This is a genomic window from Parvibaculum indicum (genome assembly GCF_011762095.1).
GTDB classification, from domain to species: domain Bacteria; phylum Pseudomonadota; class Alphaproteobacteria; order Parvibaculales; family Parvibaculaceae; genus Parvibaculum; species Parvibaculum indicum.
Map to the genome: position 1 here is coordinate 57,174 of NZ_JAASQO010000007.1, position 111,528 is coordinate 168,701.

Sequence of the window (111,528 nt, forward strand, 5' to 3'; positions counted from 1 at the left end):
AAGCGTCCGTCTCGAAGGATGGCGATAAGCACGGGCCTCGCCCTTCGAGACGCGGACTTGCATCCGCGCCTCAGGGTGAGGAACGGCGTGAGTGACGCAACGTCAAGGCCCCGCTTCGGCGGGGCTTTTTCGCGGGAAGGCCGAAGGCCCCTCCCGCCCCTTTGCGAGACTCGGACATGGCGTTTTTTCAGAAACCCGCGAAGGGCGATGCCGCGCCTGCGAAGACGTGCGTTTTTTCGTTCAAAATCAGGGACTTGGGACGGATAACCCTGTTCTTGACAGTCCATGCCCCCGCAAGTAGGGTGCGCGCGGCTTGAGGCGGGGGAACTGCGGAATTTTGCGGTCCCGAAGGCCTTTTCAGAAGGCGGAGAACGGGTTTTGGCGAACGATAAGCGCGACCCTTACGCTGTCGACGAGAAGGCCTTGTCCGATCTGGACAAGCGTATCCGGTCCGCGCGGAAATCGACGAAGGACCCCCGAAACCAGCCAGACGATGACGCAGACGCGCGCCGGTCGTCCGATATGAGCCTCGCATTCCGCATGTCGTCCGATCTCGTGGCCGGCGTGCTGGTCGGAGCGTTTATCGGTTGGGGGCTCGATTGGGTGCTCGGCACCTCTCCGTTCGGCCTCATCGTCTTTCTGGGGCTCGGCACCGTTGCCGGCGTCAGAAATCTGCTTCGCACGGTCCGAAAGATGTCCGGCGAAGATGGCAAGGACAAGGACGGGCAATAGCCCGACGTAATAAAACAGGGGCTTTGCGCCGTGGCAGCTGAATCCGGGTCTGGTTTCCCAGTCGATCCTCTTCACCAGTTCGTGGTGAACAAGATTTTTCCGCTGGAGATCGGCGGCATCGATGCCTCCTTCACCAATTCCAGCCTCTGGATGATCGTCGTTCTGGGCTTCGTTACCGCCTTTACCGTGATCGGCATGAGCCGGCGCTCCATGGTGCCCGGCCGGCTGCAATCCTCGGTCGAGATCTTCTACGAATTCATCGCCAACATGGTGCGCGACAATGCGGGCCATGACGCGCAGCGTTTCTTCCCGTTCGTCTTCACGCTCTTCATGTTCGTCTTCACGGCGAACGTCATCGGCCTTTTCCCCTACGCCTTCACGGTGACGAGCCACATCATCGTCACCTTCGCGCTGGCGATCATGGTCTTCCTGGGCGTCACGGTGACGGGCCTCATCCTGCACGGGCCGAAATTCTTCGGTCTCTTCGTGCCGTCGGGCGTGCCGGTCTACATGCTGATCCTGGTGACGCCGATCGAGATCATTTCCTACATCTCGCGTCCGATCAGCCACTCGGTTCGTCTTTTCGCGAACATGCTGGCCGGTCACATCACGCTGAAGGTGTTCGCAGGCTTCGTGATTTCGTTCCTGGGCGCGGGCGCGGTCGGCTGGGCCGGCGCCGTGCTGCCCTTCGGCATGATCGTGGCGCTCACCGCGCTCGAATTGCTGGTCGCGGCGCTGCAAGCCTATGTGTTCGCGGTTCTTACCTGCATGTATCTGGGCGATGCGCTGCATCCGGGTCACTGATCCCGCGCGGCTCGCCGTTTAAGTCATTGCGGCCTCCAAAAGGGGCCGCGCCGTTTGAAAAACAAGAGATTTGTCGGGTCACTCCGGCCCGTCAGAGTTCCAGTTAACCCCGAAGGAGCAGAAGGTTATGGAAGCAGAAGCAGCAAAGTACATCGGCGCCGGCATCGCGTGCCTCGGCATGGGCGGCGCGGGCATTGGCCTCGGCGCGATTTTCGGCAACTACCTGGCGGGCGCGCTGCGCAACCCGTCGGCGGCTCAGGGCCAGTTCGGTAACCTGATCTTCGGTTTCGCCGTGACGGAAGCGCTGGGCATCTTCTCGCTGCTCGTCGCGCTGATCCTGCTGTTCGCGTAATCCCCAAGATCTTTTTCTCGGGGATTTAACGACTGGCTGGCCGCCTTGCCGGATTCGTCCGGAGGCGGCCATTCCGGCTAGGAGAAAAAAATGGCCACTGAGACGGCGCATCAGATCGTCGCCCAAGTTGAACATGCGGACCCGACCGAGCACACCATGGCCGGTCAGGAAGCGGCTCATGGCGGCGCTCACGAGACCGGCTTCCCGCCATTCAATCCGGACTCGTTCTCGTCGCAGCTCATCTGGCTGGCGATCAGCTTCGGCATCCTCTATCTGCTGATGTCGCGCGTCGCCCTGCCCAAGATCGCGACCGTTCTGGAAGAGCGTCACGACCGCATCGCCGACGATCTCGATCAGGCGGAGCAGTTCCGTTCGCAGACGCAGGAAGCGATCGAGGCCTATGAAAAGGCGCTCGGCGAAGCCCGCGACGAAGCTCACAAGATCGCCCAGGCGACGCGTGACGAGCTTCAGGCCGAAACGGACCGCCAGCGTCAGGAAGTCGAGGGCGAGCTTGCCGCCCGGATCGCCGACGCGGAATCGCGCATCAAATCGACCAAGGACACGGCCATGGGCAATGTCCGCGACATCGCCGCCGACGTGGCCGGTACCGTGGTCAGCCAGGTGCTTGGCGAAAATGCCGACACGGCCGCTCTCGAGCGCGCCGTCGACGCGGAAATCAAGTGAGGAGAGACTTATGCTTCTGACAGGTGAATTCTGGGTCCTCCTCGGTCTGATCGTTTTCATCGGCATCGTCATCTATATGCGCGTGCCGGGCATGCTGACCAAGTCGCTCGACGAGCGCGGCGCCGGCATCGCCAAGGAACTCGACGAGGCCCGCCGCCTTCGCGAGGAAGCCCAGCAGGTGCTGGCCTCCTATCAGCGCAAGCAGCGCGAAGCGATGAAGGAAGCCGAAGACATCGTCGCCCAGGCCAAGGTGGAAGCCGAAGCCATGGCGAAGGAAACCCGCGACAACCTCAAGGCCCAGGTCGAGCGCCGCACCCAGATGGCGGAGCAGAAGATCGCGCAGGCCGAGGTTCAGGCGATGAACGAAGTTCGCGCCGTGGCCGCCGACGTCGCCATCGAGGCGGCCCGCCGGCTGATCGCGGAAAAGGTCGACACCTCCAGGGATGCGGAGATCATCGAAAAGTCGATCGCGGATCTCACGGCCAAGCTGCACTGACGGCTCGCCAACCGAACGCCCGAAACCCCGCCCTCGGAAACGAGCGGCGGGGTTTCTTTTTGTGCATCCCCTCCCCCTTTTCTTCACCTCCCCCTTTGACGGGGGAGGTCGGCGCGAAGCGCCGGGAGGGGGCGACGCAAGAGCGCGGAACGCACCTTTTCTCCCCCGGCTCGACAAGGCAGGATACGCCCTCACACAGGGGAGAGGGGCCGATGCTGTCCGACTATCAGAAGACCGAATTCACCCATGAGGGCGAGACGAAGCCCGTCTATACGCGGGGGATGGGGCCCGCCGTCATCGTCATTCATGAGATTCCCGGCATCACGCCGGAGGGCGTCCGATTCGCGGACTGGGTGGTCGATGCGGGGTTTCGCGTCTATATGCCGGAGCTTCTCGGCATAGCGGGCAAGCCGCTCACCACGCCCTATGCCCTGCGCTCGATCGCAAAACTCTGCATCAGCCGCGAGTTCCATGTGCTGGCCGCCCATCGCTCCAGCCCCGTCACCGACTGGCTGCGCGCGCTGGCCCGCCACGCGCATGAGGAAGCCGGCGGCAAGGGCGTCGGCGCCATCGGCATGTGTTTCTCGGGCAATTTCGCCCTCTCCATGATGATGGAACCCTCCCTGATGGCGCCGGTGCTGTCGCAACCCTCCATGCCCTTCCCGCTCGGCGCCGAGCGCAAGGCCGCGCTCCATCTCTCTCCGCGGGAATGGCAATGCGTGAAGGACCGCTGCGCCCCTGTCGAAGAAGGCGGACGGGGCGACAAGGTGCTGGGCCTGCGCTTCAAGGGCGACCGTTTGAGCCCGCCGGAGAAATTCGAAACGCTGCGCCGCGAGCTCGGCGACGCTTTCGAGGGCATCGAACTCGACGACAGCACCGCCAATCCCGATTCGCCCGCGCCGCAGCCGCACAGCGTCGTCACGAACGACCTCATCGACCGCGACGGCGAACCGACCAGGGAAGCGGCGAAGCGCGTGATCTCGTTTTTTCGGGAGCGGCTTCTGGGGACCTAACCCCACACTCAGCTGTCATCCCGGCGAAAGCCGGGACCCATTGGCTCTGCGGCGACTGCCGCCTTCGCTCCTCACCCTGAGGAGCAGACGTCAGTCTGCGTCTCGAAGGGCGAGGCCCGGGCTTGCCGCCGTCCTTCGAGACGGACGCATTCGCGTCCTCCTCAGGATGAGGCCAATATTTACCCCCCCACCAGCCGCACTTCCGGCCACTTCTCCAGCCAGCGCGCCGCCTTGCGTCGCAGTTCGGCCGCGTCGAAATTCGCGACCGGGTTGGGGCGGATCACCATGTCTTCAATGTCGTCGAAGCCCTTCGGCGCGTAGACATCGCCCGCCGCCGACATTCCCACCATGCAGGCGGGCGCGAGGAAACGGTCGATCCCGTCGGTCGCTTTCGCGAGCGGTGGATAGGGCCGCCCGAATTTTTCCTCATACCAGAGATGCACGCGCGCCTGATTGCGGATTTCCATTTCCACGCCGAGCCCGGAAAACAGCTCCCGCCCGCGGGCGATCGCATCGTCCTCCGCCTCCCATGAGGTGTCGGAATCGAAATAGAAAATGTCGTAATCCTTGATGCCATAGCCCGGCTCGCGCCCGGTCAGCGCGTTCCAGACCGTCTGGAAAAGACAGCCCGAAACGAGCCAGCTATCGGCAAGCCCCAGCTCCGGCAACAGGGACAGGACGGCGCGGTTCGCCTCATTGGTCAGCGCCAGTTCCGTGAACCGCGTCGCCTCCATCAGTTCCCGGCCCGTATCTTCGCCGCCATCGCCTCGAACAGCGCGATGGTTTCGTCCTCGCGGAAACTCGTCTCCTCATTGGTCCGGCCGTAATCGCTGTTGGCCGATGTCTTGACGATGACGAGATCCTGCGCCGGATCGACATAGATGAACTGGTTGTAGATGCCGACCGCCGCGAAAGGACCGTCCGCCGCGCGCGGCAGCCACCACAGATAGCCATAGCCCCATACCGTGTCGGACAGCTCCTGCTTGCCGGGCATGAGCCGCGGCGCGTCCGGCGTATGCGACGCCTTCACCCAGTCCGCGGGCACGATCCGTTCGCCGTTCCATTTACCGCCGTTCAGATAGAGAAGACCGAACCGCGCATAGTCGCGCAGCGTGACGTTCACCCCGCCCGCGGCAAGCTCCATGCCGGTATCGTCCAGCACCCAGTAGCCGTCATGCTCGGCGCCGATCTTCGACCAGATCCGGTCTTCCAGATATTCGCTCGGGCTCTCGCCCGTCGCGCGCAGCAGCACCAGGCCCAGCATCTGCGCATCGAGACTGTTATAGAGGTTCACCGTGCCGGGTTCGTTCGCGCGGCCCAGCGTCTTGGCGAATTCCACCATGGAGCTGCCGAAGGCCAGCGCCCGACCAAAACGCGAAATGTCGGAGTCCGGATCGCTGTAATCCTCGTTCCAGGCGACGCCCGACGACATTTCCAACGCATTGCGGATCGTCACGCCGTCATAGCTCGTGCCTTTCAGTTCCGGCGCATAGTCGACGAGCTTATCGTCGATGCTGGCGATATGGCCTTCCTCGACGGCAATGCCGATCAGCGCGGAGATGAAGGATTTGCCGACGGACCATGAAATCCAGCGCGTGTCCCTGTCATTGCCGCGCCGGTAATTCTCATAGACCACGCGGCCCTGGCTCACCGCCATGAGGCCGGTCGTGTCGGTGTCGGCGAGAAATGCCTGCGTATCGCGGGTTTCGCCGCCATAGGCATAGGTCGCAGGCAGATCGATGGTCTCGCCCTGCGGCAGGTCGGAAACGGGTCCCCCGCGGCGGAACGCCCTGACCGGGAAATAGGCATCCATGTTCCGGAAACGCTCGACCTGCTCCTGACCGGAAAACATGCTGGCGACGAAACGCGCCCGCTGGATTTCCGGCCATTTCCACACGCCGACCGCCGCGATTGCCGCCACCGCCGCCACGCCGGCCCCGATGGCGATTTTCCATCCCGTCTTCATTCCGCTCTCCCCCGTTCCCTCTTTTTCTCGTTCGCTCCAGTCTAAACAAAAACCGCCGGCGAGCGGCCGGCGGTTTTCAGATCGCGCAGGGTCGGTCCGACGGCCATGGCCGCCGGCACCGTCAATCCGCGGCCTGGGCCGGCATTTCCGGCTGCCAGCGCAGGATCGGCTTGCGGGCCGCCGCCGTCTCGTCGAGGCGGCCGCGCGGCGCGAAATGCGGTGCGCCGGAAAAGCGTTCCTTGTCGTTCGACTTGGTCGCCGCCACGAGGTCGCGCAGCGTGGCGATAAAGAGGTCGATGCCCTGCTTCGATTCCGTTTCCGTCGGCTCGATCAACAGCGCCCCATGCACGACCAGCGGGAAATACATGGTCATGGGATGGTAGCCCTCGTCGATCATCGCCTTGGCGAAGTCGAGCGTCTCGACGCCCGTGCCCTTCAGGAAGCGGTCGTCGAAAAGTGCCTCATGCATGCAGGGGCCTTCATAGGATGCGCTCATCACATCCTTGAGCGAGGCCAGCACGTAATTGGCGTTGAGTACGGAATCTTCCGCCACCTGACGAAGCCCGTCCGAGCCATGGCTCATCATATAGGCGAGCGCGCGGACGAACATGCCCATCTGGCCGTGGAAGGCCGTCATGCGGCCGAAAGGCGAGGTGCCGTCGGCTTCCGCCTCGTCTTCCGTTTCGATGAGGTCGTAAACGCCGTCCTTCTGCACCACGTAAGGCAGCGGCACGAAGGGCGCGAGCGCTTCGGAGAAAACCACCGGACCGGCACCCGGCCCGCCGCCGCCATGCGGCGTCGAAAAGGTCTTGTGCAGGTTGATATGCATCGCGTCGACGCCGAGATCGCCGGGCCGCACGCGGCCCACGATGGCGTTGAAGTTCGCGCCGTCGCAATAGAAGTATGCGCCCGCTTCATGCACGGCCTTGGCGATATCGATGATGTCGCGCTCGAAAAGGCCGCATGTGTTCGGGTTGGTGAGCATGATCGCGGCGACATCGGGGCCGAGCTTTTCGCGCAGCGCCTCGAGGTCCACCCGGCCATTGCCGTCGCCCTTGATCGTATCGACCTTGTAGCCCAGCAGCGCGGCGGTCGCCGGGTTGGTGCCATGCGCCGATTCCGGCACCAGCACGCGGCGGCGCTGTTCGCCCTCGCCCTTCGCTTCGATCGCGGCACGAATGGCCATCATGCCGCACAGCTCGCCATGCGCGCCCGCCTTGGGCGACATGGCGACGGCGGGAAGACCCGTCAGCGTCTTCAGCCAGTGGGCCAGCGTGTCGATCAGTTCCATCGCGCCCTGCACCGTCTGTTCCGGCTGCAGCGGATGCACGTCGCCGAAGCCCGGCAGCCGCGCCATCTTTTCGTTGAGGCGCGGATTGTGCTTCATCGTGCAGGAGCCCAGCGGATAGAGCCCGGCATCGATGGAATAGTTCTTCGAGGACAGCCGCACGAAGTGGCGCACCACTTCCGGCTCGGAAAGGCCCGGCAGGCCGATGCGGTTCTTGCGCTCGAACTTGCCGATCTTCGGCTGGTAGCCCTCCGGCTCGTCGAGATCGACGCCACAGGCGCCTTTCGTGTCGCGCTCAAAAATCAGCGGCTCTTCGAGTTCGAGCCCCTTATTGCCGGTGAAGGTCGTGCGTTCGGCACCGCCTCCGCTTTCCGCGAAACTTGTCGGGCGGCCCTGCTTGTTCATTCCGGACATTAGAGCACCTCCTTCATCGTCTCTGCGAGCGCCTGTGCATAGGCGTCGCGATCCGCATCGGTGTTGATCTCGGTCGAGGCGACGATCAGCAGGTTTTCAACCGACGGATCGCCATGGATAAGGCGCGAGGCGGGTACGCCGCCCAGCACGCCCTTTTCGGCCAGCGCGTCCACCACCTTCTTGGCGGGGGCCTGCAGGCGCAGCGTGAACTCGTTGAAGAAAGCGTCGTTCAGCACGTCCACGCCCTCGATGGCGTCGAGCTTCTCGGCCAGCTTCGCCGCGTTGGCATGGTTGATGCGCGCCAGCCGCGTATAGCCTTCCTCGCCCAAGAGCGAGAGATGGATGGTGAAGGCCAGGCAGCACAGGCCCGAATTCGTGCAGATGTTCGAGGTCGCCTTTTCGCGGCGGATATGCTGTTCGCGCGTCGACAGCGTCAGCACGAAGCCGCGCTTGCCGTCGCTGTCCAGCGTCTCGCCGCAGAGCCGGCCCGGCATCTGGCGCAGATATTTCTGGCGCGTCGCAAAGAGGCCGACATAGGGCCCGCCGAAATTCAGCCCGTTACCGATGGACTGTCCCTCGCCCACCACGATGTCGGCGCCCATATCGCCGGGCGGGGTGACGAGACCCAGCGAAACGATTTCCGGCACCACCGCGACGAGCAGCGCGCCCTTGGCGTGGGCGGCCTCGGCAATCGGCGTCAGATCCGCCAGCTCGCCGAAGAAGCCCGGCGTCTGCACGACGACGCAGCTCGTCTCGTCCGTGATGCGCGAGACGATGTCTTCCGCCGCACCGGGCAGCACGGGCGGCATGGTTTCCAGCGCGAAGTCGGCGAACTCGGCCAGATTGTGCACCACGCCCGCATATTGCGGATGCAGCGTGCCCGACAGCACGGCCTTTTTGCGCTTGGTCACGCGATTGGCCATCAACACCGCTTCGCCGCAGGCCGTGGAGCCGTCATACATGGAGGCGTTGGCCACTTCCATGCCGGTCAGCATCGCCACCTGGGTCTGGAATTCGAAGAGATATTGCAGCGTGCCTTGCGTCACTTCCGGCTGGTAAGGCGTGTAGGACGTAAGGAACTCGGAACGCTGGATCAGATGATCCACCGAGGCCGGCACATGATGGCGATAGGCGCCCGCGCCCACGAAGAAGGGCACGTCGCCCGCCGCCACATTCTTAGCCGCCATCCTGGAAAGGGCGCGCTCGACTTCCAGTTCGCCCTGCCGTTTCGGCAGGTCCACCAGCCCGTCGCGGCGCGCCGCTTCCGGCACGTCGCGGAACAGCTCATCGACGCTTTTCGCGCCGATGACGCCCAGCATCTCCTGTCGGTCGGTATCTGTCAGCGGAAGGTAACGCATAACTTGATGCCCTTTAATGTTTGGTGCCCGTGTACCGGATTGCCATATGCCCGTTTGGACCGCCTGATCTGTCGACTTTCATTCCTCACCCTGAGGAGCGGACGGCAAGTCCGCGTCTCGAAGGGCGAGGCCCGTGCTTATCGCCATCCTTCGAGGCGGGCCTTTCGGCCCTCCTCAGGATGAGGACTATTTTTCAACAGGCCATCCCGGCGCATCCGGAAAACGCCTCAGTCAAGCCCGTCGCAGAATTCCTTGTAGGCGGCTTCGTCCATCAGCTTGTCGAGTTCCGAGGCGTCGGAAAGTTTCAGCTTCACGAACCAGCCATTGCCCATCGCGTCCTCGTTGACGCCGGCGGGCTCGTCTTCCAGCGCGCCGTTCACTTCCACGACTTCGCCGGAGACGGGCGCATAGACCTCGCTCGCGGCCTTCACCGATTCCACGACCGCGGCTTCGTCGCCCGCGGAAAGCGTCTTGCCGGTTTCCGGCAATTCGACGAACACCACGTCGCCGAGCTGTTCCTGCGCATAGTCGGAAATGCCGATTGTGGCCACGTCGTCGTCGACGCGAACCCATTCATGCTGATCGGTGAAACGAATATCGCTCATGGGGATCCCCTGATTATCCTCTGTTTGACGAAACCGGCCCTGCAGTGCCGGCAATCGTCCGTGAACTTGCTATCCGCGGTAGAACCGCTTTTCGACGAACGGCATCTTCGTCACGCGGGCAGGCCGCGCCTTGCCGCGCACCACGAGCTGCAACGGCGTGCCGTCTTTCGCAAAGGCGGTTTCCACATAGCCCATCGCAATGGGACCGCCGACGCTGGGGCCGTAGCCGCCGCTGGTGATGACGCCGATCTTGTTGCCGTCCGCATCGGTGATGTCGGTGCCTTCGCGCGCGGGCGCCTTGCCTTCGGGCAGGATGCCGACGCGCTTGCGCGCAACGCCGTTCGCGATCTGGCCGAGCACCACATCGGCACCGGGAAATTCGTCTTCGGCGCGGCGGCGCCTGGAAATCGTCCAGGTCAGCGCGCCTTCGATGGGCGTCGTCTCTTCGTCGAGATCGTGGCCGTAAAGGCAGAGCCCGGCTTCCAGGCGCAGCGAGTCGCGCGCGCCAAGGCCGATGGGCTTCACCCGCTCGTCCGACAGGAGCTTGCGCGTCAGCGCTTCCGCCCTGTCGGCGGGCACGGAAATTTCAAAGCCGTCCTCGCCCGTATAGCCCGACCGGCTGACGAGGCAGGCCGCGCCGTCCACATTCGTTTCGCGCACCGTCATGAAAGACTGTGTGGCCGTTTCCGGCGCGATCGTCGCGAAAGCCTCGGCGGCCTTCGGCCCCTGAAGGGCGATGAGCGCGCGGTCGGCCAGCACGCTCAGCGTCACGCCGGCGGGCATGTTCGCCGCGATATGTGCGAAATCGGCGTCCTTGCAGGCGGCGTTGACGACGAGGAAGAGCTTGCCGTCATTCTCCGCGCCTTCCATGCGCGTAATCATCAGGTCGTCGCGAATGCCGCCCTTCGCGTTCAGCAGCAGCGTGTAGCGCGTCGCGCCGGGGTCCAGCTCCAGCACGTCGCCCGGCACCAGCTTCTCGATGGCGCGCGACACCGTCTCGTGATCGGGGCCGGTGAGAAAGGCCTGGCCCATATGCGACACGTCGAAGAGCCCCGCGGCCTGGCGCGTATGCAGATGCTCGTTCAGCACGCCGTCCTTGTACTGGACGGGCATGTCATAGCCGGCAAAGGGCACCATCTTGGCGCCCAGTTCCACATGGAGCTCATGGAGCGGGGTTTTCTTGAGGGGCGCCTCAGCGCCGGTATCGGCAATCGCTTCCGACATATTCAGGGCTCCGTCTCTCCAGTTTCGCGTCCACCACCCTTACGGGCGCTCGTGGAATCGGGGTGGCAGCACGCCTGCACTTGCGTGCCCGGCAGCGCCCCACTCTGTCGCGGAACCTGAGAGATTTCGCGGGAAGCCCCCAGGAGGTGGCCGCCGCTTACGCCCTTCGGTGAGACAGGCTTTTTACGGCCGGTCTGCTTTCCAGAGTTTCATCCTTCTGCGGTCCTCGTTGCCTGAGAGTTTCCGGGGCGGTTGCTCCTTCGGCGTCGAGGGTAATGCGCACCCTCGAACTCTCCCGCAGAGATCATCTGTATATGACGCGATATTTGTCCGAAATCGGCCGAGAGTCAATCTCCCCGATTGGAAAAACGCATATCTTTCAGGGGGTTAGAACGGAAATAACGATATAAAAATACCTTTATTTCAATGACTTAGCGGTATTTCCAAGGCGCCGTGAAAAATTCCGCCGCTCCCGCCCGACGACATACCTTTCCTGCCCCGACTCGCCTAGCGGATTCGGCATCGGGCGACGATAAAGAACGCAGGCGTTATGTTAACGATACACCAGCCATAGTGGGCGGGCGTGTCCGCCTTGCCCTTACCCGACTTGAGACAAGGGTTATTTGCGACTATATCTCTGATGTTCCTGAGGTTTTTTGGAAAGCCAGTTCGATGTCACAGACGGCAGCCATAGTGCTCTCGACAGTCAACGCTCCCTATGGGGCGAAGCTGTCGGCGCAGGAGCTTGCCCAGTGCATTACGGATGTCGGGCAGGCACAGAAAGCGATGGGGCAGACATTTTCCTTTTTTTCGGAAATCAGCCTCCCGCTTCAGAAGGAATTTGCCGGCGAGATGGGCCTCGATCTCGAGGATCTGATCCCGGTCGCGAATTTCTTTTCCAGCAAGGCCGGATACAAGCTGCCTCTGGCGGCCTGACCTCGCATGATCGGGAGTGCCGCGGCCAGCCGGTGGGACGAACTCTTCCGAATTGCCGTATCGATTATCGACCAGGCGGGCGCCCGGGCGTTTGCCCTGGAAGGCTGGTCCTTCGGAGGCGGCACGGCGCTTATGCTTCATCTCTCCCATCGGGAGAGCCATGACGTCGATATTTTCCTGCCCGACCGTCAATTTCTGCCGCTGCTGAACCCCGTGACGCAGGAATACGACGTCGCGATTGCCCCCAGCGGCTACCAAACGGATGGCAGCGGGTCTCTCAAGATTGTCTTCGGAGATATCGGCGAGATCGACTTCATATGCTCGCCCTCCCTCACACCCGATCCCGTCGAATGGCGGGATATCGAAGGCCGCCGCGTCGCACTCGAACGGCCGGCGGAAATCATCGCCAAGAAACTGGTCTATCGCGGTACGCGCATGCAACCGCGCGACATGTTCGATATAGCGGCCATCTCTCAGGCCATGGGAGAAAGTCATCTGATCGATCGGCTAAAGCCGTTCCGCCCCGCCTGCGAAGCTGCGTTGGAGACGGCCCGCCGCGTCGACCCCGATTTTGCGCGGTCGCTGATGTCCGATCTCATGATCCGGGACGGGTTTTCGGATCTTCCTCAACACGCCCGGGCCATGACGATCGATCTTCTGGAAAAAGTCTCCGCCAGCTAGCGGATCGGCACCGGCGCGACCCGACGATTATATGCCAGTTGCTCCTTGGAAAGCTGGAAACCGACAAGGATGTGATAGATTCGTCCATCGGCGCCCTTGCCATAGGGCACCACATTGCCCTCCAGCATCTTGGTGAAGCGCACCTTGGTCTCGCCGGGGGCGAAGGTGACGGGCAGCGTCATCGTCTGCTTCTTCACCAGCTTGCCGAAACGGCGCGTCACCGCCATGAAGACCGGCAGGGTCTGCGCGCGCGAGGCCGCGCCCGGGCCGAGTTCGGCCACGCCGTCAAAGGCGATGTCGAAGGTGATGGTGGAATTGTCGAGATTGTATTCGCACTGGGTCACCACCTTGTTGAGTTCGGCCCGCATTGCCACGTCGGTAATGTCCTGGCCGTTGCCGTTGAAGGCGGTGAGGCGGTCGGCCTGCTCCAGCACGCCGACATTCGGGCAGGGATAGGCGGCCGAGCCGCCCTCTTCCGTGCTGCCGCCGAAGCCCAGCATGCTGCCGATACCGGAGGTCGCATAGCCCTCATCGTCTGTGCCGCACCCGGCAACGAGAAGCGTGACGGACAGGGCCGCGGCAAGTGCGGCCGTGCGGCGCAAGGCGTTGGAAAACGGCATGAGGTCCTTACCCGAGTTGGTCTTGAGTGAAATCCCGATTGAGCGACGGCCTTGTTCCGGTGCGGAACCAAGGCCATATCCCTGACGATGCAGGCTCGAGCGGCAAGGCGGAAGCCCCGGGCGCGGCCTTTCTTGACTTTGGCTGCCTGCCCCCCTCTATTACCGCGAACAGGGGCCTTCGTCCTTGCTTTTCAGCGGCTTGGGCGAGGCTGGCGAGGTGCTTGAACAGCGCCGAAACTCTATCGGGTTGCATGCGCCATCACAAGCTGTTGAGCCCATCGAAAGCGCCCCTTACAGCGCATGGCACAGCGCATACGGAGCAAGGCCCTCTTGAAGGCCGATCGGACGGACGAGATGAACGCCAAACCCGAGCTTACGCTGCTTCTGGCAAGCCCGCGCGGCTTCTGCGCCGGGGTGGATCGCGCCATCCAGATCGTCGAGCTGGCGCTGACGAAATTCGGCCCGCCCGTCTATGTCCGTCACGAGATCGTGCATAACCGCTATGTGGTGGAATCGCTCGAGGCCAAGGGCGCCGTCTTCGTGGAAGAGCTGAGCGAGGTGCCGGAAGGCGCGAAGGTCATCTTCTCCGCGCATGGCGTACCGAAATCGGTGCCGGCGGAAGCGCAGTCGCGCGAACTCTTCTATCTGGACGCCACCTGCCCGCTCGTCTCCAAGGTGCATGTGGAGGCGGAGCGCCATCACAATGCCGGCTTGCAGGTGCTGCTGATCGGCCATGCCGGCCATCCGGAGGTGATCGGCACGATGGGCCAGTTGCCGGAGGGCGCCGTCACGCTTATCGAGACGGTGGCGGATGCCGAGGCCATTGCCCCCGCCGATCCCTCGAAACTCGCCTATATCACCCAGACCACGCTGTCGGTGGACGACACCTCCGCCATCGTCGCCACGCTGCGCCGCCGCTTCCCCGACATCCGGGGGCCGCACAAGGAAGACATCTGCTACGCGACGACCAACCGGCAGGACGCGGTGAAGGAGATCGCGCCGCAATCGGATGCGCTGCTCGTCATCGGCGCGCCCAATTCGTCGAACTCCATGCGCCTGGTGGAAGTCGCCGAGCGCGTCGGCTGTCCCTATGCGGCGCTGGTGCAGCGCGCGGAAGACATCGACTGGGATGCGCTGCGGCCGGTCCTCAAGGATGGCGGCACGATCGGCCTGACGGCGGGCGCCAGCGCGCCGGAAGTGCTGGTGGAGGAAGTGATCGAGGCCTTTCGCACGCATTACGACGTCAAGGTCGAGACGGCGCTCATCCGCGACGAGGCGGTGCAGTTCAAGCTGCCGCGCGTCCTGGCGGAATAGGCGGGGCAACGCGGATGGCGGTTTACACGGAAGTCGGCGACGAAGAGCTGCGCGCCTTTCTGAAGGATTACGACATCGGCGACGTGCTCTCGCTCAAGGGCATCGCCGAAGGCGTGGAGAATTCCAACTTCCAGCTCCACACCGACAAGGGCAGCTACATCCTGACGCTGTATGAAAAGCGCGTGGCGGAAGAAGACCTCCCCTTCTTTCTCGGCCTGATGAACCATCTTTCATCGAACGGGCTGCGCTGCCCCACGCCCATCGCCAACCGCCGGGGTCTCATGCAGGGCGAGCTGGCCGGGCGGCCTGCCGCCATCATCAGCTTTCTGGAAGGCATCTCGGTCAACCGGCCGCAGCCCCGCCATTGCATGGAAGTGGGCGCGGCGCTGGCGCGGCTGCATCTGGCCGGTGCCGATTTCGAGATCGCCCGCCCCAATGCGTTGAGCGTAACCGCGTGGCGGCCCCTGTTCGAATCCTGCCGCGAGGGCATCGCGGCCTTCTCGCGCGGTCTCGATACCGAAATCGAGGCGGAACTCGATGCGCTGGAAAAGGGCTGGCCGACGGCGCTGCCGCATGGCGTCATCCATGCCGATCTCTTTCCCGACAATGTCTTCTTCATCGGCGACAAGCTGTCGGGCCTCATCGACTTCTATTTCGCCTGCAACGACAGCTTCGCCTACGACCTCGCCATCTGCCTCAATGCCTGGTGCTTCGAGCATGACGGGTCGTTCAACGTCACCAAGGCGCGCGCCCTGTTGCAGGCCTATCGCCAGACGCGCCCGATGGAGACCGAAGAAATCGAGGCCCTGCCGCTTCTCGCACAGGGCAGCGCCATGCGCTTCCTGCTGACGCGGCTTTACGACTGGATCAATCACCCCCCCGGCGCTTTCGTGCAGCCCAAGAACCCGACCGAATATCTGCGCCGCCTGCGCTTCCATCGCGATATCGGCTCGCCCGCGGCTTACGGAATCGACGTATAAGAGCGGCATGAAAGACCATATCGACATCTATACGGATGGCGCCTGCTCGGGAAATCCGGGACCGGGCGGCTGGGGCGCGCTGATGATCTGGCGCGACGAGGAAAAAGAGTTGTGCGGCGGCGAGACCGCGACCACCAATAACCGCATGGAACTGATGGGCGCCATTCAGGCGCTGGAAGCGCTGAAGCGCCCGTCCAGGGTCGCGCTCCATACCGACAGCACCTATGTGCGCGACGGCATTACCAAATGGATCCACAACTGGAAGCGCAATGGCTGGAAGACCGCCGCCAAGAAGCCGGTAAAGAATGCCGAGCTCTGGCAGCGCCTCGAAGCGGCGCTCGAACGCCATGAGGTGGAGTTCCACTGGGTGAAGGGCCATTCCGGCCACCCGGAAAACGAACGCGCCGACGAACTCGCCCGCCAGGGCATGGCGCCCTATCAGGGGTAATCGTTCATCGTCATGGCGGCTTGTCCGCCGTGACAAACCTCTTCGGCCACATCCTTCGAGACGGCGCTGGCGCGCCTCCTCAGGATGAGGGTTTATTTCCGAATTCGTTCCTCATCCTGAGGAGCGGCAACGCCGCGTCTCGAAGGATGTGGCCCCTCTTTCCAGCCAAATCTTCACCTCCCCCCTTGCGGGGGAGGTCGGAATGCGGAACGCATTCCGGGCGGGGGGATGCAGCCTTCCGACAATTCTCAAATCATGCGGTTGTCGCCCCACCCCCACCCAGCCCTCCCCCGTCAGGGGAGAGGGCTTGATAAGGGCCGGGGTAACAGCAACATGTTCGTTCAAATCTCCGCGAGCAGATGCTCCGCGCCGGAAACCTTCGCCTCGCCGGGGTTCGGCTCCTGGTTCAGGGACTTCACCACGCCGTCTTCCACCAGCATGGAATAGCGCAGGCTCCGCGTGCCCATGCCGAAGCCGGAACCGTCGAAGTCGAGGCCCATCGCTTTCGTCAGATCGCCATTGCCGTCGCCCAGCATGGTCACCTTGCCGTCCGCGCCCTGCTGCTGGCCCCAGGCGCCCATCACGAAGGCGTCGTTCACCGACAGGCAGGCGATCTCGTCCACGCCCTTCGCCTTGAACTCATCCGCCTTCTGAATAAACCCCGGCAAATGCTGATTGGAGCAGGTCGGCGTGAAGGCGCCGGGCAGCGCGAAAAGCGCGACCTTGCGGCCCTTGAAAAATTCGCTCGTCTTCACCGGGGCCGGGCCCTTCTCCGTGAGCTTCATCAGCGTTGCGTCGGGGATCTTGTCGCCAACCTTGATCGTCATGGTCGTCTCCTCATTGTCCGGCTTCGGCGCCGGGTTTCGGTTTCATGGCGGCTTTGCCGCCGGGTAGCGTGTAATCGGTTTCGTATCCGCCTCTTCCATCCGCGCGCGCCAGGGTGAGCGTCAATGTCTCGCCGTCGAGCGACTTGCCCTCATCGATCCGCACCGGGACCGCATAGCGGGTCGCCTTCGCATCGCGCGTCACCTCCGGCACACCGAACCATGCATAATATGGCCCCTCCACCGCAAGCATGGGCGGGGTCTCGGGCGTTTCCTTCAGCGTCACCTCCAGCGTGCCCTTGCCCTTGTCGGTTGTCAGCGCGGCGCCGACCAGACCGGGAATCTTGGGCGCGAGCGGCACGCGGGCAAGCGCGGCGCGAATGTCCTGCGCATAATCCGTATCGGACCCGGCGTTTGGCGCGGCGGGCAGCGTCAGCTCCAGCGTCACGTCATGCGGCACGCATATCTGCGAACAGACGGCGTAGAACAATTCGAGATGCAGCGTCACCGGCCTTTCCGCCTCGCGCGGCATCACCAGCACCGGCCAGATGACGGATGTCTCGTAGCCGTAAGTCACGTCGCCAGGATTGTCGAAACGCCGCGGCGCGGGCCAGCGGACATGCGCATAATCGATATTGTCCGATTTGGACCAGCCGAAAACCGGCGCGGAGCCGCTGTCGCCGGGTTTGCGCCAATAGGTATGCCAGCCGGGATCGATTTCCATTTCCACCCCGGCAAGGAAAGGCCGGTCGTCATGCGCGGTTTCGGCGAGGACGAGACGCACCCTTGCGCCAAGTTCCTCCGCCCAGGGCGTCACGGGCCGAAATGGGACAGCCTCGGCATTCGCCGCCTTTTCCGCCGCGCCGGACGCGATGGCCGGCCCCGTACAGGCCGCGAGCAGCGCACCGGCGCAGAGCGTGGCGCGAAACAGGCTTTTCGGTTTGCTGGCGGGTTTGCCCGTGCTCGACAACATATCGCGGCCCTTTCCTCCGTCCGGCGAAGTGTCGCCCATAATCGGGCGGGTTTTCCAGCCGAGTGTTTCCTCCCGCCCGGAAAACGGTTTAGGCTTATCCCATTCGGCGCGCCGGGCCTATACACATCTATGTGACGGATGTGACAGGAAAGAGGAGACAGCCGGTCGGCAGGCGCGAAATTGTGCTGCAGGCGCATGGGCGTTACCGCGTCATGCGTTAGCCGGAAAGGGATCGCCATGAACCCGACTTTGCACGGATTGAGCTACCAGCCGGACGAAGACGGCTATATGGAAGGCAAGATGCTGATTGCCATGCCCTCCATGGAAGACGAGCGCTTCGAGCGGACGCTGATCTATATGTGCGTACACAATCCGGAAGGCGCGATGGGCATTGTCGTCAACAAGCCTTCGCCCGACGTCACCTTCCCCGAACTCCTCACACAGCTTTCGATCGACGTGCCGCCGCGCAGTATGACGCAGCCCATCACCTGCCCCGTTCTCGTCGGCGGGCCGGTGGAGGTGGGGCGCGGTTTCGTTCTGCATACGCAGGATTATTTTTCCGACGAATCGACGCTGCCCGTCGATGCCGATGTCGGCCTCACCGCGAGCGTGGACATTCTGCGCGCCATGGCGGCGGGCGGCGGTCCGTCGCGCGCGCTGCTCGCGCTCGGCTATGCGGGCTGGGCGCCCGGCCAGCTCGATCAGGAAATCCAGGCTAATGGCTGGCTTCACTGCGAGGCGGACCCGGACCTCATTTTCGGACTCGATCTCGACGCGAAATACACCAGCGCGCTCGGCAAGCTCGGCGTCGACATCTCGCTCCTCTCCGGCGCCGCCGGACATGCCTGAGCGATAGAAAATCTTTCCGGCTTTTTCTTCGCCGGGGTGACACGGCGGGGTTGTTCCGCATGACGCTGAAAAAACCCATCAGAAAGCGGCCGGCAGAGACCGGATCGCTTCGTCGCTCCGCTCCTCGCGAATGACGAACCCAGACCTAAGCCCTCATCCTGAGGAGGCGCGATAGCGCCGTCTCGAAGGACGAGGCCCGTGACTACCCCCGGTTCCAGTCATGCGCGATGAAGTCCAGCGCTTCGGAGGCGCGCATGGGCTGGCCGAAATAGAAGCCCTGCCCGTAATCGCAGCCCATCGCCGCGAGGTCGGCGGCCTGATCCTCGCTTTCGGCGCCTTCCGCCACCACTTCCATGCCCAGATCGTGCGCCAGCGTCACCATGGAACGGATGATGAGCGGCGTGTCGCGGTCGGCGGACATCTGCGCCACGAAAGAGCGGTCGACCTTCAGCGTGTCGAAGGGGAAGCGTTGCAGATATGACAGGCTCGAATAGCCGGTGCCGAAATCGTCCATCGACAGCCCTGCGCCCAGCGCCTTGATGCGCGACAGCACGTTGGAGGCGTATTCGGGGTTTTCCATCACCAGCGATTCGGTCACTTCCAGCTTCAGCGTGCCCGGCGCAATATCGATCCGGTGCAGCACGCGCTTCACATCGTCGATGAGGTCGTGACGCAGAAGCTGGCGGCTCGACACGTTGACGCTCGCAAAGAGCGGCCGTTCCATCGGGAAGAGCTTCTGCCAGGTCGCAAGTTCCTCCGACGCCGCGCGCAGCGCGAAGCGGCCGATCTCGTTGATGACGCCGATCTCCTCGGCCAGCGGCACGAATTCCGCCGGGTTCATCAGCCCGTCCCTGGGGTGGTTCCAGCGGATCAGCGCCTCGAAGCCCGCCACCCGTCCGTCGGCGAGCGACATGATGGGCTGGTAATAGATTTCGAGTTCCTTGCGCTCCACCGCGCGGCGCAGATCCGCTTCGAGTTTCAGATGCGTGTCGGCTTCCGCGCGCATGCCGGGCTCGAAGAGTTCCACCTTGCCCTTGCCGCCGCGCTTGGCGCGATACATGGCGATCTCGGCTTCGTTCAACAGTTCTTCCGGATTCTCATGCGCGTCCTCGCAGATCGCGATGCCGACGGAGCAACTCGGGAAGATTTCGTGCCCCGCCACATTGATCGGCTGGCCGAGGAATTCCGAAAGCTGTTCGGCAAAGGTCTGCGCGTCCTCGCGCTCGGTGCGCGTGGTCAGCAGCACGGCATATTCGTCGCCACCCATGCGCGCCACCGTGTCCTCATGCGTGACGAGCGATTCGAGGCGGCGGGCCAGCGCCACCAGCAGCGCATCGCCGCCCGAGGGGCCGATGGAATCGTTCACCGTCTTGAAACGGTCGAGGTCGATCACCAGAAGCGCCGCGCGCGGACGATCGATGAGGCCGGTGCGCCGGATCGCGCGTTCCATGCGGTCCATGAAGAGCGCCCGGTTGGGCAGCCCCGTCAGCCCGTCATGCACGCTGTCATGCAGCATGCGGGCCTGCGCATGCCGCGTCGCCGTCACGTCGCGCACCGTGCCGATGCAGCGCGTCGCATAGCCCTCCGTGCCCGCCACGCAGCTTGCCTGCAAGGCCAGCCAGCGGAACGACCCGTCGGAATGGCGCATCCGGAATTCGAGCGTGAAATGCACATTGCCGCGCCCGATATAGGCGTTGAGCGCATTGCGATAGGTTTCGCGGTCGTTCGGGTGCATATGCGCGCGCCAGTCGAGTTCGTGGCCCGACAGCGCGCCGGCCTCCAGCCCCAGCATGGTTTCGATGGCGGGCGAGACATAAAGCTGGTCGGCCATGATGTCCCAGTCCCACACGCCCATGCGCGCGCCGGTCAGCGCGAAAGCGTGGCGCTGCTCGCTGCGCAGCGAGCCGATATCGGCGCGGCGGCGTCCGCCTTGCGCGTGATAGGCGGCGGCAAACGCAAACAGCGCCAGCGCGGAGGTGAAGATGCCGCCGCTCAGCGTCGTGCCGGTAAAGACGCCCGGCATCCAGCCCAGCGCATGAAACACGGCGACCAGCGCGGCAAGGCCGAACAGCGCCGTGCCCGGCACCAGAAGCTGCGCGGGCCGCACGCCGCGCAAAGCGGCCAGCACGATGAGCGGCGCACCGCCGAACAGCGCCAGCGCCAGCATGAGCCGCACGTAAAGCGCGCCCAGCGCGGGCTCGAACAGCGCCAGCGGGATCGCCGCGAGCACGGCAAAGGTCGCTATCCGCGCCACCTGCGCCGCCCTGTCGAAATGCCGCCCGAGATCGAGGAAAAAGCGTTCCAGCGCAAAAAGCGTGGAAGCAAAGAGCGCATAGGCCGTCACGCTCGCCACCCCCGCCCAATAGGCGGAGAGCCCGAGGCCGGCTTCCATGAAGCCGAATTCGGTAAAGAGCAGCAGGAAGCCCGTCGCCAGCACCGCCGCCGTCGCCTGCGCGGCGGGCACGCGGGTCAGCACGGCGAGCGCGGAAAGATAGATGCCCAGCGCCGCCACCACGCCCAGCAGCACGCCTTCCACCAGCGCCAGCGAGCGCTTGAAGCTCTGCCAGGCCTGCTCGTTCCACAGATAGACGCCCGAGGGCGACGGCGTCTCGGCATGCAGGGCCAGCGTCACGCTGGTGATGGGATCGACGGCAATGCGGAACACGCTGAAGCCCGGCTGGTCCAGCGCCTCGTCCTCTTCCGGCATCTGGCCGCCCGCCACCTGCGCCTCGTCCACGCCCGCGGCAATGCGCGGCCAGAACAGCCCGGCAAACCCCGTCGGCCGGTCGTCGGCCACGACGAGCCGCGACACGACGTCCTCACTGCGGTTTCTGAGCGCAATGGCGATCCATTCGCCCGTCGCATCGTCGCCGCCGTCGGAAAGCAGGATCGACCCGTCCCCGGCATCGGTGTCGGTGTCGGCATCCGCGTCGGCCCCGCCCTCTTCATCGGCGGCGGCGGTTGCCTCCTCGCCCGTGGTCACGATATCGCCGGGGGCGGAGGGTTCTTCCAGCATCAGCCTGTTGCCAGCGGCCGGATAGCGTTCCAGATAGGGGGTGATGTCGAGCACGGGCCGCATATCGTCGACGGCCACGGCGTCGAGCGCATGGGCCTCCGGCGCCATCAGCGCGAGCGGCGCCAGCAACATGGCCAGCGCGCCCGCCGCGCGCCGCGCGCCTCGGCACATGCCCCATCCCTGCCGCATCGGCTTCACCGTCCCCTCTGAATTACGACTCACGCGCACCCGCCCGACACATAACACTATTTCACGCTTCTCGTTTCTCGTTGCAGATGTCGCGGGTCACGGGCGCGGGTCGTCGCGCAGCAGCGCGAAGACGACATGGTCGCGCCAGGCTCCGTCGATCCTGAGATAGCCCCGCGCAAACCCCTCTTCCCGGAAACCGCATTTGCGCAACACCGCCTTGGAGGGTTCGTTTTCCGGCAGGCAGGCCGCCTGCAGCCTGTGGAGTTTCAGTTCCTCGAACACGTAAGGGATGAGCGCGCGCACCGCCGCGGTCGTATATCCCTTGCCCGCATGGGGTTCGCCCGCCCAGTAGCCCAGCGAGCAATATTGCTGCACGCCGCGATGGACGCCGGAAATCGTCGCCCCGCCGATCAGCTCGCCGGTCTGCTCGCGAAAGATGAAAAAGGGATAGGCCCGGTCTTCGCGCACATCCTGCGCATAGCGGCGCAGGCGGCGGCGATAGGCGTTCCGCGTCAGGTCGTCATGCGGCCAGGTCGGCTCCCAGGGTTTCAGGAAGTCCCGGCTGCGCTCGCGCAGGGTCGACCATTGCGGATAGTCGTCGATATCCGGCCCGCGCAGATAGACCCCCTCGCCCGTAATCATCGGCGCGCTGTCCGGCCGGGAAATGGATTTCAGAAAAGCCATGATGCGACGATCCCCCGCTACAACCCCTCTCGGCGCCTGCCCCGCTCGATCCGAACGGAGCCGCCAATTTCTTATAGCCCGGACCGGTTTCGGAAGGAAAAACGGCCTAGGGGGTGAATCTTGCCGCTATATGGTCCCTGCTTTCAAGGCCGCCGCCTTTTCCGCCCAGCGGCCCCACCGCCGCCAGGGCGGGCGCGCTGCGCCGCAGCAGGCGTTCGGCAAAGCGCCTCAGCGCCGCCGCGTCCACCGCCTCGACCTCGTCGATCAGCTCTTCCACGCCCGGCACGCGGCCATGGATCATGTATTGCCGCGCAATCTGCTCGGCGCGGGAGGAGGAGGATTCGAGGTTCATCAGGAGCCCGGCCTTGATCTGGGCCCGGGCGCGGGCAACCTCTTCCTCGGTGATATCGGCCATGGCGCGCGTCGTCTCGCCTGCCAGCACCGGCACGAGTTCGGCCACGTCGTCGGGCGAGGCGCCGGCGTAAAAGCCCAGAAGCCCCGTCTCCGCGAAGGACCAGGCGAAGGAGAAGACGGAGTAGCACAGGCCCCGTTTCTCGCGGATTTCCTGAAAGAGGCGGGACGACATGCCGCCGCCCATCACGCCCGCGAAGACCTGGGACACGTAAAAATCCGGATCGCCATAGGGCACGCCCTCGAAGGCGATGGCGAGATGGGTCTGTTCCAGGTCGCGCGCCGTGCGCCGGTCCCCCGGCTCGAAATGCGCGGGCTCCATGCCGCCCGCCGTCTCGCGCGATAGCGCGTTGAAGCGGTCCTCGGCCAGCGCCACCAGCTCGGCATGGGCCACGCCGCCCGCGCCCGCCAGCACCATGCCCGGCGCGTGATAGCGCTCGGCGAGATAGGTCCGGAGCGCCGCGCCGTCGAAGCGCGTCACGCTTTCTTCCGTGCCGAGAATGGGCCGTCCCAGCGCCTGCCCGGGAAAGGCGGCTTCCAGCAGATGGTCGAAGACGAGATCGTCCGGCGTGTCGAGCGCCTGTCCGATTTCCGACAGGATCACGCCGCGCTCGCGCTCGATTTCCTGCGGATCGAAGGTCGAGTTCTGCAATATGTCGGCGAGAAGATCGACGGCGAGCGGCGTATCTTCCGACATGATGCGCGCATGATAGGCCGTCGCCTCATGCGTGGTATGCGCGTTCAGATGGCCGCCCACCGTCTCGATTTCCTCGGCGATGTCGAGGGCGGAGCGGCGCTGCGTACCCTTGAAGGCCATATGTTCCAGCATGTGCGAGATGCCGTTTTGCGGCAGGCTTTCATGCCGCGCGCCCGCATCCACCCAGATACCGGCGGTCGCGGTCTTCAGATGCGGCATCGCATCGGTCAGCACCGTCATGCCGTTGTCGAGTGTGGTGATCTCCACCGCCATCAGGCAGACACCGCCCTTGCCCGTTCGCGAATGAAGGCCTGCACCGCGCCAAGATCATTCGGCAGCGCGTCGAGGCGTTCCTCGCGCTCGAAAAGATCGGCCATGCTTTCGGGCAGCGCGGGGCGAATGCCCGTCGCCTTTTCCACTGCGTCGGGGAATTTCGCCGGATGCGCCGTCGCCAGCGTCACCATGGGCGTGGAAAGCTGTCCCCGCTCGCGCGCCGCCGCGCCGAGGCCGACCGCGCTGTGCGGGTCCACCAATTCGCCGGTTTCCTGCCACATCCCGCGCATGATGCGCGCGGTCTCGTCCTCGTCCACCCGGGCCGCGCCGAAATTTGCGCGCATGGTTTCGAGCTGCGCCTTGTCCACGGTGAAAGCGCCCGATTGCGCAAGGCTCTGCATCAGGCGGCTCACATCCTCCGCCTTGCGGTCATAGGCGTCGAAAAGCAGCCGCTCGAAATTGGACGAGACCTGAATGTCCATGCTGGGCGACATGGTGGGCACGACCTTTTCGACCTCATAGCGGCCGCTCGCCAGCGTGCGCGCCAGAATGTCGTTCACATTGGTCGCCACGATGAGACGCTCCACCGGCAGGCCCATGCGCTTCGCCGCATAGCCTGCGAAGACGTCGCCGAAATTGCCCGTGGGCACGGAAAAGGCGACGGATCGCGTCGGCGCGCCCAGCGACACGGCGGCGGTGAAGTAATAGACGATCTGCGCCAGCACGCGGCCCCAGTTGATGGAGTTCACGCCCGCGAGCGCCACCTCGTCGCGGAAGGCATGGTCGTTGAACAGCGCCTTCACCAGCGCCTGGCAATCGTCGAACGAGCCTTCGACGGCGATGTTGTGGACATTGGCGTCGAGCACCGTCGTCATCTGGCGGCGCTGCACCTCCGACACGCGGCCCTTGGGGTGCATGATGAAGATGTCGCTCGTCTCGCGGCCCCGGAAGGCCTCGATCGCCGCCGAGCCCGTATCGCCCGAGGTCGCGCCGACAATGGTGATCTTCGACCCGCGCTTTTTCAGCACATGGTCGAACATGCGCGACAGGATCTGCATCGCCACATCCTTGAAGGCGAGCGTCGGCCCGTGGAACAGCTCCAGCAGCCAGTCGTTCGCGCCGGTCTGGACGAGCGGCGTCACCGCGCGGTGGCGGAAGGTCGCGTAAGCCTCGCGCACCATTTCCGCCAGTTCGTCCTCGGGGATCGCGCCGTCGACATAGGGCGCCATGATGCGGACCGCGGTCTCCTCGTAAGTGAGACCGGCCAGCGCCTCGATCTCGCCGGCGGTCATGCGCGGCCATTCGGCAGGCACGTAAAGCCCGCCATCGCGCGCAAGGCCCGTCAGCAGCGCATCGTCGAATTCAAGCTCCGGGGCCGCGCCCCGCGTGCTCACATATTTCACCAGCGTCTCCAGGGAGTTGTGCCGGAAGCCGTTACCGTCCCCCCGCCAATCGCGGCGTAACCTATCGCCGCGCGGGCGGGAAGGCAATCGGGGGCCATGAGCAGATTTCCTGATGATGTGAATCTGTTTTCACTTCATCCATTTCCGTCATGGCCCGGCTCGTCCGGGCCATCCACGTCTTTCTTCCCGCCCCGCGAGGAGAAGGCGAAGGAAGCGAGAGACAGGTGCGGGCCTTGCATCCTTCGAGACGGCGCGAAGCGCCTCCTCAGGATGAGGATCGAATTCGGAATAAGCCCCTCATCCTGAGGAGCGGCGAAGCCGCGTCTCGAAGGGCGAGGCCCCGCCCCCTGCGCAGGCTCAGCCCTTCGGCCGCCCGACCCGCCCCCGCGCGATGTGGAAGGCGATATAGATGCCCAGCAGCACGACCGCGAGGCCGTACCAGGTCAGCGCATAGTCGAGATGGTTGTTGGGCAGGTCGATCCGGGTCCGGCCGGGTTTGGGCCATGTGCCCTCGGGCACCTTGCCGTCCGCCTCGATCAGGAAGGGCGCGACGGGGCTCACCTGCGCGGCCTCGGCCATTCTGGCGACGTCGCGCACCATCCAGATATTTCTCTCCGGGTCGTCGGCGGCCGAAAAGGCCCCGCGCCTCTCGCTCCGGCGCAGATAGCCCGTCAGCGTGACCTCGCCCTCGGGCTCGCTGCCGGGACGTGTTGCCGGGTCGGCCAGCGCCTGCGGCACGAAGCCCCGGTCCACCAGCACATAGGCCCCTGCGCTCTCGCCCGGCCCGTCCAGCCTCAGCGGCGTGATGAGCGCGAAGCCGGGCTGGCTCGTGTCGCGATCCTGCGTGAAATAGCGCATCTCGCGCTCGTTGAGGAAATGCCCGGTGACGGTGAAGGGACGGTATTCGAGCCGGTCGAGATCGAGCGAGGCCCAGTCCGCGCGCGGCGGCAGGGGCCGCGGCGTTTCCGCCATGCGGGCTTCCATCCGCGCGATCAGATCGGTCTTCCAGTGCAGCCGCTGTACCTGCCAGGTGCCGAGCCCGAGCAGGATGGGCAGCATGACGAGGGTCAGGATCGTCGGCGTCGGAAGCGGCCTGAAGACGGCGTTCTTCACTTTGCGTCCTCGTCGCGCCCGGCGTTATCGGCCGTCTCCACCACATCGTGCAGCCGGCCTTCCCGGGCGGAATGGCGGTATTGCTGCGCCACCAGCCAGCCCTTCAGCGGGCGCAGCAATCCCAGCGGCAGGATCAGGATGAGCGGAACCCACAGCACGGCATGGACCCAGTAGGGCGGCTGCCAGGTGAATTCCACCCAGAGCGCGAGGCCGACGATGATGAAGCCCGCGATCATCATGATGAAGACGGCGGGGCCGTCGCCCGCATCGGCAAAGTCATAGTCGAGGCCGCAGGCCTCGCATCGCGGCTTGAGGTCGAGAAAGCCCTTGAAGAGCCGCCCTTCCCCGCAGCGCGGACAGCGGGCGCGCAGCCCGGCGCTCACCGGCGAAACCTGTTGTTTCTCTTCCATGTCGATGCCCTTCAAGCATGTGCGTGCGAAACGATAAGGGGCGGGCCCGCACGATCGCGGCCCGCCCCCTCTTGTTCTTGGCCCGGGTGCCCGAGAGCGCCCGGCGCGAAATCAGTGCCCGCCGGCCACGGCGCCCGCGGAGCCCCAGATATAGATGCTCGCGAACAGGAACAGCCAGACCACGTCCACGAAGTGCCAGTACCAAGCCGCCGCCTCGAAGCCGAAATGGGCTTTCGGCGTGAAGGCGCCGCCCGCGGCGCGGATCAGGCAGACGATCAGGAAGATCGTGCCGACGATCACATGGAAGCCGTGGAATCCGGTCGCCATGAAGAAGGTCGCGCCATAGATGTTGCCGCCGAAGGAGAAGGCGGCGTGCTGATATTCATAGGCCTGCACGGCGGTGAAGATCAGGCCCAGAACGACGGTCGCCAGGAGGCCCTGCACCAGGCCCTTGCGGTCGTCATGCAGCAGCGCGTGATGCGCCCAGGTCACCGTGGTGCCCGAGGTCAGCAGGATCAGCGTGTTGATCAGCGGCAGATGCCAGGGGTCGAAAACCTCGATGCCCTCCGGCGGCCAGTGACCGCCGGTAAAGGCAAGGCGCGAGGCCTGAATATGTTCGCCGGTGAAAAGGCTCGCATCGAAGAAGGCCCAGAACCAGGCCACGAAGAACATCACTTCGGAGGCGATGAACAGGATCATGCCGTAGCGCAGGTGAAGCTGCACCACCGGCGTATGGTCGCCCTGATTGCCTTCGCGGATCACATCGCGCCACCAGCCGAACATGGTGTAGAGCACGATGGCCAGACCGATAAGGGCGATCCAGGGCTGCGCGCCGCGGAACCACTCGATCGCGCCGACCGCCATCACGAAGGCGCCGACCGAACCGACGAACGGCCAGGGGCTCGGATTGACCAGGTGATAGTCGTGATGTTTGCTGTGGGCGTCAGCCATGTCCCCTCATCTCCACTTCACGTTTCCGGGCGCCCGGGCGCCCCAAGAAACCGGCATGTACCAGTCCGATTATATCCCGCTTCGCAGGCAACGCATCCCCGTCACAACGGACGGCTTGCGATATTGCCTCCGAGCTTGGCGATGGTGACGACGAAAAACAGCACCACCAAAGCCACCAGCACCCAGGCGATCGCGACATTGCGCTGCCTGCGGCGCTTCACCATTGCCTCGTCCCAGTGCGGCGCCTCGATCTTGTGGCGATCCCGCTCCCGGGCGTCTTCTTTCTCTTCTTCGCCGCTCATGGGAAGACCGGCGCAATCCCCGCCATCTTCTCGACCAGCAGGAGCGAGAAGATGAGGAAGAGATAAAGGATCGAAAATCCGAACAGCCGCATCGCGGCCCTGTGCTGCGCCGTCTTGTCGCCGTCGGGCGCCGGCGCGCAGCGCGCCAGGCGCGCGGCAAGCGCCAGGAAGACGACGCCGAGGCCGGCCGTCGCACCCGCATAGAGCCACCCGGCAAAGCCGAGCGCCACGGGCGAGAGGGTGACGGGCACCAGCAGCAGCGAATAGAGCATGATCTGGCGGCGCGTCTCGCGCTCGCCCGCCACGACGGGGAGCATCGGCACGCCGACTTCTTCATAGTCGCCGGACTTGCACAGCGCGAGCGCCCAGAAATGCGGCGGCGTCCACATGAAGATGATGAGAAAGAGCGAGATCGACTGGAGCGACACGTCGCCCGTCACCGCCGCCCAGGCGATCATGGGCGGGAAGGCGCCCGCCGCGCCGCCGATCACGATGTTCTGCGGCGTGGAGCGCTTCAGCCACATCGTATAGATGACGGCGTAAAAGAAGATGGTGAAGGCGAGCAGCGCGGCCGCCGTCCAGTTGACGAGCGCGCCCATGACGAAGACGGAGCCCGCCGCCATCACCGTGCCGAAGACGGCCGCTTCCTGCGGCGTCACGCGGCCGGAGGGCACGGGGCGCGTTCTGGTGCGCGTCATGCGCGCGTCGATATCGGCGTCGTACCACATGTTCAGCGCGCCGGAGGCCCCTGCCCCCACCGCGATGCACAAAAGCGCGGTGAAGCCGATCACCGGGTTGATGCCGCCCGGCGCCACCACAAGACCGACAAGCGCGGTGAAGACGACCAGCGACATGACGCGCGGCTTCAGCAGCTCGAAGAAATCGCCGGCCGTGCCCATGCCGCCATCGGCATAGGAGGAAGCGTTTTCTGTGAAGGCCGTGTCGGACATCTGGATGCCGGTTCCCGAAACTTGTCTCTGGTCTGAAATCGTTTCGCCCGGCCGCGACACGCGGAAGAGCGAGAATGCTCCGGCCGGGTTGCCCCGGCCGGAAAGCGTTTCGTCTTACTTGATCCGCGGCAGTTCGGAGAACTGATGGAAGGGCGGCGGAGAAGACAGCGTCCACTCCAGCGTCGTCGCGCCCTCGCCCCACGGATTGTCGGCGGCCTTCTGCTTGCGGACGAAGGCCAGCACCATGCCGATGAAGAAGATGCCGAGCGCCGCCGCCGAGATATAGGCGCCGATGGAGGAGACGTAGTTCCAGAAGGCGAACGCATCCGGATAGTCCACATAGCGGCGCGGCATGCCCTGCAGGCCGAGGAAGTGCTGCGGGAAGAAGATCATGTTCACGCCGATGAACGTGACCCAGAAGTGCAGCTTGGCCCAGAACTCGGAATACATGTAGCCGAACATTTTCGGGAACCAGTAGTACCAGCCCGCGAAGATGGAGAACACGGCGCCGAGCGACAGCACGTAGTGGAAATGCGCCACCACGTAATAGGTGTCGTGCAGCACGCGGTCCGCGCCGGCATTGGCGAGCACGACGCCCGTCACGCCGCCGACCGTGAACAGGAAGATGAAGCCGAAGGCCCAGAGCATCGGCGCCTTGAACTCGATGGAGCCGCCCCACATCGTGGCGATCCAGGAGAAGATCTTCACGCCCGTCGGCACCGCGATCACCATGGTGGCCGCGACGAAATAGGCCTGCGTGTTCACCGAGAGGCCGACCGTATACATGTGGTGCGCCCAGACGATGAAGCCGACCACGCCGATCGCGACCATGGCATAGGCCATGCCGAGATAGCCGAAGACCGGCTTGCGCGAGAAGGTCGAGACGATCTGGCTGATCATGCCGAAGCCCGGCAGGATCATGATGTAGACCTCGGGGTGACCGAAGAACCAGAACAGATGCTGGAACAGGATCGGGTCGCCGCCGCCGGACGGCTCGAAGAACGTCGTGCCGAAATTGCGGTCCGTCAGCAGCATGGTGATGCCGCCCGCGAGCACCGGCAGCGCCAGCAGCAGCAGGAAGGCCGTCACGAGCACCGACCAGACGAAGAGCGGCATCTTGTGCAGCGTCATGCCCGGGGCGCGCATGTTGAAGATGGTGGTGATGAAGTTGATCGCACCCAGGATCGACGAGGCGCCGGCCAGATGGAGCGACAGGATCGCGAAGTCCATGGCCGGTCCGGGCGAGCCCGTGGTGGACAGCGGCGGGTAGATCGTCCAGCCGCCGCCGAAGCCGTTCGAGCCGACCATGCCGGGCACGAAGAGCGAGACGACGAGCAGGCCGAAGGCCGACACGAGAAGCCAGAACGAAATATTGTTCATCCGCGGGAAGGCCATGTCCGGCGCGCCGATCATGATGGGCACGAACCAGTTGCCGAAACCGCCGATCATCGCGGGCATCACCATGAAGAAGATCATGATGAGGCCGTGCGCGGTGATGAACACGTTATAGAGTTCGATATTCGAGAATATCTGGATCCCCGGCTCCATCAGCTCGGCGCGCATGGCAACCGAGAGCGCGCCGCCGATCACACCGGCCATGATCGCGAACAACAGGTACATCGTGCCGATGTCCTTGTGGTTCGTCGAATAAAGGTAACGGCGCCAACCGGTGGGATGATCCTCGTGTTCGGCGTGCGCGCCAGCAGCTTGCCCTGCCATATTTCTACCCTTCGTTTCTCAACACTTGTTCGCGAACTAGCCTAAAAGCGGTTTCCGGCCTTAACGGACGGCGGTCGCCGCGCCTGCGTCGGCCAGCTTCACCTTGTCGTCGGTGTCGGCGGAAGCCGTCTGCTGTGCCACCCAGGCCTTGTAGTCGTCCTGGGAGACGACCTTGATATTGATCGGCATGAAAGCGTGATTGGTGCCGCAAAGCTCCGAGCACTGGCCGTAATACATGCCGGTCTTCTCCACCCGGAACCAGGTCTCGTTGAGACGGCCGGGAATGGCATCCACTTTCACGCCGAAGGCGGGCACCGCGAAGGAATGGATCACGTCGGAAGACGTCACGATCACGCGCACCGTGGTGTTCACCGGAACGACCATCGGCTCGTCGGCGGCGAAGAGGCGCGGCTCGCCCGGCTTCAGATCCGCATCGTCCTTCATGATGCTCAGGATATCGATGCCCTCGTCGGGATATTCGTAGGACCAGTTCCACTGATGCCCGATCGCCTTCACCGTGAGGTCCGACGGCGGGATGACCACTTCCTTGTAGAGGAGACGGAAGGAGGGAATGGCGATCACCACCAGGATCAGCACCGGGATCACCGTCCAGGCGACCTCGAGCAGCGTGTTGTGCGAGGTCTTGGACGGCGTCGGATTGGAGCGGCGATTGAAGCGCACCGCCACGATCGCCATCAGGACCGCCACGAAGACGACGATCAGGGTGATGATGGGAAGAAGAATATCGTTGTGAAAGATGTGGATGTCGTCCGCGACCGTCGTCACGGAGGGCTGCAGGGCGATACCGCCATCCACCGGGTTGGCCATGGCCGCCCCGATAAAGCCGTCGAAGTGCCCGGTGGCCAAAAACAGTGCCACGAGCGCGAAACCGATCAGAAACCGCATGCTTTTCCCCAGCATTTCCACTCCAGTCCAGCGACTTGCCTCGGGGGCGCCGCGATGGGGCGGCCTCAGGCCCGCCTCGTACCGCTTCAATGTCGCTTACCCCCGTCGCCCGGTATTCCAGGCGCATCTTGGGCGTCAGAAACCATAAACCTTGCGCCATCGCAAGCGCCCAGAGCGATCTTCCGGCGATTGAAACGGCCCGAGAGCGGCGATTGCCCCTCATTCGCGGAGGGCAGCGGGCGCGATCCCTTCGGACGAAACGCGACCGGCGCTGCCGTAACCTCCCTTGGCGCAGGAGTATAGTCCCGCGCGCGCAGGCCGCCAGATGCCCGGCAAGCCTTTGCGACGTTTTGCCACAAGCTCCATGTTAATTCGCCGCATTGCCAAACCGGAAACCCCTAATAATTAAAGGGTTTTGCCGCGCGCGCCTGCGTTGCGCACTGGCCGCGGGCGCCGTCAGGCATTACATTCAATCCGTTGAAAACCGGATGCATTCGCAGCCCGAAAGGCCAGTCATGCGCGACGAATCCCTGATTCATTTCCACCACGGACGGCGGATTTCCGCGGGCCTCCACCTGCCCCGCAACGGCGCCGCCGCGCCCGAGCTCATCGCGGAGGCCGCGCCCTGGCTCGACCCGCGCGATCCGGGCCGCTGCGTCGTGGGGTTCTGCGCCGCCCATCCCGATATGGTCGGCGACGTGACCGACGCCCCGCCCCGGGGCTGGGAAAACTGGGGGTTCAACGAGTGGGACCAGTGGTTCGGGCGAATCAACGGCGTCTTTCTCGTCGATCTGGAGAAGCTGCGCGTCGTGCAGTATCCGCTCTATTCCTGCGGCGGCCAGACGGTCCCTTGCGACCTCTCCGCCCTGCCCCGCCGGCTGGTGCCGGTGGAAGACTGGCTGGAAGGCCAGAAAACGCCGTAATGTCGTTGTTGCGGAGCATCCTTCGAGACGGGCCTTACGGCCCTCCTCAGGATGAGGCCGATCTAAACCCGAACCCTCATGCTGAGGAGCGGCAAAGCCGCGTCTCGAAGCATGCTGGCTCACACGCACACCATCAATCCGCCCCCGAAAGCAGAGCATCATGACCACCGAACCCGACGACCTCTTTTTCAGCCAGACCGGCCTCGACCGTTCCCGCGTCGAAGCGCAGGTCGGCGAGGCGCTGCATAATTCGGACGATGGCGAGCTTTATCTCGAATTCCGCCAGTCGGAGGCGCTCGGCTTCGACGACGGCCGCCTCAAGACGGCGAATTTCGACACGCAGCAGGGCTTCGGCCTGCGCTGCGTGGCGGGCGAATCGACCGGCTATGCCCATGCCTCCGAACTCTCCGAAGACGCGCTGAAGCGCGCAAGCGATGCCGTGCAGGCGGTGAAGCAGGGCGGCAGCTTCACGCTCGCCGAGGGCCCGGCGCGCACCAACACGCATCTCTATTCCGACGACAACCCGCTCGGCGCGCAGAGCTTCGAGGAGAAGGTGAAACTCCTTTCCGAAATCGATTCCTATGCCCGCGGCAAGGACCCGCGCGTGCAGCAGGTCTCCGCTTCGCTTGCCGGCGAGTGGCAGGCGGTGGAGATCATCCGCGCGGACGGCGCCGTGGTGCGCGACATCCGTCCCCTCGTCCGCCTCAATGTTTCGGTCACGGTCGGCGAAGGCGAGCGGCAGGAGACGGGCTCCTATGGCGTCGGCGGCCGCATGGGCTACGACATCTTCATCGCGCCCGACCAGTGGCAGTCGCAGGTGGACGAGGCGCTGCGTCAGGCGCTCGTCAATCTGGACAGCGTCGCCGCGCCCGCGGGCGAGATGGATGTGGTGCTCGGCCCGGGCTGGCCCGGCATCCTGCTGCATGAAGCGATCGGCCACGGGCTCGAGGGCGATTTCAACCGCAAGAAGACCTCCGCCTTTGCAGGGCTCTTGGGTGAGCGCGTCGCCGCGCCCGGCATCACCGTCGTCGATGACGGCACGCTGGCCGACCGGCGCGGCTCGCTGACCGTGGACGATGAAGGCACGCCCACCTCGCGCACGGTCCTCATCGAGGACGGCATTCTGAAAGGTTATATGCAGGACCGTCTGAACGCCCGCCTGATGGGCATGGCGGCTACCGGCAACGGACGGCGCGAGTCTTACGCGCATCAGCCCATGCCGCGCATGACCAACACCTACATGCTCTCGGGCGACAAGGACCCGGGCGAAATCCTCGCTTCGGTGAAGAAGGGCCTTTACGCCGTCTCCTTCGGCGGCGGCCAGGTGGACATCACCTCCGGCAAATTCGTTTTCACCTGCACCGAAGCCTACATGATCGAGAACGGCAGGATCGGCGCGCCGGTGAAGGGCGCGACCCTCATCGGCAACGGCCCGGACGTGCTGACCCGCGTCTCCATGATCGGCAACGACATGAAACTCGACCCCGGCATCGGCACTTGCGGCAAGGGCGGCCAGGGCGTCCCCGTCGGCGTCGGCCAGCCGACGCTGCTGGTGAACGGCCTCACCGTCGGCGGCACGGCGCAGGCGGCGTAAGGTTCAAGACGGCCGATGCCACCTTCTTCACCTCCCCCCTTGAGGGGGAGGTCGGAATGCGGAACGCATTCCGGGTGGGGGGATGCAGCCTTGCCATGCATCGCAACGCCTATATCCGGCGCGCCACCCCCTCCCAGCCCTCCCCCGTCAAGGGGGAGGGTTTTGACACCGATGCCCTGCTTCCGCCGGGATGACGGCCTTTGTTGTGTTTTTAGAAACCAAAGAACTCAGTGTCGTCCCGGCACTCGTTGCCGGGACCCATTGGCCTTCCCCGCAATCCTGCAATTGCTCCTCACCCTGAGGAGCGGCAACGCCGCGTCTCGAAGGGCGAGGCCCGGCCCCATCGCCATCCTTCGAGACGGGCCTTACACCCCTCCTCAGGATGAGGTTTTGCCAGAGGCGATGCAAGCACCCCATCCGTAGACGGAATACCTCCCCCTCACCCTTTCGAGCTGTGGCAGACCGCCTGGATTTTGTTGCCGACGGGATCGCGCACATAAGCGCCGTAATAGTTCGGGTGGCAATAGGCCCGGAGCCCCGGCGCGCCCTCGTCGCTGCCGCCATTCGCCAGCGCCGCCGCGTGGAACGCATCCACCGCCGCGCGGTCCGGCGCCAGAAAGGCGACATGCCCGCCATTGCCCGGCACATGGGCCTCGCCGTTGAACGGTTTCAGGATAAAGACCTTCGGCCCCGTCGCCGTGCCATAGCTCAGCGTGCCGTCCATCTTGAAGAAGGGCTCGATGCCAAGCGTTGCCAGCACCGCGTCGTAGAAAGCTTCGAGCGCTTGCGGCTCATCCGCCCCGATGGTGACGTGACTGAACATGGGCTCCCCTTCCCTGTTGCGCCAACCCATACTTGTCATCCCGGCCTTGTGCCGGGATCCAGGGGCAACAGACTCAGTGCTTGCGGCCCCTGGACCCCGGGACGAAGCCCGGGGTGACAGCATTCTCTAAATCCTAAAACGCGAACTCGTCGAAAACCGGCTCCACCGAGCCGTTCCAGCGCCCGTTATAAAGCGCGAGCAGTTCTTCCGCGGGCGTGCGGTTCATGTGCACGATGTCTTCCAGCGTCGAAAGGAAGATCGTCTCGTCCGCGCCCGCGCCGTCGCCCTGCGCCCGCGCGGTCAGCCCGGCGCGGGAAATGTTCAGCACCTGCTTGGCCACATCGCCCAGCGTCCCGCCCCGGAAGGGCGTGTTGAGGCCGGTGCGTGGCACCTCGTTGCGCAGCGTCTGGCGTTCCTCGTCCGTCCAGTCCTTCACCAGGTCCCAGGCCGCGTCGAGCGAGTTCTGATCGTAGAGAAGCCCGACCCAGAGCGCGGGCAGCGCGCAGATACGGCTCCAGGGTCCGCCATCCGCGCCGCGCATCTCCATATAGTTCTTGATGCGCGCCTCGGGGAAGATCGTCGTCAGGTGGTTGTTCCAGTCGCCCCGCGTCGGCAATTCGCCCTTGAGGCCCGGCAGCTCGCCTTTCAGGAAGTCGCGGAAGGATTGCCCCGTCACGTCGATATATTTCCCGTCGCGGAAGACGAAATACATCGGCACATCAAGCGCATAATCGACCCAGCGCTCGAAGCCGAACCCCTCCTCGAAGATGAAGGGCACCATGCCGGCGCGCTCATTATCCGTATCGGTCCAGACATGGGAGCGATAGGAGAGATAGCCGTTGGGCTTTCCTTCCGTGAACGGAGAATTTGCGAATAGCGCCGTCGCCAACGGCTGCAGCGCCACGCCCACGCGCAGCTTCTGCGCCATGTCGGCCTCGGACGAGAAGTCCAGGTTCACCTGCACCGTGCAGGACCGGTACATCATGTCGAGGCCCATGGTCCCGACCTTCTTCATGTACTCGGTCATGATCTTGTAGCGGCCCTTGGGCATGACGGGGATCTCGTCGCGCCGCCAGTTGGGCGTGAAGCCGAGGCCGAGAAAGCCGATATCGTGTTCGGCGGCGACTTCCTTCACCTGCGCCAGATGGTCATGCACTTCCGAACAGGTCTGGTGCAGGTTTTCCAGCGGCGCGCCGGACAGCTCGAACTGGCCGCCGGGCTCCAGCGAGATATTGCCCATCCCCTCGCCTTCCAGCCCGATCAGATAGCCGTCTTCCTCGATGGGCTTCCAGCCGAAACGCCGCATGCCTTCGAGAATCGCGCGGATGCCGTGTTCGCCGTCATAGGCGACGGGCGAATGGTCTTTCAGGCGGAAGGGAAATTTCTCGTGCTCGGTGCCGATGCGCCAGTCCGCTTTCGGCTTGTTGCCGCGCTCCAGCGCCCAGATCAGGTCGTCGCGGCTGGAAATGGGCTCAGGCCCTGCAACCAGGATACTCATGGATAGGCCCCTTCCCGGACTTTCAGCCATACTCGGCTTTAGCGGCCGGCGCTTCCCGAGTCAGAGGCCCCAGAAGTGATCCGGTCTTTCAATTCGCCAAGATGTAGGAGCGGATGGGCGTTGAGGCAAGCCCCTGATGCTCCTCACCAATCGCCCAGAATGAGCCCCGTCACGGCAAGCGCCGCGATGGCCGCGGTATCGGCCCGCATGATGCGGGGGCCGAGCGAGAGCGCGGTCGTGTCTTTTCGCGCATGCAGCATCTCGCGCTCTTCCGGCGCGAAGCCGCCTTCCGGGCCGATCACCACCGCCAGCGGCCTGCCCCTGAGCCCTTCTTTTTCGAGCCGTTCCAGCACGCCCCGCGCGCCGCCCGGTTCCTCGCTCTCGTCGCAGAAAAGGATATGCCGTCCCGGCGCGATCTCGTCCCAACGCTGGATAAGCGAATCGAGTTTTTCCATTTCGCGCGCTTCCGGCACCGCCACGAGGCCGCATTGCTCCGCCGCCTCCACCACATTGGCCTGCAACCGCTCGTCCTTCACGCGGGAGACGATGGTGCGCCGCGTCTGCACGGGCTGGATGACGCTCGCGCCCATTTCCGTCGCCTTTTGCGCGATGAAGTCGAGCCGCGCCTTTTTCACCGGCGCGAAAAGGAGCCAGATATCGGGCAGCGGCTCATGCGGCCTTGTCTGCGTCTCCACCGCCAGCGTCACCGCCTTCTTCGATGCCGTTTCGATTACCGCCGACCATTCGCCGTCGCGCCCGTTGAAGAGAGCCACACGCGCGCCCTCGCCCATGCGCATCACATTCACGAGATAGTGAGACTGGTCCTTGCCGAGCGTCAGCGACGCGCCCCCGGCCAACGCCTCGTCGACATAAAGGCGCGTCTTTCCGGTGGCACAATGCGCCGGGGCATGTTGCGGGGGGCTGTCTTTATCGTCCTGCATGAAGGCTTGCCTGATGAATCGTAAGCGGCGAGTGTCGCACGGACGAAAGATCAGGATAAGAGGGAGGTCATGAGCGAAATCCGGAAAAGGCCCACCGCCCGCCTCCTGCCCTTCTCGCCGGACGGCCGCCTCCTTCTCGTGCGCATGCATGACCCGAATGTCGGCGGGGCGGAGGGCCATGTCCTCCGCGAGCCTTACTGGGTCACGGTGGGCGGCGCGGTCGATGAGGGCGAGACACTGGAAGAGGCCGCCCGGCGCGAGCTCCGCGAGGAAACCGGCCTCGACGGGACCACGGCAAGGCTCGGTCCGCCCGTCTGGTATACGGAGCATGTGCTGACCGTGCATGGCGAGAAGCGGTTGTTGCAGGAAACCTTCTTCATGGCGCAAGCCTTCACCACCGAGCTTTCCCATCACGGATTCGAGGACAGCGAGCGCGAGGCGATCCTGACCATGAAATGGTGGGCGCCCGCCGCGCTTCTGGAAAGTCCGGAAACGGTTTTCCCCACCTCGCTCCGCACGCATCTGCCTGCGCTTCTCAATGGCGAAATGCCCGCCGCTGTATTACACATCGACCCATGACCAATGAGCACATGACGCCAGATCGAGTCGCCGACGCCGCGCCGGAAAACTGGGTGGACGCCTATGCGCCCGCCTTCACGCGGCCCTATCTCAGGCTTGCCCGCGCAGACCGGCCCATCGGCACATGGCTGCTGCTCATTCCCTGCTGGTGGTCCATCGCGCTGGCCGCCGGCACCTTTCCCAATCTCTGGCTGATGTTCCTCTTCGCTATCGGCGCGCTCGTCATGCGCGGCGCGGGCTGCACCTATAACGACATCGTCGACCGCGATTTCGATGCGCAGGTCGCGCGCACGCGCTCGCGGCCCATCCCATCCGGCGCGGTGAGCCTCAAAATGGCCTGGGCCTTTCTCGCGCTTCAATGCCTCATCGGGCTCGGCATATTGCTGCTGCTCACGCCCTTTGCCATCGGGCTCGGTATCGCCTCGCTCGCGCTCATCGCCGCCTATCCCTTCATGAAGCGCATCACCTACTGGCCGCAGGCCTGGCTCGGCCTCACCTTCAACTGGGGCGCGCTGATGGGCTGGGCCGCGGTGACGGACAGTCTCGCGCGCGCGCCGGTCATCCTCTATGCGGCGGGCATCGCCTGGACCATCGGCTACGACACCATCTATGCGCATCAGGACAAGGAGGACGATGCGCTGATCGGCGTGAAGTCCACCGCGCTGCGCTTCGGCCGCGAGACGGCGCTCTGGATGTGGCTCTTCTACGCGCTCGCCGCTCTTGGCATCCTCATCGCCGGTCTCGCCGCCGGGCTCGGCTGGGGCTTCTACCTCCTCTGGCCGCTCGGCGTTCTCCACCTCGTGCAGCAGATCCTCCGCCTCGACACCGAAGACCCCCAGCTCTGCCTCTCGCTCTTCCACTCCAACCGCGATTTCGGGTTGATCGTGCTGGCCGCGATTATCGCGGGCACGCTGACGGGCTGACGATGGAAGAGTTGCGGCAGGGCACGTCGGACGATGTGCCTGCAATCAAAGTGCTCACACGCGCGGCCTATGCCAAATGGGTGCCTGTCACGGGCCGCGAGCCCCTGCCCATGACCGCCGATTATGACGACGCGATCCAACATCATCGTTTCGACCTTCTTCATATGGATGGCGAACTGGCGGCGCTCATCGAGACGGTCGCGAAGCCCGATCATCTGCTGATCGAGAACGTCGCCGTCGCCCCCCATTTTCAGGGCCGCGGTCTGGGCCGCCGGATGATGGCGCATGCCGAGACGCTCGCGGCCGGCGCCGGCCTTGCCGAAATCCGGCTCTACACCAACAAGCTCTTTGCCGAGAACATCCGGCTCTATTCATCGCTCGGTTACGTCGTCACCCGCGAAGAAGCCCTGAATGGCGGCACAGCGGCGCATATGAGCAAGCACCTCTGATTTTTCTCAGCTGTCATCCCGGCGAAAGCCGGGACCCACTCGCATTAGCCGCTTGCCGCAGCCGCCAATGGGTCCCGGCAACGAGTGCCGGGACGACACCTGTGCCTTTCGGTTTCTCCCGAAAACACAAAGAAGGCTGTCATCCCGGGACTTGTTCCCGGGATCCACTCACGTTGCAATTCGGGGAAACGTGGATTGGATCCCGGCTTTCGCCGGTATGACACTGCTGGTTGGGGGTCGGCGCCTGCTCCCCCCTTCCCTCTTGCCAAAACCGCCCTTTGCCCCCCATATCGGAAGCCTTGGCGGCAGGGGCCGCCTTTGGATGTCACGCCCATGCGTCCCGATCTCCTTCCCGGCCATTTGCAGGCCGGTTACGGCAACCGTCTCGCGCCCAATTACGTCACGCTGCCCGGCATTCTCTCGGCGGAGGAATGCGAACGGCTCATCGCGCGCTTCGAGACGCGCGGGCTGGAAGACGGCGGGCTCGTCGGCGAGGTCTCCGCGCCCGACATCCGCCGCGCCGATCTCGTCTGGCTCGATGCCGACCGCGCCGACCTATGGGTGCTCGACCGGATGATGAAACTCGTCGCCGACGCCAATCGCGACATTTTCGATTTCGCACTGGGCGGCTTCGACGAGGCCTTGCAGCTCACCCGCTACCGGGCGGATGCGCTCGGTCATTACGACTGGCATTCGGACCGCGGCGGCAACGGCTTTTCCCGCTTCCGCAAGCTCTCCGTCGTGGTGCAGCTTTCGCAGCCGGAAACTTACGAAGGCGGCGATCTGGAAATCAATGCGACCGGCCGGATCGAGGCGATGCCCCGCACGCGCGGCATGGCGATCCTCTTCCCCTCCTACGCGCTCCACCGCGTGACGCCGGTGACGACCGGCACGCGCCATTCGCTGGTGACATGGGTCCACGGGCCGAATTTCCGTTGATTTGAATTTCAGCGTCATTGCGAGGAACGAAGCGACGACGCAATCCATGCTTTGCCGTATCGCGCTGGATTGCTTCGCTGACGCTCGCAATGACGGCTTTCTTTGTGTTTTCTGCGGAAACCGAAAGAAAGTCGTTGCCCCGGGATGACACCTGAGCTTTTGGTGACGTTTCTACTTCTCCGGCGGCTTCACATCTTCCAGCCGGTCCACCTTGCGCAGCTCCGGGAAGAGCCACATCCACAGGCCCACCACGCCCAGCGTGCCGAGCCCGCCGATGATGACGGCGGGCACGGTGCCGAACCAGGCCGCCGTCACGCCGCTTTCGAATTCGCCCAGCTCGTTCGAGCCGCCGATGAAGAGCATTTCCACCGCGCTCACCCGGCCCAGCATCACGCGCGGGGTGGCCAGCGGAATGATGGTGGAGCGCACATAGACGCTCACCATGTCCGCCCCGCCCATCGCCACCAGCGCGCCCAGCGACAGCAGGAAGTTCGTGGAGAGGCCGAAGACGATGGTCGCCACGCCGAAAAGCGCGATGCAGCCGAACATCCAGAGCCCGGTATGGCGCGAAGGCGGTTTCCAGATGATGAGGAAATTCACCAGAAGCGCGCCGATGGCCGGGCCCGAGCGCATAAGCCCCAGCCCTTCCGGCCCGACATGCAGAATGTCTTTCGCAAAGACCGGCAGGAGCGCCACCGCGCCGCCCAGCAGCACGGCGAAAAGATCGAGCGAGATCGCGCCCAGCACGATGGGCGTCCGTCGCATGAAGGCGATCCCCGCCATGACGCGCTCGACCCCGCTGATGGCCGGGCCTTGCGGCTCCTCCGCCGCCTGCGGTTTGCGGATCAGCGAGAAGGTGAGGCAGGACAGCCCGAAAAGCGCCGCGCAGCTTCCATAGGCCGCTTCCGGCCCGAAAATATAGATCGCGCCGCCCAGCGCCGGACCGGCGATCACCGCCACCTGAAAGGTCGACGAGCTGATGGCGATGGCGCGGGGCAGTTGCCGCGCGCTCACCAGCATCGGCACGAAAGACCGCGCGGCGGGCGCCATGACGGCGCGCGCGCAGCCGAAGACGACGAGCACGGCATAGAAATAGCCGGGCGTCGTCGCATCCGCGACCGTGAGCCAGATCAGCGCGCCCGCGCTTGCCGCTTCGGTCAGCGTCGCCGCGCCGATGATGAGGCGGCGGTCCACCCGGTCGGCAATGTCGCCCGCGGGCAGCGTCAGCGCCACCATGGGCAGGAACTGCGCCAGCCCCACGAACCCCAGCGCCAGCGCGCTGCCCGTCAGGTCGTAAATATGCCAGCCCACCGCCACCGACTGGATCAGCATGGCCAGCGTCGAGGCGAAACGGCCGGACAGATAGAAGACGAGGTCGCGATTGCGCGCGAGTTCGCCGAGCGTGGGTTGGGCCGTTTCGTCGGGTGAAGAAGTCATGATGGCGCGATTTTTTTCGCGTACCGCTTCACGCAGCGGCACGGCACGGGACCGAATTTCCTGCCGCAGCGGAACGCTCTCGCCCGGGCGGCGCGGACAAGTGGTTTACAGCCCGCGCCGCCCGCCGACAAACCCAATATGAATCGACGCGGCGCCTTTTTCGCTTCTAGACTGTCCTGCACGGACGACGCGACATCCATCGGGAGGAGGACGAGTCGCCATGCCCTGCTGCGCTTTCGCCGTCTTTCTTGTCAGCCAGATCGTCTGGCCGGTCCGGAAACTGCTGTCCTTCATGCCGTTCGGCGGCCGCCTCGCCATGGCCGGCGCGCCCGATGCGGGGTCGGCATGGCGTCCGGGTGAGACCGCCTCCGTTTCCAAAACGACGCCTACGTCATTTTTCTCGCGCCGTGGGCTCGTTCTCGCCCTGGCGCTCGAACTGACGCTGGCGGGCGGCGCGGCGGCCACCGCCTCCGCGTTTTCAGGCATCCCCTTTTCCCCCGCTTCGTCTTCGCAGGCTTCGTCATCGTCGGCCCCCTCATCGACCGCCGCCGAGCTTTTCGCGCGCTTCGATGCGCTTCATGCCCCGCTCTGCCGCAGCCTCGGCCTGCGGCCGGCGGAGGCCTCCTCAAAATAAGTCCCGTATTCAAGCGGGCCCGACAGGGAGATTTTTCATGAGCCTTCTCGACAACGATATTCTGACCATGCCGCGCGCCCGCACGGGCGAGCCGCGCGGCCCCGTCACCAATCGCCGCCTCATGCGCACGCTCCTCATTTATGGCGCGATGTGGGTCGCGGGCCTTATGCCCTTCCTGCTCGGTTTCTCGCCCTTCTGGCAGGGGGCGGGGCTCGGCCTCTGGGCGCCGGGCGCGGGCTTCATCGCCGTGGGCGGCTGGGCCATGCTGCTTTTCCCGCTCACCCTGGCGCTTTTCGCCCTGTCCGTCGTCGCCTGGTTCTGGGCCGGCATGGTCGTCGCGCCGGTCACGGTCTGGCTCGGCGCCGCGCTTGTCGCGGGCGGCATGATGGCGGGGCCCGCCTCGATCGCCGCGCCCGCCTTCGTGGCCGCGCTGCTGGTCGCGGGCGCCGTCTTCGTCGACCGCCGCGCGAAGACCCGCCGCGTCGCGCAGGAGGAAACGCGCAAAAGCCGCGACGCCTTCCTCCCCGCCTCGCTGGCGGAAGTGGAAGAGATGGTCGCCAGCACGCAGCCCGATCCGCGCACGCGCGAACTCAGCGGCGAGCAGCTCCAGTCCGTGCGCTATCTCCTCGACCGCGCGCTGCAACCGCTCGATGCGTGGAACGGCTTCAACATCATCGACCAGTTCCAGCCCGCCGCGCTGCGCTACCAGATCAATCATATGGGCTTCGCGCTCGGCATCGTGCAGGGCGCCTATACGCCCAACTTCACCGGCTATCTCGGCACCGCCCAGCGCAATCTCATCGAGAAATATCTGAAGCGGAAGGTCTGGGGCTACTGGGTTTACGAATCCTGCTGGGGCCATCTCAACTTCACGAATTTCGACCCGGCCGCGAAGGACAACATCATGCTCACCGGCTGGTTCGGCATGCATGTCGGCCAGTACATGCTGAACAGCGGCGACCGCCGCTATGAAGAGCCCGGCAGCCTCACCTTCCGGCTGAACGAGAAGACGGCCTACCCTCACGACTTCAACACCATCGTGGGCTCCGTCACCTCCAATTACGACCGCTACGCGAAGAGCTTCGGCCTCTTCCCCTGCGAGCCGAACTGGATCTATCCGATCTGCAATCATTACGGCATGAGCGCGCTCGCCGTGCACGACAATGTCACGCAGTCGGACTACCAGCAGCGCTATCTGCCCATGTGGCTCGAAAAGCTCGACACGGAATTCACCGATCCCTCGGGCTCCATCATCGGGCTGCGCTCCAAGCATACGGGGATCGAGTTTCCCTTCCCCGTGGGCGAGGCGGGCTATTCGCATTTCGCCGACATCTTCGCGCCCGCCCGCGCGCGACGCCTCTGGGCCATTGCGCGCAAGGAGATCGAACCGGCCATCGTGACGAATGCGGATGGCAGCGAGGAGATCCACCTGCCGGGCAAGGGGCTCGATCCGGGCAATTACCGCCCCGGTTTCGTGGCGGCCTTTGGCGGGCTTCTCGTGGCGGCGCGCGAATTCGGCGACGAGCGTATCGCGCAGGCCGCGCAGAACAGCCTCGACCGGCAATGCGGCCTCACCATGGAAGGCGGCGTGCGCAGCTATGCCACCGGCTCCAACATCGCCAACGCCAATGTCGCCATGGGCCGCATCATGAAGACGGGCGATTTCCGCCGTTCCTTCGTCGACGGCCCGATGGCCGAAACGAAGACCGGCCCGCTCCTGTCGGAGGCCGCCTATCCGGCGGTGCTGGTCGCCCGCGCCTACAGCCATGGCGAGGATCTGGAACTGGTGCTCCATCCCGGCAACGGGCCGGTGGAAGCCGACCTCGGCTTCAGCCGCCTCAAGCCCGGCGGCAGCTACCGCGTCACCGGCGCAAGCACCGAGACGCTTCAGGCGGACGAGAAAGGCGAAGCGAAACTCACCCTCAGCCTCTCCGGCCGCACCGAGGTCACCCTCACCCCGGCCTGAGCGTCATCGGCCCTATGAACCCCGCAGGACAGGCACCCCCCGCCTGCCCTGCGGGTGCCACCGCCATTGATCCCCCACCCAAGGTGTCATCCCGGCGAAAGCCGGGATCCATTCGCCTGACCCACCTGCCGCGGCCGCCAATGGGTCCCGGCAACAAGTGCCGGGACGACACCTGCGTTTTTGGCCTCATCGGAAAACAAAAAAAGGCTGCCATCCCGGGATCCACCCGCCCCGGCGGAGGCCGGGCTGTCGTTTTGGCCGCCGGCACATCTCTATTTGTCATTGCCGGGCGGAGACCCGGCAATCCAGCGCCCCATGCGAAGGAGGCGCCGCCAGCCGCGAAAATGTCCCCGCCGCGCCATTGATGTTCTGTCGTAATTTCGGAGAGTGTTCCGGCCCGGATCCGCTCCGCCATATGCCGCCACCAACGCGGATCGAAACTCGGGAAGCATATCCTCGAAGTCGAAATACGGCTCGCGACGATCGCCCGGCGCACAACCGATCGGAATCGCTTTCAACACTTCCTTGAGCCGCTTCCTCGTATCGGTGGAAACGGCTTCCCCAAGCGCAAGCACGGCAATATCGGTGTCCTGCTCGCAATAGAACGCCCAGTTCCCCTTGTCGGAGGCGGCGACATAGCGAGCCAGGACAAACATCATTTCGTCCGAAGACCCGATTTCCTCCAATGCGGCAAAGAAGTCGGACCGCTGCGTTCCTTCTTCAAGGAAGGTGCTCTCAACGCTTCGGCCGCGCACGACAGGCGTGCATCCGAGATTGATCACCGCAATCGCGCTTGCATCCTCGTCTCTCAGAAGGAGATTTTTTGCGTCGATGAACTCGGATCCGAACAATGCAAGCGATTCAAAGAAGAGATAATCGTCCCAATCCCCGGCAAATACCTTGTCGGGAAAGAGGGTATCCTCCTTGATCGACGCGATAGCGTTCGCGAACGCTCTCTCGGCAGGCGTTTCAGTCGCCATTTTGTGTCCTGTCATCCGGATCGTCGCCTACTGCTTCTTCCTGCGGACTGTTCCGGAACCAGTCGCCGATTTCCTTCGCCTTGCCGTGCAGCACTTTCACGCTCTCGGTGTTGCGCACCCGGTCATCACATGATGCTCGATCTGAAAGGAACCGCGTTATCGGCGCAAGCATCGATACCCTCCGGGCCGACGACAGGGGCGAGGCAAAACTCACCGTCAGCCTCTCCAACCGCACCGAGGTGACCCTCACCCCGGCCTGAGCGTCCTCACCCACGGCGGCGCCCCCTCCCCAAGGCGTCATCCCGGCGAAAGCCGGGACCCACTCGTCTGACCCACCTGCCGTAGCCGCCAATGGGTCCCGGCTTTCGCCGGGATGACACCGGGATTGGACGAATGCCCACCTGCGGCCAATATGCCGCAGTGTTTTCCGCTTGCATCACTACCGGCAATTCCCATATATGTTGCGTCGCAGCATGAATGGCGGTTCCGCTTTTGGGGCCGCTGCTATCGAATGGAGATCAACATGTTCAGGGAATGGCTTGATGCCGCCGCTTCGGTGGCCGGACTTTTCGCCGGCGTTCCCTTCTGGATCGAGCCCGTCGAGGCCGCATCCGGGCCCGTAGCCGCCGAAATGGCCGCGCGGGAGGCAGAGCGCGAGGCGTTCGACCAGGGCACCTTCGCCCTCTTCAGGCACGCCGCCGACTGACGTGCCGCGCCTTGCCGACGCTGCCGAAGCAGCTTTCATGAACCCCGGTTCCTTCTTTTGCATGTGCGAAGGAAGGCCGGGGTTTTTGTTCTGGGGCTGTCGCCCGGGACGGATGTCGTCCTCACCTCCCCCCTTGCGGGGGAGGTCGGAATGCAACGCATTCCGGGTGGGGGGCCCGCGGCGGCGCAGACCATCGCAGCGCTATCGTCTGTCGCCCCCCCTCCCAACCCTCCCCCGTCAAGGGAGAGGGCTTCCCGGAACGGCTCATCGTCATTGACCCCGAACCTGAACCATGGTTCATTCCCTCCTGAACGGCAATTCACTTAACGCTTGCAGAGGTTCGCATTGGCCTATCGCCGGACAGGGAAAGTCTCCGCCCGCCTCGCCGACAATCGGCGGCGCATTCTCAACTCCGCCCGCGAGATCGTGGCTGAAGGCGGATTCAGCGCCGCCCAGATGAGCGAGGTCGCGCGCCGCGCGGGCGTCGCCACGGGCACGCTTTACCGCTATTTCCCCTCCAAGGAGGATCTCTGCCGGCAGGTGTTCCGTGAGGTCTCGACCCGCGAAATGAACATCCTTGCGAATATCGCTTCAGAGGATGCGCCTGCCATGGAGCGGCTCGAATCCGTGCTGCGCACCTTCGCGGGCCGCGCCATTCAGGGCCGGCGTCTCGCCTATGCGCTGCTGGCCGAGCCGGTCGATGTAGGCCTGTCGGAAGACCGCACAAGGTTCCGCCGGACCCATGCGCAGGTTTTCGCGGGCATTCTCGACGACGCCATCGAGGCGGGCGACATCCCGCCGATCAATACGCAGATCGCGGCGGCCTGCATCGCGGGCGCCATCCCGACGGCGCTGATCGGCCCGCTCGCCCCTGAATCGCATGAAATCGAAGACCAGTCCGGCGCGCGCGTGCTGGACGATATCGTCGCCTTCTGCATGGCCGCGGTTCACGCCGCGCCCGGGACGGCAGCGCAAAAGAACGAGAAAACCGAAGAGCGGAGGATCGCATCATGAGTGCCCGTATGGTCAGCGCCGGCGAACTTTTGTCCCCCCAGCAACTGGCCGTGGTGCGCGAGCGCTCCGACCTGCGCGGCACATGGCTCGTCGTCCATGCCTGGGGCGTCATCTTCCTGTCCATGGCGTTGTTCGCCTGGTTTCCGAACCCGCTCACCTTCATCGCCGCGGTGGTGCTGATCGGCGGCCGCCAGCTCGGCCTCGCCATCCTCATGCATGACGGCGCGCATGGCATTCTGACCAAGAACCAGACGCTCAACATGTTCCTGAGCCAGTGGTTCTGCGCCTATCCGATGCTGGCCGAAACGGGCGCCTATCGCCGCTACCATCTGAAGCATCACGCCAATACGCAGCAGAAGGAAGACCCCGACCTCATCCTGTCGGCGCCCTTCCCCATCACGAAGAAGAGCTTCCGCCGCAAGGTCGTTCGCGACCTCACCGGCCAGACCGGCTATCAGCAGCGCAAGGCGCAATTCCTGAACGCCATCGGCCCGTCGGACTGGCCGCTGTCGCAGCGCCTCGCGAACTTCAACGAGAAGCTGGGCAAATCCGCGCTCACCAATGCCGTGCTTTTCGCCATTCTCTGGGCGGCCGGGCATCCCTGGTATTTCGTCACGCTCTGGGTCTTGCCGCTGCTCACCTGGCACCAGCTCATCACGCGCATCCGCAATATCGCGGAACACGCCATGGTGGACGATAACGACCCGTTCCGTTACGCCCGCACGACGCGCGCCAATCTCTTCATGCGCGCCGTCCTCGCCCCCTATTGGGTGAACTATCACGTCGAGCATCACCTGATGATGTGGGTGCCCTGCTACAACCTGCCCAAGGCGCAGGCCTATCTCTTCGCCAACGGGTTCGGCGAGCGCATGGAGATCAAGGACAGCTATTTCGACGTCATCCGCATGGCGACCTCGCGCCCCGACAGCGACGACAAGCCGGGCGAGCTCAAGCACAATGCCCGCCGCCGCCGTGTCGACGGCTCCATCGGCGAAGGCTTCGAGCCCAGCAAGGACGCAGCGTAAGCCCTCGAAATGACGCCGTCCTTCGAGACGGCCTTTCAGGCCTCCTCAGGATGAGGCCCGTATAGCGATACCCTCATGCTGAGGAGCGGCGACGCCGCGTCTCGAAGCAGCCGCGCATTCCCCCGAGGCATTTCGGGGCGCTCGCCATGACGATCGCAACCAAAGTTCAAGGCCCGCCTTTCCGGAGGTGGGCCTTTCCGTGTTAAACCTCTCCCAACAAGAAATTCAAGGGAGAGAGCGTCCATGAGCGCCGCAGAACAGGGCCAGGCCCAGCCTGAAATCACCGAGGTGCGCGAGGCGCATCGTTTCGACGTCAAGCGCCTCGAAGACTGGTGCCGCGAACATGTCGAGGGCTTTTCCGGCACGCTCGAAGTCCGCCAGTTCGAGGGCGGCCAGTCCAACCCCACCTTCCTGCTGACGAGTGGCGGCAAGCGCTATGTGATGCGCAAGAAGCCGCCCGGAAAGCTGCTCGCCTCCGCGCATCAGGTAGACCGCGAATACCGCGTCATGAAGGCGCTCGAAGATACCGACGTGCCGGTGCCGCATATGTATGCGCTGTGCGAGGACGACGAGGTCATCGGCACCGCCTTCTATGTGATGGAGTATCTGGAAGGCCGCGTCTTCGCCGACCAGACCATGCCCGGCTCCACCGAAGAAGAGCGCCGCGCGGTCTATGCCAATCTCGCCGAGAACCTCGCGAAACTTCATGCGGTGGATTACGAGGCGGTGGGTCTTTCCGATTTCGGCAAGCCCGGCAATTATTTCGAGCGGCAGATCGGGCGCTGGATCAAGCAGTATCGCGGCGCGCAGACCGACGACATTCCCTCCATGGAAAAGCTCATCGACTGGCTGCCGGCGCATATTCCCGACGAGCCCTCCGTCACCATCGCGCATGGCGACTATCGTCTCGGCAATGTCATGTTCCATCCGACCGAGCCGCGCATGATCGCCATTCTGGACTGGGAGCTTTGCACCATCGGGCATCCGCTGGCCGATGTGGCCTATACCTGCATGTTCGATCTGATGGCCGTCTCCGCGACCGCCGCGCCCATCGACCGGGGCGCCACGCCGGGCATTCCGACGGTGGAAGAATATGTCGCCGATTACTGCCGCCAGGCGGGCCGCGACGGCATCGAGGATCTGAATTTCTACCTCGCCTTTTCCATGTTCCGCCTCGCCTCGATCAGCCAGGGCGTCTACAAGCGCGGGCTGGACGGCAATGCGAGTTCGGAGCGCGCCCGCACCATGGGCGATGCCTGCCGCCATCTGGCCGACAGGGCATGGGAGATCGCGCAGTCGGACTGACGCTCCCAATCATGCTTAAGACAGGCTTAACGGCGCGGGCTTTTTGCCCCGCCAACAAGATGTTCTTAAAGAATCGCGCCTAATCTCTCCGGAATGAACGAAACGCCGTCCGCCCGGGCGGCGTGGACCAGTCCATTTCGGAGGTCGCGTATGCACCCCTCGAAGGCGCCGGAAACAGGCGCCCTCACCGAGGAAACGGAGCGCCCGGCGGCAGTGGCGGCAGATGCCGCCGCGCCCACGCCTGCGCCCCTGCGCGCGGCCGTGCGGCCTTCCGCGCCGCTTTTCCGCGCCCTGATCGAAAACGCCTCCGACATCTTCTCCATCATCCTGCCCGACGGGACCATCCGCTATCTGAGCCCGGCCGCGTCCGGCGCGTTCGGCTTCCCGGCGGAAGGGGCGGTCGGGCGGAGCATCTTCAACATGGTCCATCGCGAAGATCGCGGCCAGATGTTCGACGACCTGCAAAGCTGCGTGCGCTGTCCGGGCGAAACGGTCCGCACGCGCGCGCGCCTGCGCTCGGCGGACGGGTCGTGGCGCGTCATGGAAACGCGGGCGCAGAACCATATCGACGATCCGGAGATCGGCGGCATCCTGTGCATCTCGCGCGACGTCACCGAATCGGAGGAAATGGCCTCCCTGCTGCGCGAGGCCGAGGAGCTGGCGCGCTTCGGCCATTGGCGCTGGGTGAAGGGCAATCCCTCGCCGAGCTGGTCGCCGGGCGTGGCCCGCATTCTGGGGCGGTCCGTTTCCGGCATGCCGAAAAACGGCGACTGGTACGAGCAGCTCGTCCATCCCCATGACCGCGACGAATTGCTGTCGAAATTCATCGACGCCTTCGAAACCCATACGCCGATCCATTGCGTCACCCGCTTCCGCGTCTCCGACGGCACATGGCGCCACATCAAGATCCACGCCTATTCCGAGGTGGACGCGCATGACGAAATCGGCGCGCTTGTGGGCCTTGCGGAAGATGTGACGGAAGAGGTCCAGGCCGACGAGGCGCTGCGCGCGTCCGAGGCGCGGTATCGTCTGTTGACGGAGGAAGCCTCCGACGTCGTCGCGCAATATGCGCTGGACGGCACCGTGCTATACATCTCGCCCTCGGTGCAGTCGCTTTTCGGCTACCCCGCGGAAAATTATATCGGCTCGCCCTTCGCCATGCAGCAGGTCCATCCCGACGACATGCAGTGGATGCGGCCGGTCTTTCTGGAACTCGAGCATAATCGCGACATGGTTCGCTTCGAGTACCGCGCCAAACATGCCAATGGCGAATATATCTGGGTCGAGACCACCATGCGCGCCACGCGCAATCTCGACGAGGACGGCAAGCGGGTGGAGATCATTGGCGTCACGCGCGACATCAATGCGCGCAAGGCTTATGAGGCGGAACTCAAGGAGGCGCGCGAGCGCGCGGAAACCGCCAGCCGCACCAAATCGCGTTTCCTCGCCAATATGAGCCACGAGCTCCGCACGCCGCTCAACGCCATTATCGGCTTTTCCGAGATCCTCAACCTTCAGATGTTCGGCGAGCTCGGTCACGAGCGCTACAAGGAATACGCCCAGCTCATCAACGAGAGCGGCCAGCTCCTGCTCGATCTCATCAGCGACATTCTCGACATGTCGAAAATCGAGGCGGGCAAATACGAGCTGCACCCGGAAGAAGGCGACATGCGCCAGATCGCCGAGGCGACCTTGCGTCTGGTACGCGCCCGGGCAGATGAAAACCGTCAGAAGCTCGACCTCGTCGTGCCGGGACCGCGGCCCCTGCCCATCGTCGCGGATATCCGCGCAGTGAAGCAGATCCTCCTCAACCTTCTTTCCAATGCCGTGAAATTCACCCCGCCCGGCGGCGTCATTTCGGTCGGCATCGCGGAGAAGGACGAAGGCTACATATTGACGGTGAGCGATACCGGCCCGGGCATTCCCGAAAGCCAGATCGCCCGGCTGGGCCGGCCCTTCGAGCAGATTTCGGGCAATGCCTCCATCGCCCAGCAGGGCACCGGGCTCGGCCTTGCGCTGGTGCGCTCGCTCGCGACCATGCATGGCGGCAGTTTCGGAATCGAAAGCGAACTCGGCCGCGGCACCTGCGTCACGGTCGCTTTGCCCGCCGTGCCCTATTGCGCGCTCGACCGCGAGACGGAGGCGGACGCGGCGCTTCAGGCGCAGGCAGGCTGAGCCCTCCCCCTCAGATCCCCATGAACTGCTTCAGCGCGACGTCCATTTCGGCGAGCACATGGCCGCAATGCGGGTCGTCATGCATCGCCTTGTAATAGCTCGCCACGCGGGGGTAAGCCTGAAGCGGCTTTTCCTCGCCGAACATCGGCCCCAGACGCTCGAAGAAGAAGAGGATCGGCACCAGCGCGCAATCGGCAAAGCTCAGCGCCGCGCCGACCGCATAGGCCGAGCCGTCCAGATAGCTGTCGAGCCAGCCCATGCCTTCCACGACCTCGCCCATGGCGCGCGCCACCAGGTTCTTGTCGCGGGTGCGCGGGTCGATCTGGTCGAAGAGATCGCCCATCGGCTCCATCACATAGATTTCGCCGATGCGCGCCAACAGGCGGACCTGCGCCCGCGCGGCGGGATCGGCGGGCAGAAGCGCCGGCCCCTCGCCCTTCTCCTCGAAATATTCGCAGATCACGTCGGATTCGGGGATCACATGATCGCCGTCGATCAGCGTCGGCACCTTGTGCATCGGCGTCAGCGCGGCGAGCCTGGCCTTCACCGCATCGTCGGAAATCGGCAGCAGTTCCACATCCAGCCCCTTGGCCTGAATGGCGATACGGCAGCGGGCCGAATAGGGCGACAATTGCGCGTTGTACATCTGCATATGAAGGCGCCTTCTCAGATATTTCGTCCGGACAAGCAAATGGCCGGCCCCGGTTCCCCGGCACCGGCCATTCGGTTCGTATCAGCGTGCTCCGCTCATACCGTTTTCACCACGTATCCGCGGATCACTCGGCGGCGGCGCGCAGCTTGTCCTTGTGCTTCTTGAATTCCAGCCGCGCGATGGTGCGGTTATGCACCTCGTCCGGGCCGTCCGCCAGACGCAGCGTGCGAATGCCGGAATACATCTTGGCGAGACCGAAATCGGTCGTCACGCCGCCGCCGCCATGGGCCTGGATGGCGTCGTCGATCACCTGAAGCGCGATGCGCGGCGCGGCGACCTTGATCATGGCGATCTCGGTCCGGGCGACCTTGTTGCCCACCGTGTCCATCATATAGGCGGCCTTCAGCGTCAGAAGGCGCGCCATCTCGATGTTGGTGCGGGCTTCGGCCACGCGCTGTTCCCACACGGAATGATCCGCGATGGTCTTGCCGAAGGCTTCGCGCGACAGCAGGCGCTCGCACATCTTTTCGAGCGCGCGCTCGGCCACGCCGATGGTGCGCATGCAGTGATGGATGCGCCCCGGGCCAAGGCGCCCCTGGCTGATCTCGAAGCCGCGCCCTTCGCCGAGCAGCAGGTTCTCCGCCGGCACGCGCACATTTTCGAGGAGCACTTCCGCATGGCCATGCGGCGCGTCGTCATAGCCGAAGACCGGCAGCATACGGACGACCTTGATGCCCGGCGCGTCGAGCGGCACGAGAATCTGAGACTGCTGACGATAGGTGTCGGCTTCCGGGTCGGTCTTGCCCATCAGAATGGCGATCTTGCAGCGCGGGTCGCCCACCCCCGACGACCACCATTTGCGGCCGTTGATGACATATTCGTCGCCGTCGCGCTCGATGCGGGTGGAGATGTTGGTCGCATCGGAGGACGCCACCGCCGGCTCCGTCATCAGGAAGGCGGAGCGCATCTCGCCCTTCAGCAGCGGCTCCAGATATTCCTTCTTCTGGCGTTCGTTGCCGTAACGCTCGATCACTTCCATATTGCCGGTGTCGGGCGCGGAGCAGTTGAAGACTTCCGACGACCAGCCGACGCGGCCCATGATCTCGCACAGCGTCGCATATTCCAGATTGGTCAGCCCGCCGCCGCGTTCGGAATCCGGCAGGAACAGGTTCCACAGGCCGGCTTCGCGCGCCTTCGGCTTCAGGTCTTCGAGAATCTGCGGCACCTGCCAGGGATTGCCCTGCGCGCGGAACTCGTCCATCTGCTGCTGATAGGTGGCTTCGTTGGGATAGATGTACTCATCCATGAATTTGTTCAGGCGGGCCTGAAGCTCTTTCACTTTATCGGAATAAGCAAAATCCATATCGCTCCCCTTTCTTTTTTGTGTGTTGGAGGAACTCCGTGGAGTGCGGAGCCCCGATTGCAATGCGAATGGGCCGGACTCTAACGGAGGTCCCGGCGTAAATCACGCATAAAGCCGTATCGGGGGTGAGGTATTCCGCCGCTGCCGGCGAACGCGCCCGGCGCTCAGGCGCGGCGCGCGGCGAAGAAGGCGCGCAACATGGCGGCGGCGTCACTTTCGCCGATCCCGCCATAAACCTCCGGCCGGTGATGACAGGTCGGATGGGAAAAGATGCGCGGCCCGTGATCGACGCCGCCGCCCTTCTCGTCCGCCGCGCCGTAATAGAGGCGGCGAATGCGCGCGAAGGAAATTGCTGCGGCGCACATAGGACAGGGCTCCAGCGTCACATAGAGATCGCAGCCGGTCAGCCGTTCGGAGCCGAGCCGTTCGCAGGCCGCGCGAATGGCCAGCAGTTCCGCATGCGCCGTCGGGTCCTTCAGCTCCAGCGTCCGGTTCCCGGCCCTGGCGATCGGCTCGCCCGCGGGCGACAGGATCACCGCCCCGATCGGCACCTCGCCACGCCCCTCCGCCGCCCGCGCTTCGGCAAGCGCGAGATCCATCGGCGTGGGTTTTTGCTGTCTATCGGCGGCGTCGCTCATGGGCGGAACCTATCACACCTCAACGGTGTCATCCCGGCCCTCCTTGCATGCGAAGGTGGCCGGGACCCATTGGCGGTGCGCCTAATAGGAGTGGCGAGTGGGCCCCGGCAACAAGTGCCGGGACGACATCGATGTTTGGGTTTTCCGCATACGCCAAAAGCACGCTGTCATACCGGGCTTGTCCCCTCAGGTCACCGCAATGGGCTCGGCGGGAACGCCGGCGCCTATGTCGATCCATCCGGCGGACCGGATTTCCTTGATCCGGAATTCGCCCGCCGGAACCATCCGCCCCACGCGCACCTGGGCGAGATGCGCGACGATGATGGTCGACTGCGCCGCGCGATTGGTCATCGGCAGGTCCAGCACGTCGAAATCGACGATATATCCTTTCGCCGACTGCGCGGTAATCACGAAATAGCCGCCGCAGGGCGTGGTGAGAATGGCGTCGCTCGCGCTCTCGAAGGCGCCGAAGGCGGAATCCTCCAACCGGTCCAGATAGCTCTGTTTGGTGGGGTCGAAGCCGATATCCTCGGTAATGCCGGTCCCGACCATGCGGAACTCGACCCTGTCGGCGGAGAAATATTCGACCATGAGGATGCGCGGCATGATCTTGTGGATCGCCAGCGGATCGAAGTCGGCGCGGTCGGGCATGAAGCCGGATTTGGGCAGGCTGTCCCAGTACTGAAAGAACCGCTTCGTCTCCGGATGAGCAAATCTGTCGGGCATGGCCTCCCCCTGTCGTCGCCCCCTATTCTCGCCCCCTGTCGTCGCTCTGTCGTCGCCCCTGTTGCCGCGCGCCCTCCTTGTCGCGCTCCCACGGGGCCCCTCGGCTCCAACCATCAAACCGCGCAAAGGTTAAATGTTTGGCAGCGACGATCCTTCGATCGCCGCGCGGGTCCGGAACGCCGACGGGAGAGCCCCTCACAGATATTTCCGCAGCTCCGCCGTATAGGGCCGGTAGCCAGCGCGCCCGTAAATATCCATGGCGCGGGCGTTCGCGTTCAGCGCGCCGATCATGATCTGCGTCAGCCCCAGCCGCCGCGCTTCCGCCTCGCAGGCCGCGATCAGCGCCTGCCCGACGCCCAACCCCCGCGCCGCCTCGCTCACGAAAAGCTCGGTGATATAGCCATAGCGCCGCTCTTCTTCCCTGACGAAGAGAGGCCCTTCCTCGACCACCAGCACGCCCCAGCCGATGACGTGACCGCCCTCTTGGCCCTCCCGCTCCGCGACGAAGGCCCGGCCCTGCTTGCGCGCCAGCTCCTCCGACAGCTCGGCGAAATATTCCTCCGCCACGGCCGGATCGAGCCGGCGATTGGGCTCGAATTCATGCTCGTAACGCTGCGAGCCCATGATGAAGGAAAGCGCGGCTTGCCTGTCGGCGGTGAGGTCGATGTCGCGGAGATGGAAGGTCATGAGGCAGAGGGTACGCTAACAAAAATGATAGTCATGACTTAGATTTGTTAATTCCACCCACGATGAAGAAATTTGCCGCGCCTGGAACACCAGAGAACTCCGCTTTAAGAGCGTCGCTCTCACCTAGAAAAAACTCCTTACCTAAGGGCTCGAAGCGCCGAGCAAATTTTTCTTTCAGTATATCTTCTGCGTCTTTGGCCGCTTGGCCGCTCGCATATGCAGCCGAATTGAGCGATATCTTCCATTCATACTTTGATGCGGGCGGAAAGCCTGCGTTCATCTCAGCGCACCGTCGCATTGGGTCATTTGAGAAGCCAACTTTCACAATCACCCCTTTGCCTACTTCATATGAAGGGCGCCCGAGGAAAGTCGAGACGTCTCCCTTTAGCTCCATCATATAAAGCCAGTGTTGTCCGTCCTCGTATTCGCTATTTCTGCTACCGAATGAGGGCTCAACCCCTCTAGAGGGAAAGAAAACTTCCTTGAGAGGGACTTCTTCCTCATCAGTGATTGCAACCTCTGGTTCGCCGTATACGTTCACTGCCTTCACAGGCAAGCGAAGAACCCTCTGCACCTCTTCTTCTGTCAGTTTCGCGCCTTGGCTCGCAATCACTCTTGCCCGATTGGTGGTATAGGTAGTTGACGCTAGATTCTGAATTTCGATTTGTCGCGTGACCCGCCATGCACGGCGTACCGGAAGGCCATAGGTCCACCTATGCCCCCAGCCACTCTCTCTTTTTCTACGCATTCCCTCGGTCGATGACTTTTCATGGTCCATAATTGGAATGGGGTCGATCTCCAGTACACCTAAAACCTGTCCTTGCTGGGAAATCTCGGTCTCTGCGGATGTCGCACCATAGATCAAGACAAGATCCCCAGATTGTGCTTCATCGAGCACACGCTTCCGGTCTCCCTCTCGGGTCCACCCAACATAACCGTCTTCCCAAGGTCCAAACCCCCAGAAAGCTCGTATCCATACTTTGGGTACTTCTTCGATAATTTTCTTCATTTCAGGCTCGCAAATGACGCATTAAAATTATTTTCCATATAAGCGCATTTTCCTCAGTATAGAAGGGTAGTAGATATCCGATCGCCTATAACTCCTCCCCACTTCCAGCCTCCCCCGCGCCCTGATAAAGAGAGCGCATGACGACACCCCCGGCGGACACGCCCCCGAAACCGCAAGCCCCCCCGACCGACGACGCGCAAGCGGCGCCTGAGGGCGAGCGCATTGCCAAGGTGATTGCGCGCGCGGGCGTCTGTTCGCGGCGCGAGGCGGAAAAGCTCATCGCCGAGGGCCGCGTTACCGTGGACGGGCGCGTGCTGGAAAGCCCCGCCCTCAACGTCACCGGGCGCGAGACCATCGTGGTGGACGGCCATCCGCTGCCCGCGCAGGAGCCCACCCGGCTCTGGCGCTACTACAAGGAGGCGGGGCTCGTCACCACGGCGCGCGATCCGGAAGGCCGGCCCACCGTCTTTTCCCGCCTGCCCAAGGACATGCCCCGCGTGGTCTCGGTCGGGCGGCTCGACGTGAACACGGAAGGCCTGCTGCTCCTCACCAATGACGGCGAGCTGGCCCGCCTGCTGGAACTGCCCTCCACCGGCTGGACGCGCCGCTATCGCGCCCGCGCCCATGGCCGCGTGACCCAGGCCGATCTCGACAAGCTCAAAAACGGCGTCACCGTCGAGGGCGTCCGCTACGGCCCCGTTGAGGCGGTGCTCGACAAGGCTCAAGGGTCCAATGTCTGGATCACGCTGTCGCTCAAGGAGGGGAAAAACCGCGAGGTCAAAAAGGTGCTGGGCTCGCTCGGCCTGGCGGTGAACCGGCTCATCCGGCTGTCCTACGGCCCCTTCCAGTGCGGCGACCTGCAACCCGGCGAGGTGCGCGTGGTGCCCAACCGCGTGCTGATGGACCAGCTCGGCAATAATGCGGCGAAATTCGGCGGAAAACTGCCCTCCGGCGGCGCGGCAAAAGAAACGAATACAAATTCACGACAAGGAAAGCCCGCCGGAAACGGCCGGAAACCGTCGCAAAAGGGCGGCGGCAAGCCCGGTGGCAAAACCGGTGGGGCTCGCAAGACAAAGGGTGGCGCCCATGCGCATCGTCGGCGGCGCGTTTAGGGGCCGCGCTCTTCATGCGCCGGAGGGGCAGCGTCTGCGCCCGACCAGCGACCGAACTCGCGAATCTCTGTTCAATATTTTGGAACATGCGAATTTCGGCGAAAATCTGCCGGATTTCACGCTGCGGGGCGCGCGCGTGCTGGACCTTTTCGCGGGCACCGGCGCGCTCGGCATCGAGGCGCTGTCGCGCGGCGCGGGCTTCGCGCTTTTCGTGGACGACAGCGCGGAGAGCCGTGGCGTCATTCGCGAGAACCTGGATTCACTCGGGATCATGGGCCGCGCCAAGATCTATCGCCGCGACGCCTCGCGCCTCGGCCCGCGCGAGGGAAGCGCCGGACCGGAATTCACTTTATTGTTCGCCGATCCGCCCTATGGCAAAAATCTCGCCGGCCCGGCGCTGACGACGGCGCTTGCCGGCGGCTGGATCGGCCCCGGCGCGCTCTGCGTCGTGGAGGAGAACGCCAAATCCGATTTCGAGGCGCCGGAGGGGTTCGTCGAGCTCGACCGGCGGCGTTATCGCGACACCGAAATCGTGTTCCTGACCCCTGCCGTTTGACCTCGGGCGCTATCTCGCCCGAACCTCATCTCTATCTTGCCCGAACCTCACTTCTATCTCGCCCGAACCATCGCTCAATCTTGCCCCGACAGAAGGATCCGCGCCCGTGCCCCTGATCTCCGGCCTTGCCGCCATTGCCGACAATTACGATGCGCTGCTCTGCGATGTCTGGGGCGTCCTGCACAATGGCAAGCGGGCCTATCCCGGCGTGCCGGAGGCGCTCGCCAATTTCCGGAAAAAGGGCGGAACCGTGCTGCTTTTGTCCAATGCGCCGCGCCCCTCCGCCGCGCTCCCGGCCATGTTCGAGCAGCTCGGCATCCCGCAGGACGGCTATGACGGCATTCTGACCTCGGGCGACGCGACGAAGGCCTGCCTCGCCTCGCACGAATTCGGCACCGCCTGCTACCATATCGGGCCGGAGCGCGACCTGCCGCTGTTCGAGGGGACGGGCGTTTCCCGCGTCGGCGAGGCGGAGGGCGCGTTCATTCTCGTCACCGGCCCCTTCGACGACGAGACCGAAGGGCCGGACGATTATACCGAACAATTTCAACGGCTTGCGGCGCGCGGCCTGCCGATGATCTGCGCCAATCCGGACATTCTGGTGGAGCGCGGCGAGCGGCTCATCTACTGCGCGGGCTCGCTCGCAAGGGCCTATGAGGAGGCCGGCGGGAAGACCGTCTATTTCGGCAAACCGCACGGCCCCATCTACGATATCGCGCGGGAAAAGCTCGCGGGCTTCCGGGGCGCGCCCGTCGCCGATACCCGCATTCTGGCCGTGGGCGACGGGCTGGCGACCGATATCAGGGGCGCGAACGGCGCCGGGATCGATGCGCTTTTCATCACCGGCGGTGTATTCGCGGGCGAGTGCGGCGACGATCCTGAACAGCCCGACCCCGATAAGGTACGGATTGTGCTGGCAAAACACGACGTCACCGCGGTCGGCGCCATGGCGCGGCTCGCCTGGTAGCGGCGACGGGACACTTGACGCTCGCGGAACGATCCGCCATCCCTTTGCCCGGTTCATATTCCGGCCAGCCAGTCTTTCAGCGGTTCCAGACCCCGTTACATGCACATCATCCGTCACTACGAACATGTCGCGCCCGGCCTTCAGGGTGCCGTTTTCGCGCTCGGCAATTTCGACGGCGTGCATCTCGGCCATCAGCAGGTGATCGCCGGGGCGCGCGCGCTGGCGGCGGAAATGGGCGCGCCGCTGGGCGTTCTGGTCTTCGAGCCGCATCCGCAGCAATATTTCTTTCCCGACAAGCCCTTCTTCCGCCTGACGCCTTTTCGTGCCAAGGCACACAAGCTGGAGCGGCTCGGGGTCGATATACTGGCCGCCCTGCCCTTCGACGCGACGCTCGCCACCAAACAGGCGCCGGAATTCGTACTGGACGTTCTGGTCGACGGTCTCCATGTCTGTCATGTCGTGGCGGGGTATGATTTCCGCTTCGGCAAGGGCCGCGGGGGCGATGCCGCGGCGCTCGGCTATATGGGCATGATGGAAGGCTTCGGGGTTACGATCGTGGATGAAGTGAAAAACGGCAGCGAAACCTATTCCTCCACGCGCATTCGCGAATTGCTGCATGAAGGCAATGTGCGCGAGGCGGGGCGGATGCTGGGCGACTGGTGGAAGGTCGAAACCCAGGTGCAGAAGGGCGATCAGCGCGGCCGGACCATCGGTTTCCCGACCGCGAACCTGCCGCTGGACGATCATGTGGAGCCTGCGCTGGGCGTTTATGCCGTCCGGATCGAGATTCAGGACGGGCCGGAAAAAGGCGTTTATGACGGCGTCGCCAATATCGGCCGCCGTCCGACCTTCGACAAATCCGACGTGCTGCTGGAGGTGCATATCTTCGATTTCGACGCCGACATCTATGGCTGCCACGCCGGCGTTTCGCTGATCGGCTATATCCGCGAGGAACGGAAATTCGACGGTCTCGAAGCACTGAAGGCCCAGATCGCGAAAGACAGCGAAACCGCAAGGCACATCCTGAAGGATGCGCCCGAAAAGCCCTGAGCGGACTTCACCCTTCCTCTGGCGAGGCGACCATGGTTCGCATTGGCGATCCGTCCCTTTTCATCCGCAAAAATACCGAGCTCCTGCCCTCTCCCCTGGTGCCGGAAATCCGTCTCCATGTCGCCAGCGACGCCCTGCCCCTCTGGGAAATGACGGAGGAGGAACTGGAACAGGCCGGCCTCCCCCCGCCCTTCTGGGCCTTCGCCTGGGCGGGCGGTCAGGCGCTGGCGCGCTACATTCTCGACCATCCGAACGTCGTGCGCGGCAAACGGGTTCTCGATTTCGGCGCCGGGTCAGGGCTTGACGGCATCGCCGCGGCCATGTCGGGCGCCGCATTCGTTCTCAGCGCGGATATCGATCATTTCTCCGGCGAGGCCATCCGGCTGAATGCTGAAGTGAACTATGTTTCACTTCTTGTTTCGACGGACGATCTTGTCGGCCAGCCCAATCGGGGCTGGGACGTCGTGCTGGTCGGCGACATGTGCTATGAGCAGCCGCTGGCCGGAAGAATCGAAAGCTGGCTTCGCGGTTTCGCCGGCGCCGGGGTCACCGTGCTGATCGGCGATCCGGGCCGCACCTATCTGCCGAAATCCGGCATGGAGCTGCTGGCGACCTACAATGTTGAAACCACCAGGGCACTGGAAGACAATGATGTCCGGCGGACCAATGTCTGGCGGCTTCTGAAAGAGTGAACATAAGTTCACACCCCGAAAGGATAAGCGGATATGAGTGATCACATACTGGTCGAGCGCGCCGACGGCGTGATGAAGGTCGTGATGAACCGGCCCGACAAGAAGAATGCGCTGACCGAGGCCATGTATGCGGCCATGGGCGACGCCATCGAGGCCGCTCACGCCGAGCGGGATATCCGCGTGATCTATTTTACCGGTGCCGACGGCGCTTTCACGGCGGGCAACGATCTCGGCGATTTCGCCAGGCAAGGGGCCGAACCCGCCGGCGCCTCGCAGGAAGAGCGCCCTGTCAGCCGCTTCCTCCGCCTCATCAGCACCGCCGAAAAGCCAATTGTCGCCGGGGTGAACGGTCTCGCCGTCGGCGTGGGCGTGACCATGCTGCTCCATTGCGATCTCGCCTATGCCGGCAGCACAGCCAGTTTCCAGATGCCTTTCGTGAATCTCGGCCTCGTGCCCGAAGCGGCCTCGACCTATCTCCTGCCCAAGGTCGCCGGATTGCAGAAAGCCTCCGATCTGTTCCTGACCGGCCGCAAGGTGGGTGCGGAAGAAGCGGAGTCCATGGGGCTCGTCGCGCAGGTCTTCCCGGGCGACACACTGCAGGAGGAGGCATATGGCCGCGCCCGCATACTGGCGTCCAAGGCACCGACGGCCGTCAAGCTGACCAAGTCGCTGTTGCGGGGCGGCGAAGCCGCAAACGTCGCCTCGCAAATGGCGAAGGAAGCCGGGCATTTCGCCGCCCAGCTCCGCTCGGACGAGGTGAAAGAAGCCATCAGCGCGTTCTTCGACAAGCGCCCGGCGGATTTCTCGAAATTCGGCTGACAGTCGGACCTGACGGAGGTCAGTAGGCGGTGGGCCTGGTGCCGGTCATCAGGCGTTGCGTCCAGAAGCGGGGCTGACCGGTCTGACCGAAGGTAACCGGCCGGCGGGTCGACAGCGGATTGGCGCCCGAATGCGGCTGGGGTGCCTGCACCTTGAGGGCGCCGAGCCGCGTTTCGGCTTCCTCGAGTTCGCCCTCGCCGTTTTCCGTCAGCAGAGGCAGGCCCAGCGCCCGGCTCCAGCCACGCCAGCGGGCGGCCACATCCGCTCCCTCGAAGCAGGCATGCAATGTCACGTCCCGCTCCGGATCGTGCTTGTGGACGAGATCCACAAGCACGACCGGACGCGGGCGCGCAATCGTTGTGGCGGTGCGCATTGCGACGCCACGATAGGCCGTTACCGGTTCTTCCCAGCAGAAATGACCGAAAATGGGGGATGAATCCGTCGCCTTCACGGCGTCGGCATAGATGGTGGCAAAGCGGATAATGCCGATCGCCCGGTAGTGCCATTTCACCGCCGGGATCGATACACGTTGTGGCAGGGACAAAGGATCGGCATCCAGAGGACCGCCATTCCACTTCCTTGCCTGGTTCGCTTTCGTATTTTTCGGTTTTTGGTGGGCCGAAGCCGCCATCTGCCCCATATCGATCTTTCCATCCGTCGCAATCGGGACAAGGCTAGGGCAACGTGGTTGGCATCCTGTTAATGCCACGACCGAATATCGGACATATTTGGCAGGCCCCGCGGTTTGCGGCATTCTCCGGCCCCGCGCCCCTCCGGCACGACGCCTTCAAGAAGAGACACGCATGTCCTATTCCTCGCTGCGCGAATTCCTCGAGAAACTCGAACATACGGGCGATCTCGCCCGGGTGAGAGAGCCGGTTTCGACCGTTCTGGAGATGACGGAAATCCAGACCCGGCTTCTGGCGGAAGAAGGACCGGCGGTGATGTTCGAAAATCCGCTCATGGGCGACGGCACGGCCTCCCCCATGCCGGTGCTGGTCAATCTCTTCGGGACGGTGGAGCGCGTGGCGCGCGCGGTCACCATGGGCGGGCTCGAACGCACCAAGGGCAGCGAACTGCGGACCGTGGGCGAGGCGCTGGCCTTTCTGCGCCAACCGGAACCGCCGGGCGGCTTCCGCGAAGCCTTCGAAATGTTCCCGCTTCTGAAAACCGTCATGGCGATGAAGCCGAAGACTCTCTCCTCCGCGCCATGTCAGGAGGTGGTGCTTCAGGGCAAGGACATCGATCTCACCGGCCTGCCCGTTCAGTCCTGCTGGCCGGGCGAGCCCGCGCCGCTCATCACCTGGCCGCTGGTCGTCACCAAGGGGCCCGGCAAGCGCAAGGAAGACGATTTCAATCTCGGTATCTACCGGATGCAGGTGCTGGGGCGCGACAAGACCATCATGCGGTGGCTCGCCCATCGAGGCGGCGCGCAGCATCATGCGCGGTGGAAAAACGAAAAGACCGAGCCCCTGCCCGCCGCCGTCGTGATCGGCGCGGATCCCGGCACCATTCTCGCCGCGGTCACGCCCGTACCGGACACGCTCAGCGAATATCAGTTCGCCGGGCTTCTGCGAGGCCAGAAGGTGGAACTCGTCGATTGCAAGACCGTGCCGCTCAAGGTGCCGGCGGAAGCCGAGATCGTCATCGAAGGGCATGTCTCGCTCGACGAGTATGCCGATGAAGGCCCTTATGGCGACCACACGGGCTATTACAATTCGGTCGAGAAATTCCCGGTCTTCACGGTGAGCGCCATCACCATGCGGAAAGCCCCGATCTATCTCTCGACCTTCACCGGACGCCCGCCGGACGAGCCCTCCGTGCTGGGCGAAGCGCTCAACGAGGTCTTCATTCCGCTGTTGCAGCAGCAATTCCCGGAAATCACGGATTTCTGGCTGCCGCCGGAAGGTTGCTCCTACCGCATCGCCGTCATTTCTATGAAGAAGGCCTATCCGGGCCACGCCAAGCGCGTGATGATGGGGGCATGGTCCTTCCTGCGCCAGTTCATGTACACGAAATGGGTCATCGTGGTGGACGACGATATCGACGCGCGGGACTGGAAGGATGTGATGTGGGCGATCTCCACCCGCATGGACCCAGTGCGCGACGTGACGCTGATCGAGAACACACCCATCGACTATCTCGACTTCGCCTCGCCGGAATCTGGCCTCGGCGGCAAGATCGGTCTCGACGCCACCAATAAATGGCCGCCCGAGACCAAACGCGAATGGGGCCAGCAGATCCGCATGTCCGACGAGGTGATCGACGAGGTCACGAAGAAGTGGACGAAGATGGGCCTGCCGGGGACGGGTAAGCCGATCTGGAAAAAATAGGCGCGCCTGTCACAATCCGCCGCGCCGCCCCGTCTTTCATGCAGGACCACCCTCGTGAAAGATGGAGCAATCCCATGAAAGAACGTCTCGACGGCTACAAGGCCTCGCCCGACGCCTATCACGCCATTCTCGGCCTGCAGACCTATGTGAATGAGTGCGGGCTGGAACACTCGTTGCTGGAACTTGTCAAGATCCGCACCTCGCAGATCAATGGCTGCGCCTATTGCCTGCATATGCATACGCGGGACGCACGCAAGGCGGGCGAGAGCGACGAGCGGATGCATCTTCTGGCCGCCTGGCGCGAAAGCCCGCTCTTCACCGAACGCGAGCGCGCGGCGCTTGCGTGGACGGAGGCGCTGACCCTCGTGTCGGAAACGGAAGCCCCGGACGACATCTATGAAGGTCTGCGCCCGCATTTCAGCGAGAAGGAAATCGTCGATCTGAGCACCGCGATCGGCACCATCAATGTCTGGAACCGGATCGCCATCGGCCTGCGCACGATCCATCCGGTTTTGGCGAAGGACGCCGCCTAGGAGGTTTCCTTCGGCTTCTTGAATTCCGCCTGAATGCGGACACGCACTTCATCGCCGACGGCGGGCCGCCAGTCGCTCAAGCCCCACAGGGAACGGCGGAAGCTGCCCGTCGCCGAAAAGCCCATCGTGTCGTCCCCGGTGAGCGGATTGGGCGAAGCGCCATTGAATGCGACGTCGAGCGTGACGGGATGCGTCTCCCCCGCAATGGTGAGAGCGCCCGTCACCGTTCCCGTTGCCTCGCCCGTGCGCGTCATTCTTGTCGATACAAAGCGGATATCCGGATAGCGGTCTGCCTTCAGCAGCTCCTTCACCATCGCGTCGAGTTCGGAAACATTGGTATCGACACTCGCCGCCTCGACGGTCGCTTCCAGCCTTGTCTTTGCAAGGTCATTCGGGCGCAGGTCGAGCGTCGCTGTCGCCTTGTCGAAACGCATCACAAAGCGCGAATAGCCGAAATGGCCGACATCGAAGAGCAGGCTCCAATGGTCGGCATCCATGGAATAAGTCCCCGCCGGCACATCGACCGGATCGAGGCTCACATCATGCGTTGCGACCCTTGCCGCCGCGCAGGAAGAGAGCAGGAGCGCCAGTCCCAGAGAAATCGCAAGCCTGACACCGCCGGGAAAACGGCTCATTGCGAGGCCTCCCCGCCCTTCGCTCGCGTTGCGTGGAGATCGATCATGACCGTCACATTCGGTCCCGCAACCTGGCTCGTTGCCATCTGACCGCTGCCGATACCGAAGTTCAGCCGATTGATGACCGTCTTTCCCGTGACATGGGCCGCGTCGCCCTTCAGTTCCAGCGTGAAAGGAAGCGTCACGGGTAGGCTTACCCCTTTCAGAGTGAGGGTGCCGTTTGCGACATAGTCGTTCCCGCTTTCGTGGCTGAATTTCGTCGCGCTGAAAACGGCCACGGGATAGCCGGCAACATCGAACCAGGTCTCTTGCGGCAGATAGGTGTCTTTCTCCTCCTCCCCTGTTTTGCAGGAGGCGGTATCGATTTCGACATTCACGCCGGCATTTGCGAGATCGTCCGGATCGAATGCGATATCGGATGTGAAGTCGGCGCAGGCCCCCGTGACGGCCGCCCCGCTGCCGTCGGTCGCGATCCATGAAATCGTTTGCGGATCGGCAACCGGGTCCCACTTGGTTGCCGCGGCCGCGGGCGACAGTCCGCTTCCTGCAAGCAGCAACGCAATGACTGCGATTTTCATTCTTTCCATGAGTGCATTTCCCGATCGGTTTCCGGCGAATGTATCCGGCCGCGGCCGAGCATACGCATCAGCACGTCGTCCCGACGAATGAAATGATGCCAGAGCGCGGCGGCGACATGTAGCGAGAGGAGGGCTGCGCCCAGCGCGGCCAGAACGGTGTGCACCCAACTCGCCGCGGTTTCGATGGTCGCCTTGTCCGGGCTGGTCTCGACAAAGCCGATATGAGGCAATGGGACTACGCCGTAAAGCAGGGTCGGTATGCCGAAGGGCGATGCCGATACGACGACCCAGCCCGTCAGCGGCATGACCAGAAGGATGGCATAGAGCCCGGCATGAGTTGTTCGGGCCGCGAAGCTCTCCAACGGTGCCAGCCCGGCGGGAAGGTCCGGCACTCCGCCCGCCAGACGCCACACGAGGCGGACCGCCATCAGGAAAAACAGGGTCGCACCGATCGATTTGTGTATCTGATAAAGGGGAAATGTGAGGGGATCGGTGAGCGGAAGGCGGGTCATCACAACGCCGATCGCCAACATCGCCAGAAACAGGGCCGCGACCAGCCAATGCAGGGCGATAGACAAAATACCGTAGCGGTCTTGTGAGTTACTCAGCTGCATTGCATGTCCCTGCGTTAATCGACCATGCAGCGCATCCCGCGGCACTGCGCCGCCGCCCCCTTCCGCCGCTATCATATGAGCGTGACCGGCAGCCATGTCAGAGGGTGGGCCGCCATGCTAGCGTGATCCGCGCAAATTTCGAATCGACGCGAACCGGCCCATGGGAGGCCGGAAAAAGGGGTAACGCTCATGCAATATTCGCTGGAAATCATCGGGGTCTATGTCGGGCTCAACCTGCTCATCAACCTGCTTCTCGCCTATCGGGTCTCATCGGGCCGCGTGCGCACCAAAGTGATGACCGGCACAGGCGAGGATCAGGGCCTCTACAATGCGAGCCGCGCTCATATTACCAATGTCGAGTACACGCCGATCGGCCTTGTCGGCCTCGTCGTGCTCCATTTGCTCGGCGCATCGATCTATGTCCTTCATGTCGTAGGCGTGTTGCTGACGGTCGGGCGTATCCTTCATGCCATCGGCGTGTCGCGCACCAGCGAAAGCTCGCCGCCCCGCCTGTTCGGCACGCTGTTCACCTGGATTTCGCAGCTCGTCGCCGCGGCGGCGTGTCTCTACTACGCATTTCTCTGAACGGTCTGTCATGTTGGACGGCAAGGAAGGACCTCTATAGAAAGAGGGACGTTCCTTGCCTCCTTTCGTTCAACGACAGTGTTCATCCATGGCCGATCAGACGACCCAGCAGACCACACTCGACATAGCCGATACTCTTGTCGAACGGGCCCTGAAAGCCGGGGCCGATGCCGCCGAAGCGATTGTCGTGGAAGGCACTTCCCTTGGCGTTTCCTGGCGGCTCGGCAATCTGGAAGATGTCGAACGCTCGGAAGGCAAGGATATCGGGCTCCGCGTTTTTTGCGGCAAGCGGCAGGCTGTGGTTTCGTCCACCGATCTTTCCGATCAAGTCATTGCCCCTCTCGTCGAGCGCGCCGTGGCGATGGCGAAGGTCGCGCCGGAAGATCCCTGGTGCGGGCTGGCCGATCCCGCTCGCATGGCGCATGACTGGCCGTCGCTCGACATTTCCGACGACGTCTCCCACCCCAGCGCCGAGGAACTGGGCGAACGGGCCGCCGCGGCCGAAGAAGCGGCGCTCGCCATCGAAGGAGTCACCAATTCCGGCGGCGCGGGCGCAAGCTGGGGCAAGAGCGGGATCGCCCTCGTCACCAGCGGCGGCTTTCGCGGCGGCTATTCCGGCACGTCGCATTCCGTGTCCGTTTCCGTTCTCGCGGGCGAAGGCACGGCGATGGAACGGGATTACGAATTTTCATCCGCCCGCCATCTCTCCGACCTCGACGCCCCGGCGCAGGTCGGCACGGAAGCCGGTCGCCGCGCCGTGCGCCGGCTGAACCCGCGCAAGGTAAAATCGCAATCCGTGCCGGTGGTCTATGCGCCGCGCGTTTCAAACAGCCTGCTCGGACATTTCGCGGGCGCCATCAACGGGGCCGCCATTGCGCGCGGTACGAGCTTTCTCAAATCCCGCATGGGAGAGGCAGTGTTCGCGCCGGGTATTGCCGTTCACGACGACCCGCATCGTCCGCGCGGCCTCAGATCCAAGCCTTTCGACGGCGAGGGCGTCGCCAATCGCGCGATGGCGCTGATAGAGGACGGCGTCCTGCAAAGCTGGCTGCTCGACAGTTCGACAGCGCGGCAGCTGGGTCTTGAAAACACCGGTCATGCGGCGCGCGGCACCAGCGGCCCACCCTCTCCTTCCGCGAGCAATCTTTATATGGCGCCGGGGACACTGCCGCCCGAGGAGCTGATCGCGGATATCAAGCAGGGTCTCTACCTCACCGAACTTATCGGCATGGGTGTCAATGGCGTTACCGGCGACTACAGCCGCGGTGCCTCGGGGTTCTGGATCGAGAATGGCGAGATCGCCTATGCGGTCAGCGAAATCACCGTCGCCGGCAACCTCAAGGACATGTTCCGACGGATCACGCCCGCCAACGATCTGGAGTTCCGCTATGGCAGCAACGCGCCGACGCTTCGCGTGGAAGGCATGACCATTGCCGGCAGCTGATGGCGATGCGATTGCCGACGACCTTGCCCTGCTCAGGCAGGCCGTCCGAGAGGGCGGTGCGCTTGCGCTGAGCTTTTACAAGGGCGAATTCCGGAGCTGGACGAAAGGCGCCAACGACCCTGTCACGGAAGCCGATCTTGAAGTGAACGACCTTCTGCGCGACCGGCTGCGGGGCGCGCGGCCTGACTATGGCTGGCTGTCGGAAGAGACGGAAGACGACAAATCCCGTCTGAGCGCGCCGAAATTCTGGATCGTCGACCCCATCGACGGGACGCGGGCCTTCGCCAAAGGCAAACCGCATTTCGCCATTTCGGTGGCGCTCGTTTCCGGCGGAATGCCGCTGATCGGAATCGTATTCAACCCTGCCACCGACGAATTCTTCGAAGCCGCCCGGGGCCGGGGCGCATGGCTCAACGGCCAGCCGATTCGCGTCGCTACGCGCCGGGAAATCGAAGGCTGCCGGATGGTGGCCCACCCGCCCATGTTCAAACACAAGGCATGGCCCGAACGCTGGCCGCCGATGGAATTCATAGAGCGGAATTCGGTCGCCTACCGGATCGCACTCGTCGCCTGTGGCGCCGCCGATGCCGTCATTGCCATGAGCGCCAAGAACGACTGGGATCTGGCCGCGGCCCACCTCATCCTGCAAGAAGCCGGAGGCCTTTTGACGGCGCATGACGGGAGCGAAATTCGCTATGACGGCGCCTCGACGCGCCAGCCGAGCCTTGTCGGCGCCAACCCCGTCCTGCATGCCGCAATCATGTCGCGAACCGCCACGCTACGCCTGCCATCCTGACGAAAATGGCGTCCTTTAGTATGCTTCGCATCCGCACATGCTATATTTTCCCCGAGGGAGGTCGTAGGCCCCATGTCACCTTTTCAGGTGTCTTCGGATCGGAGTAGGCAACTCTATGACCAAACAATTGCTGCACCTTGTGTTCGGCGGCGAACTTGCCGACCTGCAGGGTCATGATTTCAAGGATACGAGCAAACTGGATGTTGTCGGCATCTTTCCCGACTACCAGTCGGCGTATAATGCGTGGAAATCGGCTGCCCAGCGCACCGTCGACAATGCGCATATGAGATATTTCATCGTCCATCTGCATAAACTGCTGGACCCCGAAGATGATCCGGAGGGCAGGAATACAGGTACGCCCGAGGGATGAACGACAGCACCCGCACAGGACAGGAAAAGGGCGGCGCTACTGGCAGTGCGGAGGGTGAGGATTATGAGACCCCGCGGACGGGCGTCAGCGTGTTCATGCTCTTCGCTGCGCTTGTCCTGGTGTTCGCCGTTGCCGGGGTCGGCGGCGGCATCACCGCCACCAGTGTGAACGACTGGTATCCCTCGCTCATCAAGCCCGCCCTGACACCCCCGCCCTGGGCCTTCCCGGTCGTCTGGAATCTGCTCTATTTCCTGATTGCGCTGGCTGCCTGGCTGGTCTGGCTCAGGGTTGGCTCCCTTTCCGCGGCCGGGGCGGCGCTCTCGCTTTTCGGCAGCCAGCTCATGCTCAACCTGGGCTGGGCGGTCCTGTTTTTCGGTCTCAAGGCCCCGGGCTTCGCACTGGCCGAGATTCCGGTCCTGCTGATCGTGATTGTCCTGACGATCGTTGCATTTTGTCGGCACAGCCCGCTCGCAGGGATGCTGATGCTGCCCTATTTCTTCTGGGTCTGCTTCGCGACCTATCTGAATGCGGGGATCTGGCTACTCAACGGATAACCGGCGGGCAGGGAATACGCTTCCGGGCGGCAATAGGTACGAAAAATCCCGTTATTCCAACAATTTACCCTCTCCCACCCGTATGGATTGGGCAACAACCCCATGGTATGGTCCGCCCGGATTACGCGAGCCTGAGGATTTATGGTCAGCAAGAGCGAACAACCGGGCGGGACTGCGGCGCAGGACGATGGCCTTTCTCCTGCCATGCGCGCTGCCGCCGAGAATGCGCCGGCCCCCGAGGCGGCGCTCGAACTCGCCCGGGACATAAACACATGGTCCGTCGCCCGGCGGATGCTGGGCAGCTATCTGAAGCCGCTCTGGAAACTTGCCGCCTTCGCGCTCGTGCTGAACGCAATTGTGGGTGCAACGACCGGCGCCATTCCCTGGCTGCTCAAGACCGTGGTCGACGATGTCGTGAACAATCCCAATCCGCCCGCCTGGCAGATCTGGGGCGTTCCGCTCGCCGCCGCCGTCATCATGTGCATCAAGTCGCTTGCCTCCTATGGCAGCACCGTCACCATGAGTACGATCGGTCAGCGCATCGTCGAAGGCATTCAGACAAGGATGTTCGAGCGTCTCGTCCGCGCCGATCTCGCCTGGCTCTCCGCCACGCATTCCGGCCGTTTCGTGGCCAGTTTCATGGCCGATGTCGGGCGGCTGACCGGCACCATCACCACCTCGATGATCGATCAGGCCCGCAATCTTCTCTCGGTGATCGGGCTGCTTGGCGCCGTCTTCATCATGAACTGGAAACTTGCGCTGATCGCCACCTGCATCCTGCCGCTGGCAGCGCTTTTCCTGCGCCGGTTCGGCAAGAAGACCCGCAAGGCGGCGCGGCAAAGCCTTGAGGGAACGGGCGATCTTTCCACGCTCATTTCGGAAACCCTCAAGGGCATTCGCGTGGTCAAGGCCTATGGACGCGAGGACCATGAACTCGGCCGCGCCAGGGTCATCGTCAGACAACTGGTGACGCAGGCCCTGATCGCGATCCGGATGAGAGCCGCATCCGGGCCCACCACCGAAGCGCTTTCCGGTATCGGGATCGGCCTCGTCATCTATGTCAGCATCGTGCAGATCCAGGCCGGCAATCTGACGCTCGGCGAAATGACCGGTTTCATCACCGCGCTCATGCTCGCCTATCAGCCGCTCAAGGCACTGGCCAACACGCAGACCACCATGCAGGAAGGCGTCGCCGCTGCGATCCGCCTCTTTCCGATCCTCGACACCGAACCGCAGGTGGTCTCGGCGCCGGACGCCCCGCCGCTTGCCGTCCGGCAAGGGACCGTGAAGTTCGAGAATGTCAGCTTCGAATATGCGGACGGCACCCCGGCTCTCCACAATATTTCTCTCGACGTGCCAAAGGGGCATACCGTCGCCCTTGTCGGCCCTTCCGGCGCGGGCAAGAGCACCATTCTCAATCTCGTGCCCCGTTTCTACGACCCGATCGAGGGCCGCGTCCTGATCGACGGACAGGATCTCAAGGACGTGACCGTCGACAGCGTCCGCGCCGTCAGTGCGCTGGTCACGCAGGAACCGTTCCTGTTCGACGACACCATCCGGGCGAATATCGCCTATGGCAGAGCCGATGCGACGGATGAGGAAATCAGGGAAGCGGCGCGCAATGCTGCCGCCGACGAGTTCATCTCCGAGCTTCCCAAAGGCTATGACACTCTCGTCGGAGAGGCCGGACAGAAACTTTCGGGCGGGCAGCGCCAACGCATCGCGATTGCACGGGCGATGCTGAAAGATGCGCCGATCCTGCTGCTCGACGAAGCGACCTCGGCACTCGACACGGCATCGGAACTGAAAGTCCAGAACGCACTGGCGCGTCTGATGGTCGGTCGGACAACGCTCGTCATCGCGCATCGCCTTTCCACGATCAAACATGCGGATACGATCTATGTGATCGACGACGGCCGTGTGCTCGAACACGGAACGCATGACGAACTCATCATGAAGGGCGGCCTTTATGCAGAGCTGTCACGCTCCCAGTTTATCGAAGAGCCGGCGCAGGAAAGCCAGCAAGCGGAAGCAGCCGCGATCGCCGGAGAATGAGCGTTAGATGTCGCGAGTGAAAAACATCGTCAAGAGCGAGACCTTTATGGACGGCGTCGCCTTTCTGGCGGCCCTGTTCATCCGTTTCGTGCGGCAGACGGGACGGTTCGAAATTCGCAGGTCTCATGTCGCGGCCCAGTTCTGGGCGGGCGACGAGCCTTTCATCGTCGCCACATGGCACGGCCAGAACCTGCTCATCCCGACGCTGTGGCACAATTGGCGGGAAGTGCGCGTGCTGGTTTCGCGTCATGGCGACGGACAGATCATCGCCAAGATCATGGCCAATCTGGGCTTCGGCACCATTCGCGGCTCGGGCGCGCCGAAGGGCGAACACCAGAGGCCGAAGCATCGTCAGAAAGGCGGCGCCAGTGCCCTGCGCGCGATGATACGCGCCCTCGGTGAAAATGTTTCGGTCGGACTGACCGCCGACTTTCCGCCCGGCCCCGGCCGCCGCGCGGGAGAGGGCATTGTCATGCTTGCCCGGCTCTCCGGGCGTCCCATCGTGCCGGTGGCGGCAACGACGCGGGCTCGCGTCCAGCTCAACAACTGGGACAGGTTCACGATCAACCTCCCCTTTTCGCGCGGTGCGCTCGTCCTGGGCGATCCGATCTATGTTGCCCGCGACGCGGACGAGGAAGCGCTCGAGCAGGCCCGCCAGCATGTCGAGGAAGCTCTCAATGCGGTGACGGCCGAGGCGGACAGGATCGTCGGTCGGGCGCCGGCGCATAATGAGGCGGGAGCTGTGGTGCGTTGAGCGGAACGGATGCGAGGACAGTCCCCGCCCCTTCCCGCACGGGGCTTGCCGTTTACACCCTTGTGACGCGCCTCATGCGCCCTGTCGCTCCGCTGCTTCTCAAGGCGCGTTTGAAACGCGGCAAGGAAGATGCCGCCCGGCTTAGCGAGCGCTATGGCATAGCTTCCAGACCGAGACCCGAAGGCCATCTCGTCTGGTTTCATGCGGCGAGCATCGGGGAATCGCTTTCCATCCTCACCCTGATCCGACGGCTGATCGACGAAATGCCGGGCGTCAATGTGCTGGTGACGACGGGAACGCTGACATCGGCGGAATTGCTGGCGCAGAGACTGCCCAAGGAAGCGTTCCACCAGTTCGTTCCACTCGATCATCCCGCTTTCTGTGCGCGCTTTCTCGACCACTGGAAACCCGATATGGCGGTGTGGGTCGAGTCCGAATTCTGGCCCAATCTGATCGCCGAAACGGACCGGCGGCATATTCCGCTGGCGCTCATCAACGGGCGTATCACCGAAAAGTCCTTCCAGAGCTGGCAGAGGGCGCCCGGCATGATCGCCGATCTGGTCGGCCGGTTTTCCGTCGTGCTGGCCCAGAGCGCGGCAAGCGCGAACCGGCTGGAAGCACTGGGGGCCGCGCATACCGAACTTCCCGGCAACCTCAAACATGACGCGCCGGCGCCCTCGGCGGATCCGCATGCGTTGGGCCTTCTGCAGCACGCAGCCGGCAATCGTCCCGTCTGGGTGGCAACGAACACGCATGAAGGCGAAGAAGAGGCGGCGGCACAGGCACATCTTTCATTGTCGCAAACCCGCCCCGATCTCCTCACAATCATCGTGTTGCGCCATCCGGCGCGCGGCCCCCAACTCGCCAGAACGCTCTCCGACATGGGACTTTCCGTCATGATGCGTTCTTCCGGCGAGGTTCCCGAGGCACACACACAGGTCTATCTGGTCGATACGCTTGGCGAGGTCGGGCTGTTCTACCGCCTGTCCAATCTCGTCTTTGTCGGCGGCACCTTCGCGGATATGGGCGGACACAATCCGTTCGAGGCGGCACGGCTCGGTTGCGCTCTCATTGCCGGACCGAGCGATTTCAATTTTCAGGAGGCTTATGCGGCCCTCGAAGAGGGCGGCGGCATGCTGCGTGTTCCAGATGCAGTGACCATGACGAGCTCCGTTGCAGCATTGCTCGACGACACCGAGAAGCGCATGATGATGGGCGAAGCGGCAAGGCGCGTAGCCAGTGAGGATAGCGGCGCGACCGAGCGCACACTCGCAGTTCTTTTGCGCCTCCTCGCGCCCAAACCTTAAATCTGACTGAAAGGCGACCTGGGATGCGTGCACCGCGCTTCTGGTATCCCGCCCGGAAAAGGGGCATGCCGTTCATGGCACAGCTCCTGTCGCCCCTCGGTGCGTTTTACGGGCTGGCGGCCCGCATCAAAAGCAGGACGGCACAGGCGGAGCATATTTGCGTGCCCGTCGTCTGCATCGGCAATGTCACGATGGGCGGCGCGGGCAAGACACCGATCGCACTTGCCCTTGCCGAGCGCCTCATTGCGCAGGGCGAAAAAGTGCATTTCCTGTCGCGCGGCTACCGGCGTACCTCTCAGGGCACGGTGAAGGTCGACCCCGCCGCCCATTCGGTAGCCGAAGTCGGCGACGAACCGCTCCTTCTTGCGCGCCTGGCGCCGACATGGGTGTCCGCAGACCGCGTGGCGGGCGCGAAGGCCGCCGCGGCCGCCGGGGCGAGCGTCATTATCATGGATGACGGATTCCAGAATCCGTATCTCGCGAAGGATTTTTCCATTCTCGTCATCGATGCGGGCGTGGGCACCGGCAATGGCCACGTTTTTCCGGCGGGGCCCTTGCGCGAGGAGGCCGGCGATGCGCTCAACCGGGCACAGGCGGTAATCCTGACCGGGCGCGGCCATGCGGGCGACGGCCTTGCCGCGCGGGCCATGGCGCGCGGTATCCCTGTCTATCGCTCCATCGCCAAGCCGGTTGCACAGGAGCCCTCTCTCGCCGGCGCCCAGGTTCTGGCCTTTTCGGGGATTGGCCGGCCTGAGAAATTTTACGAGACCCTGCGAGGGCTCGGCGCTGAAATCGTGGAAACACAGGATTTTCCCGATCATCACCTCTTCACCGACCGGGAGGCGTCCCGCCTGACGGTTCGGGCGCGCGAACTGGATGCCTGTCCCGTCACCACCGAAAAGGACGCTATCCGGCTTGCCCATGCGCCCGCCGGCAGCGCCCGGGCACAGCTTGCGAAGAACCTGCGAACCGTCCCGATCCGCGCCGTGATCACCGATATGGCGCAACTCGAGGCGCTGATCGGCGAAGCATTACGCCGCCACCGGCTCGCAAGGGAGCAAGCGGGCTGATATAAGCGGCCAGCAAAACAGATATCGCGCGCCCGGATGTCCCGCAGAAACAGCCTCGTCAACCATATCGAATTCGCCGGCTTGCGCCTTGCCCTGGGGTTTTTCCGCCTCTGGGGGCTCGATCGCGCATCGGCGCTTGGCGGCCGCCTGGCCCGCTTTGTCGGACCGAAACTCGGCGTGACGCGGCGGGCCCGGCGAAACATCCGCGCTGCAATGCCCGACCTCCCCGCTGGGGAGCTCGAGCGGATTGTCGAGAACATGTGGGAAAATCTCGGCCGCACCATGGCCGAGTACGCCTATCTGGAAGATTTCGCATTTTCGGGCAGTGGCCGGATCGAATTCGAGAATACAGACGGGGTCGTCGAGCAGGCACAGGCAGGATCCGTCTTGCTCATCTCCGGCCATTTCGCCAATTGGGAACTCATGCCCATCGCCATGCAGCTTCTCGATATTCCCGGCGGCGACATCTACCGGCATGCCAACAACCCGTATGTAAACCAGTGGATGATCGACCTGCGGGAACGGGTAACGGGCTGCGTTCAGATTCCGAAAGGCGGCGAAGGCGCTCGAGTGCTGATGCGCGTTCTCAAGCGGGGCGAGGCCATCGCCATGCTGGCCGATCAGAAGATGAATGACGGGATTGAATCCCGATTTTTCGGCATGCGGGCGATGACGCCGGCGGCGCCCGCCGGTCTGGCCGTGCGTTACGGCATCCCGATTATTCTTGCCGTGATCGAACGCAATAACGGCGCGCATTTTACGCTGCGCTGTAGCGAACCGCTCAAGGCCGATCCGACGGCCGAGCGCGTGTCCGAGATCATGCGGCTGACACAGGAGCTGAACGACCGCCTGGAAGCGCAGATCCGACGGCGGCCGCATGAATGGCTCTGGCTGCATAATCGCTGGCCGGAACAGGAAATCGCCGAACGGAACTAGACGACGGAGAGCCGTCTATTTCGGCATGGGACCGACAAGCGTTGCCGGATCGACATAGGTGCCGCGCCAGGTCATGCCCCAATGAACATGCGGCCCGGTCGAGCGACCCGTCTGCCCGATTTCGCCGATTTTCTGCCCACGCTTCACATGCTGGCCCGGCTTCACGTCGAGTTTCGACATATGCATGAAATAGCCGATCAGGCCATGACCGTGATCGAGGAAGACGAGACCGCCCTCATAAAACATATCCGGTCGGGCAAGCGTCACGATGCCGTCCGCCGGGGCGACGATGGGCGTACCGCTGGGGGCCGCGACATCGACGCCATAATGCGGGCGTCGCGGTTTTCCGTTGAAAATACGCTGGCTGCCATAGACGCCGCTGATAACGCCTCTGGCGGGCCATTCGAATTTCCCGGCGAAATAGGTATCCGGCGTATCCTCGGGCCGGGCGGCGTCCTTGAGCTTGCGCTCGCGCGCGATGCGCTTCAGAACCTCGGGCGGCGGCGTCACATATTTCCGCTCCACACCATCGATACGCTGGATCTCGTAGTCGCGTTTGGCGATGGCGAGGGTGCGCGTTTCGGCGCGGCCATCCGCATGGGTCACTTGCAGCCTGGCCTGCGGATCGGCGTCGCGTCCGAACCCCATCACGAAATACCCATCAGGCGACACCATGACCGGCTTTCCGTCGAGCGACACCTGCGCCCCGGGATCGACCTCGCCAACGATGACGGCGCCCTGTTCCAGCTTGCCGCGCAAATCGACCTCGGCCCATGCAAGGGAGGGCATCGCCGCAGAGGCAGCCACACCCATCGCCAAAGCCCAACGGCTTGCCCTCATGGGTTTCAGTCTTTCTGCGTTTCGCGGTAGCGCTGAAGCGAGGCTTCCGGCGTCGCATAGGCTTCCTGCAGATCGACGCTCCAGTAACGGAGCCGGTCGAGAGGAATATTCTTGCCCGTTACCGCGCAAACCACATAGGAGCCCTGCTTCACGACGGAGTATTCCCCGTCGCCATACACAAGCCTGGCTTCGCCGCCCATATTGTCGAACCTGTTCATGGCGCGCACCTTACAGCGGAGTGCGCGTTCGATCAAAGCCGCCCGCTAGAGGAGTTTGCCCTGCTTCGGCGCCGGGGTGCTTTTGGACTTCGAGGGGTGCGGCTTCGGCCGGGGCGTGCCGCCGCCATCGGCCACCACGACGCCCAGCCGGTCCTTGCCGGCGAACTCCAGGTTCAACGCCTCGCCCGGCTTGCGCCCCTCGCTACCGCGCACCAGCTTGCCGTTTTCGTCCAGCACCACGGCGAACCCACGCTCCAGCACGCCTTCATAGGAATAGGACTTCAGGAGCTTGGCGCTCGCATCGAGCCGCCGGGCAAGGTCGGCCAGGTGGCGCCGTTCCGCCCTTTCCGCCCGCGCGGCCACTTCCGTCACGCGGTCCCTTCTATCGCGGATACGCTGGCGGATGGGCCGCAGGCTCACCCGGCCTTCCAGCCGCTGGAGCTGCGCCCGCTTGACCTCCGTTGCGCGGATCAGGCCGCGCGCCAGCCGGTCGGCGGCACTGTCGAAACGCTGGCGCGGCAGGGCGATGAGTTCGGCGAGGCGCGGCAGCCCCCGGGCAAGACCCCTCAGATCGTTCTTTCCCTGCTCGATCAGGCGCGCCTCCGCCCGCGTCAGGCGACGGCTGCGGTCCATCACGGCATCCACCAGCTCCGCGCGCACGGGCACGGCGATCTCGGCCGCCGCCGTCGGCGTTGGGGCCCGGCGGTCGGAGACGAAATCGATCAGCGTCGTATCGGTCTCGTGGCCGACGGCGGAAATCAGCGGTATCTCGCTCTCCGCCGCCGCGCGCACGGCCACTTCCTCATTGAAACCCCAGAGATCCTCGATCGAGCCGCCGCCGCGCGCGACGATCAGCAAATCGGGCCTCGGCACGGGGCCGTCCTTTTTCATCGCGTTGAAGCCCCGAATGGCCGCGGCGACTTCGGCGGCGCTCGTTTCGCCCTGCACACGCACCGGCCAGACCAGAACATGGCGCGGGAAGCGGTCCTGCAACCGGTGGAGAATGTCGCGGATAACGGCGCCGGTCGGGCTCGTCACCACGCCGATCACTTCCGGCAGATAGGGCAGTCGCTTCTTGCGCTCCTCGGCAAAAAGCCCTTCGGCGGCGAACTTCTTGCGCCGCTCCTCCAGCAGCGCCATCAGCGCGCCCGCGCCGGCCGGCTCCAGCGCCTCGATCACGATCTGGTATTTCGACGAGCCGGGATAGGTGGTGAGCTTGCCGGTGGCGATGACCTCCATTCCCTCTTCCGGCTTGAAGCGGAGCTTGGAAAACACGCCGCGCCAGATCACCGCGTCGATCCGGGCTTTCTCGTCCTTCAGGCTGAAATAACAATGTCCCGAGGAATGGGGCCCCCGATAGCCGGAGACCTCGCCGCGCAGCCGCACATGCCCGAACTCGCCCTCCACCACCTTCTTCAGGGCGAAGGAAATCTCGCTTACGGAAAATTCATGTGCATTGCCAGTGCGCTGCGACGGTGCGGGAAGAGCCATAGGCCGGAGAATCCTTTCTGCCCCCGGGCCAGTTGCGCCCGGGGCCGGTTTGCCGGAATCGGGGCCCATGTTACAAGAAATCCGCATCCTGCCGACAGGGCGGCCGGAGCAGGAATTTCGTGCCGCCGGCCATATCCGATATGGGGCGGAACCAGGGAAAGACAGCCTGATGAATATCCTCGTGATCGGCTCCGGTGGCCGCGAACATGCGCTGTGCTGGGCGATTTCGAAAAGCCCCCTTTGCGATGCTCTTTACTGTGCGCCCGGCAATGGCGGCATCGAAGAGGTCGCGACGACCGCAGATCTTTCTCCCCTCGATTTCGACGGCATCGTGGCCTTCTGCCGCGACAAGGAGATCGGCTTCGTCGTGGTCGGCCCCGAAGACCCGCTGGTGAACGGCCTTGTGGACCGGCTGGAGACGGAAGGCATCAAGGCTTTCGGGCCGAGCGCCGGGGCGGCGCAGCTCGAAGGGTCCAAGGGCTTCACCAAGGACATCTGCGCCGAATTCGACATTCCGACAGCCGCTTACGGGCGCTTTTCGCAAGCCGAGCCCGCCAAGGCCTTCGTCCGGGAGCGCGGCGCGCCCATCGTCGTGAAAGCGGACGGTCTGGCCGCCGGCAAGGGCGTGATCATCGCCGAGACGGTGGACAAGGCGGAAGCCGCGATCGACGACATCATGGGCGGCCGCTTCGGCATTGCCGGTGCCGAAGTCGTCGTTGAGGAATTCCTGACAGGCGAGGAAGCGAGTTTCTTTGCGATTTGCGATGGCGAACTCGCCCTGCCCCTCGTCGCCGCGCAAGACCACAAGCGCGTCTTCGACAATGACGAGGGCCCGAATACGGGCGGTATGGGCGCCTATAGCCCGGCGCCGGTGATGACGGGCGCCATGTGCGAGCGCGTGATGGAAGAGATCGTCAATCCGACGCTCGCGGCGATGCGCGCCAAGGGTTTTCCGTTCAAGGGCGTGCTTTTTGCCGGTCTCATGATCACGCCGGAGGGACCGCAGCTCATCGAATACAACACCCGTTTCGGCGATCCGGAGTGCCAGGTGCTGATGATGCGCCTCGACAGCGATCTTCTGTCCGCGCTCCTCGCCGCCGCCGACGGCAAGCTGGGCGGCGTGGCCCTCGACTGGAAGAACGAGACCGCGCTCACCGTGGTCATGGCCTCGAAAGGCTATCCCGGCGCCTATCCGAAGAACACCGAGATTCGGGGGCTCGACAAGGCGTCCGCGCTCGAAGGCGTGCAGATTTTCCATGCCGGAACGACGCGCGACGGCGACAGGCTTCTGGCGACCGGCGGGCGCGTCCTCAATGTGACGGCCACCGGCACAACCGTCGCCGAGGCGCAGGCGCGCGCTTATGAAGCGGTACGCCTCATCGACTGGCCGGAAGGGTTTTGCCGTAGCGACATTGGCTGGCGCGCCATCGCGCGCGAAACGGGCTCGGCCTGACATATCGGCCGCGTCGGGGCAAACGTCCGGTTGGATTTTCAGAATGAAGAACCAGAAAACAAGAAAGCATTGAAGGGGAGGAGCGCATGAGCGAGAGCGCAGAAAACCGGCAGGACATGTTTTCCGGCACCAAGGAAGTGGCCGAGACGCATAAGTTCGACGAAACGAAACTCGAACGATACATGCAGGCGCATGTGGAGGGCTTCGAGGGACCGCTGGAGGTTCGCCAGTTCAAGGGCGGCCAATCGAACCCGACCTATCAGCTCGTCACGCCCGGCAGGAAATATGTGATGCGCCGCAAGCCGCCGGGAAAGCTGCTCCCCTCCGCCCATGCGGTGGACCGCGAATACAAGGTCATCACGGCGCTGCACTCCATCGGCTTTCCTGCGCCGAAGACCTATTGTCTGTGTGAGGACGAAGACGTCGTCGGCACCATGTTCTACATCATGGATATGGTGGAGGGCCGCGTTCTCTGGGATCCGATGCTGCCCGGCTTCGATCCGGAGACGCGCCGGAAGATGTACGAATCGCTCGCCCACACCATGGCCGACCTTCACATGGTCGATTACGAGAAGATCGGCCTCGGCGATTTCGGCAAGCCCGGCAACTATTTCGCCCGCCAGATTTCGCGCTGGTCGAAGCAGTATGTCGCCTCGGAAACCGAAACCATTCCGGAAATGAACAAATTGATGGAATGGCTGCCCGAGCATGTGCCGGACGACAGCTCGACCAGCATCGTGCATGGTGATTACCGCATGGACAACACGGTGATGCATCCGACGCAGCCGCGTGTGGTCGCCGTCCTCGACTGGGAGCTTTCCACCCTCGGTCATCCGCTGGCGGATTTCACCTACTCCATGCTGCAATGGGTCATGCCGCAAATCGGCGACGGCGCCGGTGTCGCCACCATCGCGACCGCCGATCTGAAGTCGCTCGGCATTCCGACGCTGGAAGAATATGTGCAGCTCTACTGCGAGCGGACGAATCGTCCGGGTATCGACAATCTGGATTATTATTTCGCGTTCAATTTCTTCAAGCTCGCCGGCATCCTGCAAGGCATTGTCGGCCGCGTGCGCGACGGCACGGCGTCCAGCGCCCATGCCGAGGAACAGGCCGCGCGCGTCAAACCTCTTGCTCAAACGGCGTGGAAATTCGCTCAGCGGGCTGGCGCCGTGTGATTCAGCGTGAAATAGTATCGCTGCCGAATAACAAGAAACGAGTTCGTATATCTTATGAGTAACGCAGAGTGGGTCCGCCGGGGATTCGAGATCAGCCTCGACAAGGAACGTCTGGATCGCGAAGCGATCACGAAGATGCTGAAAGCCACCTACTGGGCCCATGACGTCCCGGAGACCGCGCTGTGGGACAGCATCATGAATTCGCGTGCCTACGGCCTTTTTTCCCCGGAAGGCGAACAGGCCGGTATCGGCCGCATGGTGACGGACCTTTCCCGCTTCGCATGGATGAGCGACGTCTATGTTCTCCCCGTTCACAGGGGGCAAGGTCTCGGGGAATGGCTTATCCACACCATGCTCAACGATCCGGCCATGGCCGGTGTCCGGCGCATCATGCTGAGTACGCATGACGCCCAGGACCTCTACAAGCGTTTCGGGTTCGAAGCGGTTGCGGACGATAATGAAGAAGCCCGTCAGATGATGCAGCTTCAGCGCGCGGCCGAGGAGGAAGAGTGAAGACGGTTCAGTCCGTTCCGCTCGTGCCCTTCAGACCTTCCGCCGACACAATATGAATATCGCGCTGCGGGAACGGAATTTCGATTCCGTTCTCGTGAAAGCGATCCCAAACCTGCAGCAGCACATCGCTTCTTATGTTGACGGTGCCCTCTTCCGGGTCGTCCACCCAGAAGCGCAGCTCCAGATCGACGGAGCTGTCGCCGAAGCCGACCAGCCGCACGACCGGCGACGGCAGCCGCAGCACGCGCGGGCAGGCAAGCGCGGCTTCCTCGATCAGCTTCATCGCAAGCCTTACATCCGCATGATAGGAAATGCCGATGGGAATATGCATCCGGACATTGCGGTCCGAATAAGACCAGTTCACCACCTGCTGCGTGATGAGGTCTTCGTTCGGGATCAGATATTCCTTGCCGTCGCGCGTCACGATCGCCGCGTAACGCGCGCCGAGTTTGCGGATCCAGCCATAGGCATCTCCCACCTCGATCACGTCGCCCGGCTTGATGGAGCGGTCGAGCAGGAGAATGATGCCGCTGATGAGATTGGAGACGACCTTTTGCAGGCCGAAGCCGATCCCGACGCCCACCGCGCCTGAAAAGACCGCGAGCGCCGTAAAGTCGATCCCCACGCTGGTGAGCGCCACCAGCACGGCGACGGTAATGAGTGCAATGCGCAGGATCTTGCCGACCAGCACCTGGGCGGCCGGCGTGATCCCTTCGACATGGGCGAGCTGGGATTCGAGCAGTTTCGACAGCAGATTGGCCGCCCAGAGCAGCGCAACGAACAGCGCCGCCCCGGTCAGCAGCATCAGCACGGAGATACGCAAACTCCCCGCCCGGATGGCGGCGGCGTCCAGCGCATGCATGACCGGCTGCAGCCAGCCCAGAATGGCGAGTGCCGCGATGATCCAGACAATTGTCGAAAAGAGCGCCGACACGACCGCGCTGCCGATGAAGGCCCCCACGAAGCGGATCACCACCCAGGCGACGAGCAGGCTCGTGGCCAGGCCCAGCAGTTCCGACGTCTCACCGGCTGCCGTGAGAGCCGCCGCGGCGACCCAGAGCAGAATGAGCGCACTCAGCGCCGCGACCAGCGGGATCTGGTGTTCCAGTGTGCGGATCACCCAGCGGGGCAGCGAGGCGGTTCCGATCGCGCTGCGCAGTTTCGGTGCGACCCGTTTTCCGGTTTCGATGGCCGCAACGGCAATGGCGAAAATGATCGCGAGTTCCACCAGCGCATGCCAGTTGAACAGGCTTGCCTCTATGCGGTTCCAGAGCGTCTCCAGCATTCGGACCGCGCTGCTCGCGAAATCCTGCACGCTGTCGGAGAGAACGGCTGCTTGTTCACCCTCGGCCATGATGTAACTCAAGCATTCCGCAAGCGGAAAGTCGAGCCGGCGTCCTCAATAAAGGAACATGGGCATGCCGGTCACCCTGGCGATGCGCGGACGATAGGCCTGCGTATCGTAAAGCGCGTCCACGTCCACCCGGCGCTGCCCCTTGATGCAGGTATCGCCCGGAACGGTGGTGTAATTGCCGTCGCGGATCGCCATCATCAGGCCGTGCTTGCCCTCGTCCAGAAGCTGGACCGCCATGGTGCCGTAGCTCTTGGCCACCATCAGGTCCAGCGCGTCCGGGGCGCCGGCCCGCATCATGTAGCCCAGCGACTGGCTGACGATGCCGACACCGGTGATGCGCTTGATTTCCTCGCCCAGGATCTCGCCGACACCGCCCAGCTTGCGGTGGCCATAGGCGTCGGCTTCGCCGCGCTCCACGATCTCCCCACCCTGCATCTGGGCGCCTTCGGAGACGACCACCATGGAATAGTTGGAGGGGTTGGCGGCGCGGTCCTTCAGCAATTGATCGGCAAGGCGGTTTACATCGAAGGGCACTTCCGCGATGAGCGCGCGATCCACGTCGGCCAGATAGCCTGCGATAAGCGCCGTCTCGCCTGAATTGCGCCCGAAGAGTTCGATCACCGCGATGCGTTCATGGCTGCCGGTGGAAGTGCGCAGCGAGGTGATATGCTCCACCGAGCGCGAGACGGCGGTGGAAAAGCCGATGCAGTAATCCGTACCGAAAACGTCGTTGTCCATCGTCTTCGGCACGGCCATTACCTTCATGCCTTCCTGGTGGAGCCGCGCCCCATAGGACAGCGTGTCGTCACCGCCGATCGGCACCAGCGCGTCGACCTTCAGCGCCTCCATCACGCGCAGCACATGAGGCGTGCAGTCGTATAGCCCCTTGTCGTTCTTTTCGAATTTCCCTTTCAGGAAATCGGGCAGGTCTTCTTCCTTCACCTTGCCGGGATTGGTACGCGAGGAATGCAGCACCGTACCGCCTGTGCGGTCGATGGTGCGCACCGCGTTCGGATCAAGCCGCATCAGGTGTTTCTCGCTGCCTTCGGGATCGTCCGGGTTCCACTCCAGCGGCCCCGCCCAGCCGCGCCGGAAGCCGACCACCTCCCAGCCGAGTTCGCTCGCCCGTCGCGTCACCGCCTTGATGCAGGGGTTGAGACCCGGCACGTCGCCACCGCCTGTGAGAATTCCGATCCGCATGACAGGCTCTCCTTTCGAGACAAGACAGGATAGTTTCGGTGTCACCTTAACAAAGCCGAGCCCCGATCTCTTCCATGAGCGCGAATAAAAATATGACGGTCGCAGGAGGCCGCGTCAGGCCCGGCATGACGATATGAGAGGAGATCGGGCCTCCTCCTTCGAGACGAGCCTGACGGCTCTCCTCAGGACGAGGAACTTGCCCTGAATGAAATCCTCGTCCTGAGGAGCGAACGCAAGTTCGCGTCTCGAAGGGCGAGGCCACCGCACCGCCTTCCGGTTTCGATCCGGGACGGCGGTTTGAACAAAACTCAGGCGCTCTTGCCGCGGGCCTCGATGGGCCAGATATCGACCAGCGCATCGCCCTTCACGACGAAATAGGCGTCGTAGAGGTTCACGGTCGGGTCGCAATGCGGGGTGACGGCGGTGAGCGTCGCGCCCAATGGCAGCTTGGCCCCCTCGGGAAGCAGGATACCGCCCTGCTCGTCGCCGAAGAAAAAGTAACCGGCCCCTTCCGGCGCGCCGGCATGGAGCATGGGCGGCTCGGCGTCGGTGGAGAAGGCCTTGAAGCCCGCATCCGTCGTGGCCAGGTTCTTGGTGTTGTTGGAGACCACACTCATCTGCACAAAGAGCGACGTGTCGAAGGGCATGGGCGCGCCGCCTTCGATCGGCACGTCGTTATACTGCTTGTCCATGAAGATGTAGGAACCGCCCTGAAGCTCGGTCAGCACCTTCGCTTCCGGATCGATGTTGTAGCTGCCCGTGCCGCCGCCGCTCACAATGCCGCAAGGCAGGCCCGCCGCCTTCAGCCGGTCGCGCATCTCGCCCAGCACTTTCATGCAGGCCAACGACTTCTCGCGGCGTTCCTCGAAATCCTCGATATGCATGAGGTGCCCGGCATAGGCCTGAAGCCCCATCAGCTCGAGAGAGTCGGCCGCGTCCACCAGCTCGGCCAGCTCGAAAGCGTCGTCGCCCGGCGCGATGCCGGTGCGGTGCAGGCCGACATCGAGATCGACGATGCATTTGAGCGCCTTGCCCCGGCCGTCGCTCAACGCTTCCTGCGCGGCCGCGGCCAGCGCCCGCACATTCTCCGCATTGTCCACGGCGACGATCAGCTCCGGCATACGGGCATTGAGGTCGATCAGCCGCTCGATCCCCTGCCCCGTCACCACGGGCGAAGTGAGCAGGATGCTCTCGATCGCTCCCTCGCCCGCCTCGAAAAGCGCTTCGGCCTCGCCGAGCTTGGCGCAGCAGATGCCGACCGCGCCCGCCTCGATCTGCCGTTTGGCGATGGATGCGCATTTATGCGTCTTGGCGTGGGGTCGAATGCCGAGACCGTTTTTCGCGCAATGCTCGGCCATGACGGTCATGTTCTTTTCCAGCGCCTCCAGATCGAGGATCAGGGCCGGCGTCGGAATCGCCTGTCGCGACCCCTGTTTGCCAATCATTTCACGGGCGGTTTGCAGGGCGTTCGACATGGTTACAGGCTCTCCGGATTGGCTGGTCGGCGCAGCGGCCGTCACTTTGGCGCGCCATCCTAAACACGCAGCGGGCGACGGCAAGGGCCGGCGGGCGCGACATGAAAATACATGCAAATTATTATCTTTTGTCCATGCGGAGGCGCATATCGACGCAGCGCCATGACAGCGCATTCCCAGTGGTGTATGCGATAGGCAGACTTATCGTTATTGGCGTACGCGCTCTCCGGGGGGACTGGGTGTCAGAGAGCGGCGCAGGAGAGAGCTCGGGGGAGCACCCGTTGGCCGTGAAACAGCGTATGGCGGCCCCGAAAGGGGACATGTCCAGGCAGACATCGAGCGACAAGCGCGAGACGATCATCGACGCCGCTTTCGATCTTTTTCGCCATTACGGCTATCGCCGCACCTCCATGGAGGATATCGCCCGGGCCGCCGGCGTCGCCAAGGGGACGCTTTATCTCTATTTCGCCAGCAAGGAAGAGCTCTTCGAGGCTATCGCCCGAATGCTGGCGACGCGCATGCTGGAGGCGGTCCGGGAGGCCGCCGCCCGCGACCTGCCCCTCGAGGAACAGTTTCTGGGCGTGCTGGACGCCAAGCTCGGCGCCGTCTGGCGGTGGATCTATTCGAGCCCCCATGCGGCGGAACTGCTGGATCCGCAGCACCAGCTCCCCGACGATATTTTCACGGAGGTGGACACGACCTTCCGCGCCGTCATGGCAAGGCTGATCGAAAAGGGCATGGAGAGCGGGGAACTCGACCCGAAAGCTGCCGGGCTCACGGCGGAAACGGCAGCGGCGACGCTGGTCACGGCCGCCTATGGGGCCGAGAAAGCGCCGGACGAGGCGGAATTCCGCAAAACGCTCGCCAATATCGTCCGTCTGACGCTCAGGGGCCTCAGGGCCTGACGGGCGCCGCCCCCCTCTCCAAGGGCCGAAACGCGTACCTTCCCGGGCCGAAAAACCCGAGTCGTTGCAGCGGTTTATCGCCACTCCACGCTTGACACTCCGCCGGCCCACTCCTATCTCTCGCCGGAGCTATTGGCACTCACTTTCCTCGAGTGCTAACAGCTTCCAAAAAATCCAGGGTTTCCCGCCAGTTCGGCGGTTCCGAAACAGGAGACGCAAGAGATGAAATTCCGTCCTTTGCATGACCGAGTTGTCGTGCGCCGGGTCGAGGAAGAGGCCAAGACTGCCGGTGGCATCATCATCCCCGAGACCGCTCAGGAAAAGCCCTCCCAGGGCGAGATCGTCGCGGTGGGCCAGGGCGCCCGCGGCGAAGACGGCAAGGTCGTGCCGCTCGACGTCAAGGTCGGCGACCGTGTGATTTTCGGCAAATGGTCGGGCACGGAAGTGAAGATCGACGGCGAAGACCTCCTCATCATGAAAGAGGCCGACGTCATGGGTGTGCTCGAAGGCAAATCCAAGAAGGCTGCTGAATAAGGCTCGCAAGTCCGATGTAACGGCCCGCGGGCCTTTTTTCGTTGCCCGCGCCGACAGGATCCATGAGCCAACAACAAGGAACGTAGAAATATGTCCAAGGAAGTAAAATTCGGGCGCAATGCCCGTGAGAAGATGCTGCATGGCGTCGACATTCTCGCGGATGCCGTGAAGGTGACGCTCGGCCCGAAGGGTCGCAACGTCGTGATCGAGAAGTCCTTCGGTGCCCCGCGCACCACGAAGGACGGCGTGTCCGTCGCCAAGGAAATCGAACTGGAAGATCGGTTCGAGAACATGGGCGCGCAGATGGTCAAGGAAGTCGCGTCCAAGACCAACGACACCGCCGGTGACGGCACCACCACCGCGACCGTGCTCGCCCAGTCGATCATTCGCGAAGGCGCGAAGTCGGTTGCCGCCGGCATGAACCCGATGGATGTGAAGCGCGGCATCGAGCAGGCCGTGAAAGCCGCCGTCGAGGATATCACCAAGCGGTCCAAGAAGGTGAAGTCCAACGAGGAAATCTCCCAGGTCGGCACCATCTCCGCCAATGGCGAGCGCGAAATCGGCGAGATGATCGCCAATGCGATGGAAAAGGTCGGCAATGAAGGCGTGATCACGGTCGAGGAAGCCAAGTCTCTCGAGACCGAGCTCGACGTCGTGGAAGGCATGCAGTTCGACCGCGGCTACCTGTCGCCCTATTTCATCACCAATGGCGACAAGATGGTGGCGGAGCTCGACGAGCCCTTCATCCTTCTCCACGAGAAGAAGCTCACCAGCCTGCAGCCGATGCTGCCGATCCTCGAATCGGTCGTGCAGAACGGCCGTCCGCTCCTCATCATCGCCGAGGACATCGAGGGCGAGGCCCTGGCGACGCTCGTCGTCAACAAGCTGCGCGGCGGCCTGAAGGTCGCGGCCGTGAAGGCGCCGGGCTTCGGCGATCGCCGCAAGGCTATGCTGGAAGACATCGCGGTGCTGACCGGCGGTCAGGTGATCTCCGAAGATCTCGGCATCAAGCTCGAGAACGTGACGATGGACATGCTCGGCTCGGCCAAGCGCGTCTCCATCACGAAGGACGACACCACGGTCGTCGACGGTCTCGGCAAGAAGAAGGACATCGAGGCGCGCGTCGCCCAGATCCGTCGCCAGATCGAAGACACCACCTCCGACTACGATCGCGAAAAGCTGCAGGAGCGTCTTGCGAAGCTCGCGGGCGGCGTGGCCGTGATCAAGGTCGGCGGCGCCACGGAAGTGGAAGTGAAAGAGCGCAAGGACCGTGTGGATGACGCGCTCAACGCGACCCGCGCCGCGGTGGAAGAAGGTATCGTCCCCGGTGGCGGCACCGCCCTTCTGATGGCTGCCAAGGCTGTCGGCAAGCTCTCCAGCGAGAACCGCGATATCCAGGCCGGCATCAACATCGTGAAGCGCGCGCTTGAAGCCCCGATCCGCCAGATCGCCGAAAATGCCGGCGTCGAAGGCTCGATCGTGGTGCAGAAGGTGCTGGAGTCGAAGGCGGCCAATTACGGCTTCGACGCCCAGAACGAGGCCTATATCGACCTCGTCGCGGCCGGCATCATCGACCCGACCAAGGTCGTGCGTACCGCGCTTCAGGACGCCTCCTCCGTGGCAGCCCTGCTGATCACGACGGAAGCCATGATCGCCGAAAAGCCGAAGGCCGAAGGCGCCGGTGGCGGCGGCGGCATGCCTGATATGGGTGGCATGGGTGGCATGGGCGGTATGGGCGGCATGATGTAATCATCCCGACCCGTCCGGCCTCACAGCCGACGAGTTCAGAAGGGCCGGTGGCGACACCGGCCCTTTTTGTTGCCCCGTTTTCGGTCAGCGCGTTTCTCTCAGCGTCCGCTCGACCGCCGCTTTCGCATGGAGCGCGGTCGTATCGAAAAGCGGGACCGAACAATCGCCTTGCCTCCGGCCCGCCGTCGCGTTTCTCCCTCGCTCTTTTCCATGAGGATCGCGCAGGCATATCGTTCGGCACAAGGAGAGAAAAACTTATCCTCCCCCTCTCACGCACCCCCATATTGATGGAACCGGCCTTCATCGACGGGGCGCTGTTGGGTTGTCAGGCAGCGCGGAGGGCCGGGCGGCATCCGCAACCCGGGGCGTGACAAACCCCGGCTTCGCCGGACGCATGCGGGCTGAAAAAGTGCCTGCGTCGAAGCACGAGAAAATGCCGTGCGCGGGGTGGGACAAGCGCCGCCCCTACACATGCCACATGTCACATGTAGGAACATGTGCGGTTCGAATTCTGCCCCGCGCCCCTTCTTCCGAAGGACAGCCGGCCAAACCTCCGAGGGCTACGCGCCTTGCGGGGTTGTCCGTGCTTCTTCCCACGCTTTCAGCCCATGGCGAGATGAAACGGCAGAGAGCCCTTGCCGCTCGCATGCGCGCGCCGACGGATCGTTTCCCTGTCGACGTGCTTTAAAGAGGACGGTCCATCGGACCGCCCTCTCCCGATGTTACTCGGCGGCGACGCCGAGTTCTGCTCTGAGGCTCCTTGCCGCCTCGACCATGGTGCCCAGCGCGGCTTCGGTTTCCGGCCAGCCGCGCGTCTTCAACCCGCAATCCGGATTGACCCAGATATGTTCGGCCGGCAGGCGGCTTGTCGCCAGCCGGAGCAGGTCTGCCATCTCCTCGGTCTTCGGTACGCGGGGCGAATGGATGTCATAGACGCCCGGCCCGATTTCGTTGGGGTACTCGTAGTTCACGAAAGCATCGAGAAGCTCCATGCGCGAGCGCGATGTCTCGATGGAAATCACATCCGCATCCAGCGACGCAATCGCCTCGATGATATCGTTGAACTCCGAATAGCACATATGAGTGTGGATCTGCGTCTCGTCCTTCACGCCGGAGGCGGAAAGACGGAAGCACTCCGACGCCCAGTCGAGATATTCGTTCCAGCGTGAGCGGCGCAGGGGCAGCCCTTCGCGCAAGGCCGGTTCGTCGATCTGGATCATGCCGATCCCCGCCGCCTCCAGATCGTTCACCTCGTCGCGGATGGCGAGCGCAATCTGGCGGCACGTCTCCGAGCGCGGCTGATCGTTGCGCACGAAGGACCATTGCAGGATCGTCACCGGCCCGGTCAGCATGCCTTTCACCGGCTTTTCGGTCAGCGACTGGGCGTAGGCCGACCATTCCACTGTCATCGGATGCGGCCGCGATACGTCGCCGAAGATGATCGGCGGCTTCACGCAACGCGAGCCGTAACTCTGCACCCAGCCGAATTTGGTGAAGGCAAAGCCGTCCAGCATCTCGCCGAAATATTCCACCATGTCGGTGCGCTCGAACTCCCCATGCACCAGCACGTCGAGGCCGAGCTTTTCCTGCACGCGAATACCGCGTTCGGTTTCGGCCTTCAGGAACTCTTCATAGGCTTCGCCGGTCATCTCACCCTTGCGGAACTTCGCACGGGCCTGGCGTACCTCTTTCGTCTGCGGGAAGGAACCGATGGTCGTCGTCGGCAGCTTCGGCAATGCGAAATGCGCCAACTGCGTCCTACGCCGCATAGCGAAGGCGCTTTTGCGATGCGCCATATCTGGCGTTATGGCCGCCATGCGTTCGCGTACCTTCGGATTGTGCGTCCGCTCCGAGGCAAAGCGCGTGCGCTGCGCCTTTGCAGACGCTTCGAAAACATCCGCGACGGCGGCACGGCCTTCGTTCATCGCCCGTGTCAGCGCTTCGATTTCGCCGAGCTTTTCCTGCGCAAAAGCGAGCCAGCTTTTGAGTTCGTCATCCAGCCCGCTTTCGAGCTCCAGGCTATAGGGGACATGGAGAAGCGAACAGGAGGTCGAGAGGATCAGCCTGTCGTCGCCCATCCGCGCCAGCGCATGCTGTGCCAGCTTGTGCGCCGCCTCGAGATCGGCCCGCCAGATATTCCGCCCGTCGATCAGGCCGAGCGACAATGTCTTGTCGGAGGGAAAGGCGTCGATGGCGCTTTCGATCGTTTCAGCGCCACGCACGGCGTCGAGATGGATTGCAGCCACCGGCAATGCGAAGGCCATATCGCGATTGTCCACCGGCAGTTCGTCGAAATAAGCAGTGAGGTGAATTGACAGTTCCGGCACCTCCCGGGCGATCCGCTCGAACGTCTCACGGTAGATGGCCCGCTCGCGGTCGGAGAGTTCCAGCGTGAGGCAGGGCTCGTCGAGCTGCACACATTCCGCGCCCTGGGCCGCGAGCCCCTTCAGCACCTCCAGATAGACCGGCAACAGCGCGGGCAAAAGTTCCGATGGCGCAAAGCCGTCCTGCGTCGCCTTGCCGAGCATCAGGAAGGAGACCGGCCCCAGCAGCACGGGACGCGTCGCATAGCCCAGCGATTTCGCCTCGGCGAATTCATCGAAGGGTTTGCGCGAGGCGATGCGAAAACTCGTCTGCGGCGAGAGTTCCGGCACGATGTAGTGATAGTTCGTATCGAACCATTTCGTCATTTCCATCGCAGCGACGTCACGCTTGCCGTCCTGCGCACCCCGGGCCATGGCGAAATAGGTCGCGAGATCGACATCGCCGTCCACGCGCCCGAAACGCTCGGGGATCGCGCCGAGAAGGCAGCACATGTCGAGCACCTGATCGTAGAGCGAAAAGTCGTTGCTCGGAATGTAGTCGATGCCATGGCTTTTCTGCGTAGCCCATGCGGCGGCGCGCATGGCAGCGGCTGTTTCCTGAAGCGCCTGCGTGTCGCCATCCGACCAATAGGTCTCCAGCGCTTTCTTGAGTTCGCGCCTCGGGCCGATACGGGGATAGCCGAGTGTGGCTGATCTGGTCATGATTCCTCTTTCTGTGTGTCGCGGCGGTGCAGATGAAGGAAGGGGCGCGACGCCGGGCTCACCGGCACCGCCACTTGCGATGATCCGTCGTTCCGCGCCCCGATCCGGTCAATCGAGACGCGGCGGCACCTGAGCCGGACGGCCCTTGTCGTCCAGTGCGACCATGGTAAAGCGTCCCACGGCGCTGGAGCGGACATCGCCCGTCATCGGATCCTCGACATCGAGATCGACGCCGACGCGAATGGAACTCTTGCCCGTCATGAGGATGCGCGCAGTGAGAATGGCGAACTCGCCCACTTTCACGGGGCAGCGGAACTCAACCTCTTCCGAGGCGGCCATCACCACGGTCATGCGGCAATGGCGCGTCGCAGCGACGAAGGCGGCCTTGCCCATCATCGACAGCGCTTCCCCGCCGAACAGGATATCGCGGTGATTGCTGGTGTCGGGAAAGACGACTTCCACGAACTGCGTGAGATTGTCGTCAGGCGGCGGCGAAGCGACGGCCGACGGCGGCGGCATTGGCGCTTCCGCTTCGCCAATCGATGCCATCACCATGCGCCCGCTCACGGCCCTCTGCCGGTCGCCGGTCAACAGGTCTTCGGCGACAAGCTCGCACATCACGTCGCAGCTGTTCCGGCCCGTTTTCACGATATGGGCGGACAGTTCGGCAAGCTGCCCTGGCAGCACGGGCTTACCGAAAGCGACATCATTGATGGCAGCCGTCACCATGCGCCGGCGCGTGAACCGCGTGGCGGCGATATAGCCTGCCCTGTCCATCAGGGCGAGCGAGGCGCCGCCGAACAACGTGCCGTGGTGATTGGTCTGCTCGGGAAAGACGAGTTCGGCTATTCGCGTAAAGGGGATGGCCGGCATGGGTGCCGGCGCGCAGAGGCCCAAAGGGATTTCCATGATTGTGTCCTGTCTGAAGCAACGAAATACGCCGCCAGCGGACACAGTCGGATGGATGCAACCGGTTCGTCGTTTTGTGTTTGCCGGTTATGACACCGGCGGGTCTTTGTGTTCTGCATCTTTTCCTCCAGGGTACACCCCGCCCCTTGGTTCGCGTTGACGGCGTAATGGCAGGTCTCCTGGCTCACAGGTCTCCGATCTTCCCGGCCTTCCCGGCATCCTGCGGCGGACGCCAGTGGCAATTGAGGTCGATCTCTCTGCTTACAGTTGCGGGGGCAGCCGCGGCTTTGAACCGCGTTCCCTTTTCATCCACTGGCGTTACCCGGCGGAACCACTACACGCGGAAGACTATGCGGCGGACGATCGGGGTGCAACCCCTCCCGGTCCGACCGTCTTTGCGTCACATCAGATGCCGTCCGGAAGAAACGCCTCGTATTCCAGTCGCAGCATGCGTCCGTATTCGGCGACGAGGCGGTCGCCCTCCTTGCGGTCCACGGCGATAGCCAGGCGCACCGCCGCGCCGGTGAGCTGCATCAACAGGAAACAGACCGTATCGAGGCGGGCATGTTCCTTCTTCGGCACGAAGGGCTTCAGCGCACCCGCCACGATGCGGGCATTCTCGCGGCTGTCCTCGATGTCCATGTCCTGAATGTCCTTGTCGGACTGCGTGCCCGACCAGATGTCCCGCGTCACCGGCTCCATGAGGAACATCGCGTAGTAGCCTTCCAGCAGATTGTCGAGACGGCCGAGCGCATCCTCCACGCTTTCGACATCGGCAAGACTTTCCCGCAGTCCTTCGCGCACGCGCAGCATGATGCGCTCGGCCAGCGTGCGAACGATCGAGGCCTTGTCGGGAAAATACTGGTAGAGCGAACCGATGGGCACGCCGGCCCGCGCCGCGATCTCGCTCATGCGCAGCTGGTCCGATCCCGTCCGCTCGATGAGTTCGGTCGCCGCCGTCAGAATTTTCTCTACCCGCGCCCGCGCTCTTGCCTGTGTCGGCTGACGCCGGACCGCCGTGTTTTCGGTCATTTTCCCTGCCGTTTCGGAATCGACTTGCATTCCTAAATATGAGGCTTTATCACATTTTACAAATGTGAGGGATATTCATATTCGAAAGGGAGAAGAATATGGCTGCGACCAAGGCGGGAAAAGTCTGCATTGTGGGCGGCGGACCGGCGGGGCTCAGCCTCGTTCGGACATTCCTGCGCTACGGCATTCCCTTCGACTGTTTCGAACGGCACAGCGATGTGGGCGGGCTCTGGGACCAGAGCAATCCGGGCTCGCCGGTCTATGACACGGCGCATTTCATCTCGTCGAAAACGCAGTCGCATTATCACGACTTCGACATGCCGGCGGATTATCCGGACTACCCGTCGAACCGGGACATCCTGAACTACATGCGCAGCTTCGCCGATGCCTATGGCCTGCGCGAGCACATCACCTTCAACACCTCCGTCGACAAGGCGGAGATGCAGGAAGACGGAAGCTGGCGCGTGACGCTGTCCAATGGCGAAACGCGAGACTATGCCTCGCTGGTCTGCGCGAACGGCACCAACTGGCATCCGGTCATGCCGGACTATCCGGGCGAGTTCACCGGCGAAATGCGCCATGCCGTCACCTATCGCAACGCAGAGGAATTCAAAGGCAAGCGCGTCATGGTCATCGGCGCGGGCAATTCAGGCTGCGATATCGCCTGCGACGCAGCCTTCGGCGCGGACAAGGCCTTCATCAGCCTGCGGCGCGGCTATCACTTCGTGCCGAAGCGGCTTTTCGGCGTCCCCGCCGATGTGATCGCCGCTTCCGGCCCTGCCCTGCCGATGTGGCTGGAACAGCGCGTGTTCGGTCTCATGCTCAAGGTGCTGAACGGCGATCTGACGCGGCTCGGCCTGCAGGCGCCGGATCATCGCGTGTTCGAGTCCCATCCGATCGTCAACGACCAGCTTCTCCACTATCTCGCGCATGGCGACATCCGGGCAAAACCCGATGTGGAGCGCTTCGAGGGCAAGACAGTCCATTTCAAGGATGGCACGTCGGAAGAGATCGACCTCATCATCTGTGCCACGGGATATGAGTGGAAGGTGCCTTATGTCGATCCCTCCCTCTTCACCTGGAAATCGGGACGGCCGGATTTCTACATGAACCTCTTCAGCCGCGAGCATCCGAGCCTCTATTCGCTGGGCATGATGGAAACCAATGGCGGCGCCTACAAGCTCTTCGACCAGATGGCCGACCTTATTGCGCATAGCATCATGATCCGTGCGGAAGGCGGTAAGAAATCGAAGGCCTTCGACCGGTTCGTCGCAACCGACAAACCGGACCTGACGGGCGGCATCCGTTTCGTCGGCTCGGCACGACATGCGACCTATGTGGAGATCGCGGCCTATCGCAAGCACATGAAAAAGGTGCGCCGCAAATTCGGCTGGAGCGACCTTGAGGATGGCTGCTTCGAGAGCCTGCGTCGCGACACCCCCGTCAAAGAGGCCGCCTGATGCCGGGAGACCATCTCGCGGGCCGCAAGGCGCTGGTAACGGGCGCGGCAGGCGGCATCGGTCAGGCCGTCGCGCGCCTGCTCGACCGGCAGGGCATGAAACTCATTCTGGTGGACCGGAACGAGGAGGCCGTCCGTAACACGGTTTCATCCCTCCTCACCTCGCCGGAGATCATTGCCTGCGACCTGTCGGATCGCGACGATGTGGAGCGGCTCTGCGCGCATATCGCGCGGGCACATTCCGACCTCCATGCGCTGGTGAACAATGCCGGTATCGGACTGCCCGGGCCGGTCAATGCCCTTGAGATGGACGTTATCGACGCTCATCTCGAGATCAATCTGCGGGCGCCCGTCCGGCTCATGCGCGCCGTTGCGCCGCTGATGGAGGCGCGCGGCGACGGTGCCATGGTCGCCACGGTTTCTCTGGGCGGCGTCTTGGCGCTGAAGGACAGCGCGCCCTATTCCGCTTCCAAATTCGGCCTTCGCGGTTTCCTCTGCGGCCTTCATCAGGAGCTGCATCCGAAAGGGGTGAAAGTGTCGGGGATCTATCCGGCCGCAGTCGATACCCCCATGCTGCATCACGAGGCGACGCATGGCGGCTCCGTCCTCAATTTTGTGGACAAGGTGATGACGCCGGAGGATGTGGCGCAAGCCCTCCTCAAAGGCATCGAAACCGGCAAGCTCGAAATCTATGTGCCTTACAGCGCCAGCGTGACGGCGCGTATCGCCGCCGCCTTCCCATGGATGATCCGCCCTCTCCTGCCGACGCTTGAAAAGATCGGCGAGGCGGGCCGAAAGAAATTCGTCGCCCGGAAAGGCTTATAAACCGGTCACGAGCATCAGGCCGCGCACAATCAATATGCTGCCGATCGCATAGAGGAGCCAGCGGCTCCAGCGCTTGAACTGGGTATCGTCCATACGGTCGAGCAGCATCTTGCCCAGCGTCGTCCCCAGCATGGCAAGCGGGGCGACCATCGCATAGATCCACCAGGGCAGGTCGGCGGGCGGGAGGAGATGCGAGGCCAGCACGCCGAAATAGAGCAGTTTCGTCAGGTGCTGGATCGTCTGCGACACGGCCTTGGTCGCCACGATCTCATGGCGCGCCAGCGGGCTCCTGACGAAGAAGACGTCGAGGATCGGCCCCGCCACGCCCGCGACCAGCGTGAGGGCCGTCACCACGAAACCGCATAGCGGCGCGATGAAGGGCTGCGTGATGTCGAGGTTCCAGGTCTTCGGGATCGAGAACCCGACAAAGGGAATGAGACCGAGGATCAGGAAGACGGTCGCCTTGTCCGGCACGAAACGCACCGCCATGAAGAGACCGAGGGCTACCGCGCTCCCCGCCACGATTTCCAGCACCAGACGCCAGCGAATGGCATCCCTGTTGATGATCGCGCGATAGCCGTTGGAGACGGCTTGCGTGACCCCGTGCAGCATCATCGCCGCGCCGACCGTGAAGGCGACTGTCAGATAGCCCATCAGGATCATCCCGCCCGCCATGCCGAAAATGCCGGACAGCGTAGCGGTCACGACCACCACGACGGCAAGGATGAGGGGGGATGAAAGCATGGTATTCAGACCTTGCGGCCGAGCCTTTCGCTCAGGCGGGTGCGCAACGGATTTGCCGCATCGAAGATATAGCCTGCGCGGCTTGCCGTGACGCGGTCCTTGCCTTTCTCGTGCAGGAACGCCGTCAGCGCGTAGAGCTTCGCATCGGCGACATGCACGATACGGATGGGCGACCCCGCGCCCGCACCGAAAGGCACGACCGCGCCGAAACGCTCGCCCAACTCGCTCAGGAAGGCGTCATCGCCTTCGCCGCCCGCGAAACGCACTTCCACCGTTGCGGCGGCGCGCGCTTTCGCATCCACCCGGTCGAGAATTTCTCCGGTGGCGGCAAGCGCCTTGTCCGACCAGTCCGCATTGAGGCTTGCCACGAGGTTCGCCTGACTGCGCAGCATCACGCCGTCATCCAGCACCTTGAGGTTGTTCGCCGCGAGCGTGGTGCCGGTCGTGGTGATGTCGACGATCGCTTCCGCGGTGCCTGCCGCCGGGGCGCCTTCCGTCGCGCCCGCGCTTTCCACGATGCGATAATCCATCAGCCCGTGTTCGGCGAAGAAGCCGCGCGTCAGGTTCAGATATTTGGTCGCGATGCGAATGCGCCGTCCGTGACGGCGATGAAAGGCGAGCGCCACATCGTCGAAATCGGCCATGGTGGAAACGTCGATCCAGCTCTGCGGCACGGCCACCACGACGTCGGCAAAGCCGAAGCCCAGCGGCAGCACGAGCTCCACCTTGTTTTCCGGCTCGGCGATCCGCTCTCGGATGAGATCCTCGCCCGTCACGCCGAGATGGATGGATCCCTCTTCCAGACGCAGTGCGATTTCGGAAGCGGAGAGAAAAGCGATGTGGACATTATCCACGCCCTTCAGGCGCCCCACATATTCACGCCCGCCGCCCGACTGTTTCACCTTCATGCCCGCATCGGCGAAGAAGGCGTTGGCGTTTTCCTGAAGCCGTCCCTTGGAAGGGATACCGATGATGAGTTCGCCGCTCATTTCGTTACTCCCTTCGATTTCAGGGCACGGGCCAGACGCTCCACCGTGAAGGCGCAACCGACGGCCGGTACGGATTGCACAGCACCGAGACTCTTCAGCAGGCCGTCATAACGCCCGCCGCCCGCGATCACTTTTTCCGGCCCAAGCTCGGGCACCTGAAGCTCGAAGACGAAGCCCGTGTAATATTCGAGCCGCCGCCCGAAGCCTGCCTGGAAGCGCGCCTTCGACAGGTCGAAGCCCTTCGCCTCGATGGCGGCGAGACGCTTCTCCAGCGCCTCGAGCCGCGGCTCGATGGAAATTCCTGCACTCGCCGTCAGTTCGCGAATGCGCGGCGCAACGTCTTTCGGGGCGAGTGTGAGGCCGAGGAAATCGTCGATCAGCTTCACGATTTCCGGGGAGAGCGGCGCGGCGCTGGCGTCCGCCGCCTGCTCCAGCAGGCGCTCGGCGATCTCGCCCGTGCTGCGCCCGCCGACCGGTGAAATACTGGCGAGCTTCAGCACATCCTCGATCACGCTTTTGGCGCTCTTCTCATCCAGCGCGTTGAGCGCGGCGAGAAGCCCCTCCTGCTCACTGCCCGCCTCGGCATTGCCGCTTGCAAGGCGCTGCACGAGTTCCCGGAAATAGTCCGGCCGCCAGAACTGACGCTTCAGGCGCGACCGCCAGCCCGGCGCGATGTCGAGCGCATCGACCAGCGCATCGAAAAGCGAGAGGTCGCCCATCTCGACCTCGAAATCATCAAGCCTGGCCGCCTTGCAGCCATTGACTGCCAGCGCGAAGGCTTCCGCATCCGCCGCCTCGCGGTCGGCAGCGCCCAGCAATTCGGCGCCGGCCTGCAGCACTTCATTGGGTTTGGGCGATCCTTGCGGCTGGAAACGATATACCGGCCCCGAATAGGAAAGCCGCGCCTCGCTGCCATCGCCCGCCCGCTCCAGAAACAGGCGGCAGGTGGGGATGGTCAGATCCGGCCTCAGGCAAAGCTCCGTCCCGCCCGGATCGGTGAACATATAGAGCCGGCGGCGGATATCCTCGCCGGACCGGTCGAGGAAGACATCGGCGGGCTGCAGCACGGAAGGTTCCACGCGCTCGCATCCGGCCGTCTTGAAGACGGACCGCAATTCCCCCGTCAGCGTCTCCCGCAGGGTGCGGATTTCGACCTCGTCGGAGGTCTGGACTGTTTTCGGCATGATGTGCCTCTTTATCGCGCGATGCCTCGTTTTCCGGCGCGCGCCCTGTCTAGCATAAATTCGATAAATTTCGGGAAAGGATGGAATACGGCCTACCGGCCGTGATGGCCCGCATGGGAGCTATGGCGGGCGAGCATCTTCTCGACTTCCTCGACAAGATTTGCGCGCGGGATAGATACCTGGGCGGGCTGGCCCTCGCGCCATTCCGCATTGTCCTCGATTTCCTTGGACATCTCCGCGCCGAGAATGAGGTCCTTGAGCGTAACCTCGCCCCGGGCTCGTTCATCCTCGCCCTCGATCACGGCAATCGGAGCGCCGCGCCTGTCGGCATATTTCATCTGGGCGCGCATGCCGGAGCCGCCGAGATACATCTCGGCCCGGATACCCGCCTCGCGCAGTTCCCGCGTCATGGCCTGGGAATCCGCCATGCGGTCGGCGTCCAGCGTCAGCACGACGACCGGGGCGGACTGCGCTTCGTCTTCCAGCTTGCCGAGAAGCTCCAGCGCGGCCAGCAGGCGGCTCACGCCGATGGAAAAGCCCGTCGCGGGCACTTTCACGCCCTTGAAGCGCTCTACCAGGCCGTCATAGCGCCCGCCCGAGCCCACCGAGCCGAAGCGCACCGGATTGCCCTTCTCGTCCTTCACCTCGAACAGAAGATCGGATTCGAAAACCGGGCCGGTGTAGTAGCCGAGGCCGCGCACGATCCAGCTGTTGAATTCGATCCGGTCCGAGCCGTATCCCGCGGCGGTGAAGAGTGCGTCCATCTCGGCGAGTTCTTCCACGCCCTCAAGGCCGATTTCGGACTTGCCGACGACTTTGCGCCAGCCATCCAGCGTGGCCTTGCGGTCGCTCTCTTCCGTACCGACACCGGACTCCACATAGTCCATCACGCGCGCGATCTGATCGGGCTCAAGCCCCGCGCCCTTGGTGAAGTCGCCGGATTCGTCCTTGCGGCCCGGTCCCAGCAAAAGCTCCACGCCCTGGCGGCCCAGACGGTCATATTTGTCGATCGCGCGCAGCACTGTCATGTGGACAACGCTACCGGGTTCGCCTGCAATGCCGATCTCTTCCATCAGGCCGTCCAGCACCTTGCGGTTGCTGGCGCGCAGCCGATAGGAGCCGCGCGGGATCCCCACCGCCTCGAAGCAGTCGCAGGCCAGCATCACCATCTCGGCATCGGCGGCGACCGTCGGCGCGCCGACAGTATCGGCGTCGAACTGGGTGAACTGACGGAAACGGCCCGGCCCCGGCTTCTCGTTGCGCCAGACGGGACCGGTCTGATAGCGGCGGAAGGGCTTGGGCAGGCCGTCATAATTCTCGGCCACATAGCGGGCGAGCGGCGCCGTCAGATCGTAGCGCAGCGCCATCCATTGCTCGTCATCGTCCTGGAAGGCGAAAACGCCTTCATTCGGCCGGTCCTCGTCGGGCAGGAATTTGCCCAGCGCATCGGCATATTCGATGGCGGAGGTTTCCAGCGGGTCGAAGCCATAACGCTCATAGACCTCGCGAATGCGCGCAAGCATGCGCGCTTCCGACCGCAATAGCGGGCCCGAAATGTCGCGAACCCCCTTCGGCACACGCGCCTTGGGGCGGAATGTCTTTTCTTTCTTGGCCATGACCGGAGACTGAATGAGCCGGAACGCTGAAATCGGGCGCATTCCTAGCCTATCGGGGTAGGCATAACAAGCTGCCGGGGCCGCGGGGCCCGCCGCCACGAATCAATATGGCCGGCAGGATGTGCAGATCCGGCTCTCTCTCGTCCGCAAACCGCTGAATTCCGCGCCTTTTCGCGAAAAAATTTCTCAGCCTTTCAGGGCTTGCTCACACGGGAGCGGGCTGAGTCATGCCTTTGGTTTGACTCACCTTTTCATACCGCCCCTGCATCCCCTTCTTGTGGGTGTTCGGCAAACTATCCACAACATGCTGGGGACATTAACACCCCATTTACCTGTCGAATCGATTGTCGAGAAAGAACGGCGCGCAAATCGCCAGTCGCGTTTACCATGCTCTTGTGTGAATGGGCTGGATAGCCGGGTTGGCGGCTATGGGCGGGCGTACCGGATCGGCAAGGGACACAAGGTCGATGGGACAGCAAGCCATCTCGTTCCACAGCGATGCTGCGCGGTGGACAGAGGACATTCACGACGAAAACCGCTCCGGCGCAGATGTGCTGCGGCATTTGACCGTGCATACGATCACCCGTTCCGCCGCATTGAAGCGCGGCCTCGCAGACCTCGCGGCGGATGCCGGCGCGGGACCATGCCAGTTCAGCTTTTCCGGAATCGAGCATGGGCTCGAACCGCTGATGGCCCCGGGGATCGACGCGATCATCATCGATATCGGGTCTGGCGCGCCGACGGAAATCTCCTTTCTCCGTCGCGTGGTAACGATCGGCCCCGATGCCCCCGTCATCGCCATCGGCTTCGACGACCCCACCCTTCAGACCGAAGCGATGAAAGCGGGCGCCGACGATTGCATCGGCGTCACCGACGATGCCCCTCGCAGGGTCGCCATGGCCGTCCGCAGGGCGGTCATTCGGCGCAACCGGAACGACGAACACTGCGCTGCGCCGGTTACCGACGCGCCGGGCCTTACCCTGGTTCAGGAATCGGCGGAAGCCATCGTGATCCTCGATTCCGACGGGCTGGTTCAGTTCATGAATGATGCGGCCGAGGAAATTCTCGGCTGCAGGGCCGTCGACCTGCAGGGCAAGCCTTTCGACCTGCCGTCGGAACCCGGCGAACACGATGTCAAAGTGAACCGGCCGGACGGCGATCTGCGTTTTGCGGAAATGCGCGTCGTCGACACGCAATGGGGCGGCGTACCCGCCCGCGTGGCCGCGCTTACCGATACGACCGTGCGCCGCGCACTGCAGCACACGCTGAAATCGGCGGAAGAGGAAACGAAAGACGTGCTGCGCCGCAATCAAAGTTTCTTCTCCAACGTCAATCACGACCTGCGGACCCCGCTTACCCACATCATCGGCTTTTCGGAACTGATGAAGAACGAGCAGCTCGGTCCGCTCGGCGAAGGGCGCTATCGCGAATACGCGCAGGACATCCATTCCTCCGGCACCATGCTGCTCGACATGATCGAGGATCTGCTGGGCATCGCGGAGGCGGAAACCGATCGCATCGATCTGACCGACGAGATTTGCAGCGTCGCACAACTCGTCGAAATCGCCATGACGAGCCAGCGAAGCAATGCCAGAGCCGAAGGCGTGACGCTGGAGCTGGAAACCGCCGCGCGCCTGCCCGGCCTGCGCGGCGATCAGAAACGCCTTCGCCAGGGCTTCTTCAGGCTGATTTCAGAAGCCGTCCATTGCGCCCATCGCGGCGCAACGCTGCATATGCGCATCGCCGAGTCCGACAAGGGACTGGACGTCGTTCTCGAGGAGAAACACGACTGGCCCGGTCAGGGCCGCTTCAGCGAGCTTGAGAGTGGCGACGATCCGTTTGTGAGCGCCGAAGACAGTAGCGCCCCGCGCCCCGAAAGCCTTGCCCTCTCGCTGACCCGCAAGGTGATGGAAATGCATGATGGCAGCCTGCATGTCGATGGCGGACGCGGTCTCGACGGGGAACAGCGGCTCATGCGGATCGTCCTGACCTTCCCGCCCGACAGGCTGATCTGATAGCTCGCGTTTCTGACAAAGGCGCATTCCCGAATTGCTGCGCCGCGTCAAAATGCGCTGCGTCAGATTGTGTCAATCGAGAGAGGCGGGCTTCTCTCACCAACGCAGAGGTGTATGGTTCACCGGTCGCACGTGCTCATGTCATGAGGTGATCGATGCCCCCCATAGATCCCGAAATACTCGGCAGGCTGCAATTCGCGTTTACCGTTTCATTTCATATCCTGTTCCCGACTCTCACCATCGGTCTTGCCGGCTATCTCACATTCCTTGAATGGCGATGGCTGCGCACCAGGGACGACACCTTCCTGCGGCTCTACAAATTCTGGGTCAAGATTTTCGCGCTGGCCTTCGGCATGGGCGTGGTTTCCGGCCTCGTTCTCTCCTACCAGTTCGGCACCAACTGGTCGGAATTTTCACGCATCACGGGGCCCGTGCTCGGGCCGCTCCTCGGCTTCGAGGTACTGACCGCCTTTTTCCTGGAAGCAGGCTTTCTCGGCATCATGCTTTTCGGCTGGGACAAGGTCGGCGAAAAACTCCATTTCCTCGCCACATCCCTCGTCGCTTTCGGCACGGCACTCTCTGCCTTCTGGATTCTTTCCGCAAACAGCTGGATGCAGACGCCGGCGGGCGCTTCCATCGTGGACGGACATTTCGTGGTGGATGACTGGCTCGCCGTCATTTTCAATCCGTCCTTCGTCTATCGCTTCCTCCACATGACGACCGCGTCTTACCTCACGACGTCGCTCGTCATTTCCGGTATTTCCGCCTTCTACATTCTGCGCGGCGACACGACCGGCACCGCGCGGCGGGCCTTTTCCATCGCCATGTGGGGGGTGCTCGTTCTTGCCCCGCTGCAGGTTCTGCTCGGAGACCAGCATGGGCTCAACACGCTCGAACACCAGCCGATCAAGGTCGCGGCGATGGAAGGCAACTGGAACACGGAATCCAACGTGCCCTTGCTTCTCTTTGCCATTCCGGATCAGGCCGAGGAGACCAACCATCTGGAGGTCGGCATACCGAACGGCGCCAGCCTCATTCTCCGACACAGCGCGGACGGCGTTGTCCCCGGCCTCAAGGAGGTTCCCAAGGCGGATCGCCCGCCCGTGGGTATCGTCTTCTGGTCGTTCCGCCTGATGGTTGGGCTCGGATTCCTGTTCGTCGCGCTCGGCCTCTGGGGCCTGTGGGCGCGCTGGCGCGGCCGGCTCTACGACACGCGCCCGCTCAAATGGCTGGCCGTCGCACTCACGCCGACAGGCTTCGTTGCGACGCTGGCAGGCTGGTTCGTCACGGAGGTGGGCCGCCAGCCCTATACCGTCTACGGCTTGTTACGCACCGCTGACAGCACCTCGCCCAGCGTGGCGGCCAGTGCGATCGCGACGACGCTGACGATTTTCCTCATCGTCTATGGCGGGCTCTTCGGCGCTTTCCTCTACTATTTGGGCAAGCTCATCCGCCAGGGCCCGTCCGAACCGGAAACAACCGGCGAAACGCCCGAGGCCATGCGCGGCGCGCGTCCCGGCCTTGTAGTTCCCGCGGAATAGGAGGCAGTTCCCATGGAAATTCTCGCTCTCATATCCGCCGGCATCATCGCCGCCGCCATTCTGGCCTATGTGCTGCTGGACGGTTTCGATCTCGGCACGGGTATTCTTTTCCCCTTCGCGCCGGATAGCCGGTCGCGCAACATCATGATGAACTCCGTCGCGCCCGTCTGGGACGGCAACGAGACCTGGCTCGTACTCGGCGGCGGCGGGCTGATGGTTTTCTTCCCGCTCGTTTATTCGGTCGCGCTATCGGCCTTCTATATCCCCGTCATGCTGATGCTCTTTGCCCTGATCTTCCGGGGCGTCGCTTTCGAATTCCGTCACCAAGCCGATACGAGCACCCATTTGTGGAGCGCGAGTTTCTTCGGTGGCTCGCTGATCGCGGCTTTCATGCAAGGTGTGCTGGTCGGCGCGCTTGTACAGGGCGTCCGCGTCGAAGGCCTTCACTATGCGGGCGGCATGTTCGACTGGTTCTCACCCTTCACCGTGTTGACCGGTCTCGGCACGGTGGTCGGTTACGGGCTGCTGGGGGCGACCTGGCTCATCCTGAAAACGGAGGACGACCTTCAGGCCTGGGCCAGACGCTCAGCGCTGGTTCTGGCGGGCGGCGTGCTTATCGCCATGGCGGCGGTCAGCGTATTGACGCCCTTCCTCCGGCCCGCGATCGCCGATCGCTGGTTCGGCGGCATCAATCTCGTCTTCCTGTTCCCGATCCCGGTTCTCACGGCTCTTCTGGCCGCATGGCTTTTCTACACCATCCTGTCGGACCGGGAGCTCGCACCGTTCCTCTCTTCGATCGGGCTCTTCGTTCTCGGCTTTGCAGGGATCGGCATTTCCCTCTATCCGCACATCATCCCGCCCGACATCACGATCTATGACGCTGTCGCACCGCGTTCCAGCGTGATCTTCGCGATGGTGGGCGTGGCGCTCGTCCTGCCGATGGTGCTTGGCTACACCTGGTACGCCTATAGCGTGTTCAGAGGCAAGGCGACGGAGCATGGGGGCTATGGCGGAGAATAACCATCGCAACGCTTCCGACGCCCGCAAGCGGCTCTTCTGGTTTGCGGGTATCTGGCTTGCCGGCGTCGTGGCGCTGGCAGCCTTCGCCTATGGCGCGCGGGCGCTGATGGGGCTCTGAAGCGCTATTCGCCTGCCTCCCGCTCTTCCATCACAGGCACCCCGAAAGGCGAAACACCGCGCACATGGTCGTCCACACGCAAGCGGTGCTTCAGCGGCGGGAAGGCACGCTGCGAACAGTCGAGCCGTTCGCAGAGCCGGCAGTTGACGCCGATGGGCATGGCGCCGCGCTCGTCGTCGAGATCGTATCCCTGGCTATATATAAGTTTGCGCGCATGGGCGATGTCGCAACCGAGCCCCACCACATACTGGTCGCCCGGCACGCCTATCCCCGACCCTGCCCGGCTCACCGTGCGGGCGATCGAGAAATAGCGCGTACCGTCTTCCATCTGCACGATCTGGGAATAGACCTGCCCCGGCACACGAAAGGCGTCATGCACGTTCCATCGCGGGCAGGTGCCGCCGAAGCGCGCGAAGTGGAACCCCGCAGCCGAGAAACGTTTGGAGACATTGCCCGCATTGTCCACACGGATGAGAAAGAAGGGGATACCTTTCGCCCCGGGCCGCTGCAGCGTCGTCAGGCGATGGCAGACCTGCTCGAAGCTCGTGCCGAAACGGCGGCCCAGCAGCCGGATATCGTAATTGGTCTGCTCCGCCGTCCTGAGAAAGGCGTCGTAGGGCATGAGGAGCGCCGCCGCGAAATAATTCGCCAGCGCGACACGCATGAGACGGCAGGCCTCATCGCTGTCGAGACCGGAACTCTCGACGATATCCTCGATGGTCCGGGATTGTTCAAAATAGCCGAGCTGATAGGCAAGCTGGAAAGAACGGCCCGGTTGATCGAGAAGTTCGGAGAGGAAGATCGTCTGGCGGTGACGGTCATAGCGGCGCAACTCGCCCGACATGATGTCGGCGGGCGCGATCCGGGTCGAGACGCCATGCTTGTCGCGCAGCGCATTGCGCAGGCTGACATAAGGCTCGTCCGCGCTGATGCGCGCGCTCTCGTAAAGTTCCTCCGCTGCGGCATCGAGGGCGGGAAAATGGTTCTTGCGGCTGTTGATGAAGTCCCGCACCTCCTCCAGCGGCAGGCCGGGCGTATCGCTCGCATCGTCGATATCGCGATCGGCAAGGCGCTCGGCCAGCATGGCGCCGCTGGTCATGGATTCCTGATAGGAGCGATAGAGCGTCGACACCGCATCGGCGAAGGCGGGGCTCGCCGCGGCGACCTCCTGCAGGTCCTGGATGGATAGCCCGGCATCGCGAAAGACGGGATCGGCGAAGATTTCGCGCAGCACGGTGAGAGCCCGGGCCTCGTCGTCGCCGCCCAGCGTCCTGAGGTCGACATCGAAGACTTCGGCGAGCTTCAGCAGAATCTGTACGGAAACGGGTCTCTGATTGCGTTCGATCAGATTCAGATAGCTCGCGGAGATGCCGAGATTCTCCGCCATGCGGGCCTGGGTAAGTTTCCGTTCGCGGCGAAGGCGCCTGATGCGCGGGCCGGCAAAAACCTTCTTTTCGGCTGCCATGTGACTGACTCTCTTACAGGAATCCGGATCCCGAACGATCCGGCTCCGCTGAAAATAATTTACAAAATTTACATTTTCAACAAAAACGACAGCGAATCTTGTCAACAACTTTACTTCAATCTTTTCAATAGCTTAGGAAATGGACCCTCGGTCATGGACATTCGGCTGTCGTCAATGTATGACCGCCGCAAATCCAGAACCCGAGAACGGCCAGCGGAGGCGAGCAAGCATGAGCGGAGCACCGAGCGTGGACGGCGTTGTCATCAAGGGCGCGATGAAGCCCGGCTATGAGCGCATCCTGACCCAGGAAGCCCTGGAATTCGTAGTGGCGCTGGAGCGCAAATTCGGCGCCCGCCGCAAGGAGCTGCTCGCCGCGCGCGCCGAGCGTCAGAAGAAATTCGATACCGGCGAGCTGCCCGACTTCCTGCCGGAGACGAAGAACATCCGCGAAGGCGACTGGAAGGTCGCACCGATCCCGCAGGATCTGCTCGACCGCCGCGTGGAAATCACCGGCCCGGTCGACAACCGCAAGATGGTCATCAACGCGCTGAACTCCGGCGCGCAGTCCTACATGACGGACTTCGAGGATGCCGCGGCGCCGACATGGGACAACATGATCGGCGGCCAGCAGAACATGATGGCCTATTGGGACAAGTCGATCGGTTTCACCGACGAATCCAACGGCAAGACCTATGACGTGATCGAAAAGCCCGCGACACTGATCGTGCGGCCGCGCGGCTGGCACCTGGAAGAGGCGCATGTCGAAGTCGACGGCCAGCCCATGTCCGGCGGTATTTTCGATTTCGGCCTCTATTTCTTCCACAATGCGAAGAAGCAGATCGCATCCGGTTCCGGCCCCTATTTCTACCTGCCGAAGATGGAAAGCCATCTGGAGGCGCGCCTCTGGAACGACATCTTCATCGATGCGCAGAAGGCCCTCGGCGTCCCCAACGGCACGATCAAGACCACCATCCTGATCGAGACCCTGCCCGCCGCCTTCGAAATGCATGAGATCCTTTACGAACTGAAGGATCACATCGTCGGCCTCAATTGCGGACGCTGGGACTACATCTTCAGCTACATCAAGCGGCTGGGCAAAAACCCGAACTTCATCCTGCCCGACCGCGCGCAGGTGGTGATGGGCAAGGCCTTCCTGAACGCCTATTCGCTGCTGCTGGTGAAGACCTGTCATGAGCGCGGCGCCTTCGCCATGGGCGGCATGGCCGCCCAGATCCCGGTGAAGGGCGACGAAGCCGCCAACGAAGCCGCCTTTGCCAAGGTTCGTGCCGACAAGGAACGCGAGGCCAATAACGGCCATGACGGAACCTGGGTCGCGCATCCCGACCTCGTCGCGGTGGCCATGGAAATCTTCGGCAAGCTCGAAGGTCCCAACCAGCTTGCCCGCCAGAGGCAGGACGTGGATGTCGGCCAGAAGGAACTGCTCGAGCCGCATACGGGCGAGCGGACCGAAGAGGGTATGCGCGAATGCTGCCGCGTGGGCGTTCAGTATATCGAAGCCTGGCTCGGCGGACGCGGCGCCGTGCCGCTCTACAATCTGATGGAAGACGCCGCGACGGCCGAAATCAGCCGGACGCAACTCTGGCAGTGGATCTATCACGGCGCCGACCTCAGCGATGGCCGCAAGGTCACGCCCGAGCTCTTCGACGAAGTGCTCGACGACGAGATGAAGAAACTCCGCGAAACGCTCGGCGAAGAGCGCTGGACGAAGGGTCACTTCGAAGAGGCTGTGAAGCTCTTCTCCGACATGACCAAGGCGAAGGAATGCGAGGAATTCCTCACGCTGCCGGCTTACCAGCAGATTCTGCAGCAGGAAGCCGCGAACTGAAACCGGGCCCCCTCACCCCTCCCCTCCGATTACGAGGAATGAAAACATGAGCAAGACTTTCTACGACCTCATTCCCGGCGCACCCAAGGGCCGGTTCGACAATGTTGAGCGCAACTACAGCGTCGAAGACGTTGAAAAGCTGCGCGGCTCCTTCCCCATCGAGTACACGCTTGCCACGCGCGGCGCGAACAAGCTCTGGGAAGGCCTGCACACGGAAGACTACATCCACTCGCTCGGCGCCCTTTCCGGCAACCAGGCGATGCAGATGGTCCGTGCCGGCCTGAAGGCGATCTATCTCTCCGGCTGGCAGGTTGCCGCCGATGCGAACACCGCCTCCGCCATGTATCCCGACCAGAGCCTCTACCCGGCCAATGCCGGCCCGGAGCTCGCCCGCCGCATCAACCGCACGCTGAAGCGCGCGGACGAGATCGAGCATTCCGAAGGTGGCGCGAAGCGCGACTGGTTCGTGCCGATCGTGGCCGACGCCGAAGCCGGCTTCGGTGGCCCGCTCAACTGCTTCGAAATCATGAAGGCCTACATCGAGGCCGGTGCCGCTGGCGTCCACTATGAAGACCAGCTCGCTTCCGAGAAGAAGTGTGGTCATCTGGGCGGCAAGGTGCTGATCCCGACCAAGCAGCACGTCCGCAACCTCAACGCCGCGCGCCTCGCCGCCGACGTGATGGGCACGCCGACCCTCATCATGGCTCGCACGGACGCTGAGTCCGCGAAGCTCATCACTTCCGACATCGACGAATACGATCACGACTTCATCGACTTCGATGCGGGCCGCACGGCTGAAGGCTTCTACCGCCTGAAGGACGGCACGGGCGTCGATCATTGCATCAATCGCGGCCTGGCCTTCGCGCCTTACGCCGACCTGCTGTGGTGGGAAACGTCAGTTCCGAACCTCGACGACGCCAAGCGCTTCGCCGAAGCGGTCAAGAAGAAGTACCCGGACCAGATGCTGGCCTACAACTGCTCGCCGAGCTTCAACTGGGAAGCCAACCTGGACAAGGACACGATTGCCAAGTTCCAGCGCGAAATCGCAGCCATGGGCTACAAGTACCAGTTCGTGACGCTGGCCGGCTTCCATCAGCTCAACTACGGCATGTTCGAGCTGGCTCGCGGCTACAAGGATCGCGGCATGGCCGCCTATTCCGAGCTGCAGCAGGCCGAATTCGGCGCCGAAGGCGACGGCTACACCGCCACGCGCCATCAGCGCGAAGTGGGCACGGGCTATTTCGACATGGTGTCGGTTGCCTCCGCCGGCGGCCAGAGCTCCACGACGGCTCTCGGCGACAGCACGGAAAGCGCGCAGTTCAAGAAGTCGGCCGACTAATCCGGTCGCCAGAACTTCGGACAAAAGCGAAGGCCGCGGGATTTCTCCCGCGGCCTTTTTTATTTGCCCCGGCGGGCCAGGATCTGGAGTTCGGTGAAGATCGCCACGGCGAGCGCCTGCCCTGCGACGAAGACATAGCCGAGCGCCGTCATCTCCACCCAACCGCCCAGCCACGCACCGAGCATCAATGCACCGCTTGCCACGATCCAGGCAATGTTGATTTCCACGACGATGGAAACGAGCGTTTCATTGATCGGTACGCGGCGGCCCATGAGGACGAGCGCCACCATCCAGGGGATGAAAGCGACGCCAACCCAGAAAAGGGCTGCGGCGGGCAGACCGAACAACCCCGACAGCGGATCGGAGGCCGCCATCATCAGCGTTCCCATCAAACCGCTTGCCACACCGTCGAGGTAGAGCGCATTGCGCAGGGTGAACGTATTGGAAAGTACGATAGCCATTTCAGGATCTCCTTCTCGCCTGTAATGAGACGATCCTTCCATCGGCTAGCGCCGCGGGTCGATTACGCGGGAGGTAATTGTTTGCTTTCCCGAGCCGGACTAGCCTTTCGGACATGGACAGGCAGACGACATCGGTGGGCGAGATGCTTCGGGACTGGCGGCAGCGCCGCCGGATGAGCCAGCTCGCCTTCGCGTGCGATGCGGAAATATCTGCCCGCCATCTGAGCTTCCTCGAGACGGGCCGCTCCATGCCCAGCCGGCAGATGCTGCTTCACCTGTCGGAACTGCTGGGGATTCCCCTGCGGGAACGGAATGCCCTGCTGATTGCGGCAGGCTTCGCGCCCATCTTTTCCGAGACGCGGCTCGACAGTCCGGATGCCGGCGCGGCGCGGCGCGCCATCGATCTCATGCTCGCCGCACATGAGCCGTTCCCCGCGCTCGCCGTCGACCGGCACTGGAACCTCGTCGCCGCCAATTCGGGCATCCCGCTCCTTCTGGCAGGCGTTTCCACCGAACTGCTGGAGCCGCCGGTTAATGTGCTGCGCCTTAGCCTGCATCCTGACGGTCTCGCACCAAGCATCGAGAATCTGGGCGAATGGCGAGCGCATGTCTTTTCCCGCCTGCAGCAACAGTTGGAGCTGGCTCATGGCGAGGGATTGGCCACGCTGATCGCCGAGCTGGAGGCTTATCCGGGCGGC

109 protein-coding genes and 2 riboswitches (1 of these 111 cut by a window edge) are annotated in these 111,528 nt (G+C 63.6%); of the genes, 58 read left to right on the plus strand and 51 right to left on the minus strand.

Going from position 1 to position 111,528, the window contains the following annotated elements; translation table 11 throughout:
• Positions 1 to 378: 378 nt before the first annotated feature.
• The 6 genes from FHS78_RS10070 to FHS78_RS10095 all read left to right on the plus strand — a co-directional run bounded on the left by FHS78_RS10070 (position 379) and on the right by FHS78_RS10095 (position 4,081).
• Complete coding sequence (locus FHS78_RS10070) at positions 379 to 732, plus strand: AtpZ/AtpI family protein (RefSeq protein ID WP_246220441.1); 354 nt, start codon at positions 379 to 381, stop codon at positions 730 to 732.
• A 30-nt stretch (positions 733 to 762) separates the two neighbouring features.
• Positions 763 to 1,536 carry a F0F1 ATP synthase subunit A gene (locus FHS78_RS10075; protein ID WP_167093781.1) on the plus strand — a complete coding sequence of 258 codons (774 nt, stop codon included), beginning with the start codon at positions 763 to 765 and terminating at the stop codon, positions 1,534 to 1,536.
• A 127-nt stretch (positions 1,537 to 1,663) separates the two neighbouring features.
• Positions 1,664 to 1,888, plus strand: coding sequence for a F0F1 ATP synthase subunit C (locus FHS78_RS10080; protein WP_167093783.1), 225 nt, complete (start codon positions 1,664 to 1,666; stop codon positions 1,886 to 1,888).
• A 90-nt stretch (positions 1,889 to 1,978) separates the two neighbouring features.
• Complete coding sequence (locus FHS78_RS10085) at positions 1,979 to 2,572, plus strand: F0F1 ATP synthase subunit B (protein ID WP_167093785.1); 594 nt, start codon at positions 1,979 to 1,981, stop codon at positions 2,570 to 2,572.
• 10 nt (positions 2,573 to 2,582) lie between these two features.
• Positions 2,583 to 3,068 carry a F0F1 ATP synthase subunit B gene (locus FHS78_RS10090; RefSeq protein ID WP_167093787.1) on the plus strand — a complete coding sequence of 162 codons (486 nt, stop codon included), beginning with the start codon at positions 2,583 to 2,585 and terminating at the stop codon, positions 3,066 to 3,068.
• A gap of 212 nt (positions 3,069 to 3,280) precedes the next feature.
• The gene (locus FHS78_RS10095) at positions 3,281 to 4,081 is read left to right on the plus strand and encodes a dienelactone hydrolase family protein (protein ID WP_167093790.1); all 801 of its coding nucleotides are present in this window, start codon (positions 3,281 to 3,283) and stop codon (positions 4,079 to 4,081) included.
• A gap of 179 nt (positions 4,082 to 4,260) precedes the next feature.
• Here the strand turns inward: FHS78_RS10095 and FHS78_RS10100 are convergent, their stop codons facing one another.
• From FHS78_RS10100 to gcvT, 6 genes are all read right to left on the minus strand, one after another.
• Positions 4,261 to 4,815, minus strand: coding sequence for a nucleotidyltransferase family protein (locus FHS78_RS10100; RefSeq protein WP_167093792.1), 555 nt, complete (start codon positions 4,813 to 4,815; stop codon positions 4,261 to 4,263).
• Positions 4,815 to 6,047, minus strand: coding sequence for a serine hydrolase domain-containing protein (locus FHS78_RS10105; RefSeq protein ID WP_167093795.1), 1,233 nt, complete (start codon positions 6,045 to 6,047; stop codon positions 4,815 to 4,817). The genes FHS78_RS10100 and FHS78_RS10105 overlap by 1 nt, the downstream gene beginning before the upstream one ends.
• A gap of 121 nt (positions 6,048 to 6,168) precedes the next feature.
• Complete coding sequence (gcvPB, locus tag FHS78_RS10110; RefSeq protein WP_167093797.1) at positions 6,169 to 7,749, minus strand: aminomethyl-transferring glycine dehydrogenase subunit GcvPB; 1,581 nt, start codon at positions 7,747 to 7,749, stop codon at positions 6,169 to 6,171.
• The gene (gcvPA, locus tag FHS78_RS10115; protein WP_167093800.1) at positions 7,749 to 9,107 is read right to left on the minus strand and encodes an aminomethyl-transferring glycine dehydrogenase subunit GcvPA; all 1,359 of its coding nucleotides are present in this window, start codon (positions 9,105 to 9,107) and stop codon (positions 7,749 to 7,751) included. The genes gcvPB and gcvPA overlap by 1 nt, the downstream gene beginning before the upstream one ends.
• A 227-nt stretch (positions 9,108 to 9,334) precedes the next feature.
• Positions 9,335 to 9,712: a glycine cleavage system protein GcvH gene (gene gcvH / locus FHS78_RS10120; protein WP_167093803.1), complete on the minus strand. Its 378-nt coding sequence runs from the start codon at positions 9,710 to 9,712 to the stop codon at positions 9,335 to 9,337.
• A gap of 69 nt (positions 9,713 to 9,781) precedes the next feature.
• Positions 9,782 to 10,936: a glycine cleavage system aminomethyltransferase GcvT gene (gene gcvT / locus FHS78_RS10125; protein WP_205305273.1), complete on the minus strand. Its 1,155-nt coding sequence runs from the start codon at positions 10,934 to 10,936 to the stop codon at positions 9,782 to 9,784.
• Between the two features lie 210 nt (positions 10,937 to 11,146).
• Positions 11,147 to 11,244: riboswitch (glycine riboswitch) on the minus strand.
• 364 nt (positions 11,245 to 11,608) lie between these two features.
• Between gcvT and FHS78_RS10130 the strand changes: the two genes are divergently transcribed.
• On the plus strand, positions 11,609 to 11,872 hold the full coding sequence (locus tag FHS78_RS10130; RefSeq protein ID WP_167093806.1) for a hypothetical protein: 264 nt from the start codon (positions 11,609 to 11,611) through the stop codon (positions 11,870 to 11,872).
• A 6-nt stretch (positions 11,873 to 11,878) separates the two neighbouring features.
• Positions 11,879 to 12,553: a nucleotidyl transferase AbiEii/AbiGii toxin family protein gene (locus FHS78_RS10135; RefSeq protein ID WP_167093809.1), complete on the plus strand. Its 675-nt coding sequence runs from the start codon at positions 11,879 to 11,881 to the stop codon at positions 12,551 to 12,553.
• On the opposite strand, the gene FHS78_RS10140 is transcribed toward FHS78_RS10135, so the two are convergent.
• Complete coding sequence (locus tag FHS78_RS10140; RefSeq protein WP_167093811.1) at positions 12,550 to 13,173, minus strand: hypothetical protein; 624 nt, start codon at positions 13,171 to 13,173, stop codon at positions 12,550 to 12,552. The two genes, FHS78_RS10135 and FHS78_RS10140, sit on opposite strands and share 4 nt — an antisense overlap.
• Positions 13,174 to 13,527: 354 nt before the next feature.
• On the opposite strand from FHS78_RS10140, the gene ispH reads away from it, so the two are divergent.
• The 3 genes from ispH to rnhA are packed head-to-tail and all read left to right on the plus strand — an operon-like array spanning position 13,528 to position 15,915.
• Complete coding sequence (gene ispH, locus FHS78_RS10145; protein WP_167094112.1) at positions 13,528 to 14,487, plus strand: 4-hydroxy-3-methylbut-2-enyl diphosphate reductase; 960 nt, start codon at positions 13,528 to 13,530, stop codon at positions 14,485 to 14,487.
• Between the two features lie 14 nt (positions 14,488 to 14,501).
• Complete coding sequence (thrB, locus tag FHS78_RS10150) at positions 14,502 to 15,467, plus strand: homoserine kinase (protein ID WP_167093814.1); 966 nt, start codon at positions 14,502 to 14,504, stop codon at positions 15,465 to 15,467.
• Between the two features lie 7 nt (positions 15,468 to 15,474).
• Positions 15,475 to 15,915, plus strand: coding sequence for a ribonuclease HI (gene rnhA, locus FHS78_RS10155; protein ID WP_167093816.1), 441 nt, complete (start codon positions 15,475 to 15,477; stop codon positions 15,913 to 15,915).
• Positions 15,916 to 16,256: 341 nt separating this feature from the next.
• On the opposite strand, the gene FHS78_RS10160 is transcribed toward rnhA, so the two are convergent.
• Together FHS78_RS10160 and FHS78_RS10165 are read right to left on the minus strand one after the other, a co-directional pair.
• On the minus strand, positions 16,257 to 16,742 hold the full coding sequence (locus FHS78_RS10160) for a peroxiredoxin (protein ID WP_167093818.1): 486 nt from the start codon (positions 16,740 to 16,742) through the stop codon (positions 16,257 to 16,259).
• 10 nt (positions 16,743 to 16,752) lie between these two features.
• Complete coding sequence (locus FHS78_RS10165) at positions 16,753 to 17,712, minus strand: protein-disulfide reductase DsbD domain-containing protein (RefSeq protein WP_167093820.1); 960 nt, start codon at positions 17,710 to 17,712, stop codon at positions 16,753 to 16,755.
• A 237-nt stretch (positions 17,713 to 17,949) separates the two neighbouring features.
• Between FHS78_RS10165 and FHS78_RS10170 the strand changes: the two genes are divergently transcribed.
• Positions 17,950 to 18,561 (plus strand): YqgE/AlgH family protein, encoded by a 612-nt coding sequence (locus FHS78_RS10170; protein ID WP_167093822.1) that lies wholly within the window; start codon positions 17,950 to 17,952, stop codon positions 18,559 to 18,561.
• Between the two features lie 202 nt (positions 18,562 to 18,763).
• Here the strand turns inward: FHS78_RS10170 and FHS78_RS19660 are convergent, their stop codons facing one another.
• The 11 genes from FHS78_RS19660 to coxB form a co-directional block, all read right to left on the minus strand.
• Positions 18,764 to 21,799 carry an EAL domain-containing protein gene (locus tag FHS78_RS19660; RefSeq protein ID WP_167093824.1) on the minus strand — a complete coding sequence of 1,012 codons (3,036 nt, stop codon included), beginning with the start codon at positions 21,797 to 21,799 and terminating at the stop codon, positions 18,764 to 18,766.
• 63 nt (positions 21,800 to 21,862) lie between these two features.
• Positions 21,863 to 22,450, minus strand: a complete 588-nt coding sequence (locus tag FHS78_RS10180; protein WP_167093826.1) for a GNAT family N-acetyltransferase — start codon at positions 22,448 to 22,450, stop codon at positions 21,863 to 21,865.
• Between the two features lie 106 nt (positions 22,451 to 22,556).
• Entirely contained in the window at positions 22,557 to 23,831 is a 1,275-nt protein-coding gene (locus tag FHS78_RS10185; protein ID WP_167093828.1) for a M16 family metallopeptidase, read from the minus strand.
• A complete protein-coding gene (thrC, locus tag FHS78_RS10190) occupies positions 23,831 to 25,234 on the minus strand; it encodes a threonine synthase (RefSeq protein WP_167093830.1) in 1,404 nt (467 codons plus the stop codon). The genes FHS78_RS10185 and thrC overlap by 1 nt, the downstream gene beginning before the upstream one ends.
• Positions 25,235 to 25,591: 357 nt before the next feature.
• Positions 25,592 to 26,347 carry an SURF1 family protein gene (locus FHS78_RS10195; protein WP_343041958.1) on the minus strand — a complete coding sequence of 252 codons (756 nt, stop codon included), beginning with the start codon at positions 26,345 to 26,347 and terminating at the stop codon, positions 25,592 to 25,594.
• The gene (locus FHS78_RS10200) at positions 26,344 to 26,757 is read right to left on the minus strand and encodes a DUF983 domain-containing protein (RefSeq protein ID WP_167093832.1); all 414 of its coding nucleotides are present in this window, start codon (positions 26,755 to 26,757) and stop codon (positions 26,344 to 26,346) included. Before FHS78_RS10200 ends, FHS78_RS10195 begins: the two co-directional genes overlap by 4 nt.
• A 111-nt stretch (positions 26,758 to 26,868) precedes the next feature.
• Positions 26,869 to 27,708, minus strand: a complete 840-nt coding sequence (locus tag FHS78_RS10205) for a cytochrome c oxidase subunit 3 (RefSeq protein ID WP_167093834.1) — start codon at positions 27,706 to 27,708, stop codon at positions 26,869 to 26,871.
• A gap of 101 nt (positions 27,709 to 27,809) precedes the next feature.
• Entirely contained in the window at positions 27,810 to 28,010 is a 201-nt protein-coding gene (locus FHS78_RS10210) for a hypothetical protein (RefSeq protein WP_167093703.1), read from the minus strand.
• On the minus strand, positions 28,007 to 28,960 hold the full coding sequence (locus FHS78_RS10215) for a heme o synthase (protein WP_167093836.1): 954 nt from the start codon (positions 28,958 to 28,960) through the stop codon (positions 28,007 to 28,009). Before FHS78_RS10215 ends, FHS78_RS10210 begins: the two co-directional genes overlap by 4 nt.
• Positions 28,961 to 29,074: 114 nt before the next feature.
• Positions 29,075 to 30,679, minus strand: a complete 1,605-nt coding sequence (gene ctaD / locus FHS78_RS10220) for a cytochrome c oxidase subunit I (RefSeq protein WP_167093840.1) — start codon at positions 30,677 to 30,679, stop codon at positions 29,075 to 29,077.
• A 60-nt stretch (positions 30,680 to 30,739) separates the two neighbouring features.
• Positions 30,740 to 31,600 carry a cytochrome c oxidase subunit II gene (coxB, locus tag FHS78_RS10225; RefSeq protein ID WP_246220442.1) on the minus strand — a complete coding sequence of 287 codons (861 nt, stop codon included), beginning with the start codon at positions 31,598 to 31,600 and terminating at the stop codon, positions 30,740 to 30,742.
• A 500-nt stretch (positions 31,601 to 32,100) separates the two neighbouring features.
• Here coxB and FHS78_RS10230 point away from each other — a divergent pair, with 500 nt between their 5' ends.
• Both FHS78_RS10230 and tldD read left to right on the plus strand, forming a co-directional pair.
• On the plus strand, positions 32,101 to 32,508 hold the full coding sequence (locus FHS78_RS10230; protein ID WP_167093844.1) for a hypothetical protein: 408 nt from the start codon (positions 32,101 to 32,103) through the stop codon (positions 32,506 to 32,508).
• 160 nt (positions 32,509 to 32,668) lie between these two features.
• Complete coding sequence (tldD, locus tag FHS78_RS10235) at positions 32,669 to 34,102, plus strand: metalloprotease TldD (protein WP_167093855.1); 1,434 nt, start codon at positions 32,669 to 32,671, stop codon at positions 34,100 to 34,102.
• 439 nt (positions 34,103 to 34,541) lie between these two features.
• On the opposite strand, the gene FHS78_RS10240 is transcribed toward tldD, so the two are convergent.
• The 3 genes from FHS78_RS10240 to FHS78_RS10250 form a co-directional block, all read right to left on the minus strand.
• A complete protein-coding gene (locus tag FHS78_RS10240) occupies positions 34,542 to 34,955 on the minus strand; it encodes a VOC family protein (protein ID WP_246220443.1) in 414 nt (137 codons plus the stop codon).
• A 103-nt stretch (positions 34,956 to 35,058) separates the two neighbouring features.
• Positions 35,059 to 36,423 (minus strand): glutamate--cysteine ligase, encoded by a 1,365-nt coding sequence (locus FHS78_RS10245; RefSeq protein WP_167093857.1) that lies wholly within the window; start codon positions 36,421 to 36,423, stop codon positions 35,059 to 35,061.
• 143 nt (positions 36,424 to 36,566) lie between these two features.
• A complete protein-coding gene (locus FHS78_RS10250; RefSeq protein WP_167093860.1) occupies positions 36,567 to 37,364 on the minus strand; it encodes a 16S rRNA (uracil(1498)-N(3))-methyltransferase in 798 nt (265 codons plus the stop codon).
• A 69-nt stretch (positions 37,365 to 37,433) separates the two neighbouring features.
• Between FHS78_RS10250 and FHS78_RS10255 the strand changes: the two genes are divergently transcribed.
• The 4 genes from FHS78_RS10255 (at position 37,434) to FHS78_RS10270 (ending at position 40,254) form a co-directional block, all read left to right on the plus strand.
• Positions 37,434 to 37,943 carry an NUDIX hydrolase gene (locus tag FHS78_RS10255; RefSeq protein WP_167093863.1) on the plus strand — a complete coding sequence of 170 codons (510 nt, stop codon included), beginning with the start codon at positions 37,434 to 37,436 and terminating at the stop codon, positions 37,941 to 37,943.
• 11 nt (positions 37,944 to 37,954) lie between these two features.
• Positions 37,955 to 38,866 carry a 4-hydroxybenzoate octaprenyltransferase gene (gene ubiA, locus FHS78_RS10260; protein WP_167093865.1) on the plus strand — a complete coding sequence of 304 codons (912 nt, stop codon included), beginning with the start codon at positions 37,955 to 37,957 and terminating at the stop codon, positions 38,864 to 38,866.
• A gap of 2 nt (positions 38,867 to 38,868) precedes the next feature.
• Positions 38,869 to 39,315, plus strand: coding sequence for a GNAT family N-acetyltransferase (locus FHS78_RS10265; RefSeq protein ID WP_167093867.1), 447 nt, complete (start codon positions 38,869 to 38,871; stop codon positions 39,313 to 39,315).
• A gap of 333 nt (positions 39,316 to 39,648) precedes the next feature.
• Positions 39,649 to 40,254 carry a prolyl hydroxylase family protein gene (locus FHS78_RS10270; protein ID WP_167093869.1) on the plus strand — a complete coding sequence of 202 codons (606 nt, stop codon included), beginning with the start codon at positions 39,649 to 39,651 and terminating at the stop codon, positions 40,252 to 40,254.
• A 171-nt stretch (positions 40,255 to 40,425) separates the two neighbouring features.
• Here the strand turns inward: FHS78_RS10270 and FHS78_RS10275 are convergent, their stop codons facing one another.
• Entirely contained in the window at positions 40,426 to 41,691 is a 1,266-nt protein-coding gene (locus FHS78_RS10275; RefSeq protein WP_167093870.1) for an MFS transporter, read from the minus strand.
• 220 nt (positions 41,692 to 41,911) lie between these two features.
• Between FHS78_RS10275 and FHS78_RS10280 the strand changes: the two genes are divergently transcribed.
• On the plus strand, positions 41,912 to 42,325 hold the full coding sequence (locus tag FHS78_RS10280) for a hypothetical protein (protein ID WP_167093872.1): 414 nt from the start codon (positions 41,912 to 41,914) through the stop codon (positions 42,323 to 42,325).
• A gap of 37 nt (positions 42,326 to 42,362) precedes the next feature.
• A complete protein-coding gene (locus FHS78_RS10285) occupies positions 42,363 to 44,291 on the plus strand; it encodes a linalool dehydratase/isomerase domain-containing protein (RefSeq protein ID WP_167093874.1) in 1,929 nt (642 codons plus the stop codon).
• Between the two features lie 272 nt (positions 44,292 to 44,563).
• Here the strand turns inward: FHS78_RS10285 and FHS78_RS10290 are convergent, their stop codons facing one another.
• Both FHS78_RS10290 and FHS78_RS19600 read right to left on the minus strand, forming a co-directional pair.
• On the minus strand, positions 44,564 to 45,271 hold the full coding sequence (locus tag FHS78_RS10290) for a hypothetical protein (RefSeq protein WP_167093876.1): 708 nt from the start codon (positions 45,269 to 45,271) through the stop codon (positions 44,564 to 44,566).
• Entirely contained in the window at positions 45,261 to 45,389 is a 129-nt protein-coding gene (locus tag FHS78_RS19600) for a hypothetical protein (protein WP_281356633.1), read from the minus strand. The genes FHS78_RS10290 and FHS78_RS19600 overlap by 11 nt, the downstream gene beginning before the upstream one ends.
• Before the next feature lie 405 nt (positions 45,390 to 45,794).
• Between FHS78_RS19600 and FHS78_RS10295 the strand changes: the two genes are divergently transcribed.
• The 5 genes from FHS78_RS10295 (at position 45,795) to FHS78_RS10315 (ending at position 51,496) form a co-directional block, all read left to right on the plus strand.
• A complete protein-coding gene (locus FHS78_RS10295) occupies positions 45,795 to 45,977 on the plus strand; it encodes a hypothetical protein (RefSeq protein ID WP_167093878.1) in 183 nt (60 codons plus the stop codon).
• 345 nt (positions 45,978 to 46,322) lie between these two features.
• Complete coding sequence (locus FHS78_RS10300; RefSeq protein ID WP_167093880.1) at positions 46,323 to 46,991, plus strand: TetR/AcrR family transcriptional regulator; 669 nt, start codon at positions 46,323 to 46,325, stop codon at positions 46,989 to 46,991.
• Complete coding sequence (locus tag FHS78_RS10305) at positions 46,988 to 48,016, plus strand: fatty acid desaturase family protein (protein ID WP_167093882.1); 1,029 nt, start codon at positions 46,988 to 46,990, stop codon at positions 48,014 to 48,016. Before FHS78_RS10300 ends, FHS78_RS10305 begins: the two co-directional genes overlap by 4 nt.
• A gap of 243 nt (positions 48,017 to 48,259) precedes the next feature.
• Positions 48,260 to 49,321, plus strand: coding sequence for a phosphotransferase (locus FHS78_RS10310; RefSeq protein WP_167093884.1), 1,062 nt, complete (start codon positions 48,260 to 48,262; stop codon positions 49,319 to 49,321).
• Between the two features lie 150 nt (positions 49,322 to 49,471).
• Positions 49,472 to 51,496 carry a PAS domain-containing sensor histidine kinase gene (locus tag FHS78_RS10315; RefSeq protein WP_167093886.1) on the plus strand — a complete coding sequence of 675 codons (2,025 nt, stop codon included), beginning with the start codon at positions 49,472 to 49,474 and terminating at the stop codon, positions 51,494 to 51,496.
• 10 nt (positions 51,497 to 51,506) lie between these two features.
• Here FHS78_RS10315 and FHS78_RS10320 read toward each other — a convergent pair whose 3' ends face one another.
• The 6 genes from FHS78_RS10320 to FHS78_RS10345 form a co-directional block, all read right to left on the minus strand.
• Positions 51,507 to 52,148, minus strand: coding sequence for a glutathione S-transferase family protein (locus FHS78_RS10320; RefSeq protein ID WP_167093888.1), 642 nt, complete (start codon positions 52,146 to 52,148; stop codon positions 51,507 to 51,509).
• Between the two features lie 124 nt (positions 52,149 to 52,272).
• Positions 52,273 to 53,511 (minus strand): acyl-CoA dehydrogenase family protein, encoded by a 1,239-nt coding sequence (locus tag FHS78_RS10325; protein ID WP_167093890.1) that lies wholly within the window; start codon positions 53,509 to 53,511, stop codon positions 52,273 to 52,275.
• Between the two features lie 164 nt (positions 53,512 to 53,675).
• Positions 53,676 to 54,110 (minus strand): nucleoside deaminase, encoded by a 435-nt coding sequence (locus tag FHS78_RS10330; protein WP_167094121.1) that lies wholly within the window; start codon positions 54,108 to 54,110, stop codon positions 53,676 to 53,678.
• 225 nt (positions 54,111 to 54,335) lie between these two features.
• The gene (locus FHS78_RS10335) at positions 54,336 to 54,875 is read right to left on the minus strand and encodes a PAS domain-containing protein (RefSeq protein WP_167093892.1); all 540 of its coding nucleotides are present in this window, start codon (positions 54,873 to 54,875) and stop codon (positions 54,336 to 54,338) included.
• A gap of 195 nt (positions 54,876 to 55,070) precedes the next feature.
• Positions 55,071 to 55,562 (minus strand): GNAT family N-acetyltransferase, encoded by a 492-nt coding sequence (locus FHS78_RS10340; RefSeq protein ID WP_167093894.1) that lies wholly within the window; start codon positions 55,560 to 55,562, stop codon positions 55,071 to 55,073.
• Positions 55,563 to 55,593: 31 nt separating this feature from the next.
• Positions 55,594 to 56,571, minus strand: coding sequence for a GIY-YIG nuclease family protein (locus tag FHS78_RS10345; protein ID WP_167093896.1), 978 nt, complete (start codon positions 56,569 to 56,571; stop codon positions 55,594 to 55,596).
• A gap of 137 nt (positions 56,572 to 56,708) precedes the next feature.
• Between FHS78_RS10345 and FHS78_RS10350 the strand changes: the two genes are divergently transcribed.
• The 6 genes from FHS78_RS10350 to FHS78_RS10375 all read left to right on the plus strand — a co-directional run bounded on the left by FHS78_RS10350 (position 56,709) and on the right by FHS78_RS10375 (position 61,767).
• Positions 56,709 to 57,683 (plus strand): pseudouridine synthase, encoded by a 975-nt coding sequence (locus FHS78_RS10350; protein WP_167093898.1) that lies wholly within the window; start codon positions 56,709 to 56,711, stop codon positions 57,681 to 57,683.
• Positions 57,658 to 58,239, plus strand: a complete 582-nt coding sequence (gene rsmD, locus FHS78_RS10355; protein WP_167093900.1) for a 16S rRNA (guanine(966)-N(2))-methyltransferase RsmD — start codon at positions 57,658 to 57,660, stop codon at positions 58,237 to 58,239. The genes FHS78_RS10350 and rsmD overlap by 26 nt, the downstream gene beginning before the upstream one ends.
• Positions 58,240 to 58,345: 106 nt before the next feature.
• Positions 58,346 to 59,206, plus strand: a complete 861-nt coding sequence (locus FHS78_RS10360; RefSeq protein WP_343041959.1) for a TIGR01459 family HAD-type hydrolase — start codon at positions 58,346 to 58,348, stop codon at positions 59,204 to 59,206.
• Positions 59,207 to 59,305: 99 nt separating this feature from the next.
• Entirely contained in the window at positions 59,306 to 60,256 is a 951-nt protein-coding gene (locus tag FHS78_RS10365; protein WP_167093902.1) for a bifunctional riboflavin kinase/FAD synthetase, read from the plus strand.
• 32 nt (positions 60,257 to 60,288) lie between these two features.
• Positions 60,289 to 60,948: a class I SAM-dependent methyltransferase gene (locus FHS78_RS10370; protein WP_167093904.1), complete on the plus strand. Its 660-nt coding sequence runs from the start codon at positions 60,289 to 60,291 to the stop codon at positions 60,946 to 60,948.
• A gap of 33 nt (positions 60,949 to 60,981) precedes the next feature.
• Positions 60,982 to 61,767, plus strand: coding sequence for an enoyl-CoA hydratase (locus FHS78_RS10375; RefSeq protein ID WP_167093906.1), 786 nt, complete (start codon positions 60,982 to 60,984; stop codon positions 61,765 to 61,767).
• A gap of 19 nt (positions 61,768 to 61,786) precedes the next feature.
• Here the strand turns inward: FHS78_RS10375 and FHS78_RS10380 are convergent, their stop codons facing one another.
• Positions 61,787 to 62,521 carry a DUF6101 family protein gene (locus tag FHS78_RS10380; RefSeq protein ID WP_343041960.1) on the minus strand — a complete coding sequence of 245 codons (735 nt, stop codon included), beginning with the start codon at positions 62,519 to 62,521 and terminating at the stop codon, positions 61,787 to 61,789.
• Positions 62,522 to 62,570: 49 nt separating this feature from the next.
• On the opposite strand from FHS78_RS10380, the gene FHS78_RS10385 reads away from it, so the two are divergent.
• Both FHS78_RS10385 and FHS78_RS10390 read left to right on the plus strand, forming a co-directional pair.
• A complete protein-coding gene (locus tag FHS78_RS10385; protein WP_167093910.1) occupies positions 62,571 to 64,100 on the plus strand; it encodes a UbiD family decarboxylase in 1,530 nt (509 codons plus the stop codon).
• A gap of 74 nt (positions 64,101 to 64,174) precedes the next feature.
• Complete coding sequence (locus FHS78_RS10390) at positions 64,175 to 64,633, plus strand: carboxymuconolactone decarboxylase family protein (RefSeq protein ID WP_167093912.1); 459 nt, start codon at positions 64,175 to 64,177, stop codon at positions 64,631 to 64,633.
• On the opposite strand, the gene FHS78_RS10395 is transcribed toward FHS78_RS10390, so the two are convergent.
• From FHS78_RS10395 to FHS78_RS10405, 3 genes are read right to left on the minus strand one after another with little or no spacing between them, the layout of a single operon-like run.
• The gene (locus FHS78_RS10395; RefSeq protein WP_167093914.1) at positions 64,630 to 65,268 is read right to left on the minus strand and encodes a YceI family protein; all 639 of its coding nucleotides are present in this window, start codon (positions 65,266 to 65,268) and stop codon (positions 64,630 to 64,632) included. The two genes, FHS78_RS10390 and FHS78_RS10395, sit on opposite strands and share 4 nt — an antisense overlap.
• Positions 65,265 to 65,855: a YceI family protein gene (locus tag FHS78_RS10400; RefSeq protein WP_167093915.1), complete on the minus strand. Its 591-nt coding sequence runs from the start codon at positions 65,853 to 65,855 to the stop codon at positions 65,265 to 65,267. Before FHS78_RS10400 ends, FHS78_RS10395 begins: the two co-directional genes overlap by 4 nt.
• Positions 65,843 to 66,556: a cytochrome b gene (locus tag FHS78_RS10405; RefSeq protein ID WP_205305274.1), complete on the minus strand. Its 714-nt coding sequence runs from the start codon at positions 66,554 to 66,556 to the stop codon at positions 65,843 to 65,845. The genes FHS78_RS10400 and FHS78_RS10405 overlap by 13 nt, the downstream gene beginning before the upstream one ends.
• A 93-nt stretch (positions 66,557 to 66,649) precedes the next feature.
• On the opposite strand from FHS78_RS10405, the gene FHS78_RS10410 reads away from it, so the two are divergent.
• The 10 genes from FHS78_RS10410 (at position 66,650) to FHS78_RS10455 (ending at position 76,331) form a co-directional block, all read left to right on the plus strand.
• Positions 66,650 to 67,045 carry an MAPEG family protein gene (locus FHS78_RS10410; protein WP_167093917.1) on the plus strand — a complete coding sequence of 132 codons (396 nt, stop codon included), beginning with the start codon at positions 66,650 to 66,652 and terminating at the stop codon, positions 67,043 to 67,045.
• An 88-nt stretch (positions 67,046 to 67,133) separates the two neighbouring features.
• Positions 67,134 to 68,489 carry a TldD/PmbA family protein gene (locus tag FHS78_RS10415; protein WP_167093919.1) on the plus strand — a complete coding sequence of 452 codons (1,356 nt, stop codon included), beginning with the start codon at positions 67,134 to 67,136 and terminating at the stop codon, positions 68,487 to 68,489.
• Positions 68,476 to 69,285, plus strand: a complete 810-nt coding sequence (locus FHS78_RS10420; RefSeq protein WP_205305275.1) for an inositol monophosphatase family protein — start codon at positions 68,476 to 68,478, stop codon at positions 69,283 to 69,285. The genes FHS78_RS10415 and FHS78_RS10420 overlap by 14 nt, the downstream gene beginning before the upstream one ends.
• A gap of 115 nt (positions 69,286 to 69,400) precedes the next feature.
• On the plus strand, positions 69,401 to 69,655 hold the full coding sequence (locus FHS78_RS10425; protein ID WP_167093921.1) for a DUF4170 domain-containing protein: 255 nt from the start codon (positions 69,401 to 69,403) through the stop codon (positions 69,653 to 69,655).
• Positions 69,652 to 70,209 (plus strand): TspO/MBR family protein, encoded by a 558-nt coding sequence (locus FHS78_RS10430; protein ID WP_205305276.1) that lies wholly within the window; start codon positions 69,652 to 69,654, stop codon positions 70,207 to 70,209. The genes FHS78_RS10425 and FHS78_RS10430 overlap by 4 nt, the downstream gene beginning before the upstream one ends.
• A 141-nt stretch (positions 70,210 to 70,350) precedes the next feature.
• On the plus strand, positions 70,351 to 72,264 hold the full coding sequence (locus tag FHS78_RS10435; RefSeq protein ID WP_167093924.1) for an ABC transporter ATP-binding protein: 1,914 nt from the start codon (positions 70,351 to 70,353) through the stop codon (positions 72,262 to 72,264).
• Between the two features lie 7 nt (positions 72,265 to 72,271).
• Entirely contained in the window at positions 72,272 to 73,018 is a 747-nt protein-coding gene (locus tag FHS78_RS10440; RefSeq protein WP_167093926.1) for a lysophospholipid acyltransferase family protein, read from the plus strand.
• Between the two features lie 74 nt (positions 73,019 to 73,092).
• Entirely contained in the window at positions 73,093 to 74,325 is a 1,233-nt protein-coding gene (locus FHS78_RS10445; protein WP_167093928.1) for a 3-deoxy-D-manno-octulosonic acid transferase, read from the plus strand.
• 65 nt (positions 74,326 to 74,390) lie between these two features.
• A complete protein-coding gene (lpxK, locus tag FHS78_RS10450; RefSeq protein WP_246220444.1) occupies positions 74,391 to 75,395 on the plus strand; it encodes a tetraacyldisaccharide 4'-kinase in 1,005 nt (334 codons plus the stop codon).
• Positions 75,396 to 75,431: 36 nt separating this feature from the next.
• Positions 75,432 to 76,331 (plus strand): lysophospholipid acyltransferase family protein, encoded by a 900-nt coding sequence (locus tag FHS78_RS10455; RefSeq protein WP_167093932.1) that lies wholly within the window; start codon positions 75,432 to 75,434, stop codon positions 76,329 to 76,331.
• A 15-nt stretch (positions 76,332 to 76,346) separates the two neighbouring features.
• Here FHS78_RS10455 and FHS78_RS10460 read toward each other — a convergent pair whose 3' ends face one another.
• Genes FHS78_RS10460 through xseA form a run of 3 tightly spaced genes read right to left on the minus strand, consistent with a single transcriptional unit; the run spans position 76,347 to position 78,880 of the window.
• Complete coding sequence (locus tag FHS78_RS10460; RefSeq protein WP_246220445.1) at positions 76,347 to 77,144, minus strand: M23 family metallopeptidase; 798 nt, start codon at positions 77,142 to 77,144, stop codon at positions 76,347 to 76,349.
• A gap of 32 nt (positions 77,145 to 77,176) precedes the next feature.
• Complete coding sequence (locus FHS78_RS10465; protein WP_167093936.1) at positions 77,177 to 77,389, minus strand: DUF2093 domain-containing protein; 213 nt, start codon at positions 77,387 to 77,389, stop codon at positions 77,177 to 77,179.
• A 45-nt stretch (positions 77,390 to 77,434) separates the two neighbouring features.
• Positions 77,435 to 78,880, minus strand: coding sequence for an exodeoxyribonuclease VII large subunit (xseA, locus tag FHS78_RS10470; protein WP_167093938.1), 1,446 nt, complete (start codon positions 78,878 to 78,880; stop codon positions 77,435 to 77,437).
• 169 nt (positions 78,881 to 79,049) lie between these two features.
• Here xseA and purD point away from each other — a divergent pair, with 169 nt between their 5' ends.
• The 3 genes from purD (at position 79,050) to FHS78_RS10485 (ending at position 82,024) form a co-directional block, all read left to right on the plus strand.
• Positions 79,050 to 80,333: a phosphoribosylamine--glycine ligase gene (purD, locus tag FHS78_RS10475; RefSeq protein WP_167093939.1), complete on the plus strand. Its 1,284-nt coding sequence runs from the start codon at positions 79,050 to 79,052 to the stop codon at positions 80,331 to 80,333.
• 86 nt (positions 80,334 to 80,419) lie between these two features.
• A complete protein-coding gene (locus tag FHS78_RS10480) occupies positions 80,420 to 81,511 on the plus strand; it encodes a phosphotransferase family protein (protein ID WP_167093942.1) in 1,092 nt (363 codons plus the stop codon).
• 54 nt (positions 81,512 to 81,565) lie between these two features.
• Complete coding sequence (locus FHS78_RS10485; RefSeq protein WP_167093944.1) at positions 81,566 to 82,024, plus strand: GNAT family N-acetyltransferase; 459 nt, start codon at positions 81,566 to 81,568, stop codon at positions 82,022 to 82,024.
• A gap of 7 nt (positions 82,025 to 82,031) precedes the next feature.
• Here the strand turns inward: FHS78_RS10485 and FHS78_RS10490 are convergent, their stop codons facing one another.
• From FHS78_RS10490 to FHS78_RS10500, 3 genes are all read right to left on the minus strand, one after another.
• On the minus strand, positions 82,032 to 83,378 hold the full coding sequence (locus FHS78_RS10490; protein WP_167093946.1) for a mechanosensitive ion channel family protein: 1,347 nt from the start codon (positions 83,376 to 83,378) through the stop codon (positions 82,032 to 82,034).
• 45 nt (positions 83,379 to 83,423) lie between these two features.
• Positions 83,424 to 84,578 (minus strand): 6-phosphofructokinase, encoded by a 1,155-nt coding sequence (locus FHS78_RS10495; protein WP_167093948.1) that lies wholly within the window; start codon positions 84,576 to 84,578, stop codon positions 83,424 to 83,426.
• Between the two features lie 308 nt (positions 84,579 to 84,886).
• Positions 84,887 to 86,053, minus strand: a complete 1,167-nt coding sequence (locus FHS78_RS10500) for a DSD1 family PLP-dependent enzyme (RefSeq protein WP_167093950.1) — start codon at positions 86,051 to 86,053, stop codon at positions 84,887 to 84,889.
• Positions 86,054 to 86,373: 320 nt separating this feature from the next.
• Here FHS78_RS10500 and FHS78_RS10505 point away from each other — a divergent pair, with 320 nt between their 5' ends.
• The 3 genes from FHS78_RS10505 to groL all read left to right on the plus strand — a co-directional run bounded on the left by FHS78_RS10505 (position 86,374) and on the right by groL (position 89,241).
• The gene (locus FHS78_RS10505; protein WP_167093951.1) at positions 86,374 to 86,958 is read left to right on the plus strand and encodes a TetR/AcrR family transcriptional regulator; all 585 of its coding nucleotides are present in this window, start codon (positions 86,374 to 86,376) and stop codon (positions 86,956 to 86,958) included.
• 222 nt (positions 86,959 to 87,180) lie between these two features.
• Entirely contained in the window at positions 87,181 to 87,492 is a 312-nt protein-coding gene (groES, locus tag FHS78_RS10510; protein WP_167093953.1) for a co-chaperone GroES, read from the plus strand.
• Positions 87,493 to 87,582: 90 nt separating this feature from the next.
• Positions 87,583 to 89,241 carry a chaperonin GroEL gene (groL, locus tag FHS78_RS10515; protein ID WP_167093955.1) on the plus strand — a complete coding sequence of 553 codons (1,659 nt, stop codon included), beginning with the start codon at positions 87,583 to 87,585 and terminating at the stop codon, positions 89,239 to 89,241.
• A 722-nt stretch (positions 89,242 to 89,963) separates the two neighbouring features.
• On the opposite strand, the gene metE is transcribed toward groL, so the two are convergent.
• The 3 genes from metE to FHS78_RS10530 form a co-directional block, all read right to left on the minus strand.
• The gene (gene metE, locus FHS78_RS10520; RefSeq protein WP_167093957.1) at positions 89,964 to 92,267 is read right to left on the minus strand and encodes a 5-methyltetrahydropteroyltriglutamate--homocysteine S-methyltransferase; all 2,304 of its coding nucleotides are present in this window, start codon (positions 92,265 to 92,267) and stop codon (positions 89,964 to 89,966) included.
• 108 nt (positions 92,268 to 92,375) lie between these two features.
• The gene (locus FHS78_RS19400) at positions 92,376 to 93,176 is read right to left on the minus strand and encodes an acyl-CoA thioesterase (protein ID WP_167093959.1); all 801 of its coding nucleotides are present in this window, start codon (positions 93,174 to 93,176) and stop codon (positions 92,376 to 92,378) included.
• 152 nt (positions 93,177 to 93,328) lie between these two features.
• Positions 93,329 to 93,527, minus strand: a riboswitch (cobalamin riboswitch).
• A gap of 54 nt (positions 93,528 to 93,581) precedes the next feature.
• A complete protein-coding gene (locus tag FHS78_RS10530; protein WP_167093961.1) occupies positions 93,582 to 94,208 on the minus strand; it encodes a TetR/AcrR family transcriptional regulator in 627 nt (208 codons plus the stop codon).
• Between the two features lie 98 nt (positions 94,209 to 94,306).
• On the opposite strand from FHS78_RS10530, the gene FHS78_RS10535 reads away from it, so the two are divergent.
• Together FHS78_RS10535 and FHS78_RS10540 are read left to right on the plus strand one after the other, a co-directional pair.
• Positions 94,307 to 95,668, plus strand: coding sequence for a flavin-containing monooxygenase (locus FHS78_RS10535; RefSeq protein ID WP_167093963.1), 1,362 nt, complete (start codon positions 94,307 to 94,309; stop codon positions 95,666 to 95,668).
• Positions 95,668 to 96,492 (plus strand): SDR family NAD(P)-dependent oxidoreductase, encoded by an 825-nt coding sequence (locus tag FHS78_RS10540; protein ID WP_167093965.1) that lies wholly within the window; start codon positions 95,668 to 95,670, stop codon positions 96,490 to 96,492. Before FHS78_RS10535 ends, FHS78_RS10540 begins: the two co-directional genes overlap by 1 nt.
• Here the strand turns inward: FHS78_RS10540 and FHS78_RS10545 are convergent.
• From FHS78_RS10545 to hisS, 4 genes are all read right to left on the minus strand, one after another.
• Entirely contained in the window at positions 96,487 to 97,236 is a 750-nt protein-coding gene (locus tag FHS78_RS10545; RefSeq protein ID WP_167093968.1) for a TSUP family transporter, read from the minus strand. The two genes, FHS78_RS10540 and FHS78_RS10545, sit on opposite strands and share 6 nt — an antisense overlap.
• Positions 97,237 to 97,241: 5 nt before the next feature.
• On the minus strand, positions 97,242 to 98,225 hold the full coding sequence (hisG, locus tag FHS78_RS10550) for an ATP phosphoribosyltransferase (RefSeq protein ID WP_167093970.1): 984 nt from the start codon (positions 98,223 to 98,225) through the stop codon (positions 97,242 to 97,244).
• Complete coding sequence (locus FHS78_RS10555) at positions 98,222 to 99,409, minus strand: ATP phosphoribosyltransferase regulatory subunit (RefSeq protein WP_167093972.1); 1,188 nt, start codon at positions 99,407 to 99,409, stop codon at positions 98,222 to 98,224. Before FHS78_RS10555 ends, hisG begins: the two co-directional genes overlap by 4 nt.
• Before the next feature lie 92 nt (positions 99,410 to 99,501).
• A complete protein-coding gene (gene hisS, locus FHS78_RS10560) occupies positions 99,502 to 101,025 on the minus strand; it encodes a histidine--tRNA ligase (RefSeq protein ID WP_167093974.1) in 1,524 nt (507 codons plus the stop codon).
• Between the two features lie 467 nt (positions 101,026 to 101,492).
• Between hisS and FHS78_RS10565 the strand changes: the two genes are divergently transcribed.
• The 4 genes from FHS78_RS10565 to FHS78_RS10580 all read left to right on the plus strand — a co-directional run bounded on the left by FHS78_RS10565 (position 101,493) and on the right by FHS78_RS10580 (position 105,719).
• Complete coding sequence (locus FHS78_RS10565; protein ID WP_167093976.1) at positions 101,493 to 103,040, plus strand: hybrid sensor histidine kinase/response regulator; 1,548 nt, start codon at positions 101,493 to 101,495, stop codon at positions 103,038 to 103,040.
• A 155-nt stretch (positions 103,041 to 103,195) separates the two neighbouring features.
• A complete protein-coding gene (locus FHS78_RS10570; protein ID WP_167093978.1) occupies positions 103,196 to 104,581 on the plus strand; it encodes a cytochrome ubiquinol oxidase subunit I in 1,386 nt (461 codons plus the stop codon).
• 12 nt (positions 104,582 to 104,593) lie between these two features.
• On the plus strand, positions 104,594 to 105,601 hold the full coding sequence (gene cydB, locus FHS78_RS10575) for a cytochrome d ubiquinol oxidase subunit II (protein WP_167093980.1): 1,008 nt from the start codon (positions 104,594 to 104,596) through the stop codon (positions 105,599 to 105,601).
• Positions 105,588 to 105,719: a DUF2474 family protein gene (locus FHS78_RS10580; protein ID WP_167093982.1), complete on the plus strand. Its 132-nt coding sequence runs from the start codon at positions 105,588 to 105,590 to the stop codon at positions 105,717 to 105,719. Before cydB ends, FHS78_RS10580 begins: the two co-directional genes overlap by 14 nt.
• 4 nt (positions 105,720 to 105,723) lie before the next feature.
• On the opposite strand, the gene FHS78_RS10585 is transcribed toward FHS78_RS10580, so the two are convergent.
• On the minus strand, positions 105,724 to 107,184 hold the full coding sequence (locus FHS78_RS10585; RefSeq protein ID WP_167093984.1) for a helix-turn-helix domain-containing protein: 1,461 nt from the start codon (positions 107,182 to 107,184) through the stop codon (positions 105,724 to 105,726).
• Between the two features lie 229 nt (positions 107,185 to 107,413).
• Between FHS78_RS10585 and aceB the strand changes: the two genes are divergently transcribed.
• Positions 107,414 to 109,030, plus strand: coding sequence for a malate synthase A (gene aceB, locus FHS78_RS10590; RefSeq protein WP_167093986.1), 1,617 nt, complete (start codon positions 107,414 to 107,416; stop codon positions 109,028 to 109,030).
• A gap of 46 nt (positions 109,031 to 109,076) precedes the next feature.
• The gene (gene aceA / locus FHS78_RS10595; RefSeq protein WP_167093988.1) at positions 109,077 to 110,369 is read left to right on the plus strand and encodes an isocitrate lyase; all 1,293 of its coding nucleotides are present in this window, start codon (positions 109,077 to 109,079) and stop codon (positions 110,367 to 110,369) included.
• Between the two features lie 59 nt (positions 110,370 to 110,428).
• On the opposite strand, the gene FHS78_RS10600 is transcribed toward aceA, so the two are convergent.
• Entirely contained in the window at positions 110,429 to 110,830 is a 402-nt protein-coding gene (locus FHS78_RS10600) for a hypothetical protein (protein ID WP_167093990.1), read from the minus strand.
• Between the two features lie 113 nt (positions 110,831 to 110,943).
• Between FHS78_RS10600 and FHS78_RS10605 the strand changes: the two genes are divergently transcribed.
• On the plus strand, positions 110,944 to 111,528 hold the 5' portion of the coding sequence (locus FHS78_RS10605) for a helix-turn-helix domain-containing protein (protein ID WP_167093992.1). The gene runs 216 nt beyond the window's last position; the window shows 585 of its 801 coding nt (coding positions 1–585); it begins with the start codon at positions 110,944 to 110,946; the stop codon falls past the right edge of the window.

Excerpts from the sequence above, each read along its gene's own strand:
- FHS78_RS10080 (WP_167093783.1), top strand. The coding sequence starts at position 1,664 with ATGGAAGCAGAAGCAGCAAAGTACATCGGCGCCGGCATCGCGTGCCTC.
- FHS78_RS10085 (WP_167093785.1), top strand. The coding sequence starts at position 1,979 with ATGGCCACTGAGACGGCGCATCAGATCGTCGCCCAAGTTGAACATGCG.
- FHS78_RS10090 (WP_167093787.1), top strand. The coding sequence starts at position 2,583 with ATGCTTCTGACAGGTGAATTCTGGGTCCTCCTCGGTCTGATCGTTTTC.
- FHS78_RS10095 (WP_167093790.1), top strand. The coding sequence starts at position 3,281 with ATGCTGTCCGACTATCAGAAGACCGAATTCACCCATGAGGGCGAGACG.
- FHS78_RS10100 (WP_167093792.1), bottom strand. The coding sequence starts at position 4,815 with ATGGAGGCGACGCGGTTCACGGAACTGGCGCTGACCAATGAGGCGAAC.
- FHS78_RS10105 (WP_167093795.1), bottom strand. The coding sequence starts at position 6,047 with ATGAAGACGGGATGGAAAATCGCCATCGGGGCCGGCGTGGCGGCGGTG.
- gcvPB (WP_167093797.1), bottom strand. The coding sequence starts at position 7,749 with ATGTCCGGAATGAACAAGCAGGGCCGCCCGACAAGTTTCGCGGAAAGC.
- gcvPA (WP_167093800.1), bottom strand. The coding sequence starts at position 9,107 with ATGCGTTACCTTCCGCTGACAGATACCGACCGACAGGAGATGCTGGGC.
- gcvH (WP_167093803.1), bottom strand. The coding sequence starts at position 9,712 with ATGAGCGATATTCGTTTCACCGATCAGCATGAATGGGTTCGCGTCGAC.
- gcvT (WP_205305273.1), bottom strand. The coding sequence starts at position 10,936 with ATGTCGGAAGCGATTGCCGATACCGGCGCTGAGGCGCCCCTCAAGAAA.
- FHS78_RS10130 (WP_167093806.1), top strand. The coding sequence starts at position 11,609 with ATGTCACAGACGGCAGCCATAGTGCTCTCGACAGTCAACGCTCCCTAT.
- FHS78_RS10135 (WP_167093809.1), top strand. The coding sequence starts at position 11,879 with ATGATCGGGAGTGCCGCGGCCAGCCGGTGGGACGAACTCTTCCGAATT.
- FHS78_RS10140 (WP_167093811.1), bottom strand. The coding sequence starts at position 13,173 with ATGCCGTTTTCCAACGCCTTGCGCCGCACGGCCGCACTTGCCGCGGCC.
- ispH (WP_167094112.1), top strand. The coding sequence starts at position 13,528 with ATGAACGCCAAACCCGAGCTTACGCTGCTTCTGGCAAGCCCGCGCGGC.
- thrB (WP_167093814.1), top strand. The coding sequence starts at position 14,502 with ATGGCGGTTTACACGGAAGTCGGCGACGAAGAGCTGCGCGCCTTTCTG.
- rnhA (WP_167093816.1), top strand. The coding sequence starts at position 15,475 with ATGAAAGACCATATCGACATCTATACGGATGGCGCCTGCTCGGGAAAT.
- FHS78_RS10160 (WP_167093818.1), bottom strand. The coding sequence starts at position 16,742 with ATGACGATCAAGGTTGGCGACAAGATCCCCGACGCAACGCTGATGAAG.
- FHS78_RS10165 (WP_167093820.1), bottom strand. The coding sequence starts at position 17,712 with ATGTTGTCGAGCACGGGCAAACCCGCCAGCAAACCGAAAAGCCTGTTT.
- FHS78_RS10170 (WP_167093822.1), top strand. The coding sequence starts at position 17,950 with ATGAACCCGACTTTGCACGGATTGAGCTACCAGCCGGACGAAGACGGC.
- FHS78_RS10180 (WP_167093826.1), bottom strand. The coding sequence starts at position 22,450 with ATGGCTTTTCTGAAATCCATTTCCCGGCCGGACAGCGCGCCGATGATT.
- FHS78_RS10185 (WP_167093828.1), bottom strand. The coding sequence starts at position 23,831 with ATGGCGGTGGAGATCACCACACTCGACAACGGCATGACGGTGCTGACC.
- FHS78_RS10200 (WP_167093832.1), bottom strand. The coding sequence starts at position 26,757 with ATGGAAGAGAAACAACAGGTTTCGCCGGTGAGCGCCGGGCTGCGCGCC.
- FHS78_RS10205 (WP_167093834.1), bottom strand. The coding sequence starts at position 27,708 with ATGGCTGACGCCCACAGCAAACATCACGACTATCACCTGGTCAATCCG.
- FHS78_RS10210 (WP_167093703.1), bottom strand. The coding sequence starts at position 28,010 with ATGAGCGGCGAAGAAGAGAAAGAAGACGCCCGGGAGCGGGATCGCCAC.
- FHS78_RS10215 (WP_167093836.1), bottom strand. The coding sequence starts at position 28,960 with ATGTCCGACACGGCCTTCACAGAAAACGCTTCCTCCTATGCCGATGGC.
- ctaD (WP_167093840.1), bottom strand. The coding sequence starts at position 30,679 with ATGGCAGGGCAAGCTGCTGGCGCGCACGCCGAACACGAGGATCATCCC.
- coxB (WP_246220442.1), bottom strand. The coding sequence starts at position 31,600 with ATGCTGGGGAAAAGCATGCGGTTTCTGATCGGTTTCGCGCTCGTGGCA.
- FHS78_RS10230 (WP_167093844.1), top strand. The coding sequence starts at position 32,101 with ATGCGCGACGAATCCCTGATTCATTTCCACCACGGACGGCGGATTTCC.
- tldD (WP_167093855.1), top strand. The coding sequence starts at position 32,669 with ATGACCACCGAACCCGACGACCTCTTTTTCAGCCAGACCGGCCTCGAC.
- FHS78_RS10240 (WP_246220443.1), bottom strand. The coding sequence starts at position 34,955 with ATGGGTTGGCGCAACAGGGAAGGGGAGCCCATGTTCAGTCACGTCACC.
- FHS78_RS10245 (WP_167093857.1), bottom strand. The coding sequence starts at position 36,423 with ATGAGTATCCTGGTTGCAGGGCCTGAGCCCATTTCCAGCCGCGACGAC.
- FHS78_RS10250 (WP_167093860.1), bottom strand. The coding sequence starts at position 37,364 with ATGCAGGACGATAAAGACAGCCCCCCGCAACATGCCCCGGCGCATTGT.
- FHS78_RS10255 (WP_167093863.1), top strand. The coding sequence starts at position 37,434 with ATGAGCGAAATCCGGAAAAGGCCCACCGCCCGCCTCCTGCCCTTCTCG.
- ubiA (WP_167093865.1), top strand. The coding sequence starts at position 37,955 with ATGACGCCAGATCGAGTCGCCGACGCCGCGCCGGAAAACTGGGTGGAC.
- FHS78_RS10265 (WP_167093867.1), top strand. The coding sequence starts at position 38,869 with ATGGAAGAGTTGCGGCAGGGCACGTCGGACGATGTGCCTGCAATCAAA.
- FHS78_RS10270 (WP_167093869.1), top strand. The coding sequence starts at position 39,649 with ATGCGTCCCGATCTCCTTCCCGGCCATTTGCAGGCCGGTTACGGCAAC.
- FHS78_RS10275 (WP_167093870.1), bottom strand. The coding sequence starts at position 41,691 with ATGACTTCTTCACCCGACGAAACGGCCCAACCCACGCTCGGCGAACTC.
- FHS78_RS10280 (WP_167093872.1), top strand. The coding sequence starts at position 41,912 with ATGCCCTGCTGCGCTTTCGCCGTCTTTCTTGTCAGCCAGATCGTCTGG.
- FHS78_RS10285 (WP_167093874.1), top strand. The coding sequence starts at position 42,363 with ATGAGCCTTCTCGACAACGATATTCTGACCATGCCGCGCGCCCGCACG.
- FHS78_RS10290 (WP_167093876.1), bottom strand. The coding sequence starts at position 45,271 with ATGGCGACTGAAACGCCTGCCGAGAGAGCGTTCGCGAACGCTATCGCG.
- FHS78_RS10295 (WP_167093878.1), top strand. The coding sequence starts at position 45,795 with ATGTTCAGGGAATGGCTTGATGCCGCCGCTTCGGTGGCCGGACTTTTC.
- FHS78_RS10305 (WP_167093882.1), top strand. The coding sequence starts at position 46,988 with ATGAGTGCCCGTATGGTCAGCGCCGGCGAACTTTTGTCCCCCCAGCAA.
- FHS78_RS10310 (WP_167093884.1), top strand. The coding sequence starts at position 48,260 with ATGAGCGCCGCAGAACAGGGCCAGGCCCAGCCTGAAATCACCGAGGTG.
- FHS78_RS10315 (WP_167093886.1), top strand. The coding sequence starts at position 49,472 with ATGCACCCCTCGAAGGCGCCGGAAACAGGCGCCCTCACCGAGGAAACG.
- FHS78_RS10320 (WP_167093888.1), bottom strand. The coding sequence starts at position 52,148 with ATGCAGATGTACAACGCGCAATTGTCGCCCTATTCGGCCCGCTGCCGT.
- FHS78_RS10325 (WP_167093890.1), bottom strand. The coding sequence starts at position 53,511 with ATGGATTTTGCTTATTCCGATAAAGTGAAAGAGCTTCAGGCCCGCCTG.
- FHS78_RS10330 (WP_167094121.1), bottom strand. The coding sequence starts at position 54,110 with ATGGATCTCGCGCTTGCCGAAGCGCGGGCGGCGGAGGGGCGTGGCGAG.
- FHS78_RS10335 (WP_167093892.1), bottom strand. The coding sequence starts at position 54,875 with ATGCCCGACAGATTTGCTCATCCGGAGACGAAGCGGTTCTTTCAGTAC.
- FHS78_RS10340 (WP_167093894.1), bottom strand. The coding sequence starts at position 55,562 with ATGACCTTCCATCTCCGCGACATCGACCTCACCGCCGACAGGCAAGCC.
- FHS78_RS10345 (WP_167093896.1), bottom strand. The coding sequence starts at position 56,571 with ATGAAGAAAATTATCGAAGAAGTACCCAAAGTATGGATACGAGCTTTC.
- FHS78_RS10350 (WP_167093898.1), top strand. The coding sequence starts at position 56,709 with ATGACGACACCCCCGGCGGACACGCCCCCGAAACCGCAAGCCCCCCCG.
- rsmD (WP_167093900.1), top strand. The coding sequence starts at position 57,658 with ATGCGCATCGTCGGCGGCGCGTTTAGGGGCCGCGCTCTTCATGCGCCG.
- FHS78_RS10365 (WP_167093902.1), top strand. The coding sequence starts at position 59,306 with ATGCACATCATCCGTCACTACGAACATGTCGCGCCCGGCCTTCAGGGT.
- FHS78_RS10370 (WP_167093904.1), top strand. The coding sequence starts at position 60,289 with ATGGTTCGCATTGGCGATCCGTCCCTTTTCATCCGCAAAAATACCGAG.
- FHS78_RS10375 (WP_167093906.1), top strand. The coding sequence starts at position 60,982 with ATGAGTGATCACATACTGGTCGAGCGCGCCGACGGCGTGATGAAGGTC.
- FHS78_RS10380 (WP_343041960.1), bottom strand. The coding sequence starts at position 62,521 with ATGCCGCAAACCGCGGGGCCTGCCAAATATGTCCGATATTCGGTCGTG.
- FHS78_RS10385 (WP_167093910.1), top strand. The coding sequence starts at position 62,571 with ATGTCCTATTCCTCGCTGCGCGAATTCCTCGAGAAACTCGAACATACG.
- FHS78_RS10390 (WP_167093912.1), top strand. The coding sequence starts at position 64,175 with ATGAAAGAACGTCTCGACGGCTACAAGGCCTCGCCCGACGCCTATCAC.
- FHS78_RS10395 (WP_167093914.1), bottom strand. The coding sequence starts at position 65,268 with ATGAGCCGTTTTCCCGGCGGTGTCAGGCTTGCGATTTCTCTGGGACTG.
- FHS78_RS10400 (WP_167093915.1), bottom strand. The coding sequence starts at position 65,855 with ATGGAAAGAATGAAAATCGCAGTCATTGCGTTGCTGCTTGCAGGAAGC.
- FHS78_RS10405 (WP_205305274.1), bottom strand. The coding sequence starts at position 66,556 with ATGGCTGCCGGTCACGCTCATATGATAGCGGCGGAAGGGGGCGGCGGC.
- FHS78_RS10410 (WP_167093917.1), top strand. The coding sequence starts at position 66,650 with ATGCAATATTCGCTGGAAATCATCGGGGTCTATGTCGGGCTCAACCTG.
- FHS78_RS10415 (WP_167093919.1), top strand. The coding sequence starts at position 67,134 with ATGGCCGATCAGACGACCCAGCAGACCACACTCGACATAGCCGATACT.
- FHS78_RS10425 (WP_167093921.1), top strand. The coding sequence starts at position 69,401 with ATGACCAAACAATTGCTGCACCTTGTGTTCGGCGGCGAACTTGCCGAC.
- FHS78_RS10430 (WP_205305276.1), top strand. The coding sequence starts at position 69,652 with ATGAACGACAGCACCCGCACAGGACAGGAAAAGGGCGGCGCTACTGGC.
- FHS78_RS10435 (WP_167093924.1), top strand. The coding sequence starts at position 70,351 with ATGGTCAGCAAGAGCGAACAACCGGGCGGGACTGCGGCGCAGGACGAT.
- FHS78_RS10440 (WP_167093926.1), top strand. The coding sequence starts at position 72,272 with ATGTCGCGAGTGAAAAACATCGTCAAGAGCGAGACCTTTATGGACGGC.
- FHS78_RS10445 (WP_167093928.1), top strand. The coding sequence starts at position 73,093 with ATGCGCCCTGTCGCTCCGCTGCTTCTCAAGGCGCGTTTGAAACGCGGC.
- lpxK (WP_246220444.1), top strand. The coding sequence starts at position 74,391 with ATGCCGTTCATGGCACAGCTCCTGTCGCCCCTCGGTGCGTTTTACGGG.
- FHS78_RS10455 (WP_167093932.1), top strand. The coding sequence starts at position 75,432 with ATGTCCCGCAGAAACAGCCTCGTCAACCATATCGAATTCGCCGGCTTG.
- FHS78_RS10460 (WP_246220445.1), bottom strand. The coding sequence starts at position 77,144 with ATGGGTGTGGCTGCCTCTGCGGCGATGCCCTCCCTTGCATGGGCCGAG.
- FHS78_RS10465 (WP_167093936.1), bottom strand. The coding sequence starts at position 77,389 with ATGAACAGGTTCGACAATATGGGCGGCGAAGCCAGGCTTGTGTATGGC.
- xseA (WP_167093938.1), bottom strand. The coding sequence starts at position 78,880 with ATGGCTCTTCCCGCACCGTCGCAGCGCACTGGCAATGCACATGAATTT.
- purD (WP_167093939.1), top strand. The coding sequence starts at position 79,050 with ATGAATATCCTCGTGATCGGCTCCGGTGGCCGCGAACATGCGCTGTGC.
- FHS78_RS10480 (WP_167093942.1), top strand. The coding sequence starts at position 80,420 with ATGAGCGAGAGCGCAGAAAACCGGCAGGACATGTTTTCCGGCACCAAG.
- FHS78_RS10485 (WP_167093944.1), top strand. The coding sequence starts at position 81,566 with ATGAGTAACGCAGAGTGGGTCCGCCGGGGATTCGAGATCAGCCTCGAC.
- FHS78_RS10490 (WP_167093946.1), bottom strand. The coding sequence starts at position 83,378 with ATGGCCGAGGGTGAACAAGCAGCCGTTCTCTCCGACAGCGTGCAGGAT.
- FHS78_RS10495 (WP_167093948.1), bottom strand. The coding sequence starts at position 84,578 with ATGCGGATCGGAATTCTCACAGGCGGTGGCGACGTGCCGGGTCTCAAC.
- FHS78_RS10500 (WP_167093950.1), bottom strand. The coding sequence starts at position 86,053 with ATGTCGAACGCCCTGCAAACCGCCCGTGAAATGATTGGCAAACAGGGG.
- FHS78_RS10505 (WP_167093951.1), top strand. The coding sequence starts at position 86,374 with ATGTCCAGGCAGACATCGAGCGACAAGCGCGAGACGATCATCGACGCC.
- groES (WP_167093953.1), top strand. The coding sequence starts at position 87,181 with ATGAAATTCCGTCCTTTGCATGACCGAGTTGTCGTGCGCCGGGTCGAG.
- groL (WP_167093955.1), top strand. The coding sequence starts at position 87,583 with ATGTCCAAGGAAGTAAAATTCGGGCGCAATGCCCGTGAGAAGATGCTG.
- metE (WP_167093957.1), bottom strand. The coding sequence starts at position 92,267 with ATGACCAGATCAGCCACACTCGGCTATCCCCGTATCGGCCCGAGGCGC.
- FHS78_RS19400 (WP_167093959.1), bottom strand. The coding sequence starts at position 93,176 with ATGGAAATCCCTTTGGGCCTCTGCGCGCCGGCACCCATGCCGGCCATC.
- FHS78_RS10530 (WP_167093961.1), bottom strand. The coding sequence starts at position 94,208 with ATGACCGAAAACACGGCGGTCCGGCGTCAGCCGACACAGGCAAGAGCG.
- FHS78_RS10535 (WP_167093963.1), top strand. The coding sequence starts at position 94,307 with ATGGCTGCGACCAAGGCGGGAAAAGTCTGCATTGTGGGCGGCGGACCG.
- FHS78_RS10540 (WP_167093965.1), top strand. The coding sequence starts at position 95,668 with ATGCCGGGAGACCATCTCGCGGGCCGCAAGGCGCTGGTAACGGGCGCG.
- FHS78_RS10545 (WP_167093968.1), bottom strand. The coding sequence starts at position 97,236 with ATGCTTTCATCCCCCCTCATCCTTGCCGTCGTGGTGGTCGTGACCGCT.
- hisG (WP_167093970.1), bottom strand. The coding sequence starts at position 98,225 with ATGAGCGGCGAACTCATCATCGGTATCCCTTCCAAGGGACGGCTTCAG.
- FHS78_RS10555 (WP_167093972.1), bottom strand. The coding sequence starts at position 99,409 with ATGCCGAAAACAGTCCAGACCTCCGACGAGGTCGAAATCCGCACCCTG.
- hisS (WP_167093974.1), bottom strand. The coding sequence starts at position 101,025 with ATGGCCAAGAAAGAAAAGACATTCCGCCCCAAGGCGCGTGTGCCGAAG.
- FHS78_RS10565 (WP_167093976.1), top strand. The coding sequence starts at position 101,493 with ATGGGACAGCAAGCCATCTCGTTCCACAGCGATGCTGCGCGGTGGACA.
- FHS78_RS10570 (WP_167093978.1), top strand. The coding sequence starts at position 103,196 with ATGCCCCCCATAGATCCCGAAATACTCGGCAGGCTGCAATTCGCGTTT.
- cydB (WP_167093980.1), top strand. The coding sequence starts at position 104,594 with ATGGAAATTCTCGCTCTCATATCCGCCGGCATCATCGCCGCCGCCATT.
- FHS78_RS10580 (WP_167093982.1), top strand. The coding sequence starts at position 105,588 with ATGGCGGAGAATAACCATCGCAACGCTTCCGACGCCCGCAAGCGGCTC.
- FHS78_RS10585 (WP_167093984.1), bottom strand. The coding sequence starts at position 107,184 with ATGGCAGCCGAAAAGAAGGTTTTTGCCGGCCCGCGCATCAGGCGCCTT.
- aceB (WP_167093986.1), top strand. The coding sequence starts at position 107,414 with ATGAGCGGAGCACCGAGCGTGGACGGCGTTGTCATCAAGGGCGCGATG.
- aceA (WP_167093988.1), top strand. The coding sequence starts at position 109,077 with ATGAGCAAGACTTTCTACGACCTCATTCCCGGCGCACCCAAGGGCCGG.
- FHS78_RS10600 (WP_167093990.1), bottom strand. The coding sequence starts at position 110,830 with ATGGCTATCGTACTTTCCAATACGTTCACCCTGCGCAATGCGCTCTAC.